Raw genomic sequence first — 110,702 nt, forward strand, 5'->3', positions numbered from 1 at the left:
CACATGGCGCGGTGCAGCAGGCCGTGGACCGTCGATCCCAGCCGCATGCCCGAGTAGCCGCCGCGGCCTCTGCGGCCTACGACCAGGGCGAGGGACTCCTTGGACGCCAAGGCGAGTTGCTCGACCGGGTGTCCTCGAAGGACCTCTTGGGAGATGGTGACGTCCGGATACCTCCGCGCCCACCCGGCCACCGACTCGGCCAACAGCCGACGGCGCTTGGCCAGCCCCTCGGCGACATCGTCGTGGGCGAGGACGGAAGGAGGCCAGACCCAGACGGCGCGCAGTCGTGCCTCACGCAGGCTCGCCTCTGCGACGGCGAAGGCGACCGCGGCCTGTGCGGACTCGCTTCCGTCCACGCCGACGACGAGGGCCGGCGGGTGCACGACGCTGTGTTCGGCTTCGCGGACCATGACGACGGGGCATCGGGCCCGCGCAGTCAGCGGGACGACCACGGAGCTCTCACTGAACACTTCGGCCACCCTGCCGAGACGGCGCGAGCCCACGACGACGAGTGCGGCGTTCGCCGCCAGGTCGTGGAGCACGGTCGCAGGCGCACCGTTCACCAGTTCCGTCGCGGTCCGCAGCCCGCCGTGGAGTTCTCGTACGAGGTCCTCCGCGTTGACGAGCGCCGACTCCGCTCTCAGTCGCAGGGCGCTCTGGTGGGCGAGCGCGTCGTAGCGGAGCCTGTCGTGGGCGGGCGGTACGGCAACGACCAGGCGGAGCGCCAGTCGTCTTCGTACGGCCTCGTCGGCGGCCCAGACGAGAGCGTGGATCGACTGCTCCCGCGGGTCGATTCCGAGCAGTATCTCGTTCACGTCTCCTCGACCCGTGTGGCGTAGGCGGGTGGGACGATCTCCACCGGAGAGTAGGAGTGGTGGAGCAGGACGTGGGCGACGCGCCCCAGGGACGGGCCCGCGCCCAGGACTCGGTGTTCTCTGCCCATCACGAGCAGGTCGGTGTGGGCACTCGCCTCCACCAGGATTCCGGGCGTGCTTGTGCCCGTCTCGACGTGATGGCTGACGACGAGCCCGGGGTAGAAGTCACGCACGCGGTCGGCGAGCGCTTTGATCTCGTGCACGCGCTGCAGTGCGATCTCGTCCAGGTCGTCCAGCATGGTCTCGACGCTGCCGACGTGGGTGAGCACGTTCCAGACGCTCACCAGTCGCAACACCGCCTTGCGGGCATACGCCTCGGCAGCCGCGACGAGCAGCCACCCGAGATCCGAGGCGCCGTGCACGGCCGCCGTCACCGAGCCCGACTCGGGGCGGTCGCCGTCACCACGGACGACGATCACAGGCGTCTCGGCACGCGCTGCCACGCCCAGCCCCACGGAGCCGAGCATGAGGGTCGAGAAACCGCCGAGCCCCCGGTTGCCCACCACGATCGTGCCCTCGTGGCCAGCGGCCGCCCGGAGACCGGCGACCGGCTCCCGGCGGCTCAGTTCCTCCGTGACGGCAAGGTCCGGAAAGAGCTCCTGGACAGTGCTCGCCGTCTCGATCAGCAGGTCGCGGCCCGCTTCGCGTGCCGCCTGGATCTTTTCCGCATCGGCGAAGAGAGCGTGGCGGTCGGTGTCGACGGCGTGGACGAGATGCAGGGGCCGCCCCCGGCGGTCCGCCTCGGCAGCGGCCCAGAGCACGGCCGTGCGCCCGGAAGGGGACCCGTCGACTCCCACGACGACGACGCCGAGCTCCGGGCGAGCGGGGATCTCACTGGTCATGGTTCCTCCTCCGAGGTACGCCCCTCGCTCGGGGCACGTCCCAGGGGGGCGACACCTTCCACGCTGCACCGTGGTGGGCATTCTCGGGATGGGCCGTTCGGTCCCGATCGAGGCCTGCCCGGCCCTGCTGGCGGAAGGCCGGGAGCACCAGCCTGGAATGCGGGATGTCCTCTCCGATCCGGACCACCACAGAACGGAGCGGACGCGACTGAGGAGGCAGGCCATGACTGCTCAGGTCATCGTCGGTCTGGACGGCTCGAAGGAAAGCCTCGCCGCCGTGGGCTGGGCGGCGACGGAAGCGGTGTTGCGTGAAGTGCCCCTCCGGCTGGTGCACGTGGAGGAGCGGCCGAGTACCCCTGAGGTGCCTGTGCCGTACGCCCGCACCGTGGCCGAGCGGAGCGAGAGTCTCCTGCGGGACGAGGCGAACCGCGTGCGGAAGGACCACCCCGGCCTCGAGGTCCTCACCGAGCGTGCGCGTGGCCGGCCGGCCGAGGAACTGACGGCCGCCGCGAACGAGGCGGATCTGACGGTGCTCGGATCGCGTGGGCTCGGGGGCGTCCGGGGCTTCATGGTCGGCTCGGTCTCCCTCGCCGCCGTCGGTGCGTCGCGTCGGCCCGTCGTGCTCGTGCGCGCGGAAGGCGCCCCCGTGGCTCCCGAAGGCGGAATCGTGGTCGGCGTCGACATCTACCACCCGTGCGAGGCCCTGTTCGCGTTCTCGTTCAATGAGGCCGCCCGCAGGAACACGACGCTTCGCTTCCTGCACAGCTGGACGCTTCCCGCCTCGTACGGCTACGCGGCCGCCGTGGACCCGGGCATCGGCGAGGAGCTGGGCGACCACCTCCTCGGCGGTCTGGACGACCTGGTGGCACCGTGGCGGAAGCGGTACGCGGGCGTGGACGTGGCAGCCACGGCGGTGGTGGGCTCGCCTGCCTACCAGCTGGTCGAGGCGTCGCAGAACGCGGGGCTCGTCATCGTGGGACGCAGGAGCCGAAAGGTCCCCCTCGGCACGCATCTCGGCCATGTCGCCCACGCGGTCATCCACCACAGCCCCGCGCCGGTCGCCGTCGTCCCCTTGATGTGATCGCTACGGATGACGTCGGCTCAGGGAGGGCGTGTAGCGGTCGGGATCGCCGTCGTACGTGGTGGCGCAGTGGGTGGAGCAGAAGTGGAGTGTGCCTGCGGGAGTTTCCCGGTGTTCGGGTGCGGTCGCAGGGTCGACCTCCATGCCGCACACGGGGTCGACGGCCGTCCCGAGACCGTCCGGGCCGTCCTTGCGCCGCGTGATGTCGGTCGCGGCGGTCTCGACTTCGGGCTGTGACGCTCTGCCGCCCGCTTCGGGCAGTGGTGCGGGGTGCCAGCGGCGCAGGCGGGAGGCGTTGGTGACGACGGACAGGGAGGACAGTGCCATGGCTGCCGCGGCGATGATCGGGCTGAGGCGGATGCCCCAGAGGGGGTAGAGGGCGCCGGCCGCGAGCGGGATGCCTACGGCGTTGTAGACGAGGGCGAAGAACAGGTTCTGCTTGATGTTGCGCATGGTCGCCTTCGAGAGGCGGATGGCGGTGACGACTCCGGCGAGGGAGCCGGAGACGAGGGTGATGTCCGCGGACTCGATGGCGACGTCGGTACCCGTGCCGATCGCCAGGCCCACGTCGGCCTGGGCGAGAGCGGGGGCGTCGTTGATGCCGTCGCCGACCATGCCGACCGTGCGCCCCTCGCCCTGAAGACGGCGGATCTCGTCCGCCTTGTGCTCGGGCAGAATTTCGGCCAGGACGCGGGGGATGCCGACCTGGCCGGCGATCGCGGCGGCGGTGCGGGCGTTGTCGCCGGTGAGCATCACGATGTCCGTACCGAGGTGCCGCAGGGCGGACACGGCACGGGCCGAGTCGTCCTTGACGGTGTCGGCGACGGCCAGCGCGCCGGCGGCGCGCCCGTCGGCCGCGACGAGCACCGGCGTCCTGCCCCGCTCGGACAGCCGCCCGGCCCGCTCGGCCACGTCGGTGGTGTCGACGCCGCCGTCCGCGAGGAACCGCGCCGTGCCCACGAGCACGGCGCGACCGTCCACGGTAGCCCGGACGCCCTTGCCGGTGACGGAGTCGAAGGCCGAGGCGGAGGGGACGGACAGGCCGCGGTCACGGGCGCCCTCGACGACCGCCCGGGCGAGCGGGTGCTCGCTGTCGCTCTCGGCAGCGGCCGCGAGCGCGAGCAGCTCGTCCTCGCCGAAGCCGCCGACCGGTTCCACATCGGTGAGGACCGGCCTGCCCTCGGTGACCGTGCCCGTCTTGTCCAGGACGATCGTGTCGAGCTTGTGCGCCGTCTCCAGGGCCTCGGCGGAACGGATGAGGATGCCGGCCCTCGCCCCCTTGCCGGTGCCGACCATGACCGAGAGCGGGGTGGCCAGACCGAGGGCGCAGGGGCAGGCGATGATCAGCACGGCGACGGCGGAGACCAGGGCCAGGGTGAGGGCCGGAGCGGGGCCGATCGTGTACCAGAGAGCGAAGGCGGCGATCGCGATACCGATCACCGCCGGGACGAAGTAGGCGGAGATCGCGTCGGCGAGGCGCAGCCTCCCGCGCGGCATCCGGAGATGCCACCAGGCATGGCAGGGCCCAACGGACGCTTGGGAGGAACCGTTCGGCCCCATCGCCGGGGAAACAGCAGGGAGACGATGGGAGAGAGGAAGGAGGCCCGTGATGAAGCAGAACCAATGGGGCCTGTACGCCATCGCCGTTGCGATCGCCGTCGTCGGGACCCTTGCTCTCGGCCTTCCCGTCGGCACTCTGGCGTTCCTCGGCGTCGCGCTGGCCTGCCCGCTGATGATGTTCTTCATGATGCGCGGCATGCACGGCCAGGACATGCACGACGGCCACGACGACCGGCATGAGGACCACGACCGCAACGAGTCCGGGCGCCCCTGACGGCCGGCCGAGCCGGGGCGAGTCCCGTGATCACCGTGATCGCCGCCGTCGCCGCGGGGCTGATCGCGACGGGCGTCCTCTATGAGATCGCCCGCCTGATCACCCCGGACGAGCCACGCTGCCCGCCGCTGGCCCGCGTGGCCGGACGCCGGGCCGCGCTGGACGCCGCCGAGCGGTGGGCGGTGGGCCTGCGCCTCCACGGCCGCATCGACCAGGCCGCGTACCAAGGTCGCATGGCTGCCCTCGCCCACGGACAGCGCCGCCCGCGGCCCTCGTCGCGGGCCCGTGCGGGAGGCCGTCATGGCTGACGCCGCCTTCGGCCTGTGGCCGCTGGTCGTCCTGATTTACGTGTACGTCCGCGATTACATGTACGTCCGCCTCGCCCGCAGCGAGGAACGCGAGGTCGCCGCCCGCTTCGGCGAGGCCTGGGCCGCGTATGCAGCGCGGACACCCGCGTTCCGGCCCCGCCTCGGTCCCGCACGCCGAACGGGTGGCCCCGCGCGAGTCCGGCGCACCTGCCCGCCGCCCGGAGGTGACCCGTCGTGACCGTCCTGATCCGGCTCCTGCTCGCAGGCGGCGTCCTCTCGGTGGCGGCCTCGGCCCTCCAGGTCCACCGGCGTCGCGGCCCCACCCGCTCGGTGACCGTCGCCCTGCCGGTCGCGAGCCTCCTCGCGCTGCCGGCCCTTCTGGCCGGCGAGGCTTCCGCCGCCGCCTGGGGACTGTGGGGCGCCACGGTCATCGCCGCCGCACTGACCTGGGCCGTCGCCGACACGCTGCGCGACATCCCGGCTCCCCCGCCCACCGGCTCCCGGAGGGCACGGTGACCGGCGAGACGGCCCGGACGAGCGCTGGGGAAGCCATCGCCGATGCCGCCCTCCTCACCGCGAACGGGATCGTCAAAGCGTACGGACGCGGGCTGTTCCGACGATCGTCCCTGGTGCTGCGCGGGGTGGACCTGACACTGGCGGCGGGAGAGGTCGTCGGTCTGGTCGGTGAGAACGGCTCGGGTAAGAGCACACTGATGCGGATCCTCGTCGGGGACCTGGCCCCGGACGCGGGAACGGTCACCCGCCGCGGACGGATCGGGTACTGCCCGCAGGAGCCGATCGTGTACGAGCGCCTCACCTGCGACGAACACTTCGAGCTCTTCGGCCACGCCTACGAGCTGCCCGAACAGGTCGAGCGCGCCCACCGTGCCGGGCTCTACGCCCGGCTCGGCTTCGAGAAGTACGCGGCCGCCCGCGCCGACCGGCTCTCGGGCGGGACGCTGGCCAAGCTCAACCTGGGCCTGGCGCTGCTCGCCGACCCCGAGGTGCTGCTCCTCGACGAGCCGTACGCGGGCTTCGACTTCGACACGTACCTGAAGTTCTGGGGCCTCGTCGCCGAGCGACGTCAAGCCGGCCGCTCGGTGCTGATCATCAGTCACTTCGTCACCGACGCCGAGCGCTTCGACCGTATCGTGCGGCTCCGCGACGGACGGGCGGTGGGGACATGACCACCGCCGGCCTCCTCACCCGCCGCTTCCTGACCGATGCGGCGCGCACTCCGGTGAACCTGCTGGTGCTCGTCCTCGTACCGGTCGTCTTCGTCGTCGTCGCCTCCCGCCCCCTGGCCGACGCCGCCGAGCTCCTCGGCGGCGTCGGCGGGCCCCCGGTCGAGACCGCGACGGCCGGGTGGGCCGCCGGGTTCATCGCCGCCGTCGCCATGTACTTCCAGCTGCGCGGTGCCCGCGCCGCCGACCGCCGCTTGGTCCTCGCCGGACTGGCCCCGGCCCGGCTCGTGGCCGCCCGTACGGCGACCGGCCTGGCCCTCGCGCTGCTCGCCTCGGCCGCCGCCCTGGTCGCGCTCGCCGCCCGCACCGGCCTGGGCGACACGCCCGGACGGGTCATCGCGGGGACCGTGATGTACGCCGTGATCTACCTGGCGATCGGGGCGGTGATCGGCGCCCTGGTCGCGAACCCGGTCAACGGCACCGTGCTGGTGCTGTTCGTGTGGATCCTCGACGTGTTCCTCGGACCCGTCCTCGGCGCCGCCGACCGGCCGCTCACCCGGATTCTGCCGACCCACTTCGTCACCTTGTGGATGGTGGACCTGCCGTCCGGACACGGCGGACGGGTCGGCGACCTCGGCTGGGCCCTGGCCTGGACCGCCACCGCGCTCGTGGCCGCCTGGACGGTCATCACCGCGACCAGCCGCACCGCGCACGCTCGTCGCCGCGCCGCACCCGGGTCGCGCCGGGCCCAGCTGACCGCGGGCATGAGGGCGGGCCTGCGGGAGACGGGCCGCAACCGGGTGCTGTGGGTGCTGCTCGTCGCCGTCCCCGCCGTCTTCGTCCTCCTCGCGGTCGCGACCACCCCGAGCGAATTCACCACGCTGACCGTCCCCGAGAACGGCGCCGACCGTACGGTGCGGGCCTGGCTGCCCGACATCCACGGCGGCACCATGGCCCCGATCGCCATCGGCTCGCTCGCCGCCCTGACCGGCCTGTTCACGGTCCTCGACGCCCGCGCCGCCGACCGACGGCTCGCGCTGGCCGGCTTCCGTCCCACCGCCCTGCTCGCCGCACGACTCACCGTCGTCGCCCTCGGCGCGCTCGCGGCGACGACCGCCTCCCTCGCCGTCACCGCCACCGTCTTCGACGCCCGCGACTGGCCCCGCTACATCGCCGCCAGTGTGCTCATCGCCCTCACCTACGGTCTGGTCGGGGTCCTGCTCGGCCCGGTCTTCGGACGGCTCGGCGGCATCCTCATCGCCTTCCTCGTCCCCTTCCTCGACCTGGGCATCGGCCAGAGCCCCATGCTCCGCCCCACCCCGCCCGACTGGGCCCACGCCCTGCCCGGCTACGGCGCCGGCCGCGTCCTGGCCGACGCCGCCGTGACACCCGGCTTCGACGCCACCGGTCCCCTGCTCCTCGCCCTCGCCTGGCTCGCGGGCCTCGCCCTGGCCGCCGCTGCCCTGTTCCACCGGACCGGCCGCGTCCCCGGAGGCAGGTCATGAAGACCCCCGCCGCCCGTACCGCCCGCCGACGCACCGCCCTTACAGTCGCCGCGGTCACACTCGTCGCCGGACTCACCCTCACCGCCAAGGACCTCTCCGACCAGATCATCAAGGCCCAGACCGCCGAGATCGCCCACATGCGCGACATGCTCCACGACTCCTGACCCGCGTTCTCCTCTCAGAACGCAGGACCGGGCGTACGCCGCCGACACACGAGCGCGGGGGAGAAGGGATACCGCTCGCCCTGCCTCGCGCCTCCAGGGCAACGCACGGTCCCTTGCCGTTCAGACGCGGATTCCCGTTGCCGTGTTCATCACTGGACTCCTTCCATGGTCTGCGGATTCCGCTGGGGTACGACGGCGACCGGACACGAGGCGTGGTGCAGGGTGCGGTGGGCGACCCTGCCGAGTTCCAGGCCGACGAGCCTGTCCGTGCGTCGTGCCCCGACGACCAGCAGGTCGGCGGCGGCCGAGCGCTCGGTCAGAATCGTGTGGGCGGGGCCCTCGACCGAACTCCTGCGCAGGCGGACCTGGGGATGTTCGGACGCCGCGGCCTCAAGAGCCTTGTCAAGCAGTGCGGTGGACTCTTCCGCGAAATAGACTCCCCCGGACCGCTTCATCAGCAGGTGGTCGGCCGGTCCATGCACCGGTCGTCGCCAGGCGCGGACGACGTCGAGTTCCGCGTCCCGGACCGCCGCCTCGCGGAAAGCGAACCGTACCGCCGGCGAGTCCACGTCGTGTTCTCCGACGCCGAGCAGGACTCGCTCGTGGCGCGCCTCCAGCGCCTGCCGCTCCCCACGCACGACGACGACCGGGCAGTGTGCCCGGGCGGCCACGAGGAGGCCGACGGATCCGAGCAGAACATCGGCGAACTCGCCGCGCCCCCGGGACCCCACGACGAGGATCGAGCCGTTCCGGCCCTCCCTGAGCAGCCCGGTGGAGGGGTCCTCAGCGAGGACATCCGTGGTGACAGACAGGTCGGGTGCACGACGCCGGGCGCGTTCGGCCGCGACGCCGACGATGTTCTCGGCGAGGACCTGGCCCGAGGGCCGGTCCGTGGCCCAGGTCGGGACGACTCCTTCGTACCGTTCCCACAGCGAGGCGTGGACGATCCGCAGGGGAAGCCCGTGCCGTACCGCTTCGTCGACGCCCCAGTCCAAAGCCGTGAGACTGGCATCGGACCCGTCGACTCCTACCACCAGGGGCGACTCCATCGTGCCCACCGCCTTCCGGGTCGAGTGGTGACCTGCTGCCACGCTCGCACCGCGCTGCGGGCGCTCGGTAGGGCCGGTCGGCCCTGGGTGTGGTCCGCCCCGGACCCACGCGTGGAGGTGGCCTTCAGAGACGACTGAAGGAGGGGCCCATCCGCTTCTCGCGGATCCTGATCGCGCGGTGCGCGGCTCGAAGCCGCTTCCCCGCGTCCCTGGGGCGAGCCCCTCCTCACTTTCAGGAAAGCACCGGGCCCAAGGTCCGTGCCAGGGCTGCCCGGGTCCGGACGTGCCCCTTTCGGCCCTAGCCGCCGACGCCCGGCGGCGGCACGCTCTCAGCAACAGGACTCGGGGAGCAGGAGTACCGGAGGCCGGTCATGAAGCACCCACGTACCGTCGACGACGTGATGACCCATGCGGTGATCTCCGCCAGGCTCGACGCACCGGTCAAGGAGATCGTCCGGTCCATGCGGCGCTGGGGTGTGAGCGCGGTTCCCGTGCTGTCGGCCGAGGGGCGGGTGGTCGGCGTGGTGTCCGAGGCGGACATTCTCGGGAAGGTTCCGGGAGAGAACCAGGACAGCGTGCGATCGGTGACGGCGGGTAGCTTGATGTCGGCGCCGGCCGTCACCGTGCCGCGCGGTGCCACGATCGCCGGGGCGGCGCGGCTGATGGGGCGGGGTAGTCTCAAGCGGCTTCCCGTGGTGGACGAGGGCGGCCGCCCGGTCGGTGTCGTCAGTCGGGGCGACCTGCTCAAGGTCTACCTGCGCTCCGACGCGGAACTCGCCGAGGACGTGAGGCACGAACTCCTCACGCACCTGATCCCGGAAGGCGACGCCTCCCTCACCGTACGGGTCGCGGACGGCGCGGTGACACTCACCGGGCGCCTTCCCCCGTCCGTATCCGCGGACCTGGCCCTGCGGCTCGCCCGAGCGGTGCCAGGCGTGGTGGACGCGGCCGCGGAGTTCACGACCGCGTAGCGGCCTTCGTGTCATGCGTCGGAAAGTGCTGGACCCGCGCGTCCGGGCCCGGGAACACCAGGGTGACCCGGCCCGTGTCCGACCATCGGACGTCGAAGGGGGGAGTTCCGTCGGCGCGGTGCAGCCCGACGATCTCACCGTCACGCCGCTCGTTCCCGACCGTGGCACCGCCCACGATCAACCGGTCGCCGACATGAGCCCACAGTCCGACGCGTGGCCTCTCCTGGCCTCGCCGTGTTTCAGTCGCAGTCACGGTTCTCGCCTCCCGGCCCCGCGCGCCCGGCCGTCCTCCCGAGACCGGCGCTCTCGCCTCCACCGTGCGTCCTGGCCGGCCGACCGTCATAGGGGCGAACAGTCCCGGAAGGGGACCATTCGGCACTGCCCGAGGATGGGCTTCGCGCCGCAGGGTGAGAACTACCGGAGCCCGCCACGTCCGTGAAGGAGGAATGGATTCGCTGGACGTCCTCGAGTTCGTCGAGGTGCTCGCCGAACTCAGCGGCACGGAACTCACCGAGGACGGCTATCCGGCCCTCGACACCTGGGACGGCTGCGCCGCTCGCCTGGTGGGCGAGGCACGCACGTCCGCACAGGGAAGGAGAGGACGATGCGGCACCGCAGGATCGACAGGCTGATGACCCGTGAGGTGGTGAGCGTCCACGGCGACGCACCGTTCAAGGACATCGTGTGGGTGCTGTCGCAGCACCGGGTCACCGCGCTGCCGGTGGTGGACGGAGAGAACCGGGTGATCGGAGTCGTGTCGGAGGGGGATCTGCTGCGCAAGACCGCTGACCAGCCCACCGCACCGGGAGACCTCCCGGCCGTCCCGGATCTGGAGGCATGGGAGCGTGCCAAGGCAGAGGGGACACGGGCCGAGGAGCTGATGTCGGCACCCGCCGTGTGCGCCCGCCCGGACTGGACCGTGGCGGAGACGGCGCGGCTGATGGAGGTCCAGGGGGTCAAGCGGCTCGTCGTCGTCGACGACGAGGACCGGCTGGTGGGCATCGTGAGCCGCCGCGATCTGCTGGGCATCTTCCTCCGCGACGACGCCGACATCCGCCGGGAGATCGTCGAGGACGTGCTCGGCGACACGCTGCGTCTCGAACCGACCGCCCTCACCGTCGAAGTCCGCGACGGGCGGGTGGACCTCGCAGGCAGGCTGCGCTTCCGAGGCATGATCCCGGCGATCGAGCGCATGGTCGCGACCGTCGACGGCGTGGTCTCGGTCTCCTCCACCCGTCTCACGTACGACACGGATGACACCGCACGAGGAGGTACGCGGTCATGACGCGGAACATCGCGGTCGGCCTGGACGGCACACAACAAGCGGCGGCCGCCGCGGAATGGGCGGCCGAGGAGGCGCTGCTGCGCGGCGCCGGCGTGCACCTGGTGTACGCCAGGGAACCGGTTCCGGAGACCGTGCTGTCACTCATGCCACGTGGGTCCGACGACGCGTGGGCCGAGGAGATGCTGTCGCGCACCGCGGCAGGCTTGCGCGAGCGGCATCCCGGCCTGTCGGTGACCACCCGGCTGCTGCCGGCGGGGCCCGTGCCGGCCCTCGTCGCCGCGGCCGAGGAGAGCGAGCTGCTGGTCCTCGGCTCACGGGCCCTCGGCAGTGTGGCCGGCTATCTGCTCGGCTCGGTCGGACTGACGGTCGCCGGCGCCGTCGAGCGGCCTGTCGTGCTGGTACGGGCGGGCAGCGGGGCGACGGCTCCCAGAGGCCCCGTCGTGGTGGGGACCGACGTGCGGCAGCCGATGGACGCCGTGCTGGGTTTCGCCTTCGAGGAAGCCGCCTGGCGTGACTTCCCGGTCCATGTCGTGTACGCGGAGCAGCTTCCGCTGTTCGCCGGACTGGGACCCGCCATGGTTCCGGACATCCGCCTCGCCGTGGCTCCGGAGATCGAGCGTTCGCTGGAAGAGCTGCTGGAGCCGTGGCGCGCGAAGTACCCGGACGTAAGGACCGCCGCCCGCGTGGTGGTCGGATCGGCCGGCCTCGAACTGGTCGAGGCCGCCGGAGAGGCCGCGCTCGTGGTGGTGGGTCGGCGTACGCGCCGTTCGGTGCTGGGCGCGCGCATCGGCAGCGTGGCCCACGCGGTGTTGCACCACAGCCCGGTGCCCGTGGCCGTCGTGCCCCACGCCTGACCTCGGTGCCGATCAACCCTCGCGTGCCGTCGGCCGCAGCCGTACCGCCGTGACCTTGTACTCCGGACACGAGGTCACGGTGTCGGCATGTTCCGAGGTGAGGGAGTTGACACCGCTGGCCGGGAAATGGAACGCGCAGAAGACCTGCCCCGGGGCGAGGTCCCTGCCGACGCGGGCGACGAGTCGCGCCTGCCCGTGGCGGCTCTCGACGGTGACCGGGGTGCCGTTCCGGACCCCGAACCGGGCGGCGTCCTCCGGGTTCAGGTCCAGGAGGTCGTTCGCGTCGAGGAGGAGGTTGCCGCCGCGTCGGGTCATGCTTCCCGAGTTGTAGTGCGCCCATCGGCGCCCTGTGACGAGCACCAGCGGATAGTCCTGGTCCGGCCCCTCGCCGGGCGGCAGGTAAGGGGCCGCCGACAGATGAGCGCGTCCGTCCGCCGTGGCGAACTCCTCCGCGTACAGGGTGGCTTCGCCCGGCCGGTCCGGTGCGGGGCAGGGCCAGGGCACAGCCCCTTCCTGGTCGATCCGCTCGTGTGAGAGCCCCGCGAAGAGCGGTGTCACGCGTCCGCACTCGGCGAGAGCCGCTGCCGGCGTGGGGCAGCCCAGGTCGGCACCGAGGGCGTCGGCGACGGCGTGCACGGCCTCGAAGTCGGAGCGCGCTGTTCCGGGTGGCCTCACCGCTTGCCGTACGCGCTGGAAGCGGCGGTCGAAGTTGACGAAGGTCCCGTCCTTCTCCAGCCAGGAGGCCACGGGCAGGACGACGTCGGCGTGCCGGGCGGTTTCCCCGAGGAACAGTTCGTTCACCACGACGAGCGGGCAGGCGTCGAGGGCCTCGGCGACGCGCCGGCTGTCCGGGTCGGTCGCGCACACGTCCTCGCCGATGACCCACAGTGCCCGTAGCCGGCCGTCCCGGGCCGCCGCGAACATCTCGGGGATGCGCATGCCCGGCCGCTCGGGGACCGGCCGGCCCCACACCGCCTCGGCGCGGGCACGGGCCTCGGGGTCGGTGACGCGTCCGTAGCCGGGGAGGAGGTCGGGCAGGGCTCCCATGTCGGATGCGCCCTGGACGTTGTTCTGGCCGCGCAGGGGGCTGATGCCGAATCCCCGTCCGGTGCGGCCGACGGCGCCCCGCAGGATGGGGAGGTTCGCGAGGGTGCGTACGCCGTCGGTGCCGTGCAGATGCTCGGTGACGCCGAGGCCGTACACGACGGCCGGCCGCTCCGCGCGGCCGTACAGCCGGGCGGCCTTCCTGATGTCATCGGCGGGCACACCAGTGATCTCGGCGACCCGCTCGGGCGGGTAGTCAGCCAGCAGTTCCGCGAGTTCGTCCAGTCCGGTGGCGCGCTCACGGAGGAAGTCCGGGTCGGTCATGCCTTCGTCGACGAGGACGTGGGCGAGGCCGTGGAAGAGGGCGACGTTGGTGCCGGGGCGCGGACGCAGGTGTACGTCGGCATGGCCGGCGAGGCCAACCGCGCGGGGGTCGGCCACGACCAGGGAGGCGCCTGCGAGTGCCCTCTGGAGGAGGCGGGCCCCGACGACGGGGTGGGCCTCGACAGGATTGGCGCCGACGATCAGGAGGCAGTCGGCGGTTTCGACGTCGTCGAAGGGGTCGGTGCCGCCGGCGCGCCCGAAGGAGGCGGTGAGTCCGGCGGCGGAAGGGGCGTGGCAGAGACGGGAGCAGTTGTCGACGTTGTTGGTGCCGATGACGGTCCGCAGGAACTTCTGGAGGAGGTAGTTCTCCTCGTTGGTGGCGCGGGCGGAGGAGATCGCGGCGACCGAGTCGGGGCCGCCGTCCCGTACGGCGGCGCGCAGTCCGTCGGCGATCCGGTCGATCGCCTCGGTCCAGCTCGCGGGCCGCAGGCTCCCGTTCTCGCGGACCAGGGGTTCGGTGAGACGCTCGGCGGAGCCGAGGTACCCGTACGCGAAGCGGCCCTTGACGCAGGCGTGGCCGCGGTTGACGGGCCCGTCCCGGGCGGGCAGCACTGCGGCGACGCGGTCCTCACGGACGACGACGTCGAGGGTGCAGCCGACGCCGCAGTAGCCGCAGGTGGTGCGCACGCGGTCGGCGGGTGCCTTCCGTGAGGTGATGCCCTGACCGGGTCCGGGCTGGGTGATCGCCCCGGTGGGGCAGGTGTCGACGCAGCCGCCGCAGGACACGCAGTCGGACTGTGCCCAGGCGCCGCCGGTGCCCGGGGCGACGACCGTGTCTGCACCGCGCCCGGTGAGGGTGAGCGCGAAGGTGCCCTGGACGTCGGAGCACATCCGGACGCAGCGCCCGCAGGCGATGCACAGGTCGCGGTCGAGGTGGACGTACGGGTGACTCTCGTCGCTTCCGCGCGTGGGGTCACCGACCGCCGCGTCCGTCGGGATCCCCAAGTCCCGGCATACGTCGGCCAGTTCACTGTGCGCACTGCCGACGAGCGCGTGTGGTGGAAGCGCCGAGGCAATCAGGGCGACCGCGTCCCGGCGCAGATTCCGCACGTCCTCGTCGGCGGTTTCCACGGTGAGGCCCGACGTGGCAGGTGTGACGCAGGCGGCGACGGTGCGGCCGTCGGCGCGTACCAGGCAGGTCCGGCAGGAGCCGGCCGGCCGGAGACGGTCGTCATGGCAGAGGGTGGGAAGGTCAGCTCCGGCGGCGCGTACCGCGTCGAGCAGCGAGGCCCCGGAAGGCAGTTCGACCGGAACGCCGTCGACCTGGAGCCGGGTCATCGGTCCCACCCTTCCAGCGCCGACCCGTAGGCGCGGGCCAGGCTGCGCACGGCGGCCGGGACGCGGCGGCCGAAGGCGCAGAGACTTGCCTCGCCCATCAGCCGTGCCAGCCGCTCGTAGGACTCCCCCGGCCCACCTCGACCCTGCGCACGTTCGAGCCCCTGCCGTGTGCCGACCCGGCAGGGCGAACAGGCCCCGCAGCTCTCGTCGGCGGCGAACTCCCAGATGTGCCGCAGAAGTGCGTACGGATCGGTGTCGGCGTCGAAGGCGACCATGCCACCGTGCCCGAGAGCGGCACCATGCTCGGCGAGTGCGGCCGTGGTGAGCGGGACATCGAGGGCGGTCCCGGCGAGGAAGCCGCCGAGGGGGCCGCCGATCTGAACGACAACGGGCTCACGACCCTCCTTAAGACCGCCGCCGAACCGGGTGACGATCTCGCCAACAGAAGTGCCGAGTTCGACCTCGTAGGCACCGGGGCGGGCGAAGCGTTCGGACAGGCACACCAGTTTGGTGCCGGTCTCGTCCGGTACGCCGCGCCGGGCGTAGGACGCTCCACCGTGGGCGACGATCCAGGGCACGGCTGCCAGCGTCTCCACGTTGTTGACCACCGTCGGCGCGTCCCATAGGCCGTGGTCCGTGGGGTAGGGGGGCCGGGGGCGCGCACAGCCGCGAGCGCCTTCGAGGCGGGCGATGAGGGCGGTCTCCTCGCCGGAGACGTAGGAACCCGCACCTTCGACGATCTCGACGAACGGCCGCGGACCGGTCGCCCCGGCCGAGGGAGCCAGGTCGCCCGCCTCTGTCGCGCGTGCCACCGCCCGGCGCAACCGAGCCATCGCTTTCGGGTACTCGGAGCGCACCAGGACCATCCCGCGCCCGGCGCCGCAGGCGAAGCAGGCCAGCGCGAGTCCCGCGAGGACGCGCTCGGGGTCCTCCTCCATGAGCAGCCGGTCGGCATACGAGCCCGGGTCGCCCTCGTCTCCGTTGGCGACGACGACCGCACCCGGCTTCCCCGCCGCCGCGGCCCACTTGCCGGCCACCGGGAATCCGGCGCCGCCCCGCCCGCGAAGTCCCGACGCTGCGGTCTCCTCCTGTACGTCATCGGGCCGCAGCCCGGTCACCGCGGCCCGCCACACGTCCCAGGCGTCCTGCCCTCCCACGATGCCGGCGAGGAGGACGGGCGCCCCGGTGGTGTCGGCCGCGGGGGTGCCTGGCGTGCGCGGTTCCGCCCGCCCGCCAAGCTGGTCGGCCAGATCCGGGCCCGCACGGGGAAGAGTGCCGTCGAGGGCGGCGGGGCCCGCGTAGCAGTAGCCGAGGCAGTGCACGGTCTGCAGTGAGGTCGCACCCGCCTCGTCGACCGCGCCGGCCGTTACTCCGAGCGCCCGTTCGACCTCGGCCAGATGGCGTCCGCCCCGCGCGGCGAAGCACGCCGTCGCGGTGCACACCCGCACATGCCGCTCGCCGCGCGGGGCGGCGAGGTCGGCGAAGAAGGTGGCCGGGCCGAGACCCGCGGCCGCCGGAAGCCCGGCTGCCTCCGCGACCTGAGGGGCCCATGCTGCGGGCTCTTCACCGGTACCGGACCTGGCACGCTCCAGCGCGGCCGGCAACAGCCCTCCACGCCCTCCGTGCCGTGCGGTCAGCTCACGGAGCGCATCCGAGCGTCGGCCCGGCTCCCCGGGCATCCGACCGGTCATGCTCCCAGGGTGACCGGCCGGTCCCCCGCCCGCATCCCGGCCGGTCATGGGGCTCACGGTTCCGCGCCGCGCAGGGCGGTCAGTCGCCGACGGTACTCCTCCTCGTCGATCTCACCACGCGCCAGTCGCTCGCCCAGGATCCGCTCGGCCGACGAGGCCGTCCCGGAACCCCGGGGCCGTTCTGCGGCGCGGTCCAGCGAGCGGAAGAGCATCACCGCGACGGTGATGAGCAGCCCCCAGAACAACACCATGCCGGCCGACATGGCGAACCAGCCCCATCCGTTCATGCCGTCGCCGTACCAGAACATCATCGCCACTCACGCTCCCGGCGGCGGGCGGGCTGGCAGAACCGGGACGCCCCTGCCTCTGTGCCCTCCGCCACTCCCACCGTGCGCCGCCCCAGGACGCCCGCACAGGGCCGTCCGGCCCCTGGCCGGGGGCCGGACGGCCATGGAAAGGAACGAGTGGCCCTTGGAGCCTGGGGCCGGCGGCCGGAGGGTGGGGAACAGCACGGCTCACGCCGTCCACACGGCTCACTGCCGGGAGGCCACCATGGTCCGGAACACCGCGAACCCGCCGGTCGCGGACGCGCCGCGGGCGTGGCAGATGCTGCTCCTCGCCACGATCGGGTTCGCCCTCTGCTTCTGGGCGTGGGCGCTGCTGGCTCCCCTGGGCCCACGGCTGCGGGACGACCTCGGCCTCAGCTCCTTCGAACAGTCGCTGGTGGTCGCCGTGCCCGTGGTGGTGGGCGCGCTCGGCCGGATACCGGCAGGGGCGCTGACGGACCGCTGGGGTGCACGCCGCGTCTTCCCCCTCGTCGCGGCCCTGACGATCCTCCCTGTGCTGTACCTGGGTCACCTCGCCGACTCATTGGCAGAGGTGCTCGCAGGCGGCTTCCTCCTCGGGCTCGGGGGAACGGCCTTCGCCGTCGGCGTGCCGTTCGTCAACGCCTGGTACCCGCCCGCACGGCGGGGCGTGGCTCTCGGGATCTTCGGCATCGGCACCGGTGGAACCGCCCTGTCGGCGTTCACCACGGTCCAGCTCGCCGACGCCGTCGGCCGTGCCTTCCCCTTCGATCTCGTAGCCGGCTGCCTCGCGGTTTATGCCGGAGCGGCCTGGTTCCTCCTGCGCGACAGGCCGGGGCGCGCGACGGCGACGGGGTCGCTTATCTCGCGCACCGCCCTGGCCGTACGCACGCCTGCCACCTGGCAGCTGGCGTTCCTGTACGCCGTGTCCTTCGGAGGATTCGTCGCCTTCAGCGTCTACCTGCCGACCTATCTCACCCGGGCCTACGACCTCGGCCGCTCCGACGCCGCACTGCGGACCGCGGGCTTCGTCGTCCTCGCCGTGGCCATGCGACCCGTGGGCGGCTGGCTGTCGGACCGCATCCATCCCGTACCTGTACTGACGGTTTCCTACGGGATCGTTGCGGTGTGCGCCCTGGTCGCGGCGTTCGAAGCGGACCTGGTCCCCGCGGGAACGGCGGCCTTCTTCGGCATGGCCGCCGGCCTGGGCGCCGGGTCCGGCGCCGTCTTCGCCCTCGTCGCACGGCTGGTACCGGCCGAGCGGGTCGGCTCGGTGACCGGAGTGGTCGGTGCGGCGGGCGGTCTCGGAGGCTTCTTCCCACCCCTTGTGATGGGAGCGGTCGACAGCATCGCGCACGACTACACATGGGGATTCGTCCTCCTCGCCCTCACCGCGACGGCCGCGGGAACCCTGGCCGCCACCGCGGTCCGGCGACGCGCCCGAGCGACCGCGGACGCCTGATCGCGGCAGCGTCGATCGGGCCCTTCGGCCCCCTCTTCGGGGCCTGGGCAAGATCTACCGGACGGGCTCCGTCGAGGTCACCGCCCTGCTCGACCTGGACCTCCACGTGCGCCACGGCGAGATGGTGGGAGTCATGGGGCCCTCCGGTTCCGGGAAGACCACCCTGTTGAACTGCCTGTCGGGGCTCGACGACATCGACGCCGGCCGGGTGGAGGTCGACGGCCACGACCTGTTCGCGATGTCGGATGCCGCGCGACCGCCTGAGCGGCGCGCTCGTCCCGTTCAGCGAGGGCTTGGTCAAGGCCGTGCGGCGCCGGCGTGGGGTCCGCGAGTGGCTCACCGCCGGCCGCGACACCGATCTCCGGTGATCGCCTCGGCCGCCGTCCTGGCCGGGGTGATCCGCCCAAGGAGCGGCGACGCCAATGGATGGCCGTCCCGGCTGCGCGTCGAGCCGGTGACCCACGCCCTCGCCCATTCCGTCCGGTCTTCACGCGTCTCCAGGCATCCGTTCCGGTACGGACGTTTCCGCTGTCGCTCCACTTTCTCTCTGCCCGGGGTGTTTGGACCGGGCGCGTGCGGCAAGGCGTTCTCAGTCAAGGGGTCCCCCCTTGTGCCATGCGCTCTCATCCCCCCGTGGGGCGCACGGCCTGCGGGATCCCTGTCGCGTCGGCGCGGCAGGGACCCGGCTGCCTCGGCGGCCGGGTCTGCAGCATCCACAGCGTGCCCCGCTCGATCGTGAACTCGATGCCGCAAAGGCCCCGGTAGTGACTTTCCAACGTCTGCATGCAGTCGCGCAGCCTTCCGAAGGAGACCGGGTCGAGGTGTTCCAGTTCACGGAGGGGAACGGTGTTACGGATTCCGGCGATGACGTCCTCGCCCTGGGCGTTCGGCAGGTAGTCGCCGTAGACGCCGGGCAGTCCGGTCGCCGGGACACGGGTGAAGGCGACGCCGCTGCCGGAGTCGGGGCCGCGGTTGCCGAAGACCATGGTCTGGATGGTGACGGCGGTGCCCAGGGTGTCGGGAATGTGCTCGCGACGCCGGCAGAGCCGCGCCCGCTCGCCGTTCCACGTGGCGAAGACGGCGAGAACGGCCCGGCGGAGCTGCTCGGCGGGGTCCTGGGGGAATTCCTCTCCCGTCTCTTCCAGAATCAGATCCTTGTAGGTCTCGACCAGGCGGATCAGGTCGCAGGTGTCCAGCTGGGTGTCGTCGGCGGCGTGATGCTGCCGTTTGATCGCGGTCATGATGCTCTCGAAGCGTGCGCTGTCGACGCCCATGACCGTGCTGCCGAACATCTGCACGAGGCGGCGGTACGAGTCCCAGGCGAACCGCTCCGGCCCAGGGGGCCTGCCCAGGCCCAGGACGGACACGTCGTTGAGACCGATGTCGAGGATGGTGTCCATGGTGCCCGGCATGGAGACCGGGGCACCGGAACGGACGGAGAGCAGCAGAGGGTCGTCCACCTGGCCGAGCCGTCGCCCGGCGGTGCGTTCCAGGGCGGCGAGGTGTTCACCGATCTGGCGTTCCAGCTCCGGGGGTGGCTCCCCGGTCTCCAGGAAGTCCCGGCAGGCGTCCGTGGTGACCGTGAAGCCGGGCGGTACGGGCAGGCCCATGCGGGTCATCTCGGCGAGATCGGCGCCCTTGCCGCCGAGGAGGTCGGTCATGTGCCGGCCGCCCTCGGCGAAGTCGTACACGTACTTCGGATGCATGAGGTGTCTTCCTTCCTGTCGGCAGCAGGGGCTCCTGAGGTCCCGGAAGCCCCTACGAGAAGAAGCGGTGCCGTGCCATCAGGCGTGCCGCCCGCGGCAGCGGGGCGTCGCGGGAACCGTGACAGCGGGGGCCCGTGCGGCCTCGGCCGACGGCATCGGATGGCCGGAGCGGCCGTGCGTGCAGAGCGGGCAGGGAATGCCGTTGTCTCACAGGGCTCGGAGTCCGTGGGCGCGGAACTGTTCGCGCACGCGCTCGACCAGTTCGTCGTCGGGAACGGGATTGTCGCGGAGGGGGAAGGGGATGCCGAGCGCGTCGTATTTGGCGGCACCGAGCTCATGGAAGGGAAGGACGTCCACGCGGTCGACGTTGTCCAGATCCCCGAGGAAGCGGGCGAGACCGTCGACGGCCGCCGCGTCGTCGGTCCAGCCGGGGACGAGGACGTAGCGGATCCAGACCGGGACGCCGAGACGGTTCAGCCGGGCGGCGAAGCCGAGGGTGGGCGCGACGCGGCCGCCGGTCAGGCGCCGGTAGACACCGGCGTCGAAGGACTTGACGTCGAGCAGGACGAGGTCGGTATCGGCCAGGAGGGCGTCGTCGGCCCGAGCACCCAGGGCACCGGAGGTGTCCAGGGCCGTGTGCAGGCCGAGCCCCTTGCACCGCTGCAGGACCTCGGCCGTGAAGGCCGACTGGAGCAGGGGCTCGCCTCCGGTGAGGGTCACTCCCCCACCGGCCATATCGGTGAACCGCCGGTACCGCTCGATGCGGGACTCCACGTCGTCCGCGGTGACCCGCTCCCCGTCGCGCATGTGCCAGGTGTCGGGGTTGGCGCAGTACAGGCAGCGCAGCGGACAGCCGCTGAGGAAGAGGACGAAACGGGTCCCGGGCCCGTCCACGCCGGTGGACAGGTCCCAGGAGTGGATGCGACCGGTGGTCATCGCGCACCGTGGAACGTGCGGCTGATGACGTCGAGCTGCTGTTCGCGGGTGAGCCGGACGAAGTTGACGGCGTATCCGGAGACGCGGATGGTCAGCTCCGGGTGGTTCTCGGGGTGTTCCATGGCGTCCTCCAGGGTGGCGCGGTCGAGGACGTTGACGTTCATGTGGAAGCCGCCTTCGGCGGTGTAGGCGTCGAGGATCCCGACGAGGTGTCCCGCGCGTTCGGCCGGGTCGTGACCCAGCCCCTCCGGGGTGATGGTCGAGGTCAGGGAGATGCCGTCGCGGGCCTGGTCGTACGGGATCTTCGCGACCGACAGCGCCGACGCCGCCATGCCGTGGTGGTCGCGGCCGTTCATCGGGTTCGCGCCCGGGGCGAACGGTGCTCCGGCGCGCCGGCCGTCGGGCGTGTTGCCCGTGTGCTTGCCGTACACGACGTTGGAGGTGATGGTGAGGACCGACTGCGTGTGTTCGGCACCCCGGTAGGTGGGGTGGCGCCGTACCTTGGCCATGAAGGAGCGGACCAGGTCGACGGCGATCCCGTCGGCGCGGTCGTCGTCGTTGCCGTAGGCCGGGTAGTCGCCTTCGACCTGGTAGTCGACGGCGAGCCCGGTGGAGTCCCGGAGGACCTTCACGCGAGCGTGTTTGATGGCCGAGAGGCTGTCGGCAGCCACGGAGAGACCCGCGATGCCGCAGGCCATCGTGCGGTGGACCGGGTGGTCGTGCAGGGCCATTTCGACGCGCTCGTAGGCGTACTTGTCGTGCATGTAGTGGATCACGTTGAGCGCGTTGACGTAGGTCGCGGCGAGCCAGTCCAGCATGCGGTCGTACGCGTCGGCCACCTCGTCGTAGTCGAGGTACTCGCCGGTCAGCGGGGTGGTCGCGGAGGCGATCTGCTCGCCGGTCATCTCGTCGCGGCCGCCGTTGATCGCGTACAGGAGGGCCTTGGCGAGGTTGACGCGGGCGCCGAAGAACTGCATCTGCTTGCCCACCGCCATCGCGGAGACGCAGCAGGCGATCGCCGAGTCGTCGCCCGTGCGGGGGCGGAGCAGGTCGTCGGACTCGTACTGGATCGAGCTGGTGTCGATGGAGACCTGGGCGCAGAACCGTTTGAACCCCTCGGGCAGTCGACGGGACCAGAGCACGGTCAGGTTGGGCTCCGGGGCGGGTCCGAGGTTGTAGAGGGTCTGGAGGAAGCGGAAGGAGGTGCGCGTGACCAGAGGACGGCCGTCCTCTCCGATGCCGCCGATGGACTCGGTGACCCAGGTGGGGTCGCCGGAGAACAGCGCGTCGTACTCCGGCGTGCGCAGGAACCGCACGATCCGCAGTTTGATCACGAAGTCGTCGACGAGCTCCTGGGCGCGGGTCTCGTCGATGTGCCCCTCGTCGAGGTCACGCTGGAGGTAGACGTCCAGGAAGGTGGAGGTGCGGCCGAGGGACATCGCCGCGCCGTTCTGCTCCTTCACCGCGGCCAGGAAGCCCAGGTACAGCCACTGGACGGCCTCCTGTGCGGTGGCGGCGGGCCGGGAGACGTCGCAGCCGTAGGAGGCGGCCATGCGCTCCAGCTCGCCCAGCGCCCTGATCTGCTCCGCCAGTTCCTCGCGGTCGCGGATGACGTCGGCCGCGGACGGGATGTGGTCGAGGCGTGACCGCTCGGCGCGCTTGGCTTCGATCAGCCGGCTGGTCCCGTACAGCGCGACGCGGCGGTAGTCGCCGATGATCCGGCCGCGTCCGTAGGCGTCGGGCAGGCCGGTGATGATGCCTGCCTTGCGGGCGCGCAGCATCTCGGGGGTGTAGGCGTCGAAGACGCCGTCGTTGTGGGTCTTGCGGTAGGTGCCGAAGACCGTCGTGACGAAGGGGTCCGGTTCGAAGCCGTAGGCGCGTAGCCCGTTCTCGACCATGCGCAGTCCGCCGTTCGGCATGATGGCCCGCTTCAGCGGGGCCTCGGTCTGCAGTCCGACGATCAGCTCCCGGTCGCGGTCGATGTAGCCGGGCGCGTGGGACGTGACGGTGGAGGGCGTCGCCGTGTCGACGTCGAGGATGCCCTTGCGGCGCTCCTCGGGGAAGAGGGCTGCGACCGTTCTCCACACGGCGAGTGTCCGGTCCGTGGGACCGGCCAGGAACGCCGAACCGCCTTCGTAGGGCGCGTAGTTGTTCTGGATGAAGGAACGGACGTCGATCTCCCGCATCCACTCTTCACCGGTGAAGCCGCGCCACGCCGCGTCGCTGTGGCCGGTGTCGGCAGGGGGCTGGACGGTCACGGTCATGTCGTCATCTCCAAGGGACGGCGGCCTGCGGGCGGGCGAGGTGGCCCGGCCCCGCCTTCGATGTTCGTCGTCCGCCTGCGACCGGCCGAGAGCCGGAAAGGTCGTGCGACGTCGCTGACCGGCCTTGTCGTTCCGGGTGGACAGGACCGGTGGTCCCGGTGACACGAGGGACCTTGTGCCCTCCCTCACGAGCCGCGCGGTGTCGCAACTGAGAGAGGGTGAGGCAGTCGCTTGGGCGACTTGGCTGCCCGAGCCGTCCGGGGACGTGCCGAAACGGGCGGTGTCGTGCGCGCCGTTCTGCGGTCGGGCCCGTTCAGTCGTGGGGTACGACGGCGACCGGGGCCAGGCTGTGGTGCAGGACTGCGTGGGTGACGGCCCCGATGTGGGTGCCGATCCGTGCCCGGCGGACCTTGCGGCCGACGACGACGAGCCGGGCGTCGGGCGACAGCTCCGTCAGGTCCTGCGCCGGCCGGCCCTGGCGGCAGTCGCGGACCACCGCCACGTCCGGGAACTTCTCGGTCCAGAGGGCCAGCGCCTCGTCGAGCGCCCGCCGCGCGTCCGCGGCGACCTCCGTCATGAGCAGCGGCAGCGCGCCGACCAGGTCGGGTCCGTAGAGCGCCGGAACGGCCCACCGGTGCACCACGCGCAGTCCGCAACCGTACCGGTCCGCGGCGGCGAAGCCGAAGGCGAGCAGCTCGTCGGCGGCGGCGTTCACGTCCAGACCGATGACGACCTCCCCCGTACGTTCCTCCTCGGGCTCCAGGGGGTCGTGCGGGCGGACGAGAACGACGGGTCGCCGCGTGCGGGCGAGCACCGCCAGGGAGACCGACCCTGCGAAGAAACCGGCCAGGCCGCCCAGACCACGAGAGCCGAGCACGAGCAGTTCCGCTTGCTCGGCAGCGCCGCACAGCTCCTCCACCGGGTCCCCGGCGACCCACTCCGTCTCGACGTCCAGGCCCGGGTGGCGGCGCCGCAGCCGCCTTTCGGCGATGGCGAGGGTGCGCGCGCCCCATTCGCGTGCCGTCGCCGGGTCGACCACACGTGTACGGGGGTCCTCGTCGAGGCTCCATGCGCGGAGCAGCCGCAGCGGCACGGCACGACGCAACGCCTCCTGAGCGGCCCACTGCGTGGCGGCGAGGCTTTCCGGGGATCCGTCGAGGCCGGCGGTGACGGTGCGGGACATGGAGACTCCGTGGGTCTGGCGGCCGGGCGGGCCGGACGCGGCGTACGCGGGCTGTCTTCAGGGGCCCGAAGATCGCCGTCCGGCACTCCGGGGCGCTGTTGGGCGGACCTGCACCTCCACAGTGATCGGCCCGGACGGTGCGCGCAGGGGGCTGGAGGTCCCTGCTGGGGGCCGACAGACCCCGCGACCGCACTTCACCGGCCGGCGGCCACGCGGTCGTGGCCGAACGGCCGGGAGACAGGGCCGATGGGCCCTCGGCGGACCAGCGCCTCCCCGTGGAGGCTGATGACAGGAAGCACGGCCGAAGTGGCCATGCCCTCGAACCGTATGGAGGCACCCTCATGACCAGCGCCATCACCGTAGGAGTGGATGGCTCCGCGGAGAGCCTCGCAGCGGCGGACTGGGCGGCGCGCGAAGCCGAGCTGCGCGATATGCCGTTGCGTATCGTGCACGCCTGGCTGTGGCAGCCCCTGGACGTCCCCGTCGTCCAGGACAGGGAGACGCAGGCCACGTCCGCCCGCGCCGTTCTCCGCGAGGCCGAGACGCGCGTCGCCGGCCGCCACACGGCCCTCACGGTGACCGCCGAAGTGGTCCAGGACACCGCGGTCGCCGCTCTGCTGAGAGAGGCCGAAGCGGCCGAGATGCTGGTGCTGGGTTCGCGGGGGCACGGGGCATTCGTCGGCTTCCTCCTCGGCTCCTACGGTCAGCAGGTGATCGCCTCCGCGAAACGGCCCGTGGTGTCCGTGCGCGCCCGCGCCGGGCAGACGCCCCGGGCGGAGGGCGGCGAGATCGTCGTGGGCCAGCAGGGCACGCCGGAGGACAGCGCCGCGGTGCTCGGCTTCGCCTTCGAGGAGGCGGCAGCACGCGGTGCGGCCCTGCGTGCGGTACGGGCCTGGAGCCTGCCGCCGGTCGTCGCCTACAGCCCCGGCTCGATGCTCCTCGCGGACGAGGCCGGAGGGCTGGAGCCGTTCGAGAGGAAGGCCCTGGCGGAGGCGCTCGCCCCGTGGCGAACACGGTTCCCGGACGTCCCGGTGACCGAGCACGTCGAGATCGGCAGCGCGGGGCAGGTACTGCTGTCCACCGTGTCCGACGCGCAGTTGCTCGTGGTCGGCCGACGGGCGCGCCGCGCGCCCGTCGGTACCCGCATCGGGTCGGTCGCCCACGCGGCCCTGCACCATGCCCCCTGCCCCGTCGCTGTCGTACCGCACGACTGACGGCCTCCGCGTGGCGGGGCCGTGTCACCCGGCTGGTTCCCGCCACGAGAACGACACCGCTGGGGCATGCCGCCCGCTGCCCTGGTCAGCTCTGGTGGAGCACCGGGCAGGGGCTGTTTCACCGCTTCGCCATCCGCGGGCGGGATCGGCGTCAGCCTCGCGGGCGGCCTTCCCGCCCGGCCCCACCGCCCTGGTCCTCTCGGGCAGCCAGTGCCTGGGTGGCGAGGACGGCGGCCTGCACCCGGCGTTCGACACCCAACTTGGCGAGCAGCCGGGAGATGTTGTTCTTGACCGTCTTCTCCGCCAGGTACAGCCGCTTGCCGATCTCCCGGTTGGTCAGTCCCTCCCCCACCAGAGCGAGGATCTCCCGTTCCCGCTCGGTCAGTCCGGGCAGGCCCTGCTGCTGCTCCTCCTGGGGGGATCCGCCGCGAAGCCGGGCCATGACCCGGGCCGTAGCGCCGGGGTCCAGCATGGACTGGCCGGAGGCCACCGTACGCACGGCGGTGACCAGGTCGGTGCCGGTGATCTGCTTGAGGACGTAGCCGGACGCACCGGCCATGATCGCGTCGAGCAGCGCCTCCTCGTCGTCGAACGACGTCAGCATCAGGCAGGCCAGGTCGGGCATGCGCGAGCGGAGTTCCCGGCACACGCTCACGCCGTCCCCGTCCGGCAGGCGCACGTCGAGAACGGCGACCTGCGGGCGCAGTGCGGGCACCCGCACCAGCGCCTGCTCGGCAGTGCCGGCCTCCCCGACGACGGTCAAGTCGGGCTCGGCGTCCAGCAGATCGTGCACACCACGGCGCACCACCTCATGGTCGTCGAGAAGGAAGACCCTGACCGGCTCCTTCTCGGTGAGGTCGCCGCTGCTGTCCGTCATCACACACTCCGTGTTCGCCGAGTTCTCCGCCCGTGAGGGCTCTCCGTGCATCGTGCCGCGCGAGCGGGACCTTCGCCCAGGGCCGGACGGCCCTCATACCTGGCGAGGTCCCGCAGTGCCCGCACCCGATGCCGCAGAACCCCATACACCTGTTGCCGATGATCACGAGCCGGGTGAACGGCACCCGTCGTTGTTCCTCACCGTTCGGCCGCGTGTTCCCCCGCGCCGGACACGGCAGGGGAGGGACGTTCGGCCCTCTGGCTACGGGCCCGCCGGACCTGCTTGTCCAGGCTCGCGCTCTGGTGGACTTCCGGCGCGGGCACGGCCGGGGCCCCCGGAACACCGCCTGAATCACGAAAGCAGGGCAGCTGCCATGATGATGCCTCCGATCGGTCTGACCACAGCCCCGCTCGACCACAGCGCGACGGAAGTCGCCCTGGCCGGGGAGCTGGACCTGTACACCGCTGCGCACATCGAGGCGGAGCTGACCCGCCTGGCAGGGCAGACCGAGTGCGAACTGCTGCTGGACCTGGCAGACGTCACCTTCTGTGACAGCTCCGGCGTGGCGCTGTTCCTGCGCGTGCACCGCCGGTGCGTGGCGGCCGGTGTGCGGCTGCGCCTGTGCCGCATCCAGCGGCTTCCCGCTCGCGTCATCCGCGCCCTGGGCGTGGACCGCGCCGTGCCCTGCTCGTTCGCGTGACCCGTCGCGAAGATCAGGTCCAACGGGAGCGTCGGCGATCGGCCCGGTCGAGAAGGTCCGATCGGCCCTACCGAGCCGGCGTGTGAGGGGAGACGCTGGCGGTGGCGGCGAAGCCGTCGGGGCCGAGCCGGAGCAGAAGGTGAGCACGATGAAGGACGAAGCCGCGCGTACCACGGTGGACGACCACCGTGAGGCGGTGGCGCCCCGGCGCATGGGGCGACTCGGCCGTGCCGAGGCCCTGCGGCTGCTCGGCAGCGTCTCGCTCGGGCGCATCGTGTTCACGCATCAGGCCCTGCCGGCCATCCGCCCGGTCAACCACCTCATGGACGGCGAGGACATCATCGTCCGGTTGCACGACGGCGCCACGCTCGCCTCCATCGTGACACCCACTCAGGCCGGCGGTGTCGTGGTGGCGTACGAGGCGGACGTCATCGACCCCGAGACACACCTCGGCTGGAGCGTGGTGGTCACCGGATACGCCCGCCGGGTCACCGACGAGAGGGAGCTCGCGCGTTTCGCCGCCCGTCTGCGCCCATGGGCGCAACACCCCGTCACGTGCGCCGCGCTGCGCATCCGGCCGGACCTGGTGACGGGCCTGCAGCTCACCGTGTAGGGCCTGCCCGTCACACCGGATGACCGGTTCCCGCGACGGCACCTGCCCTCGCCGCGACTGCGTGTACCCGCTGCATGCGCGCCGTCCCAGGAGAGGGCCCAGGGGCGAGCGACGTCCCCGGGCCGCCGGGCAGGATCGGATGTGCTCCGGCCGAGAAACCTCCGGTCACTCAGCGGGTCCGGAGACGAGAGGCGCACGCCACACGAGCCGGCTGCCGCCCTCCTCGGGGCACACGATCTCCAGGGCGCCGCCCACGCTGCGCGCCCGCTCCTGGAGGTTGCGAAGGCCACTGCGCCTGCCTTCGGCGGGGATGCCCCGGCCGTTGTCCACGACGGTGAGGACGACCTCCTCGCTGGTGGCCTGCAGCGCGACCTCGACCCGGCTCGCATGCGCGTGGCGGGCGGCATTGCTGAGCATTTCGGTCAGGGCCGCCGTGACGTGCTCGGCCACCTGGGGCGGTACGTCCGTGTCGAGCAGGCCCTCCATGCTCAGACGGGGCGGGAAGCCGAGGGTGGTCGCCGTCTCCCCCACGGTGCGGGCGACCCGTGCGCGCAGGCTGGGCCCGGTGTCCTCCTCTCGGGCGCGCAGGCCGAAGATCGTGGAGCGGATGATCTTGATGGTTTCGTCGAGGTCCCCGACGGCGCGCGAGACGCGTTCGGCGGCGCCTTCGTGCTGCACGAGGCGTGCGGCGCTCTGCAGGGTCATGCCGGTGGCGAAGAGCCTCTGGATGGCGAGGTCGTGCAGGTCCCGGGCGATGCGGTCGCGGTCCTCCAGGAGGGCGAGCTGCTCGGCGTCGCTGCGGCGTTCGGCCAGCTCGAGGGCGAGCGCGGCCTGTCCGGCGAAGGCCAGCAGGGGCTCCAGCTCCGCTTCGGTGAAGACCGGGTCTCCTTGGTGCCGGGCCAGCAGCAGGACACCGCGGGTGTCCTTGGCGGCTGTGCCCAGGGGCACGGCGACCGCGGGGCCGAGGCCGTCGAAGCGGCGGGGGCCGGCGGTGTACCGGTCGTCCTGTGCGAGGCCGACGGTGGTCGCGGGCGCGCCGGCTTGGTACGCGGCGCCGGAGAGAGTGCCTTCGACCGGTACCACCAGGCCGCGGCGGGTCTCTCCGTCGGCGCCGATGGCGAGCTCGACGACGAGGTCGTTCGTTCCGGCCACGGGCACGGACACGTCGGCGAGTGCCGCCCCGGTGATTTCCTGGGCGCGGCGGGCGATGAGCTCCAGCACCGCCAGTCGCGGGCTGCCGGAGAGCAGGCTGTTGGTGATCTCCGCGTTGGCCTTCAGCCATCGCTGCTGGCGCTGCGAGGCTTCGTACAGGCGTGCGTTGTCGATGGCGACGCCGGCGGCGACGGACAGCGTGGAGATGACCGATTCGTCCTCGGCGTCGAACTCCACGCCCCCGTGCTTGTCGGTCAGGTAGAGGTTCCCGAAGACCTCGTCGCGCACCCGGATGGGCACGCCGAGGAACGTCCGCATGGGGGGATGGTGGGCGGGGAATCCGTAGGACGCCTCGTGGGCACCGAGGTCCGTCAGCCGCAGCGGCTCGGGGTGGCGGATGAGCTCGCCCAGGATCCCGTGCCCGGCCGGCAGGGGGCCGATCCTCGCGATCTCTTCCTCGGTCAGCCCGACGGTGAGGAACTGCGACAGGGTCCGACCGTCGGGCCCGATCACTCCGAGCGCCGCGTACTGCGCGTCGACGAGCAGCGCGGCGGCTTCCACGATCCGCCGCAGCACCTGGGGGAGGTCCAGCTCGCGGCCGACGGAAACGACGGCCTCCAGCAGGCTGTGCACCCGGTCCCGGGTGCCGCGCGCGGCGTTGATGCGCGCCTGGAGCTCCTCAAGCAGCTCGTCGAGCCGCATCTGAGGCATCCGCGACAGCGGCTCCTCCACGCCCACCGGTCCTCCTGACCTCGATCACCCGCCCGTACCGTGACAGCCTAACGGCCGAGCGGGTGACCCGGAGCGTCAGTTCAGGGGCAGTGGCCGAGGGCCGGCGTAGTAGGCGGTGCGCATGATGTCCTCCATGTCGTCCAGCATCGGCATGCGCGGGTTGGCCGGGGCGCACTGGTCCTCGTAGGCGTTCATCGCCTGCCTCGGGAGCGCCCCGATGAAAGCGGTCTCGTCGATGCCCAGAGCTCGGAAGGACGGTTCGATGCCGACGGCGTCGCGCAGGCGTTCCACGGCGGCGGCGTACGAGGCGACGCCTTCGGCGGCGGTGGAGGCCGGCAGCCCCAGGGCACGGGCGATGTCCTGGAAGCGCTCGGGCGCCCGGTAGCTCTCGTACTTGGGCCAGCCCGTCAGCTTGGCGGGGACCGTGCCGTTGTAGCGGATCACGTGCGGCAGAAGGATCGCGTTGGTGCGTCCGTGGGCGACGTGGAAGGTGGCGCCCAAAGTGTGGGACATCGCGTGGACGATGCCGAGGAAGGCGTTGCCGAAGGCCATGCCGGCGATGGTGCCCGCGTTGTGCATCTTCTCCCGGGCGAGGGTTCGCGCTGCGCCCCGGCCGGTGACGGCGGCTTGCAGGTTCTCGAAGATCAGCTTGACGGCGTGCAGCGCCAGGCCGTCGGTGAAGTCGTTGGCGTAGACGGAGACGTACGCCTCGGTGGCGTGCGTGAGGGCGTCGAAGCCGCTGTCGGCCGCGAGCGTCGCCGGCAGGTCGGCGGTGAGTACCGGGTCGACGATCGCGACACTGGGGGTGAGGGCGTAGTCGGCCAGCGGGTACTTCTTGCCGCTCGCCGGGTCGGAGATCACCGCGAAGGGGGTGACCTCGGCGCCGGTGCCCGAGGTGGTGGGGACGCAGACCAGTCGGGCCCGCTTGCCGAGCACCGGAAAGCGGAAGGCGCGCTTGCGGATGTCGGAGAACTTCTGCCGCATGTCGGCGAAGTCGACGTCCGGCTGTTCGTACAGCAGCCACATCACCTTCGCCGCGTCCATGGGCGACCCGCCGCCGAGGGCGATGATGGTGTCCGGCCGGAAGTCGCGCATGAGGGCGGCGCCGCGCTGTACGGAATCGATGCTCGGCTCCGGTTCGACGTCATCGATGACCTGGATGGTGACGGGCAGCTCCCGCTGCTGCAGGACGCGACTGACGCGGTCGACGTATCCGAGGCGGGTCATGGTGGCGTCGGTGACGACGGTGACGCGGTGGACCTCCGGCATCGCGGCCAGGTAGCGGATGGCCTGCGGCTCGAAGTAGATCTTCGGCGGGACCTTGAACCACTGGAGGTTGTTCTGCCGTGTGGTGAGGCGCTTGATGTTGAGCAGCTGGGCGGTGGAGACGTTGTCGGAGACGGACGTGCTGCCCCAGGAGCCGCAGCCCAGGGTCAGGGAGGGGAGCAGACGGTTGTAGAGGCCGCCTATCGCGCCCTGGGAGGAAGGGGAGTTGACGATGATCCGCACGGTCTTCATGCGGCGGCCGTAGCTTTCGGCCAGGGCCGGGTCGCCGGTGTGGATCACCGCGCTGTGTCCCTGCCCGTGGAAGGCGACCATGTCGGCGGCGAGGTCGAAGCCCTCCTCGGGCGAACCGGCCCGCAGCACGGCGAGAACGGGGCAGAGCTTCTCCCGCGTCAGCGACTCGCCGGGTCCGACGCGGCTCGCCTCGGCGAGGATGAGGGAGGTCCCCGCGGGAACCGTGAACCCGGCCTGCTCGGCGATCCAGGCGGGGCTCCGGCCCACGGCCGCCGGATTGACGCGGCCCTGTCTGCCGTTCGGGTCCGGCGGGAAGAGGTAGGTCTCCAGCCTCCTCTTCTCCTCCGCCGTCGCGAGGTACGCGTGCAGGCGCCGGAATTCGGCGAGGGCCTCGTCGTACACCTCGGTGTCGAGGATGACCGCCTGCTCTGACGCGCAGATCATGCCGTTGTCGAAGGACTTGGACAGGACGAGGTCGTTGACGGCCCTGCGCAGGTCCGCGCTGCGGTGCACATAGGCCGGTACGTTGCCGGCGCCGACGCCCAAGGCGGGCTTGCCCGCCGAGTAGGCGGCCTTGACCATGCTGTTCCCGCCGGTCGCGAGGATCAGGGCCACGCCCGGATGGCTCATGAGGAGTCCGGTGGCCTCGATCGAGGGGTCCTCGATCCACTGCACGCAGTGCTCGGGTGCGCCGGCGGCGACGGCGGCGTCCCGCACGATGCGCGCGGCCTCGGCGCTGCACGCCTGCGCGGAGGGGTGGAAGGCGAACACGACCGGGTTGCGTGTCTTCAGTGCCAGCAACGCCTTGAAGACGGTCGTGGACGTCGGATTGGTGACCGGCGTGACCGCGCAGATCACGCCGACGGGTTCGGCGATCTCGATGATGCCCTCGATGTCGTCGCGCCCTATGACGCCGACCGTCCTGGCCCGGGACATGCCGTGCGTGACGTGCTCGCAGGCGAACATGTTCTTCGCGGCCTTGTCCTCGAACACGCCCCGGCCGGTCTCCTCCACCGCCAGCCGCGCGAGGGCGGTGTGCTGGTCGAGGGCGGCCACCGAGGCCTTGGCGACGATGTGGTCGACCTGCTCCTGCGTGAAGGACTCGAAGTCGGCGAGCGCCTTGGCGGCGTTGTCGACGAGTCCGTCCACGGCGATCCGCGCGTCGGAGGGAAGGCCCCCGTCGGAGGTGTCGCGGCGGTCACTGGTCACCTGAGTCATGGATAGCTCCCTGGATGCGGGGGATCGGCCGTCACGGAGTGTCCGCTCGTCCTGTCAGCCACAGCCTTCCGCCGGAGATGCCCGGGGCGAAGGTCCCGAAGGTCCCGGTGAGCGGCCCGATGGTCTCCGGGGCCTCTCGGTCAGGCGTCCTTCCGGATCCACTCCGGGGCGACCCTGGCCCACTGCCGGCCCCACTGCGCAGCGCGGAGCCGCTCGTGGCGCCGTCGCACGAGCCGGTGCACGCCGAGCACCAGGAGACCGAGGCTCACCGTGACGGCGAGCGCGGCCACCGCGGCATCGAACCGTGCGGCGGCCGACCCCAGCGGGGCGGAGGTCATCGCCCCGTCCTCGTCCGTCCACACCGGGACCCACGCTCCGCGCTCCAGTTGGCTTCCGACCGGCACCCGGGCTGTCTGCGTGGTGCCGTCGGGCGCGGTCCACCGAACGGTGGCCCGGGTGCGTGTGCTGGCCCTGGCCGCGGGGGCGGGATCCTCCACCAGCACCGCAGCGGTGAGGTGGCGCTCGGTCCGCTGCTGGGCCCGCCCGTCCAGCACGGCCTCCCAGGCCACCGCGCCACCCAGCGGCGCACCGATGAACCCGACCATGCCCAGGACCAACAGGATCCAGCCCTCCACCGCGTGGGAACGGTGCCGCAGCTCGTTGCGGCGCCACCGCCACAGCCGCACCCTCCTGACGCGCATCGCGGCACCTTCCTCTTCCCGGTCGGCGGGACGCCCGGATCTCATCGGGGGTCGAGAAGGGCCGCGACGTACTGGGTCAGGTCGGCGAGACGGTTGGTGTAGCCCCACTCGTTGTCGTACCAGCCGAAGACCTTGACCAGGTTTCCGTGGGCCTGGGTCAGGGGGGCGTCCACGATGCAGGAGGCGGGGTCGCCGACGATGTCGCGCGAGACGATCGGGGCGTGGCTCACGCGCAGGATGCCCTTCAGCGGCCCCTCCGCGGCGTCGAGGAAGGCGCAGTTGACGTCCTCCACGGACACCGGCTGCTCCAGGACGAGGGTGAGGTCGGTCAACGAACCGTCCTCGACCGGGACGCGCACGGCGATCCCGTCCAAGGTGCCGGCGAGCTCCGGGAGCACGAGACCGACAGCGCGGGCGGCACCGGTGCTGGTCGGAATGATGTTCACGGCGGCGGTACGCCCCCGGCGCAGATCCTTGTGCGGACCGTCGAGCACGACCTGGTCGTTGGTGTAGCCGTGGATGGTGGTCATCAGTCCCTTGACGATCCCGAAGCGCTCGTCGAGGACCTTCACCATCGGGGCCACGCAGTTGGTGGTGCAGGACGCGTTGGAGATCACGTGATGTGCGTACGGGTCGTACGCGTCCTCGTTGACGCCCATGACGAGAGTGGCGTCCACGTCCTTGCCGGGCACCGAGAGCAGCACCTTGCGTGCACCCGCCCGCAGGTGCCGGCCGGCCTCCTCCCTGGTGCGGAAGCGGCCGGTGGCCTCGATGACCACGTCCACGCCCAGGGCCTCCCAGGGCAGGTCGGCGGGGTCGCGCTCGGACGTGACGGCGATGCGGTGCCCGCCCACGGTGAGCGATTCGTCGTCGTGCTCGACGGTGCGGCCGAGCCTGCCGTAGGTCGAGTCGAAGGCGAGCAGATGGGCCAGCGCGGCCGGCGAAGCGAGGTCGTTGACGGCCACCACCTCCACCGGGGTGCCGCAGGCGGCCTCCGCGCGTTCCATGACGCAACGCAGGTAGTTGCGCCCGATGCGCCCGAAGCCGTTGACGCCTATGCGTGCGGTCATCTCCGCCGCCCTCCCAAGGGTGCCGATGCAGGTGGTGTCAGCGTGCGGGCCCCCGCCTGCCCCGCGGCAGGGGTCGAACGGGGATGCCCCAGGGCCGTTGGGCCCTCGTCTTTCGCACGTGCCGAGCGGCCGGCGGATCGTGGGCCGAACGGCCCGCGAACGGGTCCTGACCGGTTCTGTCCTCTCCTGGCGCCTCGCACCACTCTGGAAGCAGCGACGAACAAGAGGAGCAGGCGATGAAGGCAGCAGTCGTGAAGGCCCTGGGAGAGCCGCTGGTGATCGAGGAGCGTCCCGATCCCCTCCCCGGCCCCGGGCAGGTACGCATCCGTGTCGAGGCGTCCGGGCTGTGCCACACGGACATCCACGCCGCGCACGGCGACTGGCCGGTCAAGCCCACGCCCCCGTTCGTTCCCGGACACGAGGGCGTCGGCATCGTCGAGGAACTCGGCGCGGGCGTCACGCACCTGTCGGTGGGGCAGCGCGTGGCCGTGCCCTGGCTGGGCTGGGCCTGCGGACGGTGCGAGCACTGCCTCTCCGGCTGGGAAACCCTGTGCACACAGCAGGTCAACACCGGATACGGCATCGACGGCGCCTACGCCGAGAAGATGCTCGCCCACGCCGACTTCGCGCAGCCCGTACCCGACGGCGTCGACCCGCGCGAGGCAGCACCCCTGACCTGTGCGGGAGTCACCACGTACAAGGCCCTGAAGGTGGCCGGCATCGGACCGGCCGGCCTCGTGGCGATCTCCGGTATCGGCGGCCTGGGGCACCTGGCCGTGCAGTACGCCGAGATCGCCGGTGCGACGGTCGCCGCGATCGACGTCTCCGACGACAAGCTCCGGCTCGCCGCCGAGCTCGGCGCGGACATCCTCATCGACGCCCGCAGGGAGGACCCGGCGGCGGTGCTCCAGCAACACGGCGGAGCCCACGCGGCCCTGGCGCTGGCGGTGAACGAGGAGACCTTCGCGACCGCCCTGGCCGGTCTGCGCCGTGGCGGCAAGCTGGTCATGGTGGCCCTTCCCGCAGACGGCGTCGTCAAGGTTCCGATCTTCTCCACCGTCCTCGGCGGCACGTCCGTCATCGGCTCGATCGTCGGTACCCGCCAGGACCTGGCCGAGGTGTTCCAGCTGCACGCCGCCGGACGCACCCGCGTGATCTACGAGACCCGGCCGCTGTCGTCCGTCAACGAATGCGTCGACGAGGTGCTCGACGGCCGGGTCAAGGCACGCATCGTCTTCGCCATGTGAAGCCCCCGCGAAGTGACCACGCACATCCGCACCCCTGAGACCGTTCCTCCCTGGTGGAGTCGAAGGCCGTGATGCCGTGGGCGGCGGGCAAGAGCTACTCGGGCGAATGGAGAGGAGACCCGTGGTGAAGCACCGGACGGTGGGCGAGGTGATGACCAGCGAAGTGGTCCAGGCACACCCCGACACCCCCTTCAAGGAGCTGGCCCGCCTGCTTGCTTCCCACCGCATCAGCGGTCTGCCGGTGGTGGACGACGACGACAAGGTCATGGGCGTGGTCTCCCAGACCGACCTCACCCGGCGCCAGGCGGCGCGCGGCCGGACCGGGTCCGTCCGGGACCGCGTGCTGCGGGCCCTGCGGCGGATCGCGCACGCGCGACCCACCGCAGGACCGGCCCTGACGGCCGGCGGGCTGATGACCAGTCCCGCGGTCACCGTGCATCCCGAACAGCGCGTGGTCGACGCGGCGCGCATCATGGAACGCCGCCACATCGACAGGCTGCCCGTGGTGGACGAGGAGGACCGTCTCATCGGCATCACCACACGCCGCGACCTCCTGCGCGTCTTCCTGCGCACCGACGAGGAGATCCACCAGGCCGTGGCCGGCGTCGTGTACCCCCACGGTCCCGCACACGACGCCGGCACGCTTCACATCGATGTGCGGGACGGGATCGTCACCATCGAGGGCGTCGCCGGACCGGAGGTCAACGCCACGGCTCTGGTCCGGGCCGCCTGGCGGGTCGACGGCGTCGTCGGCGTGGTCAACCGGCTGACGGCCGACAGGCGGGACGACTCGCCTGCACCTCGCATGCCCCCTTCTCCTTGAAGACGCCCGCCAGGCGGACGGAGGGGCAGGGGGCCGTTCGCCGCGCAGCCGGTCGAGCGGCACTACACGCGCACCGCGCCCGCCGTTCGGTGCGCGGCATCCGGCGGCGGGCCTGCTGGTCCGTACGCAGGCGGGGCGGCATCGCCTCCGCCCGTGCCGCGGTTCGGGTGAAGCCGCGCCAGGGTGCTGGGGCGGCCTGTCGAGACATTCAGTGCTGTTTGCCGGCGACGATCACGTTGACCTGGTCGCGGCTGCGCAGCGCGTGGTCGGCGACGGCCAGCAGGGTGGGCAGTTCGCTTGCGCTGTCCCGGCTGACCACGGCCACATGCCTGTCCTGTACTTGGCGCCGGCTCCACTCCCTGGCCCGGCCCTGGACCGAACGGCCCTTCGCGGATGCCCGTACGTCCCGGATGGACGGGCGGTGAGGGGGCCGGTCGCCCCGCGGCGACGGCCCCGTCGGCTCTGCCGGGAACGGTCGGCGCCGGACAGGCTGGGAGCGATCAAGGAGGAGTTCCCATGAGCCGTCTCAAGACCAGCCCGGCAGTCGACGTCCAGGTCCGCAGTCGAGGACAGGTGCCCCAAGGCGCGGCCACCTACGCGCGGGAGAAGGTGCTCGCGGCCCTCGACCACGTGAGCGAGCCGGTGCTGGCCGCCCAGGTGAAGCTCACCCAGGCGGTCCATTGCTCGGCGGCTCGCCCCGCCACGGCCCAGGTCGTGGTCGATGTGAGCGGCCGGCCGGTACGTGCCCACGTGGCCGCGAGCACCATGTTCGAAGCGGTCGACCTTCTGCAGGAGCGTCTGACCGTGAGGCTTGCCCGGGCACGGCGGTACGGGCCGCGCGGGTTCTCCGACACCGTCCAGGAGGCGTGGTGGGACGGCGCGGGCCACGAGCACCGTCCGCACCGTCAGCACCTGCCGGCCGAGGAGCGCCGCATCGAGCGGCACAAGTCGTTCAGGCAGACCCGGCAGACGCCCGAGGACGCCGTGATCGACCTGGAGGCGTTGGACTACGACTTCTGGGTCTTCACGGACCTGACGTCCGGGTACGACAGCGTGGTCTACCGCGACGTCCGCACCGGCCGCCACCGCCTGGCATGGCTGGGGCCCGTGAGTCAGGAGCCCGAGGCCGAGGGCCTGCTGAGCGTGAGCACGGTCCCCGTGCCTGTGAGCACGGTGCCCGAGGCCGTCCAGCGGCTGAACCTCACCGGACTGCCGTGGGTCTTCTTCGCCGACACGGCCACCGGTCGGGGCAGCGTGCTCTACCACCGCTACGACGGCCATTTCGGGCTGATCACCCCGGCCCGGTAGAGCTCTCACCCTCTGGCCGGAAGCACCCCGCTTCCGCCCCGCCCCGGCTTCCCCTTGCCGGCCGCCGTGAGCAGCCGGCCTGTTCGCCGCAGACAAGCGCCGCGTCCTGGCGGAGGGGCCCGGCCTTCGCCTGATTCGCGGCCAATTCCCCGACGAAAACGTCCCCTTCCACGGAGGATTCCATGTCACAAGGTACCGTCATCGCCGCTGTGGACGGCTCGGTCGAGTCGCAGGCTGCCGCGCAGTGGGCTGCCCGAGAGGCGCTGCTGCGGGGGCTCCCGCTGCACATCGTCCACGCCTGGCAGGACTGGTCGCCGGGTTTCACCCACGCCCCGTTCACGGGTACGGACACCGCACCCGGCGATACGGCCATCGCCCGGCACTGGGCCGAGCGTGTCCCGCGCGAGGCGGCCGAGCGGGTGCGAGAGAACCATCCCGGTCTGCGCGTCAGCGTCGAGCAGGTCTTCGGCCGCCCCGTCGAGATGCTGCTCGCCGCGGCGAGCAAGGCGGAGGTCCTGGTTCTGGGTTCGCGAGGGCTGGGCGCACTGGGTGGCCTTCTGGCCGGATCGGTGTCGTTGCCCGTCATCGCGCATGCCGAGTGCCCGGTCGTCGTCGTGCGGGCCGACGAGCGGGCCGAGAACGAGAAGCAGCCCGGGGACGGCCCGATCGACCTGGCGCGGTACCTCGATGTGGTGCTGGGCCTCGACCTCACCCGGCCGTGCGACGAGCTGATCGAGTTCGCCTTCTCGTCCGCCGCCGCACGCGGGGCCGCCCTGCGGGTCGTCCACGGATGGGACGTACCCATCGTCTTCGGACACGACCCCGAAGCCGTCGATCCCGGACACGGCATCGCGATGGGACCGCGTGAAGCAAGCGTGCTCACCGACGTGCTGCGGCCGTGGCGGGGCAAGTTCCCGGAGGTCGACGTCAAGGAGCAGTGTGTGGTGGGCGGGGCGGCTGACCACCTCGTGGACGCCTCCAAGGACGCCTCACTGCTGGTCGTGGGACGGCGTGTACGCCGCTCGGCGATCGGCCCGCGCATCGGCCCCGTCAGGCACGCGGTGCTGCACCATGCTGCGGCGCCTGTGGCGGTGGTGCGGCACCTCTGACCGTCGCTCGCGGTCGGCCAGCGAGGCGATTCCCCGCAGTTCGAGCCGGTCCTGGAAGCGATCAGAGTTCCCCGGATCGGTTCGGGACGGCCGCGCAAGCGACGGGACCGAGTCCGGGCCGACAAGGCATACGACTCCCGCAAAAACCGCGCCTACCTGCGCAGACGCGGTATCAAGCGACGATGCCGGTCCCTGCGGACCGGGTCCGCAACCGGCAGAAACTCGGTTCCCGCGGCGGTCGGCAAGGGTCCCTGCCCGTCGGAGGACGCACGCAGCGCCTGGAGCTCCACATGGTGTCCCTTCAGGCGCTACGGCTTGCCGATCCGGTCGGCGATCTCCCGCGTGGAGTGATGCCCGGACCCGTAGAGGACCCAAACGGAGACCACCGCAACTCACCGCTCCGAGCCGGGAGTTCGGTATCGGACGTGCCCGGCTCTGCCCAGGGCGTCCAGTGTTTCGTCGACGGTCAGGAGAACGGTCGTCTCGAAAGAGCTGAGCGCGCCGCCCCCACTGATCGCCAGGGCAACCGCAGCCATGGACACGTTGTCCGGAGCCTCCCACAGGTTATAGCCGTCATGGGTACCGAAGGCGTACCAGAAGCCGTGGAGCTTCCCGCCGACGGACTCGATGTACGACCGAGCGGCCTCTGATCGGTCTTCGGGGTGCCCCATCAGCCTCGCCCAGGTCTCAGGCGTGTAGCTGAACCTCGACAGATAAAGCGGCATCGGGTCTCTCCTTCGTTTCCCCGACGGATGCCCCGGCTCAGGCGGAGAGGGGCCGGTGGTGGCCCGCAGATCCCCCGAACAGGCGGGCACGATGACCGGCACAGCCCAACGTCGGCTGGGCGTGTGCGACCTGGGCCGTCCCCAGAGGGCTTGCGTTCGGGGTTGGGGTCGGAGTAGAGACCGCCCCTGAGGTCGCCGCCGCCCGCCGGAGCCCCGGCCCGACGTTGTCGTCCTCTACTCGAAGAGCTGGAAGAACGGAGGGAATGTCCCCAGGACACCCAGGGCAATGAGCACCAGGCTGAGGACGAGCGCACGCGTGGTCTCGTACTGCTTGTTCCGCAGGGCGATGTGAAGGATGCCCCAGGCCAGCAGCCACACTGCCACGGCCAGGGTGCTCTTGCCGGACAGCGGACCCACCGCGTCGTTCCAGTTCAAGCCGTCCGACACGCTCTCGTCTGCCTCGGCCAGCGTGGTGAGCAGGCCCAGGACGACGGCTCCGATGCCGGCGGCGATGATCGCTGCCGAAATCGGACCCTCCACCTTCTCACTGCGGGGGAAGTCCTCGGCTCCTCCGTCTCGGACGGGTGCCACGCCGTCTCCTGCTTCCATGACGGGCCTCCTTCTCAGGGCGTGATCATTCGACGGGTGCGACCTTGGTGATGAAGGCGCCGAAAGCCCCGGCCACCGCTGCGAAGGCGAAGGCGAGGACGAACAGGGTGATGGTGGTGTGGCGGACCCGGTTGTGCCGGATGAGGCCCGGGCCGTAGTACCAGACGATGAAGACGACGGCCGTTGCCAGGATCGGGCTCATCCAGGCGATGTGCTCCTTCCATTCCATGCCGAACTCGTGCCAGTCCGCCGTGTCGGGGTCGGCGAGTAGTTGCGACCGGGGGCTTTCCGGGATCTTCTCCCGGTACCACGGGTAGACGACCCAGGTGCCCGTGATCACGGTGCCCCAGGCCGCCACTGCCATGGCCGTGACGCCGATCCGGACCCGCCTCATTCGCTGCACCACGCCCTCGCGGGTCATCAGTGCGGGCTTGAGGCTGTACAGCTCGGCCAGCCCGCCGGCGAAGGCGAGCAGGAAGGCTGCGCCGAGGACCATGCCGTGGATGAGCGTCCACCATTCACGTCCCGTGAAAGTCATGCCGGTCACCTTCGAGTCACCGGTGTGCGCCTACACCGCGGAAGCGACGGGCGGACACCGGTTCACTGCGGAATGAGGTCAGGAGCGACGCTATAACCGAGGGGCGGCATCACGGTGAGGACTCGCCGCGATCGCCGCGGGAGAGACCCGCGGGGAGGCGCCGTCACGATCGTGACCGGCGCTGGTGTCGGGCGATGGCACCGCGCAGCTGGATCGCCGTGATGAAGTCAGGGGCCTGCCGGCGACCCGTGTGACCTGCGAGGGCCAGCTCCCCGCTGGGACGACACCGGGATCGTCGACAGCTCGATGGAGACACTCAGGACCATCCTCGGCCGTGACTTCTCCGCGCCGACCAGCTTCCAGATCACCCGCAGGGCGTCCGACCCGACGCGCCCGGCGCGTACTCGCACAAACCAGGATTCCGGATGTGCTCGTGCCCCGTCTCGCGCGCGTCGGGCGGCGTTGCGCACGCAGTCGGGTTCCCGCGCATCCGAAGGCAGGCGAATCGTTCGGGGCGCGCAAGGCGAATCGCGCGCCGCAGGTGTGCTCCGGCCCGGGCCGGGCACGCCATTGTGGCGATCCGGCCGCCCTTCGTAGCGTGGTCAAGCGGAATGACCGGTCTCCGGATCGGGAACCGCCGCATGCGCATGCACGCCGCAATCCCCCGAAGCGAAAAGGAGTTCGACCATGACGTATGAGCGGCCCACCCTCACCAAGGCCGGCAGCTTCCGCAAGGTGACCGGGATCAAGAACACCGGGCCCAAGGACGTCCTCGGCGGCAAGCAGCTCCTCTGACGTGAGTCCTGTGCCGCCCTGCTGAACCGGCGGCCGGGCCACCGGGTGGCGGCCCCCAGCCGCCACCCGACCACCCTGCTTCCCGTACATCGCCGACCGAAGGCCGTAGCCGTGGAAGACTCGCTGTCACTCCATGCCCTGCCCACCTGGTTCGCCGTCCTGCCCGACACCGACGCGGCCGCCGCTGTCGCCACCCGAGCACTCGCCCACGCCGCCCAGGGTCTGCGCCACCCGTCCGGGCGCCCGTGGCTGGTGGGGCGCTGGGCACCCTCGAGCATGGTGATGGGCGAGTGCCGAGGGACCCGCATCGCCGTGCTCGGCGAACACTCCGTCACCGCCGAAGCGGCCCGACGCGCAGCCGCAGCCGCCGAAGGCACGTCCCTGTCGGCGCTCGACCGCATCAGTGCCACCTGGACGGGCAGCTTCCACCTCGTGGCCAGCAGTGGCGGGCGGGTCCGGGTCCAGGGCGGCGTCGTCGGCATGAGGCGGGTGTTCTTCACCAGTCCCACCCTCCCCGCGGCCGGCCGCGTCAGCCTGGCCTCCGACCGGGCCGACGTACTCGCCGAACTGGTCGGCGCCGAACTCGACGAACGCAGGCTCGCCCTCGAACTGCTCACGCTGGGCGTGCCGCACCCGCTGTCGGGCTCCCCGATGTGGAAGGGCGTACACGCCCAGCCCGGCGGCCACTACCTGACGCTCGACTGCGACGGACGGGCCGAGGAGACCCGCTGGTGGTCGCCCCCCGATCCGCACCTGCCCCTTGCCGAGGGCGCCGGGCACTTCCGGGAGGCGCTCACCGCCGCCGTCGCCACGCGCACGCGCGGGCGCGACCTGGTGACGGCCGACCTGGGCGGGCTCGACTCCACCGCCGTGTGCTGCGCCGCCGCCCGCGGGGACGCGAAGGTCGCGGCGTACACCGCCGCCATCCACGACGAGCTCGGCGACGACGTGTACTGGGCCCGCCGGACCACCGAGGCACTGGGGACGATCGAGCACCACATCGTCCCGGCGTCCGACCTGGCCATGACGTTCGACGGGATCGACACCCTCGACGACCTCCTGGACACCCCCAGCATCCTCACGGTCGACCGCAACCGTCGCATGCACATCATCGCCCTGGCGGCAGCCCGCGGATCGCGCCTGCACCTGACCGGCCTGGGGGGCGACGAACTCCTCGCCGGAGCGCCCGCCCGCCTGCACGCGCTGATGGGCACGCATCCCCTCACCGCGCTGCGGGATCTGCGAGGATACACCGCGAAGTACCAGTGGTCCCGATGGCGCGTGCTGCGCCAGCTCCTGGACCGCCGTTCCTATCGCGCCTGGCTCGGCAGGGTCGCCCGCGACCTCGACGCACCCCCGGCCCCGGCGGACGAACCGCTGCTCGACTGGTCGGCACCGCCGCGCATGCCGGGCTGGGCCACGCCCGAGGCCGTGGAGGCGGTACGCGAGTTGCTCCGCGCGCACCTCCCCGAAGCCGAGCCCCGTGGCCGCGGGCACGGCGAGCACCGGGAGATGGCCGCGATGGACGGCATCTCCCAGTGGACCCGGCACATCGGCCAGATGGCCGCCCCGCTGGGCATCACGGTGGCGGCCCCCTACTACGACGACCGGGTGATCGAGGCCGCCCTCGCCATCCGGCCGCAGGAGCGGATCACTCCCTGGCGGTACAAGCCGCTGATCGTCGAAGCCATGCGCGGCATCGTCCCCGAGGCCAGCCGCACCCGCGGCACCAAGGCCAACGCCACCTTCGAGGAGGAGGCGGGGCTGCGCCGCCACCGCGCCCGCCTGCTGGCGCTGTGCGAGGAGTCGCGGCTCGCCCGGCTGGGCCTCGTCGACGTGGAGGTCCTGCGCGAGTGGTGCCGCCGGGCCCTGTCGGCCGAGACCGAGAGCTACCTCCTGCACGCGACCGTGGCCTGCGAAGTATGGCTGCGCTCCCGGGAGATGACACCGTCCCGGGAGACGACACCGTCCCGGACGCGACCCCTGACGGAACGGGAAAGGTGAAGCCGATGTGCACGTTGAAGCCCGGAGTGCTGCTGACCGAGACCGAGTACGGCATGGCCCTGCTCGATCAGAAGAGCGCCGAGTACTGGACTCTCAACCCCACGGCGGCAGTCGTACTCCGTGAGCTCCTGGACGGCCACAGCACCGAGCGGGCGGCGGCGGCCCTCGTCGAACGATACGAGGACGTGGACGCCGAAGTGGCCGCGCAGGACGTCGTGAGCATCGTCGAAGACCTCCGCTCCGCCGGGCTCATCACGCTGTAGCCCGCCTCGGCCGCCGACCGCCCACCGCCACCGCCCACCGCCGACCGCCGACCGCCGACCGCCGAGAGAAGGGATGCACAGTTGTCGACACCGGAAGCTGTTCCCTATCGCCCTCGCTCCGTCCCTCCGGCCCGCCGTCTCGGCGCGCGCCTGGTGATCGGCTGCGCCCACGTCCTGGCCACCCTGCCGCCCCAGCGGATCCAGGCCGTCCTGGCCCGGCTCCGCCGCGGAGCCCGGCCCGCCACGCTGGCCGAGGCGGAGGCGGCCCGGGCGACGGTGCTTGCCGTGAGCCTGGCCGCAGGCGGGCACAAGGGTTGTCTGCCGCGGTCCCTGGCCACGGTGCTGTTGTGTCGCTGGCACGGCCAGTGGCCCACCTGGTGCGTGGGGGTGCGCACCCGCCCGCCGTTCGCCGCGCACGCCTGGGTGGAAGCCGAGGGTGAACCCGTCGGCGAGGGCACGCCTGCCGGATACTTCCAGCGCTTCTTCGCGGTGGAGTGAGCCCGTGACCACTGCGTCGCTCGCCCTCGTCGGGCACCTCCGACCGCAGCGCGGCCGTATGGCGGCGGGCGTCCTGTTGGGTCTGCTCGGCAGCGTGATGGGCCTGGCCCAGCCCATGGCGGCCAAGCAGGTGATGGACGACATGGGCCGAGGAGGTCCGGCGTACGGCCCGGTGATCGCTCTCAGCGTGCTGGTGGCGGCGGGAGGGATCCTCGCCGGCCTCGGGCACTACGTGCTGGACCGGTCCGCGGAGTCCATCGTCTGCGCCGCCCGGCGCCGGCTGATCGACCGTCTGCTGGCGCTGCGCGTACCGGTGGTGGAGCGCACCGAGCCGGGGGATCTGATCTCCCGCGTCACCTCGGACACGGCGCTGCTGCGGCAGAGCGCTCCTCAGGCGGTGTCGGCCGCGGTCACCGGCACGCTGATCACCCTGGCGACGGTGGTCATGATGGGCCTGCTCGACGCCGTGCTGCTCGGCGTCACGCTCGGCGTGATCGCGTTCGTCGGCATCGTCGTCGCCGTCGTGGCCCCGCGGATCGGCCGCGCGACCCGGCACACGCAGGAGGCGGTCGGCCGCATGGGCGCCGCGCTGGAGCGAGCCCTGGGCGCCTTCCGTACGATCAAGGCGTCGGGTGCCGAACGGCAGGAGGCGGGGGCGCTGTACCGGGCGGCCGAGCACGCCCGGCGTACCGGTGTCCGCGCTGCCGCCTGGGAAGCGGTGTCCGCGACCCTGTCGGCGGTCGTCGTACAGGTCTGCTTCCTGGTCGTGCTGGGAGTGGGCGGCGCGCGCGTCACTTCCGGCGCCATCGGCGTCTCCACCCTGGTCGCCTTTCTCCTCTACCTCTTCGCGCTCGCGCCCCGGATCGGCCAGCTGGTGGAAGGTGTCGGCCAGTTCCAGATCGGTTCTGCCGCCGCCGCCCGGATCCGGGAGGTCGAGAACATGGAGGCAGAGAACCTCGAGGCCGAGAAGCTGGAGACCGAGAAGCTGCAGGTCGAGGGCGAGCGACACGGAGGAGAAGGAGGTGCGAGTCGGCCGAAAGCGGATCCGCTGCCCGCCCGCGTGGCCTTCCGCGACGTCCGCTTCGCCTACCGCCCCGGGCTGCCCCGGGTCCATCATCGTGTCTCCTTCACCGTTCCCGGCGGAGGCCTGACCGCGTTCGTCGGGCCGTCCGGCACGGGCAAGACCACGGTCTTCTCCCTCATCGAACGCTTCTACGACCCGGACGCCGGTCAGGTACTGCTGGACGGGAAGGACGTGCGCCAGTGGCCCCTGGCGGAACTCCGCGCAGCCATCGGTTACGTGGAACAGGACACACCCGTCCTCGCCGGCACCCTGCGCGAGAACCTGACGCTGGGCGCCGTTGACGCCACGGAGGAAGAACTCCGCCACGCCCTGCGCCTCGTCCGTCTCGACGGGGTGACGGACCGCCTGCCCCTTGGCCTCGACACCGACGTCGGCCACCGCGGCAGCAGACTCTCGGGCGGTGAGCGCCAGCGCGTCGCGATTGCCCGGGCCCTGCTGCGCCGCCCGAGGCTGCTGCTACTGGACGAAGCCACCTCGCAGCTCGACGCGGCCAACGAGGCGGCACTCCGCGACACCATCACCGACATCGCCGGTCGCATCACCGTCCTCGTCGTCGCCCACCGCCTGTCCACGGTCACCACGGCCGACCGCATCGTCGTGATGGAGGCCGGCCACGTACGGGCGGTGGGCACACACGCCGAACTCCTCGAGGCGGACTCCCTCTACCGCGAACTGGCCACCACCCAGCTACTGAACGGCCGGTGAGCGACACCGGCCAGGACCCGGCACCCCGGCTTGTATCGCCGGGACCAAGCGGAGGCCGCCCAAGTGAAACGGCGAGGTTGGCAGGCCGTCGGGCGCGGGCCCGGCCGGGCGGCCGTCTCTTTCCGCCGGTTGTCCGCTGCTCCTTCCGCTCGGCCTGGAGTGCGGAGAGGGCGCCTACGCGTCAGCATCAGGCTGAACATGGCGCCCACGTCCCATCCGGCCCGCCGATCCTCACGGCCGGCGGGCCTTCCCGCTCAAGGTGAGGGGGGTGCCCTTAGTTACGGTCCACCGAGCAGACGATGCCCTGCGTGCCGTTGCAGGTCAGGTCGACGCCGGCGTCGGTAGCGGGCTTCGCGACGGTGGAGACGTCGTAGAGGGTGCAGGAGAAGTCCTGGTTGTACGGGTCGGTTTGGCAACCGTCGCTACCAATGGGCCCGTCATCTGCCGGCTGGCTCACCGCCGTCGTGGCCGCGACGACCGACGGAGCCGTCAGTCCCACGGCCCCCAAGGACAGCACGAAGCGGCGAGCACCGCCGCGACGCGGGCGTGAGTCGACTTGCTCGTGCATGTACGTCCGGTGAGCAGCACAAAAAGAGGTGTGGACGACCTACGGCGCACACCAGCTGGCACGCGATGTCGACCTACCGGAACTCGACGAGTGGGCCTGGGACATCCCCGACGCTGGGCCAGGAGTCGAGGTGTTCGGCGACTTGAAAGGGTTACGCGCGCTCGACCTCGGCAGCGGTCTCGGCCGGCACGCCGCCTTCCTGGCTTCCCTGGGCGCCAAAGTCACCGCCCTCGAAGCCGCACCCACCCAGCACCAGCGCGCCCTCGCCCGGTACAAGGCGACGCCGGACCTCTCACTGGTGTGCGCGGATGCCGTCACCCACCTGCAGCGCGCCGACCCGTACGACCTGATCTACTCCGTCGGCGGCGTCCCCTTCGTGGACCCGAACCGACTCCTGCCCGCACTGTCCCATGCCCTCCGCCCCGGAGGCCGCCTGCTGTTCAGTGCGCTGCACACCAACTCGGCCGGCGCCGGCCCCTCGTCCACGGTCACCCCGCGACCGGAGATCCTGCGCCTGCCCGGCACCACCGAGGACCACACCGTCCACATGTGGGTCCTCGAACCCGAGCTGTGGGAAGAACTCCTCATCGCGCACGGGCTCACCATGGAGACGGTCTCGACCATCGACTCCCTCAAGGCCGGACAGCAGCTGTCGTACCGGCTGTACACGGCCCGCCGAGCCATCCGGGGGCGGAACGCTCAGCATGAGCGCGGGACGCTGAATACCTTCTCACCGATCCACCCCACCTTGCAGCTCAGATCTGCGTGACCTTCCCTGCTGCAAGGTCGATACTGCCGACGTAAGCACGCACCGACTCGCCCCTTCGAGCCACGACCGTAACCTGATGCCCCGTCACCAAAGTCAGCATCGAACCAGCATCAGCACCGACAGACGCCGCCACAGACCGCTATGGAACGCCAAGGTCATGAATCACGCGCACCAGCAATGACCTGGGAAAACCCTGCTCATGGACCTTTCTGCTAGCCTCCCGAGGAGACACCCTTGAGGATGTTGATCAATGTTCCGGAGACGGTGGTCGCCGACGCGCTGCGCGGGCTCGCCGCCGCGCACCCCGAACTGACCGTGGACGTGGAGAACCGGGTCGTGCTGCGGCGTGACGCGCCGGTGGGCGGGCAGGTGGCCCTGGTGTCCGGCGGGGGGTCGGGGCACGAGCCGCTGCACGCCGGTTTCGTGGGGCCGGGGATGCTCGCGGGCGCGTGCGCCGGCGAGATCTTCACGAGTCCCGTTCCCGACCAGATGGTGCGGGCGGCGGCGGCCGTGGACAGCGGCGCCGGCGTGCTGTTCGTGGTGAAGAACTACACCGGCGACGTGCTCAACTTCGAGATGGCCGCCGAGCTCGCCGAGGACGAGGGCATCCAGGTCGCCAAGGTGCTCGTCGACGACGACGTCGCCGTCACCGACAGCCTCTACACGGCCGGGCGGCGCGGGACCGGCGCCACGCTGTTCGTGGAGAAGATCGCGGGCGCGGCGGCCGAGGCGGGCGCGCCGCTGGAGCGGGTCGAGTCGGTCGCCCGCCAGGTGAACGCCCGGTCCCGCAGCTTCGGCGTGGCGCTGAGCGCCTGCACGACGCCGGCGAAGGGCTCGCCGACCTTCGACCTGCCGGAGGGGGAGCTGGAGCTGGGCATCGGCATCCACGGGGAGCCGGGCCGTGAGCGGCGCCCGATGATGACCTCGCGCGAGATCGCGGACTTCGCGGTCGACGTCGTCCTGGAGGACCTGCGGCCCCGGGGGCCGGTGCTCGTCCTCGTGAACGGGATGGGGGCGACACCGCTGCTCGAACTGTACGGGTTCAACGCGGAGGTGCAGCGGGTGCTCGGCGAGCGCGGGGTGCCGGTCGCGCGGACGCTCGTCGGCAACTACGTGACCTCGCTCGACATGGCGGGCTGCTCGGTGACGCTGTGCGAGGCGGACGAGGAGCTTCTGCGGCTGTGGGACGCGCCGGTGAGCACGCCCGCGCTGCGCTGGGGGCGGTGAGACGACGATGAGCGCGGAGACGTACGACGCCGGCTTCTTCCGGGACTGGATGGCCGCGGCCGCCGCGGCCGTGGACCGGGAGGCGGACCGGCTGACGGAGCTCGACTCGGCGATCGGCGACGCCGATCACGGGGCCAACCTGAAGCGCGGCTTCGCCGCCGTGACGGCGGCCCTGGAGAAGGAGCCGCCGGCCACGCCGGGTGCGGTGCTCACCGGCGCCGGGCGGCAGTTGATCTCCACGGTGGGCGGGGCGTCCGGACCGCTGTACGGGACGCTGCTGCGGCGTACGGGAAAGGCGCTGGGCGACGCGGAACGGGTCTCCCGGCCCGAGCTGGCCGAGGCGCTGGCGGCCGGAATCGCCGCCGTGGCCCAGCTGGGCGGGGCGCAGCCGGGCGACAAGACGATGCTGGACGCGCTGGGACCGGCCGCGGAGGCGCTCGGCGACTCGTTCGCGGCGGCCCGCGAGGCGGCGGAGGCGGGCGCGCTGGCGACCGTGCCGATGCTCGCGCGCAAAGGCAGGGCGAGCTATCTCGGCGAGCGGTCCGTAGGGCACCAGGACCCGGGGGCGACCTCGTCGGCACTGCTGTTCGGGGCGCTCGCGGACGTGGCGGACGCGGAGGGCGCGGCGGAGGTGACGGGGTGAGCGCGGAGACGGCGGGCCGGGTCGGCATCGTCCTGGTCTCGCACAGCGCGGCCGTGGCCGCCTCCGTCGCCGAGCTGGCCCGGGGCCTGGCGGGCGGCGGCGACACCGCCCCGATCCTGCCCGCGGGCGGCACGCCGGACGGCGGACTCGGCACCAGCGCCGAGCTGATCACCGAGGCGGCGAAGGCCGCCGACGGCGGCGCCGGCGTGGCCCTGCTGGTGGACCTGGGCAGCGCGGTACTGACGGTGAAGGCCCTGCTCGCCGAGGGCGACGAGCTGCCGGAGGGCGCGCGCCTGGTGGACGCCCCGTTCCTGGAGGGCGCGGTGGCGGCCCTGGTGACGGCGACGGCCGGCGGCGACCTCGCCGCGGTGACGGCGGCCGCTTCGGAGGCGTACGCGTACCGCAAGGAGTGACCAGGCCCGACGCGCGGGGCCCGACACGGACGCGGGCGACCCGGCCGTCCCGGCCCGAAGGGCCGTGCCGCTCTCCGCGGCACGGCCCTTCCGCTGTGGTGTCCCGGGCCTGGCCACTCCGTCCCCTGAGGTGCCGCACGCGCCGGGACGGCTCCCTCCCCTGACGTGCCGCGGGCGCCGCGACGGCTCCCTCCCCTGTGGTGTCCGGCACATCGCGCCCTCACCGTTATGCAACTTGTTGCACAAGCCTCGGCGGGTCGTCTACAACAGTGCGTGACGACCCCGCGCGAGGAGGCGCCCCGATGGCCCCGAACACCCCGTATCCGCACCTGCTGAGCCCGCTGGACCTCGGGTTCACGACCCTGCCCAACCGGGTGCTCATGGGATCCATGCACGTCGGCCTCGAGGAGGCCGAGCACGGTTTCGAGCGGATGGCCGCCTTCTACGCCGAGCGCGCCCGCGGCGGCGTCGGCCTCATCGTCACCGGCGGCATCTCCCCCAACGAGGCGGGCCGGCCGTGGGACGGCGGCGCCAAGCTGACCACCGCCGAGGAGGTCGCCGAGCACCGCGTGATCACCGACGCCGTGCACGCCGAGGGCGGCCGGATCGCGATGCAGATCCTGCACTTCGGCCGGTACGCCTACCACCCCGCCCTGGTCGCGCCCAGCGCGATCAAGGCCCCGATCAGCCCCTTCGTACCGAACGAGCTCTCCGACGCCGAGGTCGAGCAGACCATCGAGGACTACGCCCGCTGCGCCGAGCTCGCCAAGGAGGCCGGCTACGACGGCGTCGAGGTCATGGGCTCCGAGGGCTACCTCATCAACGAGTTCATCGCCTCCGCGACCAACCAGCGCACCGACCGCTGGGGCGGCTCCTACGAGAACCGGGTCCGCTTCCCCCTGGAGATCGTGCGCCGGATCCGCGAGCGCGTCGGCGAGGACTTCATCGTCGTCTACCGGCTCTCCATGCTCGACCTGGTCCCGGGCGGCTCCACCCTCGACGAGGTGGTCTCCCTCGCCAAGGAGATCGAGGCGGCCGGCGCCACCATCATCAACACCGGCATCGGCTGGCACGAGGCCCGCATCCCCACCATCGCCACCTCCGTCCCGCGCGGCGCCTACACCTGGGTGACCAAGCGACTGATGGGCGCGGTGTCCGTCCCGCTGGTGACCTCCAACCGGATCAACACGCCCGAGGTCGCGGAGCAGATCCTCGCCGAGGGCCGCGCCGACATGGTGTCGATGGCCCGCCCCTTCCTCGCCGACCCGGACTTCGTCGCCAAGGCCGCCGCGGACCGCGCCGAGACCATCAACACCTGCATCGGCTGCAACCAGGCCTGCCTGGACCACACCTTCAGCCTGAAGATCACCTCCTGCCTGGTGAACCCGCGGGCCTGCCACGAGACCGAGCTGGTCCTCTCCCCCACCCGCCTCGCCAAGCGGATCGCCGTCGTCGGCGCGGGCCCGGCCGGCCTCGCCTGCGCGGTCTCGGCGGCCGAACGCGGCCACACCGTCACGCTGTTCGACGCCGGCAGCGAGATCGGCGGCCAGCTGAACGTCGCCAAGCAGGTGCCGGGCAAGGAGGAGTTCGACGAGACCCTGCGCTACTTCCGTGTCCAGCTCGCCGAGCGCGGCGTCGACGTCCGCCTGGACACGCTCGTCACCGCGGCCGACCTCGACGGCTACGACGAGGTCGTCGTCGCCACCGGCGTGACCCCCCGCGTCCCCGAGATCGAGGGCGTCGACCACCCGAGCGTGGTCGGCTACCTGGACGTGCTGCGCGACCGCGTCCCGGTCGGCGAGCGGGTCGCGATCCTCGGCGCCGGCGGCATCGGCTTCGACGTCGCGGAGTTCCTCACGGACGGCGGCGAGGGCGCGAGCCAGGACCCCGAGACGTACTTCCGCCAGTGGGGCGTGGACACCTCGTACGAGTCCCGGGGCGGCCTGCGGGCCCCGGAGCGGCCGCGTCCGCCGCGCCGGGTCCACCTGCTCCAGCGCAAGACCACCAAGGTCGGCGCGGGCCTCGGCAAGACCACCGGCTGGATCCACCGCACCGAGCTGAAGCACCGGGGCGTCACCATGGTCGCCGGCGCGTCGTACGAGCGGATCGACGACGAGGGCCTGCACATCACCGTCGACGGCGAGCCGCAGCTCGTCCCGGTCGACACGGTGGTCCTGTGCACCGGCCAGGAGCCGCGCCGCGGGCTGTACGAGGAGCTGGTCGCCGCGGGCCGGGCCGCGCACCTGATCGGCGGGGCCGACGTCGCCGCCGAGCTGGACGCCAAGCGCGCCATCGACCAGGGCACGCGGCTCGCCGCCGCCCTGTGACGCCGTGGACGGCGCGCGCCCACCGGCCCGCGCCGTCCAGGCCCTTGCTTAGGATGCGCCCATGTCCCTCCCGCACGCGATCCTGACGGCGCTGGTCGAGAAACCGTCCTCCGGCCTCGGGCTGACCCGCCGCTTCGACCGGTCGATCGGCTACTTCTGGTCGGCCACGCACCAGCAGATCTACCGGGAGCTCGGCAAGCTGGAGCAGGCGGGCTACATCCGTGCCCTGCCCGCCGCCGCGCCCGCGCGCGGGCAGAAGAAGGAGTACGAGGTGCTGCCGGCGGGCCGCGCCGAACTCGCGGCCTGGGTCGACACCGCCGAGGACCCCAAGCCGATGCGCTCGGCCCTGCTGCTGCGGATGCGGGCCGCCGCCGTGGTCGGCGGCACCGGCCTGCGGGCCGAGCTGGAGCGGCACCTCGGGCTGCACCGGCGCCAGTTGGACGAGTACCTGGAGATCGAGGTCCGCGACTTCCCGCCGGACCGCCGCTCCGCCGAGCCGGACCGGCTGCGGCACCTGGTGCTGCGCGGCGGGATCGAGCTGGAGCGGTTCTGGGTGCACTGGCTGGCCCAGGCGATCGACGAACTCGCCGAGTCCTCCGGGGAGTGAGGCCGGCCCGGCGTCCCGTCACGACGACGCCGCCCGCCGCCATGCCGCGTCCCGCAGCAGCCGCAGGCCGTTGAGGCCGACCAGGACGGTGGAGCCCTCGTGGCCCGCGACGCCCAGCGGGAGCGGGAGGTGACCGGCCAGGTCCCAGACGACCAGGCCGCCGACGCACACCGCGGCGATCACCAGGTTCTGCACGACCAGTCGGCGGGCCCTGCGGGAGAGGGCAACCACGGCGGGAAGCGCGGCGAGTTCGTCGCGCACGACGACCGCGTCGGCGGTCTCCAGGGCGAGGTCGGAACCGGCCCGCCCCATGGCGACGCCGGTGTGTGCGGCGGCGAGCGCGGGAGCGTCGTTGACGCCGTCGCCGACCATGAGGACGCGGCTGCCGGCCGCCTCCCACTCCCGTACGACGGCGGCCTTGTCCTGGGGCAGCAGTCCGGACCGTACGTCGGCGAGGCCTGCCTCGCGCGCGATCCGTTCCGCCGCGCCCGCGTTGTCGCCGGTCAGCAGTGTGGGCGCGGTGCCGGTGAGCCGGGTGAGGGCGCCGACCGCTTCGGCGGCGCCGCCGCGGAGCCGGTCCGCGAACTCCAGGACCGCGGCGCGTTCGCCGTCGACCAGGACCTCGACGGCGGTGTCGGCGTGCTCGCCGGGTGCCCGGCGGACGGTCACCTCGCGGCCGTCGACGCGGGCCCGTACGCCGCGGCCCGGCTCCGCGGCGAAGGCGCTCGCCTCGGGGATCGCGAGGCCGCGGGCGCGGGCTTCGGCCACGACGGCGCGGCCGAGGGGGTGTTCGCTGGGGAGTTCGGCCGCGGCGGCGAGCGCGAGGGCGGCCGGTTCGCCGTGCACGGCGGTGACGCGGGGGGTGCCTTCGGTGAGGGTGCCGGTCTTGTCGAGGGCCACCCGGTCGACGGTGCCGAGGCGTTCCATGACGACGGCGGACTTCACGAGCACGCCGTGCCGTCCCGCGGTGGCGATGGCGGAGAGCAGCGGCGGCATGGTGGAGAGGACGAGGGCGCAGGGCGATGCCACGATCATGAAGGTCATGGCCCGCAGCAGGGTCTCGGTGAAGTCGGCGCCGAGCGTGAGGGGGACGGCGAGGAGCGCGAGGGTGGCGACCACCACGCCGACGGAATAGCGCTGTTCGATCTTCTCGACGAAGAGCTGGGTGGGTGCCTTGGTGGCGCTCGCCTCCTCGACGAGGGCGACGATCCGGGCGACGACGGTGTCGCCGGCCTCCTTGCCGACGCGTACCCGCAGGGCTCCCGAGCCGTTGAGGGTGCCCGCGTAGACCTCGTCGCCGGGCGCCTTGGCGGCGGGCAGCGGTTCGCCGGTGATGCCGGCCTGGTCGACGTCGCTGCGGCCGGAGAGGACGGTGCCGTCGGCGGGCAGCCGCTCTCCGGGCCGTACGAGGACGGTGTCGCCGACGGCGAGGCCGTCGGCGGCGACCGTCTCCTCCCGGCCCGTGGGGAGGAGCCGTACGGCGGTCGCGGGGGCGAGGTCGAGCAGTCCGCGGACGGAGTCGGCGGTGCGGCGGGTGGCGAGGGCTTCGAGTGCGCCGGAGACGGCGAAGATCACGATCAGCAGTCCGCCGTCGAGGAACTGGCCGATGGCGGCGGCGCCGAGCGCGGCGACGACCATCAGGAGGTCCACGTCGAGGGTCCTCCCGCGCAGGGCGCGCAGTCCGGCGAGCGCGGGTTCCCAGCCTCCGGCGGCGTAGCAGACCGCGTAGAGCGGCCCCCAGGCCCAGGCGGGCGCCTCGGTCAGGTCGAGGGGCAGCGCGCAGAGGAAGGCGAGGGCGGACAGCGCGGCCCAGCGGACCTCGGGCAGGTCGGTGAGGCGGGCGCGCCGCCGGCCGGGTGGTGACGGGGCCGGACGGACCGGTGCGGTGGGCGAGTCGAGGGCCGGGGATGCCATGGGGCACCGCCTTTCGGGAACCGGGGAGGAGGGCGCGGGCGTGCGGGGCCGCGCCGACGACACCACCATACCGGAACACATGAAGAGCTCTTCATCTATTGACAGATAACCGCCGCTACGATGAGCCCATGGGACACGGAGCGACAGGACGGACCACGGCGGCGGCGAGCCTCGACGCGGAGTCCGCGGCCACCATCGCCGAGACCCTCCAGGCCCTCGCCACCCCGTCCCGGCTGATGATCCTCACCCGGCTCCGCCAGGGCCCCTGTGGCGTCACCGAACTGGCCGCCGCCGTCGAGATGGAGCAGTCGGCCGTCTCCCACCAGCTGCGTCTGCTGCGCGCCCTCGGCCTGGTCACCGGGGTCCGCCAGGGCCGCCGGATCGAGTACAGCCTGTACGACAACCATGTCGCCCAACTCCTCGACGAGGCCGTGTATCACATCGAGCACCTGCGCCTCGGCGCCCGCGACGCGGCCCGCGCCACCGTGGATACTGGTCAGTCCTAGACCACGTGGGCCGGTACGGCCCACGGCAGTTCCACAACCCCTACGCGAAAGGGCGAGGATGGCCGACGAGTTGGGACCCCGCAGGACACGTCACGCGGTGGTCGTCGGGGGGAGTCTCGCGGGTCTGCTGGCCGCACGGGTGCTGAGCGAGCACGCCGAGCGGGTCACCGTCGTCGAGCGTGACCGCTATCCGCAGGAGCCGGAGGCCCGTCCCGGCGTGCCGCAGAGCCGGCACCTCCATGTGCTGATCGGGGGCGGGCAGCGGGCGTTCGACGAGTTGCTGCCCGGGTTCACCGCCGAGCTGCACGGGCTCGGCGCGCCGAAGCTGGGCGTTCCCGAGGACATGGTGCAGTGGCAGAACGGGCAGTGGTACGCCCGCACCGAGCCCACCGTGCACTTCTACGCCGGCCCCCGCGAACAGCTCGAATGGCTGGTCCGCCAGCGGGTGTTCGCCGATCCGCGGATCGAGCGGATCGAGGGCACCGAGGCGGTCGGGCTGCTCGGCGACTCCGCCCGGGTGCGGGGCGTGCTGCTGCGCGAGCGCGGCGCGGGCTCGTCGAAGGAGCCGTACCCGCTGGAGGCCGATCTGGTCGTGGACGCCTCGGGCCGCTCGACCCGCGCGGCGGACTGGCTGGCCGGGATCGGAGCGGAGGCCCCGCACGAGGAGACGATCGACACCGGTCTTGCCTACAGCACCCGGATCTTCCGCTCCCCCGCCCCCGACCCGTCCACCGACGCCATCGGCTACTACATCGTGCCCAATCCGGCCCAGGTGTACAGCGGCGTCATCCTGCCGCTGGGCGACGGCCGCCACGTCGTGACGCTCGCCGGGCTGCGCGGCGACGAACCGCCCACGGACGAGAAGCTGTTCGAGGAGTTCGCGCGCCGGCTGCCGCACCCGGTAGTCGCCGACTGGATCGCGAAGGCCGAGCCGCTGACGCCGGTGTACGGCTTCCGCAAGACCGCCAACATCCGCCGCCGCTACGACCGTCCGGGCCGCCGCCCCGCCGGATTCCTCGCGACCGGCGACGCGCTGTGCGCGTTCAACCCGATCTACGGGCAGGGCATGGCCGTCGCCGCGCTGACCGCGCTCGCGCTGCGCGCGGCGCTCGCGGACACCCGGCGCGTGCCGACCACCCGGCGCGTGCAGAAGGCGCTGCTCGACGCGTCGAAGCAGGCCTGGGACATCTCGGCGGGCGCCGACAAGAAGATGCCGGGCGCGACCGGTGACGCCGTGCGCACGGGGGCCCTCGACAAGGTGACCGGCTGGTACCTCGGCCGGGTCGCACTGCGGGCCGCGGCCCACCCGGTGGTCGGCCCGGCCTTCCGTTCGGCACTGCACCTGACCGCACCGCTGACGGCGGTGTTCGCCCCGGCGGTGGTGCGGGCGGCGCTGTTCGACCCGGTGCCGACGACGCCGGGCGAGCCGCCGATGCGGCGCCGCTAGGCCGAGACGGCCCAGGCCTGACCGGCGCGCGGAGGGGAGCGCGCCGCCGGAGTGGCCCCGGGCGGTCAGACGCCCGGGGCCGCCGTCACGACTCCGGCCGCTATCGCGGCGCTGAGCGCCGCGTAGTCGTCGGCGTTCTGGCTCGCGTAGCGGAGCGCGAAGTCGGCCGTCGCGCGGTCGAAGACGTCGGAGGTGCCGAGGTAGGCGGCGATCGCGATCCGGTCGCCGGAGCGGGCGTGGGCCCGGGCGAGGGCCCGCCCGCACAGCCGCGCGTAGTCGCGGAGCAGCGCCGGGGACATGGTCTCGACCTCGGCGGAGCCCTTCATGTCGCGCAACTGGCGCCAGTAGAAGTGCCGTTCCTCGGGACCGGTCATCCAGCCGAGGAAGATGTCACTGGCGGCCTGGATGAGCCGCTGTCCGCTGACGACCCGGTGGCCGTGGTGGGTGTAGGGGCTGGGCGTCAGGTACTCCTCCAGGACCGACTCGCCCGCCTCCTTGATCTGGAGGAAGAGCGGGTCGCCGTCGTCGCGGCCCTCCAGGAGCAGGATGAAGCAGCGGCTGCCGACGCTGCCCACGCCGACGACCTTGCGGGCGGCGTCGACGAAGCGGAAGCGGTCGAGCAGCAGCCGGCGTTCCTCGGCGAGCGAGCTGCGGTAGTCGCTGAAGATCTTGCCGAGCGTGACCCGGTCGATGTCCGTGACGCGCTCGAGGAGCGGCGGGTCGTCGACGATGCGGCGGCCCGCTCCGTCCTTCACGGTGAGCTTGTCGAGGACCTGGAGGCTGGTGCGGCGGCGGGCGCGGGCGAGCCGGTCCTCCAGCCGGCTCCGGTTCGCGGCGCCGCGGACCAGCGCCGTCAGGTCGTCGGCGGCGATCCGCTCGTACCAGACGTCGAGTTCGCCGAGTGCGGCCAGCCGGCGCATGTCCAGCCGGTACGACTCGGCGGCGACCTGCGCGGCGCGGTGGGCCTTGGCCTTGGTGGTGCCGTTCTGCAGCGCGGCCACGGCCACGGAGGCGGCGAGCCGCTTCACGTCCCACTCGAAGGGTCCGGGGAGGGTCTCGTCGAAGTCGTTGACGTCGAAGAGAAGCGTCCGTTCGGGTGAAGCATAGACGCCGAAGTTGAGGAGGTGGGCGTCGCCGCAGAGCTGCACGGTGAGTCCGGTGTGCCGCTGGGCGGCGAGGTCGGCGGCCATGACGGCGGCGGCGCCGCGCAGGAAGGCGAAGGGCGAGACCATCATCCGGCCGTAGCGGATGGGGACGAGGTCGGGCAGCCGGTCGACGGACTCGCGTTCCAGGACGGTGACCGGGTCGGGGCGCTGGGAGGAGGGTATCCAGCGGCCGTGCGAGGAGCGGGGGACGCGCTTGCGGGCGGCCTTGCCCCGCTCCGCCCGTTCGGACGGTGTCGCCATTCGGCCTCACCAGCCTCTCCCCACGCCGCCGTCGGCGGCCGTCGGCACTGCTCCGATGCGATCCATTACACGGCGCGGCGCTCGTTTCGGCCACTCTCCCCGGCGGGACTTCCAGAATGGTTTAGACCAATGATAGGAATTGATCACCCACGCGACTCGGGTGGTCACACCGAGCAATGGTCGACCCGTGCGCGCCGACGCATGGCGGGACCACGCATGACAGAGAGGGTCCGAGACATGGCCGAGCCCGTTCCCGAACACAGGTCGACGGCGACGCTTCCGCTCTATCTCCGGGTGGCCCGCGCACTGCGGGACGACCTCGTCCAGCGCCGCATCTCCCCCGGCAGCCGGCTTCCTTCCGAGCGTCTGCTCGCCCACCGCTACCACGTCAACCGGCAGACCGTCCGCAGCGCGCTCCAACTGCTGCGCGAGGAACGCCTGGTGGTGACGGACCGGCGCGGCACGTTCGCCGCCGAAACCGCCCACGACCGGCGGTCCGCGGCACCCGCGCCCTGCCCGCGCACCTTCCCGGGCGGGCCCAGGGCCACGGACGCGCTGGTCCGCGCCGCCCTCTCGTGGGAGGCGCCGCCGGTGGCCCTCGCCGGCCGGCTGTCCCTGGCGCCCGGCGAACCGACGCTGGTGCACCGCCATGCGGTGCTGACCCCGGCGGGAGAGTCCCTGCAGCGCTCGGTCACCTGGTTCTCCCGGGCCGCGCTGACCGAGATCCCGCAGCTCGGCCGTTACCGGCGGCGGGCCGAGCGCTGCGGGCAGCCCGACCTGCGGCTGCTCTACCACTGGATGCACCAGGCCGGGCTGCGCACCACCCACCGGGAGTCGATCGGCGTCCCGCCCGGCCCGCCGCGGGCGGCCACGGCGGACGGGACGCCGGAGGCGAGCGGGCCGGGCGCGGCCGACGCCGCCCGGCTCCACGTCCACCGGGTGGTGAGCGATCAGCACGGGCACGCCCTGGAGGTCACGGACATCGACTTCGCGGCCCGTACGGGAGCGTGGACCTACGAGTTCGGCGGCTGAACGCGACGCGGGCCCCGGACGGCGCGGGCCCGCGCCAGGGCCTGTCGGGCGGATCACGCCGCGGACCGGCCATGATCCGCCGGACAGGCCCTATGGTCCCCGCCGACCGCGCGCCTCCGTCGGCGTCAGACGATGCCCTCGGCGATCTCCGCCTCCTCGCGGGCACTGCCGTACGACTGCGGCGTGCCGTACGAGCGGCGGGCGACGTACCACCAGACGCTGGCGAGCACGAGCACGACGGCCAGCGCGATCACCGCGTAGTTCATGGTGTCGACGGTGACCGGGGAGCGCTGCGGCAGGCAGAACAGCACGGTGACGAGCGCGACCCAGACGACCGCGATCCATCCGATCGGCCTGCTCCAGCGGCCGAGGTTCCAGGGGCCGGGCACGAACTTCCGGCCCGCGCGCAGCCGCAGCAGGATCGGGATGGCGTAGGCGGGGGTGATCCCGATGACGTTGATCGCGGTGACGGCGCCGTAGGCGGTGGCCGAGTACAGCGACGGCACCGCGAGCAGCGCGGCGACCGTGACGGAGAGCCACACGGCGGGCACCGGCGTGTGGGTGCGGCTGCTCACCCGGCGCCAGAGGGAGGAGCCCGGCAGGGCGTTGTCGCGGCTGAACGCGAAGACCATCCGGCTGGCCGCGGCGACCTCCGCGTTGCCGCAGAACAGCTGGGCCACGATCACCACGAGCAGCAGGGCCTTCGCACCGCCCTCGCCGAGCGCGTCCAGGAGGATCTGGGCGGGCGGCACGCCGGTGGCGGTGTTCTGGGTGCCGGCGTAGTCCTGGATGGCGAAGGTGAGTCCGGCGAGCAGCGCGAAGCCGGCGATCCAGGACGCCCAGATGGAGCGGACGATGCCCTTCGCGGCGGCCACGGACGCGTTGGCGGTCTCCTCCGAGAGGTGGGCGGAGGCGTCGTACCCGGAGAAGGTGTACTGCGCGAGCAGCAGGCCGATGGCGGCCACGTAGAGCGGGTTGGCCCAGCCGGTGTCGTTGACGAACTCGGTGAAGACGAAGGTCGCGGACTGGTGGTGGTCGGGGACGATCGCGAGCGCGCCGACGATGAGCGCGACGCCGCCCAGGTGCCACCAGACGCTGACCGAGTTGAGCAGGCTGACCAGGCGGACACCGTTGAGGTTGAGCACGGCGTGCACGAGCAGGATCGCCAGGAAGATCAGGAAGGTCGACTCCGGGGTGGGCGTGAAGCCCCACTGGAGGTTGAGGAAGGCGCCGGTGAACAGGGCGGCGCCGTAGTCGATTCCGGCGATGGCGCCGAGCAGGCCGAGCAGGTTCAGCCAGCCGGTGTACCAGCCCCAGCGGCGGCCGCCGAGCCGGTCGGCCATGTAGTACAGCGCCCCGGAGGTCGGGTAGGCGCTGGTGACCTCGGCGAGCGCGAGGCCGACGCACAGCACGAACAGGCCGACGCCCGCCCAGCCCCAGAGCATGACGGCGGGGCCGCCGGTGCCGAGCCCGAAGCCGTACAGGGTCATGCAGCCGGACAGGATGGAGATGACGGAGAAGCTGATCGCGAAGTTGCCGAAGCCGCCCATCCGGCGGGCCAGGACGGGCTGGTAGCCGAGCTCCCTGAGCCTGGCCTCCTCGTCCCTCGCGGCCGGTGGCGGCTTGCGTATCGCGTCGGTGGGAGCGGTGCGGGACATGCGTTCCTCCGGGGGAAGGGGACGGACGGGCGCCGTACGGGGGATACGGCGGACAGCGGGGGTGCGGCGCGGGTCGCGCCGCGGTCCTGCGCCGCGGTTCTGCGCGTGGTCCGCGCGTGAGGACGACGCAGGTCGGGGCGCGCGTCGCGACGCGGCGGGCGGCGCGCTTCGCCGCGGGAGGGGAAGCCCGCGGGGAAGGCCTTGGGGGGTCAGGGACCGCCGCGGGCCGCGGGGCCGCCGAGGCAGCGGGCCCGCGCCCGCTGGAAGACCTCCTCGGCGGGGTCGCGCTCGTCGGGGCGGTCGGTGCGGTACGACCAGGGCTGCGGGGTCCAGTACGGCCCCAGGGCCTCGAACACCCGGGCCGCGTCGGGGAACTTGAGGGCCCCGTAGAGGGCGTGCGCCAGGTGGTTGAGGTCGAGCAGGCTGGCCTCGTCGGTGGCGCAGAACAGGAACCAGGCGTCCATGGCGCGGTCCGCGTCGCGCACGGCGTCCTCGGCGACCCAGTGCAGGTCGAGGGCACGCTCGTGGCCGCGCTCGCGCCGGTAGCGCTCGACCCGTACGTACAGCGGCAGGGCGTGCAGGGCCGAGCCGACAGGGGCCGAGGAGGCGGCCCACTGGGCGTAGTTGACGGCCTCGGAGAGCGGTCCCGGGCGGCGGGCGTACACGAACTGGAGCATCCGGTGGTGCGCCTCCCGGTTGTACGGGTCGCGCTTGTCGGCCTCGGCGAGCAGCCCCCAGGGGCCGGGCGGCAGCATGGGCGCGGGCGGCGCGAGCCGGTGCTCCTCCATCCGCTGCTGGGTGTCGAGCACGGAGAGGGCGATCCGGCACACCCAGGGGACGGGGTCGGCCGGGGCGCGGTCGGCGGCTTCGAGGCAGGCGGTCCAGGCCTCCTGCCAGAGCTCGCGGGTGCGGGCGTGGGCGGTGCGGTGGGCGCGTACGGCCCGCTCGACTGCCACGCGCGCGTGCATCACGCCGGCCGCGACGGAGTGGGGTTCCTCGGTGCGCCAGGTCTCGACGACGTCGGTGCCGGCGGCGACGGCGGCGAGGACCTGGGTGCGGCGGGTCCAGCCGGGCCAGCCGGACGTCTCGTCGAGTAATCGGGCCATCGCCACCCAGCGACCGGTGCGCAGCTCCTGTACGGCGCCGCGCAGGGCGTGGTCGTGGCCGGCCGGGTGGTAGACGGGCCGGAAGCCGTGCCCGGCCATCAGGTGGCGGGGCGGGAGGTGGGCGACATGATTCCTCGGTGCGGTGGGCGGAGGGGGTGGTCAGTCCCCAGGGTTGTCCCGGCTGTCCCGGCCGTTGATCGGCGATCACTATAGAGGTTGCCGGATGTGATCGATCCACTTTTCTCCGTGACCGTAACTATCCGGCCAGCGACCGAATTTGACTTGACGTCAGTGTCAGGTCCGGACCTGACGGCCTCTGCCGCGGAGCCTTGACGCGGCGTCCCGGCTGCATCAGGCTGACCGGTTCCACGCCAGGAACGCGATCAAGGACGACCAGGAACCCATGAACGGCAGGGAGTCGCACACATGACGGGCCCGGTACTCGCCGTCGACCAGGGCACGTCGGGCACCAAGGCCCTCGTCGTCTGCCCCGAACGCGGGGTGCTCGGCACCGGCTTCGCCCCGGTCCGCCCGCGCGCCCTGCCCGGCGGCCTGGTCGAGGTCGACCCCCGTGAGCTGTACGACTCCGTCGTCACCGCCGGCCGCGCCGCACTCGCCGAGGCCGGGGAGCCGGCCGTCGCCGTCGGCCTGGCCAACCAGGGCGAGACCGTGCTGGCCTGGGATCCCGCGACCGGCGAGCCGCTCACCGACGCCCTCGTCTGGCAGGACCGCAGGGCCGCCTCCGTCTGCACCGAACTCGCCTCGCACGCAGCCGAGTTGACACGGATCACCGGTCTGCCGCTCGATCCCTACTTCGCCGCCCCGAAGATGGCTTGGATCCGCCGCCACCTCACCGGCGCGGGCGTGGTCACCACCAGCGACTCCTGGCTCGTGCACCGGCTCACCGGCGCCTTCGTCACCGACGCCGCCACCGCGGGCCGCACGGGGCTGCTCGACCTGGACACCGTCGCCTGGTCCGGCACCGCGCTCGACGTCTACGGCCTCGGCGGCGAGCCGCTGCCGCGGGTGGTGGACTGCGACACACCGGTCGGCACCACCACCGCCTTCGGCCCGCCGCTGCCGCTCACCGGGCTCCTCGTCGACCAGCAGGCCGCGCTGCTCGCCCAGGACGTCACCGAGCCCGGCGCCGCCAAGTGCACGTACGGCACCGGCGCCTTCCTGCTCGCCCAGACCGGGCCCGCACCGCGCAGGGGCGACTCCGGACTCGTCGCCTGCGTCGCGTGGCGGCTCGCCGGGCGTACCAGCTACTGCCTCGACGGGCAGGTGTACACGGCCGCGTCCGCCGTGCGCTGGCTCACCGACCTCGGCGTGATCGCCGGCCCCGAAGAACTCGACCCGGTCGGCGGCGCCGTCCCCGACACCGGCGGCGTCACCTTCGTGCCGGCTCTCGCCGGTCTCGCGGCGCCGTGGTGGCGCGGCGACGTACGCGGCGCTGTCACCGGGCTCGGCCTCGACACCGGGCCCGGCCAGCTGGTCCGCGCCCTGTGCGAGGGCATCGCCGCCCAGGTGGCCGAGCTCGCCGGGGCGGCCGCGGCCGACCTCGGGACACCGCTGACCACGCTGCGCGTCGACGGCGGACTGACCCGCTCGACGCTGCTCATGCAGACCCAGGCCGACCTGCTCCAGCGCCCGGTCGAGGTCTCCGCGCTGCCCGACGCCACCGCGCTGGGCGTCGCGGCCGTCGCCCGGCTCGGACACGCGCCGGGACTGGCCGTCCACGAGGCCGTACCGGAGTGGAAGCCGTCGGCCGTGTACGAACCACGCATCAGCGCCGACGAGGCGGCGGACCGGCTCGGCCGCTTCCGTACGGCCGTGGCGGCCCTCCTCGCCGACGGGAGCGGCGCGGCGTGAGCGTGACCCGGCGCGGGATCCTGCCGGACACTGCCGCGCCCGGCGGCGCGTACGACGTCACCGTGGTCGGCGCGGGCGTGGTGGGCTGCGCCGTCGCCCGCGAGCTGGCCCGCTTCCCGCTGCGGGTCGCGCTCGTCGAGGCGGCCGACGACATCGGCGAGGGCAGTTCCAAGGCCAACACGGCGATCCTGCACACCGGTTTCGACGCCGTCCCCGGCTCCCTCGAAGCACGGATGGTCCGCGAGGGCGGGCGGCTGCTCGCCGCGTACGCCGCGGAGACCGGCATCCCCGTCGAGCCCGTCGGCGCCCTGCTCGTCGCCTGGGACGAGGAGCAGCTGGCCACCCTGCCGCGGCTCGCCGACAAGGCCGGGCGCAACGGGCACCACGGCACCCGCCCGGTCTCCGCCGCCGAGCTGTACGCCCGCGAACCGCGTCTCGGCCCCGGTGCGCTCGGCGCCCTGGAGGTGCCCGGCGAGTCGATCGTCTGCCCGTGGAGCACGCCGCTCGCGTACGCCACCCAGGCCGTACGCTCCGGCGTCGACCTCCACCTGGACTGTCGGGTGGAGAAGGTGCGGCCCGGCGGCGCCGGCGAGCCGCACCGGCTCGTCACCCGGCGCGGAGTGCTGCGGACCCGCTTCCTGGTCAACGCCTGCGGGCTGTACGCGGACGCCTTCGACGCGCTGCTCGGGCGGGAGGACTTCACCGTCACCCCGCGGCGCGGCCAGCTCGTCGTCTTCGACAAGTTCGCCCGCGAGCTCGTCCGGCACATCCTGCTGCCCGTGCCCGGCGCCCTCGGCAAGGGCGTGCTGATCGCGCCGACCGTCTACGGCAACGTGATGCTCGGGCCGACCGCCGAGGACCTGGCCGACAGGACCGCGACCGGCTCGACCGCCGAAGGGCTCGCGGCCCTGCGGAGCCAGGGCCGCCGGATCCTGCCGGACCTCCTCGACGAGGAGGTCACCGCCGTCTACGCGGGGCTGCGGGCCGCCACCGGGGCCGAGGACTACCGCGTCGCCGCCCACCCCGGGCTGCGGTACGTCACGGTCGGCGGCATCCGCTCCACCGGTCTCACCGCCTCCCTGGCCCTCGGCCGGCACACGGTGGAGCTGCTCGCCGACGCGGGCCTCGAACTGGGGCCGGAGCGCCCCCTTGCCCCGGTGCGGATGCCGAACCTCGGTGAGGCCTTCCCCCGCCCGTACCGCGACGCCGGTCTCATCGCCCGCGACCCGGCGTACGGCACGATCGTCTGCCACTGCGAGCGGGTGACCCTCGGCGAGATCCGCGACGCGCTCGCCTCCCCCGTGCCGCCCGCGTCCCTGGACGGGCTGCGCCGCAGGACCAGGGCCAGGGCGGGGCGCTGTCAGGGCTTCTCCTGCGGGGCGACGGTCCGCTCGCTGTTCGAGGGGGGCGTCCGATGAGCCCCGGTCCGATGAGCCCCGCTCCGAGGAGCGCGGACGACCGCGACGGCCTCGCCGGACGGGACGGACCGAACGGGTCCGACGGGTGCGCCGGATCCGACGGGCGCGACGGCTCCCGGCGGCGGACGGTCGACGTCCTGGTGGTCGGCGGCGGACCTGCGGGGCTCGCCGCCGCGGCGCGGCTCGCGGCTGCCGGCGCGGGCCGGGTCGAGGTGCTCGAACGGGAGCGGGCGGCGGGCGGGGTGCCGCGGCACTGCGGGCGCGGCGGCTTCGCCGGGTTCACGGGGCCGGTCTTCGCCCGTCGCGCGGTGCGCGCGGCGGTCCGGGCCGGGGCGGCACTGCGGACCGGGGTCGGCGCGACCGGCTGGGCGGGGCCGCTCACCCTGGAGGTGACGGCGCCGACCGGTCCCGAGCGGATCACCGCCCGTGCGGTGGTGCTGGCGACCGGTGCGCGTGAACGGCCGCGCAGTGCCCGCCTGGTGCCGGGCGCGCGGCCCGCCGGGGTGCTGAGCACCGGCGAACTCCAGCAGTCCGTCGAGCTGTTCGGCCTCCGTGGCGAGCGGATCGGTCGCCGCGCGGTCGTCGTCGGTTCCGACCCGGTCGCCCGGCACGCGGCCCGTACGCTGCGCGGGGCCGGGGTCACGGTGGTGGCGACGGTCGCCGACCGGCCGTACGGGCCGTGCCTGGGCGGCGGACCCGTGCTGCGCGGGGCGACGGTGGTCGAACTCGTGGGCCGGGGGCGGCTCTCGGGTGTGGTGGCACGCGGCGCGGACGGCCGTACCGGTCTGCTGCGCTGCGACACGGTGGTGTTCACCGGTGACTGGCTGCCGGATCACGAAGTGGCCCGCTCCGGCGGCGTGCCGCTGGACCCGGGCACGCGCGGTCCGTCGGTCGACCCGGGCCTGCGCACCTTGGTGCCGGGCGTGTTCGCGGCGGGCAACCTGCTGCGGGGCGTCGAGCCCGCGGGGGTCGCGGCGGCCGAGGGCCGCCTGGTGGCGGACGCCGTCCTCGGCCACCTGGCGGGCGCGCCCTGGCCCGGCCCCGGTCTCTTCCTGCGCGCCGAGGGCGCACTGCACCACCTGTCCCCCGGCCGCCTCGCCGCCGCCCCGTCCGCCGGCCCGGCGCCCACCCTGCTGCTCCGCCCCGCGCAGCGCCTCGTGTCCCCCGTCCTGACCGTCCACCAGGACGACCGCGTGCTCTACGAGCACCGCGTCCAGGCCCTGCTCGAACCCCACCGCTCCCTGCGCCATCCGGCCCACTGGTCGACGACCGCGGACCCCACGGGCGGCCTGGTGCGGATACGCCTCTCCGGCGGAGCCGGGGCGTGGCCGGGACCCGGCCCGGCCTGATCGGCGGGCCGCCTTCGGGCGGGGGTCGAGGGGGAATCGGGGGTTCAGCGGGATTCGGTCAGGGTGGTTTCCATGCGGTCGAGGAGGTGGGGCCAGCCCTCGCCCATGCCCTCCAGGGCCTGGCGGCCCATGGGCGAGTCGAGGTCGAAGCCCGTGTGGGTGAGGAAGAGCCGGGTCCCCGTGCCCTCGGGGACGAGGCGCCAGGTGATGGTGGTGTCGAGGGAGCCCTCGGCGAAGCGGTAGGCGAGGAGGCGTTCGGGCTCGACCTCGGTCACCTCGCAGGGCTGGTGGCCCCAGCTGCCCATGTCGAGGGTGAAGCGGTGGCCGACCACGGGCTTGACGTCGCCCGCCGCCCACCAGCGGGCGTGCAGCCCGGGGTCGGTGAGGGCCGTCCAGACGGCCGCGGGCGGGTGCGGGAGGAACTTCGCGCACTCGATGGTGCCGTCGGTGTCGTTCCCGGGCTTGTCGTTCATGTGTCGTTCTCCTCGTCCAGCAGCTCGGCCAGGGCGTCCAGGCGCTGCTTCCAGTAGTGCTCGAAGGGGTGCAGCCACGCACCGACCTCGGCCAGCCGGGCCGGCTGGAGGTGGTAGTAGCGGTGGCGGCCGCGCGGCTCCTCGCGGACCAGTCCGGCGGTCTTGAGGACGGCCAGGTGCTCGGAGACGGCCGGGCGGCCGAGCTCGAACATCCCGGCCAGCTCGCCCGTGGAGCGAGGCCCCTCCCGCAGGGTTTCCAGCAGTCTGCGGCGCACCGGACTGGCCAGCACGCCGAACACGTCGGTGGGCATGCGGCCACGATACGTCGGGTTTTCCCGACGCGTCAAAGTTTCCCGACGCGTCAAGCTTCCGGATGCGTCACGGGGCCCGATGCTTCAAGAGTGGCCTGATGCGTCGGCTCGCATGCGTGTACGGGGCCACGCAGGGGTGTGCACGGCCGCCGGGTCCGCCACACTGAGCCGTATGCCCGGGAAGCGCAGCGCAGGTCTCCTTCTCTTCCGCCGGACGCCGGACGGCACGGCACAGGTGCTCATCGGCCATATGGGCGGCCCCTTCTGGTCCGCGCGTGACGCCGCCGCCTGGTCCATCCCCAAGGGCGAGTACGAGCCCGACGAGGAGCCGCGGGCCGCGGCCCTCCGGGAGTTCGAGGAGGAACTGGGGCTGCCCGCCCCGGACGGCGAGTGGGTCGCGCTCGGCGAGTCCCTGCAGAGCAACGGAAAGCTCGTCACCGTGTGGGCGCTGGAGGGCGATCTCGACCCGGAGCAGGTCGTGCCGGGGACCTTCACCATGGAATGGCCGCGGGGTTCGGGCGTGCTGCGGGAGTTCCCGGAGATCGACCGCGTCGGCTGGTTCGGCCTGGGACAGGCCGAACCGCTCCTGGTCGCGGGACAACGGGTGTTCCTGGAACGGCTCGACGCGTATCTGGACGGCGCGGGTTAGGCGGTCGTTGCGGAGCGGCGGGCCGGCCGGAGGTGAGGGCGCGGCCGTCGGGTCCGTGGGCGGGCGCGTCCCGCGGGCCTCGCCGGGGGCCGGGTTCGGGCCCGTTGTCAGACCCGTGCGAGAGGGTGGGGTGAGACAGCCTCAGACCGTCGAGAGGGAGCCCGACATGACGACCGTCACCGGACGCGAGCGCGCCGCAGCCCAGGCCTATCTCCGGCTGCTCGAATCCACCCAGGCCGTGCTCTCCGACCCGCGGCTCGAGCCGTACGCCGCGGCGATGCTGACGCATCCGATGGCGGAGGCGGACGCGGCCCTGCGGGCGGCGGGCCTTTCCGGCAACGAGGCGCATCTGTTGCGCCTGGTCGCGGCGCTGCGGGCCTCCCCCGCCGCCGAGCGGGGAAGGGCCCGGTGAAGCGGCGGGCCCCTCCCGTCAGCCGAGGCGGACCGGGAGGGCGCGCACGCTGTTGCCGACGAAGCCGGCGTGCCTGGCCAGCCCGGCCTCGGGGACCGCGAGGTCGAGGTCCGGGAAGCGGGTGAAGAGGGCCTCCAGGGCGAGGGTCGCCTCCAGTCGGGCGAGCGGTGCGCCCAGGCAGTAGTGGGGCCCGTGGCCGAGCGAGAGGTGCTTGACGGCCGGGCTCCGGGTGACGTCGAAGCGGTCGGCGTCCGGGCCGTACGCCTTGGGGTCGCGGCCCGCCGCCGAGTAGCCGGCGAGCACCGGTGTGCCCCGGGGGATCAGGGTGCCGTCGACGGTGAGGTCGTGGACGGGATAGCGGAACGGGAAGTAGCTCACCGGGCTGTCCCAGCGCAGCGTCTCCTCCACCACGTCCGCCCAGCCGGCCCGGCCCTCCAGGACGTGGGCGAGCTGGTCGCGGTGCGCGCACAGCGCGCGTACGGCGTTGGTGACGAGGTTCAGGGTGGTCTCGTGGCCCGCGATGATCAGCAGGACCATCGTGCCGATCAGCTCGGGCTGGCTGAGCCGGTCGCCGCCCTCGTCGCGGGCGGCGATGAGGGCGCTGATGAGGTCGTCGCCCGGCTCCCGGGCCTTGTCGGCGGCGATGGCGGCGAGCAGTTCGACCAGCTCGCGGTTGGCGGCGACGGCCTGCTCGGGGCCGATGTCGGTGGCGACGACCTGGCTGGAGAGGTGGTGGAGCCGGTCCTGGTGCTCCTCGGCCACGCCGAGGAGTTCGCAGATGACGCCCAGCGGCAGCGGCAGGGCGTAGTGGCGGCGCAGGTCGGCGACGCCCTCACCGGCGCGGGCCGCCTCGGCGAGGTCGTCCAGCAGGTTCGCGGTGACGGCCTCGACGCGGGGGCGCAGTTCCTCGATGCGGCGCGGGGTGAAGGCCTTGCTCACGAGGGAGCGCAGCCGTCGGTGGTCGGCGTCGTCCGCGGTGGTCATGCCCTGGACGGTGGCGAAGGTGCGCAGCGGCCAGCCCTCGGGTATCCGCCCCTCGGCGAGGGCGGTGAAGTGCCGGGCGTCCTTGCCGACTTCGGGATGGGAGAGGAAGTCGCGCAGGGCATCGTGGCCGAGCACCACCATGCCCTCGACGTCGCCGGGCAGCAGCACCGGGGCCACGGCGCCCCGGGCGAGCAGCCTGGCGTTGTCGGCGTGCGGGCAGCCGCCGGCCGGGTCCAGGCGGTGCGGTGCTCCGCCCCCGGGGGCGGTGTGCGGGCTGTTCACGGAAGGCACTCCTGACTGCGGAAGCAGGCCGGACGGAACCGGAGCGGACCGGCGTCGAGGACGGCGCCATGACCGGTCAGGGACCGGCACCGTATCGCCGCGGGACCGACACCGGTCGGACACGAACGGTCAGATCCTAGGGTCAACAAGGGCGGTGCCGGGTGGAGTCGTGCCGCCTGCGGCGTCGCCGCCCTGCTGTCGCGGGCGGCGGCCGTGGAGCTCCGCGAGGCCGCGGCGGGTGGCGGCCACCACGACCCGGTCGCCCGGCCCGAGGACGCGCCCGGCTGGCAGCTCCGTCACCGGGCCGTAGCCGGAGCGGCTCAGCGGCACCCCGGCGTCGCCGCGGGCGATCACCCGCCAGGCACCGGGCTCCAAGGCCTCGGCCGCCATCCGCCCGTCCAGGAGCGGGTGGCCGGCGACGTCGAGCGCCGCGAACAGCAGCACCCGCCGCTCGACCGGGATGGCACCCAGGACCTGGCGGCCCATCATCGCCCCGGCGAACGAGGGTGCCGCGAGGTGGGAGACGCTGCGGCTGCGGGTGAGGGCACCCGGGTGGACCGTGCGCAGGGTGCGGTAGACGGCGGTGGCGAAGTCGTCGTCGTACAGCCGCAGCGCGACCCGGAGCTCCGGGCTGATGGAGCGGGCGTGCAGCGCGGCCTCCAGGTTGGTGATGTCGACGCTGGTCAGGGCGAGCAGGGCGCGGGCCCGGTGGATCCGGGCCGCTTCCAGGACGCCCTCCTCGGTGACGTCGCCGATGACCGTGGGCACCCGCAGCCGGCGGGCGAGGGCGAGTCCGCGTGCCTCGGGGTCGGCCTCCACGCAGACCACCGGGATGTTCATCCTCCGCAGCCGGGCCAGCACCCGGGTGCCCACCTTGCCGAGGCCGAGCAGCACCACGTGGCCGGAGAGGCCCCGGGGCGGCCGGCGCAGCGTGGTCGCGCTGCGGAAGGTGCCGAAGGCCTCCAGGAGCGCGGCGATCACCACCGGCAGCAGGAGCAGTCCGACGAATCCGGCGAGGATCTGGAGGAGTTGGCGACCTGTCGGCTCGCCGACGGCGGGATCGCCGATGGCGAAGACGTCGAGCAGGACCAGATAGGCCGCGTGCAGCGGGTGGTCGCCGGTCGTGAGGGTGGAGGCCAGGGCGAGGCCGACGACCGCGGCGAGGACTCCGGCGAGCGACCAGCGCAGCCGCCGCGAGAACAGCGAGCCGACCGGAAGTCCGGAGCCGCCGAGCCAGCCGGAGGCCTGCGCGGGTCCCTCGTACCGCACCGTCTCGAGTGCGACGATGCCCCGCCCGGTGGCGGCGGCGACCTCGGCGTCCCCGGGCAGCAGCCGCGGCCCGAGCTCGCCGCTGCGCTCGGATCCCTCGCAGCCGGCCGGGTCGCTGGTGGTCGACGAGAGCAGCGCGAGGGTGCACAGGCCCGGGTCGGCGACCTCGCCACGGGCGGGCGGGGTGCGGTCGACGGCGTGCAGCAGCAGTCCGCCGGCCTGGATCACCTTCTTGCTGCCGGAGACGGCGGTCGCGGCGAGCGCGGGGGCGGCGGTGTCGGCGTCGGACAGCACGGTGGTGGCCGCGTCGAGCTTCTCCGGGTCGAGTCCCGGTTCGGTGACGGCCGCGGCCTGGTCGAGCAGGGTGGCCAGGTGCTGGCCGAGCTTGCGGTTGTAGAGCCGGATGACCAGACGCAGCCGCGGGTTGAGGCGGCGCGCGGTGAGCGCGGCGCGGATGTTGCGCTCGTCGTCCTCGAAGACCAGGGCGAGCGCGGCGGCCCGTCCGATGCCGGCGTCGAGCAGCACGTCGTCGTCGACCTCGGTCGTCTCCACGACCCGGATCGACCGGCCCGGGCCCGTCCCGGACGCGCCCGGTCCTCCCGGGCCGCCCGGCCCGGCGGACGGGCCGGCGGCCCCGGAGGAGCCGGAGGCGCCGCTTCCGCCCGCGCCCGTCGCCGTCCGGGTCACCGCCGCGGTGACCCGCCCGAAGAAGGCCATCGCGCGCCCCGTACGGGCGACGGGCCGGTCGGGCGTGCCGCCGGGCGCCGGGACGAGCAGGGTGACGCGCTCGCCGTACATCTCGTGGAGTTCGGCCGCGAGACGGTGGGCGAGGACGTCGTCACCACAGACGATCATGTGTTCGGACGACGCGGGAGCGAGGTCGGCGGAGGCAACGGGCCTGCTCTGGTACGGGAGTGAGGGCACGTCACCAGGATGCCCTGCCGCACCGACAGTCCGGCCGGCCCCCTGCCCCGGTGCGAGCGGACACGCCGGGGACCGCGCGACGCGCCACCGTTCGGCACGCCCGCTACGCCGGTCGGCGCACTTGGATCTGCGGCACGGTGGACGCGTTCCTACGGTGGCTGAATGATCGTCACGTCAGCTGTCCGTCATACCGCCGCCGGTGCCGCGGCGCTGCTGCTCGCCCTGCCGGTCCCCTTCGCCCCGGCGGTCTACGCCGCCTCGGCCGCTCGTCCCGCCTCGCCCGCCTCACGTGCCGCGGCCGCCGCAACGGCCGCCGCGGAGCCCACCCCGCCCGCGCGCCGTTTCGTGGACCCGGCACGGCTCGACCGCCCGGGCACCCAGGTACAGCCGCTGCGGGGCGCGCCGGCGCTGCCCTCGGTCTCCGCCCGCTCCTGGCTGGTGGCCGACGCCTCGACGGGCGAGGTCCTCGCGGCCCGCAACGCCCACAAGCCGCTGCCGCCCGCCAGCACGCTCAAGGCGCTGTTCGCGCTCACGGCGATGCCGCACCACGACCCTGACGAGCGCCATACGGTCGACGACGCCGAGCTGAACGGCATCGGCGAGGGCAGCAGCCTGGTGGGCGTGAAGGAGGGCTACACGTACAAGGTGTCCGATCTGTGGAACGGGGTCTTCCTCAGTTCCGGGAACGACGCCGTGCACGTGCTCGCCGCCATGAACGGCGGCTGGAAGTCGACGGCCCGCCAGATGCAGGAGAAGGCCCGCGCACTCGGTGCCCGCGACACGCGGGTGGTGTCCCCGGACGGCTACGACGCGCCGGGCCAGGTCTCCTCCGCGTACGACCTGGCGGTGTTCGGCCGGGCGGGCCTCCAGGACCCGCAGTTCGTGCGCTACTGCTCGACGCCGTACGCCGACTTCCCGGCGGGCTCGTGGTCGTACGGCATCGCCAACACCAACCGGCTCCTCACCGGCGCGGACGGCGTGGCCCGCTACCCGGGACTGATCGGCGTGAAGAACGGCTACACCAGCAACGCGGGCAACACCCTGATCTCGGCGGCCAGGCGCGGCGGCCGGACGCTGGTGGTGTCGGTGATGAACCCCCAGTGGGGCGGCGGACTCGCGGTCTACGAGGAGGCCAGGTCACTGCTCGACTGGGGCTTCGCCGCCGCGGGCCGGGTCCAGCCGGTCGGCTCGCTGCAGCCGGCCAAGGAGCCGGGCAAGGCGCACGACACGGAGCGGGTGCGGACCCGGGAACAGGCGGGTGACAGCACACGGGAGCGGGAGCGCAAGCAGCCGGAGGCACGGGCGCAGGCCGGCCCTGAGGCGGGCGACGAACTGCGACTCATGGCTTCCACCGGCGGCACGAGGACGGCCCCGCAGACGGCCCCGCAGACGGCCCCGCAGACGGCCGGCGCACGGGCCACCCCCGAGAAGGCCGCCCCGTCCGGCACCGCGGCCGGCCTCCCGCTGGCCCTCGTGGGCGCGGCCCTCGGCGCGGCCCTCTCCCTGTGGCTGTGGCGACGCTTCGGAGCACGCGGCAACTGAACGCCGGGGCGGCGGTCCGCACCGGGCCGCCGTGAGGGATCTGTCCGAGCGGTCCGGCTGCGGCAGACCGTCCGAGACGGGTTCTCCGGCTGGGCCGCGGGCCCTCGTGCGGCTCGGCCGATGACTGATGAGACGCTCTCTAAGGGGTGGGTGACGTCGGAGTCACTTCGGAGAGGGTCTTCCAGAGCGTGGCGAGCGCGAGGAGCTGTGCCACGAAGAACGCCACCGAGGCGAAGCGCATCTGGTAGATGTAGGCGACCATCCCGGCATTGGTCGCCCAATAGCGGCGCTCGTTCTGGAAGGTCTGCAGGTCCATCACCAGGCCGGTGCACGTCATGACCGAACCGAATGCCGCGATCTTGCCGATCACTTGGGGCACGGCCTCTCCGACGACCTGGGCAACGAGGAAGTCGGCCGCCGCCGGGACGGCGAACGCGAGCGCGACGAAGAGCGCCTTCGTCGGCCCGTGACGGCCCGGCAGGTCGCGCCAGAGCGCCCCGAGGAAGAATCCCGCGACGAGCCATGCGATCTGCCAGAAGAGCAGAGTCGTCATGATCCAGGGGAATCCCGCCGAATCCTCCGCAGTCACCGCCCAGGAGTCGCCCTTCACCACCTCGGTCCAGTACAGCAGGCCCGTCGCGGGCAGCCCGAAGAGAGACGCGACGACGGCTCCCCGGCGGGCGTTGCCCCACCAGGTGGCCATCGGGCCGCAGGCGAAGGGCAGATCGACCGGCCTTACCCCTGCCGGGAGCGACTGGTCCAGCCGGTCGATCTGGGCCTCGAGCGACTCCCGCTCCACGCGGTCGGCGTCGGCCGTGCCGAGATGACTCAGACGGGCCTGCAGCTCCCGGAACCGGCGCGCAAGACGCAGGATGTCGGCCCGTTCGGTCCGCGAGATCGTCATGCCGAGCGGAGCGTTGTCGGCGAAGGGTCGCTCCAGCACGGAGACGGATGAGCCCAGGGCCAGCACTCCCCAGGCCGTGCCCAGGCTCAGCAGCAGGGAGAACGCGTAGGCGGAGAGACCGTAGTAGTACGTGGAGGGCGCGAGGGTGATGGCGAAGAGGACCAGGAGGAGGAACTTCTCCGCCGGCGTCGGCGTGAACGCCGTCTTGTCGTATTGCTCGACCCGGCAGACCCGCAAGACACCCAGCACGGCCAGCGGAGCCAGGATCGACACGATGGCCAGCAGCGGCTCAACGACGAACCCAGGGAACTGCCACCACCATCCGTCGAGCGCCTCGTCCCACTGGCCTTGGAACTCCGGCCAGTCGGGGTCGCCGAGCCAGCTGACCCGGTCCCAGGAGCGCTGGAAGGCGAGATAGCTCCACAGGACGGTGCCCATCGCCGCCACGACGGCGGCGGGCACCATCACACGCGCCGGGATCCTGGTCTCCCGGATCAGCAGGATCCGTTGCGTCGCGGCGAACACACCGAGCCAGCACACGGACATCAACAGGGTGCAGACCACAGCCGCCACGGTCAGGCCCGGCGTGGACAGCGCAAGATCGGCGGAGGGGAGGAGGGCGACCTCGTACACCTCCGCCACCACGTACCAGACGAGGATCGCCAGCACGATTGCACCCACACTCACGCGGAGGCGCGTGGACCGGCTGCCGAGGAAACACAGCGCAAGCCCGAGGAACGCCAGGCTGAACACCGACAGCGTCGGAGAGTAGTCCCAGGTCGTGTGCTTGGCGACAAGGCGGTACAGGTTGTCGCCAAGGTTCACGAGCAGCCCCAGGAAGATCAGGAGGACCGACCACCACCGCAGCAGGCGCAGTGCTCGCGACTCGTCCGGCAGCGTCTTGCCGGCCAGGCTGCGTCTCAGCCGTCGAGCCGCGACGAGCAGCAGGGCGCCCGAGGCGACGTACCAGAACGCGGTTGAGGCACTCCAGGAGCCCCATGTTTCCCAGGCAGCCCAACGAGGCTCGACGGACGTGGTGATGTAGTTCCATCGCTGCACCGCCGGTGGGCGGAAGGTGACCGCGGGGTACCGGCCGGGCCGCACGTGCCGCCAGCTCAGCTTCGATCCGCCTTCGCCGAAGGCGGGTGGAGGTGTCGCCGTCAGGGCTCCGGGGCCACTCAGGTTGACCTCGACGCGTTCCCAGTCCGCGGCCTTGAGGGCGATCGCGGGCGTCAACTCGATGTGCCAGTCGTCGTTCTCCACCGTCAGCTCCCACGGGCCGACGGCGGAGGACGAGGACTGGACCCATGCGCTGGCCACGTAATGGACCCTGACCCACTGGCCGTCGGCCTTCACGGCCACGGGCTTGAACCGCCACTCGTAGTCAAGGAAGGCGTCCCGCTCCAGCGCAGGCTTGCCCACCAGGCACCGCAGCGCCGCGCGATAGAGCGGAGAGTGCTCATCAAGGAGCAGGTCGGATGCGTGCGCCCAGGTGGCGGGCACGCCGATGTCCATGGTGCTCATGAGCATGCTGTAGTCATTGCCGCGGTGCTTGAACTCGGCGAGCGCCGTCACCGTGGCCTGCTTGAGCTGATCGGCTCGACAGCCCGGCGAGGCGAGTGCGGAGGCGTCGGCTCTTCCCGCGGCGGGGAGCAAGAGGCAGAGGAGGAGCAGCAGGACGTGCAGAGGGCGCGGCGGGGAGCATCCGTGACGGATCACCGCCACAGGATCCTCCCAGCGCACGGCCTCCAACACCGCGTGTCGCGCCGACGCGCAGGCGGGTCCACTCCAGCAGCCGACACGTCCGCCGCCCCGTCAGCCGTGGTCGGCAGAGGGAGGACGCCCTTAGCGCCCGCTGGACATACCCCCGTCGCCCTCATCCGGGCGGGGTTGTTCGTCGCCCGCCAGGTGGCGGCGCGACCAGCGGAGCAGCAGGCGCATGAGACACAGCAGGGTCAGCACCCAGACGACGGCGAAGCTCCAGATGAGGGCCGGGGCTTCGGTGGCGATGGCCGTCACGAGCAGCACGACCGCGAGGGGCGCGAGCAGGGCCGCGCCCCATGCGGTGAGGCTGCCGGACACGAGCCGGAACCGTCGTCGGGGCCGGGCGGCGCCGAGGGCCCGGGCGAGTCCGGTGTCCGCGCGGAGGTCCTCTTCTATCTCGGCGAGGATCCGCCGCTCGCGCGGCGACAGCTTTGCCCCGTCCATCCCCGGCACCTCCCACCCGTACGTCCGGGCCGTCCTCCGCCCTGCCATGGGGCGGCTACCCCGCACGGGCCCGCCGAACCGCACGCCTTCAGCGCGGCGCCGCGGCGGGTGGCCGCTCCGCGGTGTAGCGCTCGGCCGCGCGGACCGCCTCGCGTGCGGTCCGCTCTCCCATGAGGACGCACAGCGTGTACGCGGTGTCCTCGAACCGCCTGCGGGCCGGCACGTCGTACGGCCGTGCCAGGACCAGCCGTTCCTGCGAGCGGTAGCTCCGCAGCAGGCGGTCGATCGTGTTGCGGTCGGGGAGCAGCATCCGGTCCTCCTGTAGGGGCCTCGCCCCCCTCGTACGATCCCTCCATCGTGGGTGCACATGCTCACAAGCGCGAGCCATACCGTCACCTTCGGTGACCGCGCCATGATTTTCCGCATCCGGTCCGTTCCGCTTCCGGGGCCCTTCCGCGTGCGCGGGCGCCCGGGATGCCGGAAGGTCGAGACATGAACCCGAGCGAGCGGCTGCGTGTCGTCATCACCGGTGCCACGGGCAATGTGGGGACGAGTCTGGTGCGCGCGCTGGAGGGCGAGGCCCGCGTGGCGTCGGTGCTCGGCCTGTCCCGCCGCCGGCCCCGGCTGAGCCTGGCGAAGACCGAGTGGGCCGAGGTGGACCTGTCCCTGGAGGGCGACGAGCCGAGGCTCGCCCAGTACGTGGCGGACGCCGACGCGGTGATCCATCTGGCCTGGGCCTTCCAGCCCACGCACGATCCCGCGACCACCTGGCAGACCAACGTCCTCGGTTCGGTACGGGTCTTCGACGCGGTCGCGGCGGCACGCGTCCCCGTCCTGGTGTGCGCCTCGTCGGTCGGCGCCTACTCCCCCGGGCCCGGGAACGGCGCGCCCGTGTCGGAGTCCTGGCCGACGCACGGCTGGCCGGGAGCCGCGTACACCCGCGAGAAGGCCTACGTGGAGCGGGTCCTGGACACCTTCGAGCGCGACCATCCGCAGACCCGGGTGGTGCGGATGCGGCCGGGCTTCCTGTTCAAGGAGGAGTCGGCCAGCGAGCAGCGGCGGATCTTCGCGGGCCGCTGGCTCCCGGGCCAGCTGTTCCGGCCCGAACTGCTGCCGCTGGTACCGGATCTGGAGGGGCTGCGCTTCCAGGTTCTGCACACCGACGACGCCGCGGACGCCTACCGGCGGGCCCTGCTCCGGGATGTCCGGGGCGCGTTCAACCTCGCGGCGGATCCGGTGGTCGACGCCGAGGTGCTCGGCGAGATGTTCGCCGCGCGCCCGGTGAAGGTGCCGGCCTCGGCGGTCCGCGGCGCGCTGGCGACGGCCTGGCGGATGCGTGCGGTACCGGCCTCGCCGGATCTCTTCGACGCGGTGCTGCGGCTGCCGCTGATGGCCACCGACCGGGCGCGGCGCGAACTGGAGTGGACGCCGGCCAGGACCTCGGTGGAGGCCCTGGAGGCGTTTCTGCGCGGGGTCCGGGCGGGCGGCGGCGACGCCACGGAGCCGCTGGCGGGCCGCCGCTTCGGATGAGGGCGGGCGTCGGCCGAGCGCGTCCGACGGGCCCGCCTGACGCCGTGCGGCGAGGTGCGGCGTGACGCCGAGGTCCTCCGCCCGGGCCCTTTTCGCCCGGACCCTTCGACCGGTGCGCTCAGCCGCGGGCGGAAGGCCAGTCCACGATCCGCATGGCGGCGCCCGCCGCCTCGCGGCCCCGGCAGTGGGCGCGGTGCCGGGCGAGGAGCGCGTCGATGTCGAGGTGGCGGGCGAACGCGGGAAGCGCCGCGAGCCGAGCGGCGTAGGCCCAGAGCGCGGGGTGGTCCGCGACCCGCTCCATGGCTGCGGCGTCCAGGTGCCAGCGGTGGACGGTGTCGAGCTGGACGAGGGTGACCCAGACGGTCACGTCGGCGGCGGTGAGCACGTCACCGAGGACGTACGGCCGGCGGGCGAGGCGCCGTTCCAGGGAGTCGAGCGCGGCGAACAGCGCGGTGAGCGGGTCGTGGTGGGCGGCGGTGTCGTCGAGACCGAGTTCGCCCGCGCGCTGGGCGGCGGCGTTGACGCTGCGGGCGCAGAGGTCGGCGACGGCACGGATCTCGTCCTGCCGGTCCTCGGGGAGGAGTTCGGGCCCGTCGCCGCGGAAGCGCAGCGCGAGGTCGCGCACGATGTCGGGCACGTGGGTGGAGACGATGCGGCCGGTCCAGCCGTCGCTGAGCACGGGGGCGGCGGCCGGTCCCCGGTAGAGGTGGGCGCTGGCCTCGTAGAGCGGGCCGAGGACGTCGTACCCGCCGTCGGCGGTGTCGGGCAGGGCGGGCAGGAGCCGCAGCGGCAGGGTGTCGTCGAGACCGAGGAGGCTGTGGGTCACGGCGACGCCGAGACAGTCGGGGTCGGCGGGTGCCAGGTGGAGCCGGTAGCGGTGCGGTACGGGGTAGTGCCCGCTGCGCACGTCGCGGCCGATCCGGCCGCGGAAGACCCGGTCGTCGGTGGCCGGGACGACGGACGACGGCGCGGCGGACGAGGGAACGACGGACATGGTTCTCCTGGGTGCTCGGTGCTGGGTCGCGGGGCACCCGACCGTGTCGGGACGCGCCGGAGGCAGCAGAGATACGGAGGGAGGAGCTGAGCCGTACGGAGGAGCTGTGGAGTCAGGGCTTGCCTGGAGAGTCAGGGCCTTGCCTGGAGAGTCGGGGTCGCCCGGAGTCTTGAGCCGGGAGTCCAAAAGGCCAGGAGGCCGGAGTCCTGGATCCTGGAGTCCCTGAGCCCTACGCCGCGCTGCAGACGCGCAGCAGGTCGATGTGGCGCCGGGAGGTGAGGACCAGCGGCCGGGGCGGTCGGACGGTGTGTGCCCGGTCCGGTGCGGCGGCTCCCATGGTTTCCCTACCTGTTCGCTCGGGTTTCCCGTCCATGAGTGTGGGAGCGGCGGCGGCCGCCCGTCAAGGGCCCGTCCGGCAGCTGGGCATAATGCGCGTATGCGCATTTCAGCCAAGGCCGACTACGCGGTACGGGCCGCCCTCCAGCTCGCCGCGGCCCGGGACTCCGGGCCGTTGAAGGCGGAGGCGATCGCCGACTGCCAGGGGATCTCGCACAAGTTCCTGGAAGGCATCCTGGGCGACATGCGCAAGGGCGGTCTGGTGCAGAGCCAGCGCGGCGGCAACGGCGGTTACTGGCTGGCCAGGCCGGCCGCGGAGATCTCGGTCGCGGACGTGATCCGCTGCGTGGAGGGGCCCATGGTGTCGGTGCGCGGCGTGCGCCCGCCCGAGCTCTCGTACACCGGCCCCGCCGAGTCGCTGCTGACGCTGTGGGTCGCCCTGCGGGCGAACGTGCGCCAGGTGCTCGACGGCGTGTCGCTGGCGCAGATCGCGGCGGCGGAACTGCCGCCCGGGGTGGTGGCGCTCGCGGAGGACCCGGAGGCCTGGAGCAACCCCTGAGGGCGGCGCACAGGCCCACCTGACGAGACCTCATTGTCCGCGATGCGGACGTCTCTTGGGGCGCGGGTGACCTCTCTGGCAGTATCCCTACTATTCCAGTGGGGATACTAGGGATCATGTGAGGTGCCGTGAGTACGCCGAAGAAGTCCACGCGTCCCCCTTTCGCGCCGGCCGACCGGCCCGGCGACCGTCCGGCCGGGCGCCGTGCCGACGACGAGATCTGGCTCCGCGTCACCCGCGAGCTCGCCGACGACCTGGCCGCCGACGCGATAGCCCGGGACCGGGCGGGCAAGGCCCCGTTCGACGAGGTCGCCCGGCTCCAGGAGGCCGGTCTGCCGGCCCTCCTCACCGCGCCCGGCCCGAACGGGCGCGGCGCCGACTGGCGCTCGGCCTGCGCGGTGATCCGGGAGATCTCGGCCGCCGACGGCTCCGTCGGCGAACTCCTCGCCCACCACTCGGTCCTGTCCTGGACCACCCGCTTCCTCGGCCCGGCGGCAGGACCGCTCGACCTGGACGCCCGCACCGCCGAGAAGGGCTGGCTGCTCGCCGGCGCGGTCGAGCCGGGCGGCCCTGACGCGGACCGCGCCGGGCTCGCGCTCACCCCGGCCGGCGGCGGCGCCTACGTCCTCGACGGACGGCGGGCCTTCGCCTCCGGCGTCACGGTCGCCGACCGGCTCGTCGTCGGCGCCCGCTGTACGGAGACGGGCGACCTGCTGCTCGTCCTCGTGGACCCGGCGCACCCGGCCGTGTTCACCGATCCGTATCCGGACCGTGTCGGCCAGCGCCTCGCGGGCGCGGGCACCGTCCTGTTCGACAAGGTGCCGGTGGCGCCCGACCAGGTGCTCGGCGCGCTGCCCCGCGACGAGCACGCCGTCGCCCCGTACCCGACGCTCGCGCCGCTCGCGCTGCGGCTGCTCCTGGTGCACGTCGGCCTCGGCATCGCCGAGGGGGCACTGGCCGAGGCCCGGGACATGAGCCGCGCGAGCCAGGCCGTCGCGCACCACCCCGACGCCCCGGCGTCAGGACCGTCGGTGCCGGCCGCGGCGCCCGCCGGCGACGACCCCTACGTCCTCCGCTCCTACGGGGAGCTGGCGACGGCCGCGCACACCGCCGCCGCGGTCGTCGACCGGGCGACCGACGCCCTGGCCCGCGGTCTGCTCGCCGGGCCCTTCCTGGACGTCGAGGAGCGCTCCGACATCGCCGTCCTGGTGGCCGCGGCGGAGACCGTCGCCAACCGGGTGGCCCTGGACATCACCACCCGCGTCCTCCAGCTCGTGGACCCGGCGACCGCCGCCGACCCGTACGGCACCGGCCCCGGCCCCGGCTTCGACCGCTTCTGGCGCAACGTCCGCGCGCTCACCGCCGCGGTCCCGCCGGACCACCGCCTTCGCGACATCGGCGACCACTACCTGAACGGCACCCACGCCCGGCTCACCCTCCTGGCGTAACCGCCGGGCCGACGCGGCGAGCGGGAGCAGGGCCCGTCCGGCCGTGATCCGCCGGACCGACCCGGGCCCGACGGCACCGCGGGTCGGGACGTCCGGCCCTGTGCCCGGGCGGCCCTTGGGCCCAAGCTGGAAACGGCGGCCGCGCCGACCGGCCGGCCGCCGCACCGAACGGACGGAGGCATCCTGATGAGTCGTGAGATCGTCGCGGGAGTGGACGGTTCCCCGGAGAGCCTGGCCGCGGCGGACTGGGCCGCGCGCGAGGCGCTGCACCGCGGCCTCCCGCTGCGGCTCGTGCACGCCTGGCGCTGGGAGCCACTCGACCTGCCACTGGCTCAGGACCCGACGACGCAACAGCGGGCCGCCCGCGAGGTGCTGGGCGCGGCCGAGACGACGCTCGCGGAGCGGTACCCGGAGCTCTCCCTGAGCGCCGAGCTCATCGGCGACACGCCGGTCGCCGCGCTGCTCGGCACGACCGGGCGGGCCGAACTGCTCGCCCTCGGCTCGCGCGGCCACGGCGCCGTGACGGGCTTCCTGCTCGGCTCGTACGGGCAGCAGGTCATCGCGGCCGCCACGGTGCCGGTCGTCGCGGTCCGCTCGCGTGACGGCGCGCCCGCCGAACCGCCCGCCGGGGAGATCCTGGTGGGCCAGCACGGCAGCCCGGAGGACAGTGCGGCCGTGCTGCGCTTCGCCTTCGAGACGGCGGCGGCGCGCGGGGCGTCGGTGCGGGCGGTGCGGGCCTGGAGCCTGCCGCCCCTGTTCGCGTACAGCCCGTCCTCGCTGATGCTCGCGGACGAGGCCGGCGGGCTCGTGCCGTACGAGGAGAAGGCGCTGCGCGAAGCCCTGGCGCCGTGGCGGGAGCGCCACCCCGACGTGCCGGTGACCGAGCACGTGGAGCTGGGCAGTGCCGGGCAGGTGCTGCTGTCCGGATCGGGCGCGGCGCAGCTGCTCGTGGTCGGGCGGCGGGCACGGCGTGGGGCGCTCGGCGCGCGGATCGGCTCGGTGGCCCACGCGGCGCTGCACCTGGCGCCGTGCCCCGTCGCGGTGGTGCCGCAGGAGGTTGACGCGCAGGATTGACGAGGAGTGTCGCGCTCTCCGCAGCCGGAAAGTATGACCGCCGTCGCCCCGGTGGCCCGCTCGGCACCGGACGTCGGCGGCCTCGACGGACGAGCGGACGAGAGAGCGGAGCTCCATGCAGCACGACGCGTACGACGCAGCCCTTCCCCGGGAGGACGACCGCGGGCGGAGCCGGGGCGGACGGCACCGGGCGGACGGCCCGCTCCACGGGCCCTCCCGCCGGGCGTTCCCCCCGTCGTTCGATCGGCCGTTCCCACGGCCGTGGCGTCGGCCGGTCCGCCGCGGGGACGACGCCACGGCCACCCGGAGCGGGCCCTCCTTCCGCACGACCGTGACCCTCGCGGGCACGCTGGCGGCCGCGCTGACGGTGGCGACCGGACTGTACGTGATGGCGCAGGCGGGCCCCGCCGGAGCGGGTGCCACCGGCTCCCGGGCCATGGCGGGCCGGGACCCGGCCGTGCTGCCCGTGGCACCCGCGGCGGCGGCGGAGACCGTGCCGCGGGCCGCCGGTTCCGCGGCGCAGTACGTCTCCCAGGTGGTCACGCTCGTGAACGCCGAGCGGAAGAAGGCGGGTTGCGGCCCGCTGCGGACCGACGCCCGGCTGAAGGCAGCGGCCCAAGGTCACGCCGACGACATGGCCTCCCACGACCACTACGCCCACGCCGGCCGGGACGGGCGCGACGCGGGCGACCGGATCACCGCGGCCGGCTACAGCTGGGCGTCCTGGGGCGAGAACATCCACCGCGGTCCGCACTCGGCCGCGCAGGCGGTGGACGAGTGGATGAACAGCGAGGGCCACCGCAGGAACATCCTCAACTGCTCGTTCGAGGACCTCGGCGTGGGCGTGAACCTGGCGGCGAACGGCCCCTGGTGGGTCCAGGACTTCGCCACACGCCGCTGACGCGGCCGGCGGCTCAGGGACGCAGCGGGGCGGCGAGTTCCTGGACCCAGATCGTGCCGTCGGGGCCGGGCACCGCGGCGACGCCGGTGTGCCGGTAGCGGCAGTCGAGCAGGTTGGCGCGGTGCGGCGGGTCGGCCATCCAGTCGGCCACGACGGACGCGGGGGCCCGCTGCCCGCGGGCCAGGTTCTCCGCCCAGGAGCTCCAGGAGTAGCCCTCGGCCGTCAGACGGGTGCCCGAGTCGGTGCCCTCCGGATCGGTGTGGGCGAGGTAGCGGCGCTCGGCCATGTCCTGCCCGAACGCCCGGGCCACGGCGGCCAGTCGCGGTTCCGCCCGCAGCGGACCGCAGCCGGCCTCCGCCCGGTGCCGGTTGACCAGCCGGGTGACCTCCGCCTCCGGGCTCGGCCGCGGCGCCCGGGTGCGGCTGGGGGTCGGCGAGGGCGTGGGCGGGGGCGGCGGTGTGAGGGTCCGGGTAGGGGCGGGCGCGGCCGGTGTGCTGGTGGCGGACGGGTGCGCCAGCGCGCGGTCGGCGGGGCCGCTCGGCACCAGCAGCACCAGCGCCGCTCCCAGGGCGAGGACCGCTCCGCCGCCGACGAGCAGCCCGGGGCGCCCGGCGAGGCCGGAGCCGGCGGGCGCGGCCGCGGGTGCCGCGGTCGTGGCGGCAGGGCTGCCGGGAACGGCGCCCGCGGCCCCGTCCGGCGACGGCGTGACCGCCCCGTCCGGCGACAGCACCGCGCTCCCGTCCGGCGGCGGCGTCACCGCCCCGTCCGGCAGCACCGTTCCCGCCCCGTCCGGCAGCACCGTTCCCGCCCCGTCCCCCGGCACCGTCGCCGCCACGGTCTCCAGGCCGGGTGACCCGCTCCCCCGGCCCGCCCAGGCGAGCAGCGGCGGCACCAGGGCGAGGCCCACGAGCAGGCCCTCGGCGGGTGCGAGTCCGGAGCGGGTGGGTGCGCAGTGCGGGCAGGCGTCGAGGTGGCGGGCCAGTCGCTTGCGCCAGAGCGGGGAGGGCCGGCCGTCCCAGGCGGCGGTGGTGCCGGCGAGGCCGGGGCAGGGCGGTACGGCGGCGAGCGCGCGGACGAGGGCCCGGCCCGTCTCCAGGCGTTCCTTCATGCGCTGGACGCGGACGGCGGCGTGCCGGGGCGGGATGCCGAGGGCGGCGGCCAGTTCGGCGCGGCTCAGTTCGCCCGCGGCCTCCAGCCACCACAGGGAGAGCACCTCGCGGTCGTCCTCGTCGAGCCAGCGGGTGGCCTCGGCGACCTCGCGGCGCTGCCCGGTGAGGCCGAGCCGCAGGATGGCGAGGTCGGTGAAGTCGCCGGAGGGGTCGGCGAGGGTCTCGGCCCGGTCGAGGCCGGGCAGCGGCGCCTGCCGGCTCTCGCGCCAGCGGTGCCGTACCCGGTTCATGGCGATGGCGACGAGCCAGGACCGGAAGCGTGACGGGTCACGCAGGGCGGGCAGGCCGTCGAGGGCCCGGACCATCGTGTCCTGGACGAGGTCGTCGACGTCGGCGTGGCCGTCGAGGGCACGGCCGACGATGTTGTAGACGAGCGGCATGAAGGCCCGTACGAGTGCGTCCTCGGCGCGTACGTCACCCGCGCGCACCGCTTCGACGAGGTCGGCGGTGCGCTGCTCGTCTTCGTGCATGTCCCCTGCTCTCCTCGGGTCCGTTCCTGGTTCGTGGAGGAGACCCGCGGGAGCGGCCGGGACAACACTTTTTTCGCGGTCGTCCCGCCGGATCTACCCGGAGAGGTGCGGCAGGGTCGGTACGGTGGCCCCGCCGCCCTGCCGTACGGCCGCGACGACGGCGTCGTGCAGGTCGCGGCTCTCCTCCTCCGATCCGCAGGGGACCGGACTGCCCGACATGGTGAACCAGTCGGATGCGCCGCTGTACTGCACGGCCACTCGTGCCTCGCCGTCGATGTAGGTGGTGTGCACGGTCAGATCGCCCGTGAGGACACCGGCCTCGACGGTGAGCACCCCGCCACGCCCGGTGTAGACACCGGCGGTCGTCCATGATGCCCAGCTCATCCATCCAGACTCACACCCGTTCGGCGGATGCGCCACCGACGGGACCGCCCCGGCCGGACGGGTGTCCGGCCGGGGCGGTTCCGGTGTGTCGTCGCTGGTCCGCCCGGGATCAGGCGAGGGAGGCGATGGCCTCGTTGAAGGTGGCCGACGGGCGCATCACGGCCGCGGCCTTGGCCGGGTCGGGCTGGTAGTAGCCGCCGATCTCGGCCGGGGAGCCCTGGACGGCGTTCAGCTCGTCGACGATCTTCTGCTCGTTGGCGGAGAGCGTCTCGGCGAGCGGGGCGAAGGCCTTGGCCAGGTCCGCGTCCTCGGTCTGCCCGGCCAGCTCCTGGGCCCAGTAGAGGGCCAGGTAGAAGTGGCTGCCGCGGTTGTCGATGCCGCCGAGGCGACGGGTCGGCGACTTGTCCTCGTTGAGGAAGGTGCCGGTGGCGCGGTCGAGGGTGTCGGCGAGGACCTGGGCGCGGGCGTTGCCCGTGGTGGTGGCCAGGTGCTCGAAGGAGGCGGCCAGGGCGAAGAACTCGCCGAGCGAGTCCCAGCGCAGGTAGTTCTCCTTGACCAGCTGCTGGACGTGCTTCGGGGCGGAGCCGCCGGCGCCGGTCTCGAAGAGGCCGCCGCCCGCCATCAGCGGGACGATGGAGAGCATCTTGGCGCTGGTGCCCAGCTCCAGGATCGGGAACAGGTCCGTCAGGTAGTCGCGCAGGACGTTGCCGGTGACGGAGATGGTGTCCTCGCCGCGGCGGATGCGCTCCAGGGAGAACTTGGTGGCCTCGACCGGGGACAGGATCTTGATCTCCAGGCCCTCGGTGTCGTGCTGAGGCAGGTACTCCTTGACCTTGGCGATCAGCTGGGCGTCGTGGGCGCGGTTCTCGTCCAGCCAGAAGACGGCCGGGGCGCCGGTGGCGCGGGCGCGGGTGACGGCGAGCTTGACCCAGTCCTGGATCGGGAGGTCCTTGGTCTGGCAGGAGCGGAAGATGTCGCCCTCGGCGACCTCCTGCTCCAGGACGACGTTGCCGGCGGGGTCGACGAGGCGGACGGTGCCGGCCGCGGCGATCTCGAAGGTCTTGTCGTGGGAGCCGTACTCCTCGGCCTTCTGCGCCATGAGGCCGACGTTCGGGACGGAGCCCATGGTGGCCGGGTCGAAGGCGCCGTGGGCACGGCAGTCCTCGATGACGGCCTGGTAGACGCCGGAGTAGGAGTGGTCGGGCAGGACGGCGAGGGTGTCGGCCTCCTGGCCGTCCGGGCCCCACATGTGGCCGGAGGTGCGGATCATGGCCGGCATCGAGGCGTCGACGATGACGTCGGACGGCACGTGCAGGTTGGTGATGCCCTTGTCGGAGTCGACCATGGCGAGGGCCGGGCCCTCGGCGAGCTCGGCGTCGAAGGAGGCCTTGATCTCGTCGCCGAGACCGTGCGGGATGGTCTCCAGGCCCTTGAGGATGGTGCCGAGGCCGTCGTTCGGGGACAGACCGGCGCCGGCGAGGACCTCGCCGTACTTGGCGAAGGTCTGCGGGAAGAAGGCGCGCACGACGTGGCCGAAGATGATCGGGTCGGAGACCTTCATCATCGTGGCCTTGAGGTGCACGGAGAAGAGGACGCCCTCGGCCTTGGCGCGGGCGACCTGCTCGGCGAGGAAGGTGTTGAGGGCGGCGGCGCGCATCACGGAGGCGTCGACGACCTCGCCGGCGACGACCTTCAGCGGCGAGCGCAGCTCGGTGACGGTGCCGTCGGTGGCGACGTGCTCGAAGCGCAGGGTGGTGTCCTCGGCGATGACGGTCGACTTCTCGGTGGACGCGAAGTCGTTCTCGCTCATGGTGGCGACGTTGGTCTTGGACTCGGAGGTCCAGGCGCCCATGCGGTGCGGGTGGGTCTTGGCGTAGTTCTTCACGGCGCCGGGGGCGCGGCGGTCGGAGTTGCCCTCGCGCAGGACCGGGTTGACGGCGGAGCCCTTGACCTTGTCGTAGCGGGCGCGGACGTCCTTGTCCTCGTCGGTCTTCGGGTCGTCCGGGTAGTCCGGGAGCGCGTAGCCCTGGGCCTGGAGCTCGGCGATCGCGGCCTTCAGCTGCGGAATGGAGGCCGAGATGTTCGGCAGCTTGATGATGTTGGCCTCGGGCGTCTTGGCCAGCTCGCCGAGCTCGGCGAGGGCGTCGGCGATGCGCTGGCCCTCCTCGAGACGCTCGGGGAAGGAGGCGATGATGCGCCCGGCCAGCGAGATGTCACGCGTCTCGACGTTGACGCCGGCGGTCGAGGCGTAGGCCTGGATCACGGGCAGGAACGAGTAGGTCGCCAGCGCGGGCGCCTCGTCAGTGTGCGTGTAGATGATGGTCGAGTCAGTCACCGGGTGTGCTCCGCTCCACGTCTGCGTCTGCGTCTGCAAGATTGCTCGACATCAAGATATCTCGTGATCGGGCTCCTCGGGAAAGGGGTCCTCGGGAACGGGGTGGCTGATCCGGTACGGGGACGGGCCCGGGTCGAGGTCGACGCGGCGGAGCAGCCCGAGCAGGGCGAGGGCGGCGGCCGCGCCGGTGCCGGCGGCGAGGGCCTGGCCGCAGCGGTGGGCGATCCTCGGCAGCTCGGCGGGGAGCGGTCCGGTGCCGGGCAGGCAGTCGCCGAGGAGGTAGCCGCCGGCGGCGAGCCCCCCGATCGCCAGCAGGGCCAGCGGGACGGTGACGAGGAACCGCCGGCGTGGCAGTCCGCGCCGGGGCGCGGGGCGGACCTTGCCCTTGCGGGCGAGGAGGGCGACCGCCGCGGCGAAGGCGGCGAGGCAGAGCAGGTCGGCGGCGATGACGTCGCCGGGGCGGTGGTGACCGGAGGCGACGGAGTACGCGCCGAGCGCGGTCGCCCACAGGGCGCCGAGCCCGACGGCCGCGGTGCGCAGCCGGTGCGGCACGACGAGCAGCAGGCCGAGGGCGGTGCCGAGGGCGAGCACGGCGGGGCTGCTGGGGAAGCCGCTCTCGACGGGGGCGCCGGAGGCGGAGACGAAGCGGGGCCCGGGGGCGTAGCGCTGGAGGAGCTCGGCGGCGGCCAGGGCGGCGGCCGTGGTGCCGAGGGCGAGGCCCAGGTGCGCGTACCGCTTGCGCAGCACGCCGACGGCGACGAGCAGCAGGACGGCGAGGGCGAGCGAGAGGGTACCGAGGCCCTGGAGCGAGGGGTGCTCGCGCAGGAAGCGGGCGACGGCCGGGTCGGTGAGCCGTCCGGCGACGGCGGCGTTCCCCCAGCGCCGGCCGGTCGCGGTGAGCACGAGTCCGGCGTAGGCGAGGGTGAGCAGGAGGACCGCGGCGAGGCAGGCGCGCCGCATGCGTATGCGGATCCGGGCGCTGAACGAACCGGCGGCCTCACCGGCGACGGCGGCGTACCACCAGGTGTCACCGGCGGCGATGCTCCGCGGGGAGCCGCCGGCACGGGGCCTGTCGAAGGGTGCCATGCCTCGATTCGACCCCGGCCGGGCCGCCATCGCCCGCTGGACGCACCCGAACGACGCAGGTCAGCGGCGGGCTGCGGGCCGGCGGGCGGGGGCGGGCCGGTCACACGCGGCCGGGTCGGCGTGAGCGGGCCGCGGCGGCCCGCGCGCGGGCTGGTGGCACCCGGCCGCCCGGCGCGGTCAGGCCAGGGCGGGGCGGCGCACCGGAGTGCGTTCGCGGCGGCGGGTTCCGTCGAGGGTGAAGGCGGTGTTGACGAGGGCGACGTGGCTCAGGGCCTGGGGCATGTTGCCGAGCTGGCGGCCGGTCGCCGGGTCCCATTCCTCCGCGAGCAGTCCGACGTCGTTGCGGACGTCGAGGACGCGCTCGAAGACGGTGCGGGCCTCGGCCGGGCGGCCGGTGAGGGCGAGGGCGTCGGCGTACCAGAACGTGCAGGCGACGAAGGCTCCTTCCGCGCCGGCCAGGCCGTCGACCTCGTGCACCTCGCCGTTGGACACCTCGTCGTAGCGGCGGAGGAAGCCCCGGTCGGTCAGGCCCGCCATGGCCTGGACGGTGCCGAGGACGCGGGGGTCGTCGGCGGGCAGGAAGCCGAGGCGCGGGATGAGCAGGGCGGTCGCGTCGACCCGACGGCTGCCGTAGAACTGGGTGAAGGACCCGCGCTCCTCGCTCCAGCCGTACCGGCAGACCTCGGCGCGGAGTTCGGAGCGCAGCGCCTGCCAGCGGCGGACGGAGCCGCGCTGGCCCGCGACGCGGGCGAGCCGGAGCGCGCGGTCGGCGGCGACCCAGGCCATCACCTTGGAGTGGACGAACTGGCGCCGGGGGCCCCGTACTTCCCAGATCCCCTCGTCGGGTTCGCGCCAGCACCGGCCGACGTATTCGAGGAGGCCGGCCATCAGGCTCCAGATGTGCCCGTCGAGCGCGACACCGGCCCTGACGGCCGAGTAGATGGTGCTGAGCACCTCGCCGTAGATGTCGAGCTGGAACTGGTCGACGGCCGCGTTGCCGAGTCTGACGGGGCGTGAGTTCTCGTACCCGGGAAGCCAGTCGGCGTGGGTCTCGGGCAGCCTGCGCTGTCCGGCGATCCCGTACAGCGGCTGGAGGTCGGCCGGGGCGCCGGCGGCCGCGCGCACCAGCCAGTCCGTCCAGGCCAGGGCCTCCCTGCGGTAGCCGCTGCGCAGCAGGCAGGAGAGCGTGAAGGTGGAGTCGCGCAGCCAGCAGAAGCGGTAGTCCCAGTTGCGGCGGCCGCCGATGCACTCGGGCAGTGAGGCGGTTGCGGCGGCGATGACGCCGCCGGTGGGCTCGTAGGTGAGGGCCTTGAGCGTGATGAGGGAGCGGAGCACGGCCTCGCGTGCGGGGCCCTCGTAACGGAGCCCGGACGCCCAGTCGTTCCAGAAGGCGAGCGTGCGGTCGAGGGCGGCGGGGACGTCGGGGGCCGGCGGCGCGGGCGCGTGCGAGGGATGCCAGCCGAGGACGAACGTGACGCGCTGGCCCGCCGTGACGGGAAAGGCGAAGTGGGTGCCGTCACGGGTGACGACGGGCTCACCCGCGCCCGGTCCGCAGTGCAGCCGGGTCGCGTCGGGGCCGGCGACCGAGGCGATGGTGCGCCGGTCCAGGGCGTACGTCCAGGGCACGACGCTGCCGTGGTCGAAGCGAACCCGCAGCTCGCTCCGCATGTCGACGCGTCCGGCGATCCCTTCGACGACCCGCACGATCCGCGGGCCCTGGTGACGGGGCGGCATGAAGTCGGTGACGCGGACGGTGCCGTCGACGGACTCCCAGACCGTGTCGAGGACGAGGGTGTCGCCGCGGTAACCGCGGCGGCTGCACGTCCGGTTGCCCGCCGGGGCGAGGCTCCAGCGGCCGTGGCCGCCCTCGCCGAGGAGGGCGGCGAAGCAGGCGGGCGAGTCGAAGCGCGGGGCGCACCACCAGTCGACCGAGCCGTCCCGGCCGACGAGGGCGGCGGTCTCCAGATCACCGATGAGGGCGTAGTCCTCTATTCGCCCTGCCATGTCGGGATTCTAATCCCGGGATTCCCGGCCCGCCGAACGAGCGACGGACCGGTTCCCGTTCCCGAGGAAATGTTTTCACCGCATTGCGCATATTCTTCCGCGCTGTTCCGCGCATCGGCGCCGGGCCGCCGGTGACCCCGTTCCGGATGCACGCCGATTCCTTGACCCGGGTGCTCCGGTCGCCCGATCCTGAGAAGCGTCCACGGAATTCCGGAGGGCGACCCATGTGTGCCACGAACAGGGAACCGCACCCGATGCGACGCGCCACGGACCGGATCCCGCCCCCGGGCACCCGTACCGTGAGCCTGGTGGTCGCGCTCCGGCCCGGTGACCGCTCCCCCGACTGGCTGCTCGCCCAGCTGCCGCCCGCCGTCCGGGAAGTCGTGCTGGTCGGCGGCGACGCGAAGGCCTCGGGAGGGGCGCCGAGCGGCGTCGTGGTGCGCCGGCTCGGCCCGTGGGACTGCGCGGCGGGAGACGTCCCGCACGCCGGTCTCCTCGCCGCCACCGGCGACCACGTGGTCCTGATGGGCGCCGACGGCAGCATGTCGCCGCGCGAGATCCCGCACTACCTGTACTACCTGGAAAGCGGTTTCGACTTCGTCAAGGGATCGCGGTTCATCGCGGGCGGCGACTTCGCCGAATATCCGCTGCTCCGGCGGCTCGGCCACCGCACGCTCCTGGGGCTCGCCCGGCAGTTGTACGGCCAGCACCTGACCGATCTCTGGTACGGGTTCTGCGCGTTTCGCCGGGAATTCCTCGGCCTGCTCGACCTGCGTCCGGACGGCGTGGAACTCGGCGCCGAACTCGTCACCCACGCCCTGCACTACGGGCTGCGCGTCGCCGAGGTGCCGAGCCTCGAACTCCCCCGCCACCACGGCCCCACGCACCCGCGCACCGCCCGTGACGGCTCCCGCATCCTCGTCACCCTGCTCCGCGAGCGCCCGCACAACGCCCTGCTGCGGATCCGGCCCGCCCTGCGGATCAGAGCAGGCTGAACCCGTACGGCGAGGCCGGCGGGGCCTGCGACCGACGCCCGCGACAGCGCCAGCGGTTGACGGGAGACATACCGGGTGCTAAGCGTGGAAGTCAGTGCATTGCACGCGGCAACGCACGGCAGACCCTCGGCAGGGTCGCCTGTCCGAAGAGGTACGTCATGACCTCGCTCGCCTTCGGCCGAGTGCCGGTGGCACCCGCACCGCATCCCTTGCGGCGGGTGACCGACTGGCCGTGCGCCGAGGCGCGCCGCCGCTCACCGTGCGAGCGCACTTCCCGCCACGGCCCGGCCGCGGCCGCCGTACGGTCCGGGCACCCGGCCCACCCCGCCCGGCGTGCCTCCGACCGTGTGCGCGACGCGGCCCGGCTCTGCCGCCGCACCGAGACCCACCGGCCCCGCTCGGCCCCCCGCCGCCGGCGCTCCCGCCCCGCCCGCACCCGCACCGCGAGCGCCCGTCGCGGCCCGTCGAGCCCGGCCGGCCCACGAGCGGCCGGAGGCCGCACAGGCGCGGGCCATGTCCCGGCGGCGCCGCGCACCGGTGCCCGCACCGGTCCGCACGACGGCTCGCCGCCGCGTCGTACCCGTGGGCCGTTGAGCACCCCCGTGCCCGCCGGCACCCGTGTCCCCGTTCCGGCGCTCGTCCCCGTTCCGGCGCTCGTCCGCGCCCCGGCCCCGAGCCCCCGTAACCCCGCTGCCCCCGCGCGACGCACCCGCCGCGCCTTGCCCCGAGGAGGCGAGGCGCGATGACCGTCGTCCCCGCGCACGCCCGGCCGTCCCGTCCGCCCACCCGGCCCGAGGTCGAGTTCGAACTGATCATCCCGGCCTTCGGCGCGCGCGAACGGCTGCCGGCGACGGTCGCCGCCGCCCTGCGCTTCCTGGCCCGCCGCCCGTGGTCCGCCGCCGTGGTCCTCGTCGACGACGGCGCGGACGCCGCCCCGGACTGCCTGGACCGGTTCGCCGCCTCCGCCCTCGGCCGCGCCGTGGGCCTGGACGTCATCGGCGGCGGCGACCAGGGCAAGGGCGCGGCCGTACGACGGGCCATCGCGACCTCGTCCGCCCGCTTCGTCGGCTTCGCCGACCCCGACGACGCCCCTCCCGTCGAGACCCTGGACCCGGTGATCGAGCTGCTGCGTGCCGGCCACGGGGCGGTGATCGCCTCCCGGCACGCGGCCGGCCGCGCCCGTGCGGACGTGGAGCGGCGCACGGCGCGCAGGGGCGGCGGCGCGCCGTTCCGCGGGCTCGTCCCTCTGAGGCTGCCGGACATCGCGGACCTCCGGTGCGGGTTCACGTGCTTCCCCGGCCCGCTCGCCCGCGAGATCGTGGACGACTGCCACATCGACGGCTTCGCCTTCGACGTCGAACTCCTCGCCCACGTCGTGAAGTCGGGGCACGACGTCGTGCAGGTGCCGGTCGAGTGGACCGAGGGCCCGACGTCCGCCGCACGCCGTGACGGGCTGCGTTCCCTGGCCGGTCTGCTGCGCGTCCCGTCGGCCGGGTGAGGACCGTGACCGCGCCGGCCCCCGCCCCGCCGACCGCCGGTCCGCGCCCGGGGCGTGCCCACACGGCCGTGTCCCGCTTCGAGGTCCCGGTGGTGGCCGACCGCCTGTCCGCGCGAGCGCCTCCCGGCGACGACGGTCAGGGGCCCCGGAGACGGCCGGCGCGGAGCGGGCGTTTCCGGCCGGCGGGGAGCGGGCGCTCGTCACCACGCTCCCCGCGAGGGCGGGCCCCGGCCGCGGGAAGCCCGTACCGCTGCTGCCGGCGCTGCCCGTGGGGACCCGCCCCCGGGCCGGGGCGGAGCACTCCGCGTACCGGTCCGGGCCCCGGGGAAGGGTGCGGACCGCCGCCCGGATGGCGGCGCCACGGGTGCCGCACGTGGTGACCAGGCACGTGAGGAGGCGGAGGCAATGACGAGGTTCGTTTCCGGCCTGCCGCCGGGGCCGCCTCCCGCCGTGCCTCCGGACCGGACCGCGGCCGGCACCGCGCCCGGCAGGCCGGGCCGCGGACCGGGCGCGCCGCTGCTCGTCGCCGTCTCCGGCCCGGACCCGTCCGGGACGGCCTCGCTCGTGCGCGCCCTCGCCGGGCTGCTGCGGCAGCGGGGCTTCGCGGTGGCGACCGTCCAGGGCCACGGCTGCGTGGTCTGCCGGAGGTTCCCGGTTCCCCCGCGGGTGAGGGAAGAGGGGGAACCGGGCGGACAGGGCCGGCGGGACGCGCATCCCGAGCGCCGGGGATCGTGGTCCCGCCGCGCCCACGCGTACGTGGACGTCGGCGAGCTGAACCTGCGGATCCTCGCCGGCCGGCTCGTCGCGCGGGCCGTCGCCGGTGGCCGCACGGCGGTGGTGCTGACCGACCGCGGGCCGCTGGACGGGCTGGTGACGTTCGGACTGCCGCCGGGCCGCGGCGCCGCCCGCCGGTTCACGGCGACCGCCGGGCGCTACGACCTGACGCTGCTCCCGGAGACCCTGCCGACGCCCGGCTGGGAGCGGTCCGCGGGCCCGCCCGCCGCCCCGTGGGCCCGGCACCTCGGCTGGGCCGCCCGGCTGCCCCGCACGGTCCGGCTCGACGGCGAGGACGCGCCCGCGACGGTCGCGGAGGCGGCCCTCGAACAGGTCCTCCGCACCGTGCCGCCGCGGCCCGCGGACCCGGGTCCGGGCAAGCGCGTGGTGGTGTCCATCTACGACGACGCCGAGAACTCCGACCACCGCGGCGGCGGCGCGCTCGTGGTCGACCGGCTGGTACGCAGACTCGCCGAGCACTACGAGGTCACCGTGGTGACGGCCGGGCGTCACGGCGGCAGCGTGCTCCGGCACGGCGTCCGTTACGTCCGCCTCCCCGTGGGCCGGGCGGGGCCGCGTGCCGGGCAGCTGCTGTTCCAGGCGCTGCTGCCGCTCGTGGCGCGCCGGATCCCGCACGACGTGTGGCTGGAGAGCTTCACGCCGCCGTTCTCGACGAGCTTCCTGCCGCTGGTGTCCCGCGCCCCCGTCGTCGGCATCGGCCAGGACCGCGGCGCCGAGGCGCTGTGGCGCCGCTATCACGTGCCGTTCTTCCTGGTGGAGCGGATCAGGCTGCGCTGCTACCGGCACATCGTGGTGACGAACGAGGCGGACGGCTCGGCGGTGCGGCGGCTCAGTCCGCACGCCGACGTGCAGGTCATCGCCAGCGGGGTGGAGCCGCGGCAGCTCGACGACGCCCGGCTCGGCAGCGGCGACTTCATCCTGTTCCTGGGCCGGATCGACACCTGGGCCATGGGTCTCGACCTGCTGCTCGACGCGTACGAGACCGCACGGCCGCCGATGGAGCTGGTGCTCGCGGGCGCCGGCACGCCGGCCGAGGAGCGCAGGCTGGGAGAGCTCCTCGCCGGGCGCGGCCTGACGGTCCGGGTGCTCGGCTACGCGGACGAGGACCTCAAGCGACGGCTGCTGCGCGACAGCGCGTTCCTGGTGCTGCCCTCGCGGCACGAGACCTTCGGTCTGGTCGCGTTGGAGGGCATGTCGTACGGCAAGCCCGTGCTGCACTTCGACCTGCCGGCGCTGCGCTGGATGCGCGGCGGCGGCGACGTGACCGTACCGCCGTTCGACACGGCGGCGTTCGGGGAGCGGATGCGGGCCCTCGCGACGGACCCGGCACTGCGCGGGCGGCTCGGGCGGCAGGCCGGTCTCGCCGCCCAGCACTACACCTGGGACGAGATGACGGACCGCTATCTGGCGCTGACCCGCCGGCTCCTGGAGCGCCCGCGCGGGTCGCGACGGCCGCGCAAGGACCGGAGAGCGCGATGGCAGACGATCCCCTGACCATCCTGGCCGCGCTGACCGGATCCGGCGAGCTGCTCGTGCTCTCGCCGCATCCCGACGACGCCGTGCTGTCCTGCGGGGCGCTGCTGCGGCAGCTGCCCGACCGGCTGCCCCACCGGGCCTCGGTGACGGTGATGACCGTGTTCACGGAGGGCACACCGCCGCCGTACACGCTGGCGGCCCGCCGGTTCCTGCGGCAGACGGGAGCGGTGGACGCCGAGGAGCTGTTCGCGGAGCGGCGCACCGAGGACTCGGCCGTGCTCGCCGGGCTGGGCGTCGGGCGTTTCCACGCCGGGTTCGTCGACGGGCTGTTCCGCCTCGATCCGGCACAGGGGCGCTGGCGCCGCCTGGCGGCCGGACTGGTGCCCGAACTCGGCCATGTGTACCCCACGAACCGGTTGCACCTGTCGCGCGGCCGGGTCTCGCCCCGCGACTCCGAGACCGTGCGCCGGGTCACCGACACCGTGCGCGAGCTGCTGCCGCAGGGGCAGGGCGTGCTGCTCGCGCCGCTGGGCGTCGGCAGGCACGTGGACCATGTGGTGGTGCGCACGGCCGCCGTGCTGAGCGGCCTGCCGGCCGTGTACTACAGCGACTTCCCGTACAACCTGGAGGCGGCTCCCGATCCCGGGTTCACCGGTCCGCTCGCCGCGACCGAGGCTTCCCTGGACCGGGGGCTCGACGAGAAGGCCGAGCTGATCCGCGGCTACCGGACCCAGCTGGACTCGCTGTTCCCCGACGGGGTGATCCCCCTCGTCCCGGAGGTCTTTCTGCTGCCGGCCGCGGTCCTCGGCACGAGGGCCCGCCCGGCCGGAGGTCCGTCATGACCGCCTCCGGCGCCCCGGCCGCACGGCCGCCCGAGCCCGCGCACCCGCCGGGCGGGCCGCGATGAGCACCCTGCCGCGCCGCCCGCGCGTCCTGCTCCTGACCAGCGGCCCGCTGGACGGGGCGGACGGGGCCGGCGTGCGGCTCGCGTCGGACGTGCTCGGCGCCCTGCCCGACGTGGAGTTCACCTGGTTCACGCAGTGGCCGCAGCGGCGCGGGCGGCCGCCGCCGCGCACGTACGGGGGGCAACCGGTGCGGATGCTGTCCCGGGACGGTGTGCCGCGCCTGCCCGAGCGGGCGCAGTCGGGGCTGGCCGGGACGGTGTACGCGCGCCGGTGCGACCTGGTGCACGCCTTCCTGACGATCGGCCGGAGCTTCCCGGTGTTCTCGTGGCTGCGTCCGCTGCTGCTCGGTGCCCGTCCCGTCGTGCACACGGTGCCCGGGGTGACGGATCCGGGGCTGCTGCCGCGGACCCGCCCGCTGGGCACCACCGTCGCCCTGTCGGAGTCGATGGCGCGGCGGCTGCGGGCCGCGGACTTCGGTGACGTACGGGTGATCCCGCCGATGATCCCGCTGGAACGCTGGCCGTCCCGGCCCCGGCCGGGCGGTCTGCCCATGGTGCTGTACGCGGGGCACCACGGCCCGACGGGCGGCGCGGAGACGGCGATCGACGCGGCGGCGGAGGCCGTACGGGCGGGCGCCGAGTTCCGGCTCGTCCTCGCGATGCGGGGCCGGCCGGGGCAGGACCTGCACTCCCTGGAGGAGGCGCTGCGCGAGCGGGCGGGCGCGGCCGGGCTGCGCGACGTCGAGGTGCGCGGCTACGTGGCGGACATGCCGGAGCTGATCGCCTCGGCGCATGTGCTGCTGTTCCCGCCGACCGCGATCGGCGGCGGGCCCGACATCCCGCTGACCGTGCTTCAGGCACTGGCCACCGGACGGCCGGTGATCCTCAGTGACCTGCCGCAGTTCGCCGACTTCGGCAACGCGGTGCTCCGGGCCCCCGCGGGCGACGCCCGGCGCACCGGGCAGCAGTTGCTGTGGCTGCTGGACCAGCCGAGGTCCTGGGACGTGCTCGCCGAGCGGGGCCGGACGGCGGTGGAGGAGCACTTCGGGCCGGAGCGGTTCGCCGCACGCTACGCGGCGCTGTACCGGGAGCTGCTGTCGTGACCCTCACGCGGCGCCGCTCACCGCGCCGGGCAGGCCCCGGCTTCTAGGGCGCGGGCCGTTCGGCGGTGAGCAGGAGGACGCCGGTGTCGCCGTACTCGGGCAGGGTGTGGTCCTTGGCGAGGCGGGAGACGGTCAGGGCGACGGTGCGGGGGGCGAAGACGGCGCGGAGCGCGGGCTCGTCGACCGGGCAGGCCGGCCAGACCGGTCCCTCGCCGATGCGGTAGCTGGGCATGCGTTCCATGAAGGCGGCCACGAGCCGGCCGCCGGGTCGTACGGACCGGACGAAGGCCGCGCACAGGGCGGTGAACTCGCCGTAGTCCTCGGTGACGCTCTCGGCGACGAAGTTCATGGAGGCCGCGTCGTAGCGCCCGTCGGACAGGTCGGAGGCGTCGCCCGGGACCACGTGCACCCGGGTCAGGGCCTCGCCGAGGACGTCGGGCAGTGCGGGGTCGAGGCCCTTGCACAGGGTGTAGAAGGGCTGCCAGCTCTCCTCGGCGCCGTGGGTCAGCTGCCGTCGCAGATAGGCGAGGTTGGCGGCGCTGGGTTCGAGGGCGTCGATGTGGCGGCTGGCGCCGGCGGCGAGCATCAGCGGATAGAGGTTGGGGCCCGCGCCGAGTTCGAGGGTGCGGGACAGGCCGCCGGGCGGGAACTGCCGGTAGAAGAGCGAGTGGTGGTGCATGACGCCCCGGTCGCACGGGTGCATCTGCCGGTAGTTCTCGGCCAGGTACTGGGCGACGGGCCAGGCGTTCCAGTCGGCGTCGCGGTTCCGGCGGACCGCTGCCCGGCCGGCGGTGGTCACGGGGACTCCGCGGCGGGCCCGGCCGCGACGGCGCCGGACGGGGCGACGGCGCGCCGCTGGAGCGCGAAGCGCCGGGAGAGGCCGGTGAGCGCGTCGTTGAGCTGCTCGATCTCCTCGTCGGTGTTGGCCGCGGTGACCTGGATGCGGAAGCCGACCCGGTTGCGCGGGACGAGCGGGTAGCTGGCGAGGGTCACGTAGATGCCGCGGTCCCACAGGTACGCGGCGACCGCCTCCAGGTCGGCGGCGTCGCCGAGCGGGATCTCGACGATCGGCAGGCCGTCGCTGTTGGGCGTGGCGATGCCCAGTCCGCGGACGTGGTGGAGTACGCGGGCGGTCTTGGCGTGCAGGGCGGCCCGGACGGCGTCGCCGCGCCGCTCGTTGACCTCGAGCCCGGCGAGGGCGGTGGCGAGCGAGGCGGTCGGGGAGGGGCCGGAGTAGAGGTAGGGCGTGGCGGCCACCTTGAGGTGCTCCTTCAGCCGGCGCGGCACGGCGAGGAAGGCGAGGAGCGAGGAGTAGGCCTTGGAGAAGCCGCCGACCAGGACGATGCCGTCGTAGCTCTCGCCGACGTGCCGGACGAGGCTGTTGCCGCGCGAGCCGTAGGGGCTGCTCTCCGTGGGGCCGCGTTCGCCGATGACGCCGAAGCCGTGGGCGTCGTCGACGTACAGCAGGGCGCCGTTGCGGCGGCAGATCCGGGCGACGGCCCGCAGGTCGGGATAGTTGCCGGTCATGCTGTTGACGCCGTCCATGCAGACGAGCCGGGCGGCGCCCACGGGCGTCTCGCGCAGCATGGTGTCGAGCTCCCAGGGCTGCTCGGCGCGGAAGCGGCGCAGCTGGGCGCCCTGGCCGCGGGCGACGACGCAGCCGTCGTAGAGGGTGCGGTGGGCCTGGGCCTCGACGAAGACGTGGCCGCCGGCGGCGAGCAGCGGGATGACCGACTGGTGGATGAGGGTGATGGTGGGCAGCAGGAGGGTGTCGGGGGCGCCGAGGAGTTCGGTGAGCCGTTCCTCGATGCGCGGGTAGAGCCGGGGGCTGCCGATGAGCCGTGACCAGCTGGGGTGGGTGCCCCAGGTGCGGACCTCGGGCTCGATCGCGGCCATGATCTCGGGGTCGAGGTCGAAGCCCAGGTAGTTGCAGGAGGCGAAGTCGACCAGCCAGTGGCTGCCGACGCGCAGCCGGCGGCCGTCGATCTGGTCGATGACGGCGTCGCACATGGGGCTGGTGCGCTTGAGCCGTTCCAGGTCGCGCCAGCGGACGTCGTGCTGGGCGCTCCACGTGGACGGGGCGCGTGCCGCGGCGGCGGACGGCGGGGCGGCGGCCGGGGCGGGCCCGGCGGTGCGGCTGCCGCGGGCGGTGCGCGCGGCTCTGACCGTGCGGGCGGTGCGGGCGGGTTGGGCGGGGGCGCGGTGCAGGTACGTCTCGGCCTGGCGGGCGGTCATCGGCCGGGCGAAGAGGTAGCCCTGTCCGTAGCGGCAGCCCATGTCGGCGAGGAGGGCGCGCTGGTCCTCGTTCTCGATGCCCTCGGCGACGACCTGGAGGCCGAGGACCTCGGCGATGCGGACGATGCCCTCCACGAGGGCGACCTGCTGGCGGTCGGTGGTGATGTCGTCGATGAACGACTTGTCGACCTTGACGATGTCGATGGGGAACTCGCGCAGATAGCTCAGCGAGGAGAATCCGGTGCCGAAGTCGTCGATGGCGATGGACACTCCGAGGTCCTTCAGGGACCGCATCGTGGAGCCGATCTGTTCGTCGCCGCGCATGAGCACCGACTCGGTCAGCTCCAGGACCAGGGATCCGGGCGCGAGTCCGGAGGAGCGGAGGGTGCGCCGGACCACGTCGAGGAGCCCGGGGTCGCGGAACTGGCGTGCGGAGACGTTGACGCTGGCGTACAGCGACGGTGTACGGGGATGGGCGCGCTGCCAGCGGGCGATGTCGCGGGCCGCGTGGTCGAGCACCCAGGCGCCGAGCGGCATGATGTGGCCGCTCTCCTCGGCGAGGGAGATGAACTGGTCGGGCGGGACCATGCCGCGGCGTGCGTGGGGCCAGCGGATGAGCGCCTCGAATCCGGTCAGGCTGGTGTCGTCGACCTGGACGATGGGCTGGTAGCGCAGGGCGAAGGCGTGGTCGGCGATGGCGGTGTCCATGCCGGCCTGGAGTTCGTGGCGGGCGACGAGCCGCGAGTGCAGCTCGGGCCTGAAGCGTCTCCACCGCTTCTTGCCGGCGGCCTTCGCCGCGTACAGCGCGAGGTCGGCGTGGCCGAGGAGTTCCTCGGCGTGGGCGCTGTCCAGGACGGTGGCGACGCCGACGCTGGTCGACACGGAGACGGCGCCGTCGGTGAGGTGGAAGGGCTGGCTGAGGGTGTGCACGATCTCGGCGGCGAGGGCCTCGGCGTCCCCGGGCTCGCGGGCGCCTTCGATGAGCACGGCGAACTCGTCGCCGCCGAGCCGGGCGGCGGTGTCGGTGAGCCGGAGCACGGAGCTCAGCCGGCGGGCGACGGCGACCAGGAGTTCGTCGCCGACGGAGTGGCCCAGGGTGTCGTTGACGACCTTGAAGTCGTCGAGGTCGACGAAGAGCATGCAGGTGAGGGTGGACTCGCGGCGGCCGCGCAGCAGGGCCCGCTCGATCCGTTCGAGCAGCAGCACCCGGTTGGGCAGTCCGGTGAGCGAGTCGTGGAAGGCGCGGTGGGTGAGCTCCCGCTCCAGTTTGCGCTGTTCGGTGACGTCCCGGAGGGTCAGGACCAGGCCGTGGACGGTCTGTTCGGCGCGCAGGTTGCTGCACCGGACCTCGACCTCCGTGTCGGCGGCGCCGCCGTGCAGGAGCTTCCAGTCGTCGCGGGCGTCGACGTTGCCGCGGGAGCGGACGTCGGCGAGGATCCGCAGGGCGCTCGCCGCGTCGCCGGGCGCGAGGAGCTCGACGAGCGGGGTGCCGGGCAGCAGGGAGTGGCCGAACATGGTCTCCGCCGACGGGCTGGCGTAGCGGACGGTGTCGTCGTCGTCGACGATCAGGATGACGTCCGAGGTGTTGTGCACCAGGGTGCGGAAGTAGGCCTCGCTGGTGCGGCGGCTGACCTCCTCGCTGAGTCCGAAGCGCTCCAGGGCGAGCGCGGCCTGGGAGGCGAGCGACTGGGCGGGGCCGGCGATCTCGGCGAGCTGCTTCTCGGCCCCGGCGAGCAGCAGCGCTCCGAGCAGCGGTTCTCCGGCGGCGGGCGCCCGCAGGGCCAGCGGGCAGAGCAGGGCGTGGGTCGCGGGGGCGACGGCGGAGGCGAGCGCGGGATCCAGTCCGCCGGCCGGCAGGAGCCGGCCGCCTTCCTCGAGGAGTTCCGGCCAGGGTGTGCCGTGGGGGCCGCCGGTGACTTCGGTGCCGTGGATGCTCCAGGGCTGTCGTCCGGTGGGCACGGCGGCCAGCCGGCCACGGCGGTCGCGGGTGAGCAGCATCGTGCGGTGCGCGGTGCCGGGCCCGAAGAGGGTGGCGGCGGCGGTCTCGACGGCGGCCGCGACCTCGCGGGGGCTCAGCGCGGCGACGAGTGAGGCGGCGGCGACCCGCAGGCTGCGCTCGCGTGCCTCGGCCTTGCGGTGGTCGGCCATGATCCGCCACAGGCGCAGCAGGACCAGCAGGAACATGATCGCCGAGAAGATCGCGATGACGCCGAGGTCGCGGTCGGGATCCCGGCCCAGCGACTGGAACAGCAGCAGGGCGGGCGCGATGAGGGAGGCGGCGGCGAGCAGCAGCAGCCGGCGTTCGGCGATCCTGGCCGTCGGTTCGGGAGCGAGGTCGGTCAGACCGGTCATCGAGGGATGGAGCGCGGCCAGTCCCCAGGCGGTGAAGAAGACGACCCAGCCGAGGTCCCACGGGGTGCCCACCTGCCAGGTGCCGTCCAGCTGCTTGACGACGTACACGACGTCGGAGAAGAGGATGCCGCAGGTGCCGAGGGTGAGGAGCTGGACGGCGCGGGAACGCAGGCCGCCGGGGACCAGGAGACGGGCCAGCATGGCCAGCATCAGGACGTCGCCCAGCGGATAGGCGATGGAGATCACCCGCTCGATCCAGGTCATGTCCGGGGAATTGGCGAGCGGCGTGATCAGGTTGACCCAGGAGAGCAGGGCGAGGCCGGAGGTGAGGATGAGGGCGTCGAGGGCCACGCCGAGGTCGCGGCCGACGGCCCTGCGGCGGATGAATCCGTACAGGCCGACGGCGAAGAGCGGATAGGTGGCGAGGTAGAAGGCGTCCGCCACGGACGGGAACGGGCGGTCCTGGTGGAAGAAGCTCTCCAGGACGTTGTACGCGGTGTCGCCGGCGACGAAGGTGAAGTTGGCGGCGGCGAGCACGAGCCAGGGCCAGCGGCGGGCGGGGCGGTGCAGATGGACGCCGGTGAGGATGGCGGCGACGCCGCTGAGCCCGATGAGCGCCCAGAGGACGGTGTGCCGGGAGGGCACCTGGAGATAGGCGACGGTCACGCCGGCCACGAACAGCACGTAGAGGACGGTCCAGCGGCGCAGTGGCCAGGACAGCTGTCGCAGCGGCATCGGGGACGCCCCCTCCGACGTAGGCGTCGTATCAGTCCAGTCTTGCGGGTACGGCGGGGGGCCGCACCCGTAGGACCTGACGGCCGCGGCGAGCGGACCGGACGGCCGTGCCGTCGGACCGGACGGCTCCGGGGCTCAGCGGGTGAGTTCGGACATGAGGCCCCAGCCCTGCTGCGGCACGTCGACGTTGATGATCTCGGGAGTGGCGGCGATGGCCTCGCCCATGGCCGCGAGACCGGCCTTGAAGTGGTCGGAGGCCACGTGTGCGGCGCCCGCCTCGGCGTCGGCGAAGGCCTCCAGGAGGACGAACAGGTTCGGGTCGTCGACGCTGCGCGACCAGTCGAAGAAGAGGTTGCCGGGCTCCTCGCGGGTGGCGCGGGTGAAGTCGGCGACGCGGTCGAGCCAGCCGTCGGCGTGCTCGGGGCGGACGGTGAAGCGTACGGCGATGAAGATCATGCCGTCATCGTGCGGCGCGGCCGGGGGCGGGGCCACCGAGGCGGGGCGGGATTCCGGCAGGGTCGGAATCCCGGAGCGGCGTACGGGATCCGTCCTGCCGGCGGACCGTCACGGGGCGGCGGGCGGGTGCGGCGGATACGGCAGGGCGGCGGTGAACAGCGGTACGGCGCGGGCGAGGGCCGCCCGCAGTTCGCCGTGCCGCCGCCGGAAGTCGGCGGTGGGCAGCGAGACGGAGAGCGCGTGCACGGCGCCGGTCGTGCCGGACGGCTGCCCGCCGTGTCCCGGAAGGGCGGGGAGCGCGGTCGCCAGGCAGGTGTACGCGGGATCCGCCTCGCCCACCGAGACGGCGAAGCCCCGGTCGCGCACCCGGGCCAGCTCGGCCTCGAACCGTTCGGGACTGGTGATCGTCCGGTCGGTGAAGCGGGCCATGCCGTGCTCGTCCAGATAGCGCCGGCGCGCCGCCCGGGGCAGCTCGGCGAGCAGCGCCTTGCCGTGGGCGGTGGCGTGGGCGCGCGGCTCGGGACCGGGCGCGAAGGGGTGGGCGGTGTCGGTGACGGGCGCGGTGGTGTCGACGACGGTGATGCGGCCGTCGCGGTAGGCGGTGAAGTAGGCCTCGGCGCCGGCCGTGCGGCGCAGCTGTCCGAGGAGTCCGGCGACCGGTCCGCCGAGCCCGTGGTGCCGCTGGTAGGCGCGGTGCAGCGCCGGGACGCGGGGGCCGGGGACGTATCCCTCGGGTGTCCGCACGAGATGGCCGCGGGCGATCAGTGGTCCGGTGAGGTGGTAGACGGTCGACAGGGCACAGCCCAGCGTCCTGGCCAGGGCCTTCGCCGCGACCGGCCGGTCGGCGTCGGCGACGGCGTCGAGGATGGCCAGCGCGCGGTCGACGGACTGCGGACCGGTCGGAGACGTGGACACCGGTCCACCTTAGGTCTTCGGGGATGAGAGGAGTGTCACCGCCGGAATAAATGGGAACATATGGATCTTTTGCCCCGGTTCCGCGTACCGTCGAGGGATACCCCTGACTCCTCACCGCCCCGGGAGGGTGTGTGCGCCGCTCCACGACCGACCACGCCGCCGCGGGCCCGAACGGGCGCCGCGGTCACATACGCAAGGCGGCGCTCGCGACCGGTGCGGTCGCGGCCGTCGCCGGCGGACTGTACGTGGCGGGACTCGTCGCCACCGGGGACGACATCTCCGAGGGCACCCGCGTGAACGGCATCGACATCGGCGGCCTGAGCCGTGCCGAGGCCGCCGCCCGGCTCGCCTCCGCGGCCCCCGCCGCCTGGAAGGACCCGGTGCGGGTCACGGTCGGTGACGACACGGCCGCCGTCGACCCGGCCGACGCCGGGCTCACGGTCGACGTGGCCGCCACCGCCGACCGGGCGGCCGATCCCTCACGTGACCCCTTCACCGTCATCGGCCGCCTGTTCTCCCCGGGCAGCCGCGACGTCGAACCCGTCGTCTCCTACGACGCCACGAAGGCCCGGGCGGCCGTCGCCGCCACGGCGAAGCAGCACGACCGCGCGGTCCGCGAGGGCGCGGTGGCCTTCAAGGACGGCAAGCCGGTCGTCACCGAGGCCCGGGTCGGGCTGAAGGTGGACACCGAGAAGGCGGTCGAGGCGCTGCGCGCCGCCTACCCCGGCGCCGGCGCCGGCGGCGCCGCGCCCGTGGTCCTGCCGGTCTCGCTGACGCAGCCGAAGGTCACCTCGGCCGAGGTCACGCGCTTCGTGAAGGACTTCGCGGACCCCGCCATGTCGGGGCCTGTCACGCTCACCGCGGGCGACAAGCGGCTCTCTATCCCGGCGGCGACGCTCGGCGACCACCTGGACGTCACGGCGCGGGACGGCCGGCTCACCCCGGCCCTCGACGCCAGGGCCCTGATACGGGACCCGGACGTGGCCCGCCCGCTGCACACGTTCACCGGCGGCCCGGTCGAGGCCCGGCTCGGCGTGCGAAACGGCAAGGTGGTCGTGGAACAGGACGGCCGGGCCGGCCGCTCCGTCTCCGCCGACGCCCTCGGCCGCGCGGTGGAGCCGCTGCTCACCAAGGAGGGCGCGGCGGCCCGTACCGCCCCCGTCGCCACCACGGTGACCCGGCCGAACCTGACGGCGGACTCCCTCGCCGCGCTCGGCATCACCGAGCAGATGTCGAGCTTCACGGTGAACTTCCCGACCGCGCCGTACCGCACGACCAACATCGGCCGGGCGGTCGAGCTGATCAACGGCTCGCTGGTGCAGCCGGGCGAGGTGTGGAGCTTCAACCGCACGGTCGGCGAGCGCACCGAGGCAAACGGCTTCGTCGACGGCACGATGATCTTGGACGGGCAGTACCAGAAGGCACCCGGCGGCGGTGTCTCGGCGGTCGCCACGACGGTCTTCAACGCCCTGTTCTTCGCCGGCGTCAAGCCGATCGAGTACGGCGCGCACTCCTTCTACATCGAGCGCTACCCGGCCGGCCGTGAGGCGACCGTGGCCTGGGGCACGCTGGACCTGAAGTTCCGCAACGACTCGGGCAAGCCGATCTACATCAAGGCGAGTTCGACGGACTCGTCGGTGACGGTCAGCTTCCTCGGCACGAAGAAGTACGACTCGGTCGAGGCGGTCGAGGGCCCGCGCACGAACGTCACGCAGCCGAAGGAACGCAAGGACGCCAGCGAGAAGTGCGAGGTGCAGGAGCCGCTGGAGGGCTTCGACATCAAGGTCGACCGGGTCTTCAAGAACGGCGGCACGGAGGTCGGGCGGGAGACGTTCTCCACGCACTACACGCCGCGGGACAAGGTGATCTGCGAGAAGGACGCGCCGCCGGCGCAGGACCGCTGACGCACGAACGCCGACGCAGGACCGCCGACGCGCCGCTCCCGACGCGCAGAGGGCCCCTCTCCGAGGAGAGGGGCCCTCTCGCGTACGCGCTCCGTCCGGTTCGTGCCCGGCGGTGTCAGGCCCCGGCGCGCACCCGGTCGGCGCCGGGGGCGTCCTCGGCGATCTCGGACAGGTCGCGATCGCGGGTCTCCCGGGCGCAGGCCACGGCGACGACCGTGAGGAGCGCGGCGGCGATCACGTACAGGGCGACGGGCGTCGAGCTGCCGTAGTCGTCGAGCAGCGCCACGGCGATCAGCGGGGCGGGCGCGCCGGCGGCGACGGAGGAGAACTGGGCGCCGATGGAGGCGCCGGAGTAGCGCATCCGGGTCGCGAACATCTCGGAGAAGAAGGCGGCCTGGGGCGCGTACATGGCCCCGTGGAGCACCAGTCCGACGGTGACGGCGAGCAGCAGGCCGCCGAAGGAGCCCTGGTCGACGAGGGCGAAGAAGGGGAACATCCACAGCCCGACGCCGACCGCGCCGACGAGATACACCGGCCGGCGCCCGAGCCGGTCGGAGAGCGCGCCCCACAGCGGGATGACGGCGAAGTGGACGGCGGAACCGACGAGGACGGCGTTGAGGGCGGTCTGCTTGGAGAGGCCGACCTGGGTGGTGGCGTAGACGAGGATGAAGGCGGTGATGACGTAGTACGAGATGTTCTCGGCCATCCGGGCGCCCATGGCGATCAGCACGTCGCGCCAGTGGTGCCGGAGGACGGCGACCAGCGGCGTCTTCTCGGCCTGCGCTGCGGCCGCCTTGCGCTGCTCGGCGGCGGCGAGCGCGGCCTTGAAGACCGGCGACTCGTCCACGGAGAGGCGGATCCACAGTCCGACGATCACCAGCACGCCGGACAGCAGGAACGGGACGCGCCAGCCCCAGGTGGCGAACGCGGCGTCGGAGAGCAGCGCGGTCAGCGCGGACAGCACACCGGTCGCGAGCAACTGCCCGGCCGGCGCCCCGGTCTGCGGCCAGGAGGCCCAGAACCCGCGCCGCTTCGCGTCCCCGTGCTCGGACACGAGCAGCACGGCCCCGCCCCACTCCCCGCCGAGCGCGAAGCCCTGCACCAGCCGCAGCACGGTCAGCAGCACCGGCGCGGCGGACCCCACGGCGGCGTGCGTCGGCAGCAGACCGATGGCGAAGGTCGCCCCGCCCATCATCAGCAGACTGAGCACGAGCAGCTTCTTCCGCCCGAGCCGGTCCCCGTAGTGCCCGAACACCAGCGCGCCCAGCGGCCGCGCGGCGAACCCGACGGCGTACGTCAGGAAGGAGAGCAGCGTCCCGACGAGCGGGTCGGACTCGGGGAAGAACAGCTTGTTGAACACCAGTGCGGCGGCCGACCCGTAGAGGAAGAAGTCGTACCACTCGATGGTGGTGCCGATGAGGCTGGCGGCGACGATCCGCTTGAGGGATCCGGGAGGCGTGGGAGCGTGTGTTGCGGCGGCCATGTGCACCACTTCCGAGCGGGTGACGGGGACGGGTCTTCGTGTCGCCACACCGTAGGAAAGCGCAGGTCAGCCGCGTATGTGGTGGGACACCATAGTTCAAGCCGTCAGCATCCCCAGGGGCACCATGAGACGCCGAGCGGAACCCGTGGAGAGGGGCACGACGACGGTGTCGGTGCCCTGCTTGCTCGGGCCGTGTCGTGCGGTGGATCCAGGGCACTCGTAGGGAGTGCGGCTGAGGACCAGTGATCCCGCGCGGCCAGGGTGGCGACGACTGCGCCATGGCCGCGGGTTCCGCTACCTCGACGCGCAGGGCCGACCGCTCGGGCCGGAGGAGAAGGCCCGCGTGCTGGCGCTCACGATTCCGCCGGCCTGGAACGACGTGTGGATCTGTCCCTGGCCGAACGGCCATATCCAGGCCGTCGGCACGGACGCGGCGGGGCGTCGGCAGTACCTGTACCACGAGGAGTTCCGTGCCCGTCAGGAGCGGGCCAAGCACGCGCACGTGCAGACGGTGGCCGCGGCCCTGCCCCGGCTGCGCCAGGCGGTGAAGCGCGATCTCGCGCGCCGCGGGTTGTGCGAGGAACGGGTCCTGGCCTGCGCCGCCCGACTGCTCGACCTGGGCTTCTTCCGCATCGGCGGCGACAGCTACCAGCGCGACAACGAGTCCTACGGACTGACGACCCTTCTGCGGTCGCAGGTCCACTGCTCGCGCGGAGAAGTGTCCTTCGACTATCCCGGGAAGTCCGGTCAGCAAGTGACGGGGTCCCTGGTCGACGAGGCGGTCTACCGCGTGGTCCGGTCCCTGCTGCGGCGGAGCGGGGACAGCCCACGGCTGTTCGCGTACTGGCAGGGAGGGGCCTGGCACGACGTCCACGCCGACGCCCTCAACGCGTACCTGCGGGACCGGTCAGGCGTCGACATCAGTGCCAAGGACTTCCGCACCTGGCACGGGACCGTCCTCGCCGCCGTCGCGCTCGCGGTGTCCGAGGAGGCGGGGGCCGAGTCCGCGACGGCGCGCCGGAAGGCGGTACGGCGCGCGGTGTGCGAGGTCAGCGACTACCTGGGCAACACGGCGGCCGTCTGCCGTGGCTCGTACATCGCGCCCCGCGTCATCGAGCGGTACGACGCGGGCGTGACCGTCGCCCCGGCGCTCGAACGCCTCGGCGAGCACGGCGTGTTCGGTCATCCGGCGACACAGGGCGCCGTCGAACGCGCCGTGCTCGACCTCCTGCACGAGTGAGACCTCCGCGCACGAGTCGGACCTCCCGCGCGAGTGAGACCTCCCGCGCGCGAGCTCCCGCACGGAAACGAGCTCCGCACGGATGAGGCGGACGACGAGGAGGATCTTCACGTCAGGGCTGGAAGAGGATCTTCACCGCTCCGTCGCGCTTCTTCTGGAACATCTCGTAGGCGTCCGGAGCCGCGTCCAGCGGGAGTCTGTGGGTGGCGAACGAGTCGACGCCCAGCGGATCGTCGTCCGTGAGCAGGGGAATCAGGTCGTCCACCCAGCGCCGCACGTTGGCCTGGCCCATGCGCAGGGTCAGCTGTTTGTCGAACATCGCCATCAGCGGCATCGGATCGGCCATGCCGCCGTACACGCCGACGAGCGAGACCGTGCCGCCACGGCGTACGAGGTCGACCGCGAGATGGAGCGCGGAGAGCCGGTCCACCCCGAAGCGTCGCATCATCCGTGAGGCGAGCGCATCGGGCAGCAACGCGGTCATGCCGTGCAGACCGTGCGCCACGGGCGCTCCGTGCGCCTCCATGCCGACGGCGTCGACGACGGCGTCGGGTCCCCGGCCGTCGGTCATGTCGCGGATCCGGTCCACGAGGTCGGCCCCCTCTGCGGACACGTCCAGCGTGAGGACGCCGCGGGCCGCGGCGCGCGCGAGCCGTTCGGGGACCAGGTCGACGCCGATGACGGTGCCGGCTCCCCGGTGCGCGGCGATCCGGGCGGCCATGTCCCCGATGGGCCCGAGCCCCAGGACGGCGACGGAGCCGCCCCGCGGGACGTCCGCGTAGGCGACGGCCTGCCAGGCCGTCGGCAGGACGTCCGAGAGGTAGACGAAGCGGTCGTCCGGAGGCCCCTCGGGGACGACCACCGGCAACTGGTCGCCGAACGGCACGCGCAGGTACTCGGCCTGCCCGCCCGGCACCTGACCGTAGAGCTTCGTGTATCCGAAGAGCGCCGCGCCGGAGCCGTACTCGTGCACCTGGGTGGTCTCGCACTGGGACTGCAGGCCGACGGCGCACATCGCGCACGTGCCGCACGAGATGTTGAACGGGACCACGACCCGTGTGCCGGGACGCAGGTTCCGCACCTCGGCCCCCACCTCCTCCACCACGCCCATCGGCTCGTGCCCGAGCACGTCGCCGGCGTCGAGGAAGGGACCGAGCACCTCGTACAGGTGCAGGTCCGAACCGCACAGGCCGGTCGTACTGATCTTCACGATGACGTCGGTCGGATCCTGGATCGCGGGATCCGGCACCGATTCCACGGACACGTTCCGTCTGCCCTGCCAGGTCACGGCTTTCATGGCGGCGCCTTCCACTGGTCGCGAGGCTGTGAGCGGCGGGTACCCGGCCCGGGCCCGATTACGTCCGCCGGAGCCGGGTAGTCGCACGGGCGTCTGACGATCCCGGCACCTGACGATCCCGGCAGCTGTCCGGATCACGTGGACCGAGGAGGTCCGTCATGCTTCCGCTGCTACTCGTCCTGCTTCTGATCCTCGTGCTCTTCGGCACGGGCTTCGCCGTCGAAGCTCTGTGGTACGTCGCGATCGCCGTACTCGTCCTGTGGGTGCTGGGGTTCTTCATGCGCAGCGGGAGCGCGCGCTGGTACCGCTGGTGAACCGAGGACACGGGCAATCCGACCGCCGGGAACGACCGCATCCGTCGCGCCTCACCGAGGCGCGACGGGCGTGTCCCGGCGGCGGGCGCGGAAGACGGGTCTGGAAGGCGGTCCCGCGAGGCGAGTACTGATGCCGGTCTTCGTCAGGATTGCAGGGGTTTATCAGTACTTGTCCGGGTAGGCGGCCGGATGAAGCCGACCATCGACGAGGAGAACCAGGGAGGACACCGTGACCATGGTGAAGCAGTCCATCGACGTGGACTCGCCCGTGCGCAGCGTCTACAACCAGTGGACCCAGTTCGAGGAGTTCCCGCGCTTCATGGAGGGCGTGGAGGAGGTCAGGCAGCTCGACGACCGTCACTGTCACTGGCGCACCAGCATCGGTGGCGTCAAGCGGGAGTTCGACACCGAGATCGCGGACCAGCTGCCGGACGAACGGATCGCCTGGCGCACGGTGGGCGGTGAGACCGACCAGCGCGGAGTCGTCACGTTCCAGCCCCTCGACGAGACGCACACCCGTGTGAGCCTGGCCATGGACGTCGACACACAGGGGGTCACCGAGAAGGCGGGGGCGGCCCTCGGCATCCTCGACCGGCGCGTCAAGGGCGACCTGAAGCGCTTCAAGGGGTACATGGAGGAGCGCGGGCAGGAGAGCGGCGGATGGCGCGGCCGCATCGCACCGTCCGGCGACATGACCCCCGACCCGATGGACACCGACGACACGCGGTTCAGCTGAGCCGGCCGTGGGGGGGGGGGGGGCGCCCGCCCCCCGCCCCCCCCCC

97 protein-coding genes and 3 pseudogenes (1 of these 100 running past the window's edge) are annotated in these 110,702 nt (G+C 73.2%); 56 read left to right on the plus strand and 44 right to left on the minus strand.

Annotation, left to right across the window (positions count from 1 at the left end):
- Both ACFVGS_RS08440 and ACFVGS_RS08445 read right to left on the minus strand, forming a co-directional pair.
- Positions 1-815: the 5' portion of a universal stress protein gene (locus tag ACFVGS_RS08440; protein WP_385691637.1), read on the minus strand. The gene continues 196 nt to the left of window position 1, outside the view; 815 of the gene's 1,011 nt are visible here — the first part of the coding sequence; it begins with the start codon at positions 813-815; its stop codon lies beyond the left edge, outside the window.
- Positions 812-1,717, minus strand: a complete 906-nt coding sequence (locus ACFVGS_RS08445; RefSeq protein WP_384414347.1) for a universal stress protein — start codon at positions 1,715-1,717, stop codon at positions 812-814. Before ACFVGS_RS08445 ends, ACFVGS_RS08440 begins: the two co-directional genes overlap by 4 nt.
- A gap of 223 nt (positions 1,718-1,940) precedes the next feature.
- Between ACFVGS_RS08445 and ACFVGS_RS08450 the strand changes: the two genes are divergently transcribed.
- Positions 1,941-2,798 carry a universal stress protein gene (locus ACFVGS_RS08450; protein WP_384414345.1) on the plus strand — a complete coding sequence of 286 codons (858 nt, stop codon included), beginning with the start codon at positions 1,941-1,943 and terminating at the stop codon, positions 2,796-2,798.
- A 3-nt stretch (positions 2,799-2,801) separates the two neighbouring features.
- On the opposite strand, the gene ACFVGS_RS08455 is transcribed toward ACFVGS_RS08450, so the two are convergent.
- The gene (locus ACFVGS_RS08455; RefSeq protein ID WP_384414342.1) at positions 2,802-4,295 is read right to left on the minus strand and encodes a heavy metal translocating P-type ATPase; all 1,494 of its coding nucleotides are present in this window, start codon (positions 4,293-4,295) and stop codon (positions 2,802-2,804) included.
- 112 nt (positions 4,296-4,407) lie between these two features.
- On the opposite strand from ACFVGS_RS08455, the gene ACFVGS_RS08460 reads away from it, so the two are divergent.
- From ACFVGS_RS08460 to ACFVGS_RS08490, 7 genes are read left to right on the plus strand one after another with little or no spacing between them, the layout of a single operon-like run.
- Positions 4,408-4,632, plus strand: coding sequence for a DUF2933 domain-containing protein (locus tag ACFVGS_RS08460; protein WP_384414339.1), 225 nt, complete (start codon positions 4,408-4,410; stop codon positions 4,630-4,632).
- Between the two features lie 26 nt (positions 4,633-4,658).
- Positions 4,659-4,940, plus strand: coding sequence for a hypothetical protein (locus ACFVGS_RS08465; protein WP_384414337.1), 282 nt, complete (start codon positions 4,659-4,661; stop codon positions 4,938-4,940).
- Complete coding sequence (locus ACFVGS_RS08470) at positions 4,933-5,178, plus strand: hypothetical protein (RefSeq protein WP_384414334.1); 246 nt, start codon at positions 4,933-4,935, stop codon at positions 5,176-5,178. Before ACFVGS_RS08465 ends, ACFVGS_RS08470 begins: the two co-directional genes overlap by 8 nt.
- On the plus strand, positions 5,175-5,456 hold the full coding sequence (locus ACFVGS_RS08475) for a hypothetical protein (RefSeq protein ID WP_384414331.1): 282 nt from the start codon (positions 5,175-5,177) through the stop codon (positions 5,454-5,456). The genes ACFVGS_RS08470 and ACFVGS_RS08475 overlap by 4 nt, the downstream gene beginning before the upstream one ends.
- Entirely contained in the window at positions 5,453-6,127 is a 675-nt protein-coding gene (locus ACFVGS_RS08480; RefSeq protein ID WP_384414329.1) for an ABC transporter ATP-binding protein, read from the plus strand. Before ACFVGS_RS08475 ends, ACFVGS_RS08480 begins: the two co-directional genes overlap by 4 nt.
- A complete protein-coding gene (locus tag ACFVGS_RS08485; protein ID WP_384414326.1) occupies positions 6,124-7,629 on the plus strand; it encodes an ABC transporter permease in 1,506 nt (501 codons plus the stop codon). The genes ACFVGS_RS08480 and ACFVGS_RS08485 overlap by 4 nt, the downstream gene beginning before the upstream one ends.
- Entirely contained in the window at positions 7,626-7,793 is a 168-nt protein-coding gene (locus tag ACFVGS_RS08490) for a hypothetical protein (RefSeq protein ID WP_384414323.1), read from the plus strand. The genes ACFVGS_RS08485 and ACFVGS_RS08490 overlap by 4 nt, the downstream gene beginning before the upstream one ends.
- A 149-nt stretch (positions 7,794-7,942) precedes the next feature.
- Here ACFVGS_RS08490 and ACFVGS_RS08495 read toward each other — a convergent pair whose 3' ends face one another.
- Positions 7,943-8,842, minus strand: a complete 900-nt coding sequence (locus ACFVGS_RS08495) for a universal stress protein (protein ID WP_384414464.1) — start codon at positions 8,840-8,842, stop codon at positions 7,943-7,945.
- A gap of 371 nt (positions 8,843-9,213) precedes the next feature.
- Between ACFVGS_RS08495 and ACFVGS_RS08500 the strand changes: the two genes are divergently transcribed.
- Positions 9,214-9,813, plus strand: coding sequence for a CBS domain-containing protein (locus tag ACFVGS_RS08500; RefSeq protein WP_385691642.1), 600 nt, complete (start codon positions 9,214-9,216; stop codon positions 9,811-9,813).
- A gap of 25 nt (positions 9,814-9,838) precedes the next feature.
- Here the strand turns inward: ACFVGS_RS08500 and ACFVGS_RS08505 are convergent.
- Positions 9,839-10,018: pseudogene (locus tag ACFVGS_RS08505) on the minus strand (DUF1918 domain-containing protein); the annotation flags it as partial.
- 241 nt (positions 10,019-10,259) lie between these two features.
- Here ACFVGS_RS08505 and ACFVGS_RS08510 point away from each other — a divergent pair.
- Genes ACFVGS_RS08510 through ACFVGS_RS08520 form a run of 3 tightly spaced genes read left to right on the plus strand, consistent with a single transcriptional unit; the run spans position 10,260 to position 11,952 of the window.
- On the plus strand, positions 10,260-10,445 hold the full coding sequence (locus tag ACFVGS_RS08510; protein WP_384414317.1) for a hypothetical protein: 186 nt from the start codon (positions 10,260-10,262) through the stop codon (positions 10,443-10,445).
- Positions 10,418-11,098 (plus strand): CBS domain-containing protein, encoded by a 681-nt coding sequence (locus ACFVGS_RS08515; RefSeq protein ID WP_385691644.1) that lies wholly within the window; start codon positions 10,418-10,420, stop codon positions 11,096-11,098. The genes ACFVGS_RS08510 and ACFVGS_RS08515 overlap by 28 nt, the downstream gene beginning before the upstream one ends.
- Positions 11,095-11,952: a universal stress protein gene (locus ACFVGS_RS08520; protein ID WP_384414311.1), complete on the plus strand. Its 858-nt coding sequence runs from the start codon at positions 11,095-11,097 to the stop codon at positions 11,950-11,952. Before ACFVGS_RS08515 ends, ACFVGS_RS08520 begins: the two co-directional genes overlap by 4 nt.
- Before the next feature lie 12 nt (positions 11,953-11,964).
- Here the strand turns inward: ACFVGS_RS08520 and fdhF are convergent, their stop codons facing one another.
- From fdhF to ACFVGS_RS08535, 3 genes are all read right to left on the minus strand, one after another.
- Positions 11,965-14,658, minus strand: a complete 2,694-nt coding sequence (gene fdhF / locus ACFVGS_RS08525; RefSeq protein WP_385691647.1) for a formate dehydrogenase subunit alpha — start codon at positions 14,656-14,658, stop codon at positions 11,965-11,967.
- Positions 14,655-16,262: an NAD(P)H-dependent oxidoreductase subunit E gene (locus ACFVGS_RS08530; RefSeq protein WP_385691650.1), complete on the minus strand. Its 1,608-nt coding sequence runs from the start codon at positions 16,260-16,262 to the stop codon at positions 14,655-14,657. Before ACFVGS_RS08530 ends, fdhF begins: the two co-directional genes overlap by 4 nt.
- 140 nt (positions 16,263-16,402) lie before the next feature.
- Positions 16,403-16,660, minus strand: a complete 258-nt coding sequence (locus ACFVGS_RS08535; protein WP_385691936.1) for an SHOCT domain-containing protein — start codon at positions 16,658-16,660, stop codon at positions 16,403-16,405.
- Positions 16,661-16,901: 241 nt separating this feature from the next.
- Between ACFVGS_RS08535 and ACFVGS_RS08540 the strand changes: the two genes are divergently transcribed.
- Both ACFVGS_RS08540 and ACFVGS_RS08545 read left to right on the plus strand, forming a co-directional pair.
- Entirely contained in the window at positions 16,902-18,116 is a 1,215-nt protein-coding gene (locus ACFVGS_RS08540; RefSeq protein WP_384414302.1) for a nitrate/nitrite transporter, read from the plus strand.
- Positions 18,117-18,210: 94 nt separating this feature from the next.
- Positions 18,211-18,855, plus strand: coding sequence for an ATP-binding cassette domain-containing protein (locus ACFVGS_RS08545; RefSeq protein ID WP_385434942.1), 645 nt, complete (start codon positions 18,211-18,213; stop codon positions 18,853-18,855).
- Here ACFVGS_RS08545 and ACFVGS_RS08550 read toward each other — a convergent pair.
- From ACFVGS_RS08550 to ACFVGS_RS08565, 4 genes and pseudogenes are all read right to left on the minus strand, one after another.
- Positions 18,815-19,822, minus strand: a pseudogene (locus ACFVGS_RS08550) (PEP/pyruvate-binding domain-containing protein); the annotation flags it as partial. The gene ACFVGS_RS08545 and the pseudogene ACFVGS_RS08550 overlap by 41 nt on opposite strands.
- A 207-nt stretch (positions 19,823-20,029) precedes the next feature.
- A complete protein-coding gene (pflA, locus tag ACFVGS_RS08555; protein ID WP_384414299.1) occupies positions 20,030-20,758 on the minus strand; it encodes a pyruvate formate-lyase-activating protein in 729 nt (242 codons plus the stop codon).
- Entirely contained in the window at positions 20,755-23,022 is a 2,268-nt protein-coding gene (gene pflB / locus ACFVGS_RS08560) for a formate C-acetyltransferase (protein WP_384414296.1), read from the minus strand. Before pflB ends, pflA begins: the two co-directional genes overlap by 4 nt.
- 313 nt (positions 23,023-23,335) lie before the next feature.
- Complete coding sequence (locus ACFVGS_RS08565; RefSeq protein WP_385691654.1) at positions 23,336-24,205, minus strand: universal stress protein; 870 nt, start codon at positions 24,203-24,205, stop codon at positions 23,336-23,338.
- A 341-nt stretch (positions 24,206-24,546) separates the two neighbouring features.
- Between ACFVGS_RS08565 and ACFVGS_RS08570 the strand changes: the two genes are divergently transcribed.
- Complete coding sequence (locus tag ACFVGS_RS08570; protein WP_384414290.1) at positions 24,547-25,419, plus strand: universal stress protein; 873 nt, start codon at positions 24,547-24,549, stop codon at positions 25,417-25,419.
- A gap of 151 nt (positions 25,420-25,570) precedes the next feature.
- Here ACFVGS_RS08570 and ACFVGS_RS08575 read toward each other — a convergent pair whose 3' ends face one another.
- Complete coding sequence (locus ACFVGS_RS08575) at positions 25,571-26,296, minus strand: response regulator (RefSeq protein ID WP_384414287.1); 726 nt, start codon at positions 26,294-26,296, stop codon at positions 25,571-25,573.
- Between the two features lie 373 nt (positions 26,297-26,669).
- On the opposite strand from ACFVGS_RS08575, the gene ACFVGS_RS08580 reads away from it, so the two are divergent.
- Together ACFVGS_RS08580 and ACFVGS_RS08585 are read left to right on the plus strand one after the other, a co-directional pair.
- On the plus strand, positions 26,670-26,996 hold the full coding sequence (locus ACFVGS_RS08580) for an STAS domain-containing protein (RefSeq protein ID WP_384414284.1): 327 nt from the start codon (positions 26,670-26,672) through the stop codon (positions 26,994-26,996).
- Positions 26,997-27,144: 148 nt separating this feature from the next.
- On the plus strand, positions 27,145-27,609 hold the full coding sequence (locus ACFVGS_RS08585; RefSeq protein ID WP_385691659.1) for a pyridoxamine 5'-phosphate oxidase family protein: 465 nt from the start codon (positions 27,145-27,147) through the stop codon (positions 27,607-27,609).
- Between the two features lie 165 nt (positions 27,610-27,774).
- Here ACFVGS_RS08585 and ACFVGS_RS08590 read toward each other — a convergent pair whose 3' ends face one another.
- The 4 genes from ACFVGS_RS08590 to gap all read right to left on the minus strand — a co-directional run bounded on the left by ACFVGS_RS08590 (position 27,775) and on the right by gap (position 34,000).
- Entirely contained in the window at positions 27,775-29,499 is a 1,725-nt protein-coding gene (locus ACFVGS_RS08590) for a GAF domain-containing protein (RefSeq protein WP_384414278.1), read from the minus strand.
- Positions 29,500-29,568: 69 nt separating this feature from the next.
- Complete coding sequence (gene adhE / locus ACFVGS_RS08595; protein WP_385691661.1) at positions 29,569-32,229, minus strand: bifunctional acetaldehyde-CoA/alcohol dehydrogenase; 2,661 nt, start codon at positions 32,227-32,229, stop codon at positions 29,569-29,571.
- Positions 32,230-32,369: 140 nt separating this feature from the next.
- Complete coding sequence (locus ACFVGS_RS08600) at positions 32,370-32,930, minus strand: hypothetical protein (protein WP_384414272.1); 561 nt, start codon at positions 32,928-32,930, stop codon at positions 32,370-32,372.
- Positions 32,931-32,971: 41 nt separating this feature from the next.
- Positions 32,972-34,000 (minus strand): type I glyceraldehyde-3-phosphate dehydrogenase, encoded by a 1,029-nt coding sequence (gene gap, locus ACFVGS_RS08605; protein ID WP_385691664.1) that lies wholly within the window; start codon positions 33,998-34,000, stop codon positions 32,972-32,974.
- 236 nt (positions 34,001-34,236) lie between these two features.
- Between gap and ACFVGS_RS08610 the strand changes: the two genes are divergently transcribed.
- From ACFVGS_RS08610 to ACFVGS_RS08630, 5 genes and pseudogenes are all read left to right on the plus strand, one after another.
- Complete coding sequence (locus tag ACFVGS_RS08610) at positions 34,237-35,247, plus strand: alcohol dehydrogenase catalytic domain-containing protein (RefSeq protein ID WP_385691667.1); 1,011 nt, start codon at positions 34,237-34,239, stop codon at positions 35,245-35,247.
- Between the two features lie 124 nt (positions 35,248-35,371).
- Entirely contained in the window at positions 35,372-36,070 is a 699-nt protein-coding gene (locus ACFVGS_RS08615) for a CBS domain-containing protein (protein ID WP_385691669.1), read from the plus strand.
- Positions 36,071-36,586: 516 nt separating this feature from the next.
- Positions 36,587-37,378: a sigma 54 modulation/S30EA ribosomal C-terminal domain-containing protein gene (locus ACFVGS_RS08620; protein WP_385691672.1), complete on the plus strand. Its 792-nt coding sequence runs from the start codon at positions 36,587-36,589 to the stop codon at positions 37,376-37,378.
- 182 nt (positions 37,379-37,560) lie between these two features.
- On the plus strand, positions 37,561-38,487 hold the full coding sequence (locus ACFVGS_RS08625; RefSeq protein WP_385691675.1) for a universal stress protein: 927 nt from the start codon (positions 37,561-37,563) through the stop codon (positions 38,485-38,487).
- A 15-nt stretch (positions 38,488-38,502) separates the two neighbouring features.
- Positions 38,503-38,729, plus strand: a pseudogene (locus tag ACFVGS_RS08630) (transposase); the annotation flags it as partial.
- A 150-nt stretch (positions 38,730-38,879) separates the two neighbouring features.
- Here ACFVGS_RS08630 and ACFVGS_RS08635 read toward each other — a convergent pair.
- From ACFVGS_RS08635 to ACFVGS_RS08645, 3 genes are all read right to left on the minus strand, one after another.
- On the minus strand, positions 38,880-39,212 hold the full coding sequence (locus ACFVGS_RS08635; protein WP_384414254.1) for a GYD domain-containing protein: 333 nt from the start codon (positions 39,210-39,212) through the stop codon (positions 38,880-38,882).
- 234 nt (positions 39,213-39,446) lie between these two features.
- On the minus strand, positions 39,447-39,821 hold the full coding sequence (locus tag ACFVGS_RS08640; protein WP_384414251.1) for a hypothetical protein: 375 nt from the start codon (positions 39,819-39,821) through the stop codon (positions 39,447-39,449).
- A gap of 25 nt (positions 39,822-39,846) precedes the next feature.
- Entirely contained in the window at positions 39,847-40,359 is a 513-nt protein-coding gene (locus tag ACFVGS_RS08645; protein ID WP_384414248.1) for a hypothetical protein, read from the minus strand.
- Positions 40,360-41,046: 687 nt separating this feature from the next.
- On the opposite strand from ACFVGS_RS08645, the gene ACFVGS_RS08650 reads away from it, so the two are divergent.
- The 5 genes from ACFVGS_RS08650 to ACFVGS_RS08670 all read left to right on the plus strand — a co-directional run bounded on the left by ACFVGS_RS08650 (position 41,047) and on the right by ACFVGS_RS08670 (position 45,708).
- Positions 41,047-41,154, plus strand: a complete 108-nt coding sequence (locus ACFVGS_RS08650) for a keywimysin-related RiPP (protein WP_158688462.1) — start codon at positions 41,047-41,049, stop codon at positions 41,152-41,154.
- Positions 41,155-41,265: 111 nt separating this feature from the next.
- Positions 41,266-43,158: a lasso peptide isopeptide bond-forming cyclase gene (locus ACFVGS_RS08655; RefSeq protein ID WP_385691679.1), complete on the plus strand. Its 1,893-nt coding sequence runs from the start codon at positions 41,266-41,268 to the stop codon at positions 43,156-43,158.
- Between the two features lie 5 nt (positions 43,159-43,163).
- Positions 43,164-43,421 (plus strand): lasso peptide biosynthesis PqqD family chaperone, encoded by a 258-nt coding sequence (locus tag ACFVGS_RS08660; protein WP_384414243.1) that lies wholly within the window; start codon positions 43,164-43,166, stop codon positions 43,419-43,421.
- Between the two features lie 81 nt (positions 43,422-43,502).
- Positions 43,503-43,919, plus strand: coding sequence for a lasso peptide biosynthesis B2 protein (locus tag ACFVGS_RS08665; protein ID WP_385691682.1), 417 nt, complete (start codon positions 43,503-43,505; stop codon positions 43,917-43,919).
- A 4-nt stretch (positions 43,920-43,923) separates the two neighbouring features.
- Positions 43,924-45,708, plus strand: a complete 1,785-nt coding sequence (locus ACFVGS_RS08670) for an ABC transporter ATP-binding protein (RefSeq protein ID WP_385691685.1) — start codon at positions 43,924-43,926, stop codon at positions 45,706-45,708.
- A gap of 274 nt (positions 45,709-45,982) precedes the next feature.
- On the opposite strand, the gene ACFVGS_RS08675 is transcribed toward ACFVGS_RS08670, so the two are convergent.
- The gene (locus ACFVGS_RS08675; protein ID WP_385691687.1) at positions 45,983-46,276 is read right to left on the minus strand and encodes a hypothetical protein; all 294 of its coding nucleotides are present in this window, start codon (positions 46,274-46,276) and stop codon (positions 45,983-45,985) included.
- Between the two features lie 142 nt (positions 46,277-46,418).
- On the opposite strand from ACFVGS_RS08675, the gene ACFVGS_RS08680 reads away from it, so the two are divergent.
- The 6 genes from ACFVGS_RS08680 to ACFVGS_RS08705 all read left to right on the plus strand — a co-directional run bounded on the left by ACFVGS_RS08680 (position 46,419) and on the right by ACFVGS_RS08705 (position 52,262).
- Positions 46,419-47,045 carry a class I SAM-dependent methyltransferase gene (locus tag ACFVGS_RS08680; RefSeq protein WP_385691690.1) on the plus strand — a complete coding sequence of 209 codons (627 nt, stop codon included), beginning with the start codon at positions 46,419-46,421 and terminating at the stop codon, positions 47,043-47,045.
- A 234-nt stretch (positions 47,046-47,279) separates the two neighbouring features.
- Positions 47,280-48,272: a dihydroxyacetone kinase subunit DhaK gene (gene dhaK, locus ACFVGS_RS08685; RefSeq protein ID WP_385691692.1), complete on the plus strand. Its 993-nt coding sequence runs from the start codon at positions 47,280-47,282 to the stop codon at positions 48,270-48,272.
- 7 nt (positions 48,273-48,279) lie between these two features.
- The gene (dhaL, locus tag ACFVGS_RS08690) at positions 48,280-48,915 is read left to right on the plus strand and encodes a dihydroxyacetone kinase subunit DhaL (RefSeq protein WP_385691695.1); all 636 of its coding nucleotides are present in this window, start codon (positions 48,280-48,282) and stop codon (positions 48,913-48,915) included.
- A complete protein-coding gene (locus tag ACFVGS_RS08695) occupies positions 48,912-49,328 on the plus strand; it encodes a PTS-dependent dihydroxyacetone kinase phosphotransferase subunit DhaM (RefSeq protein ID WP_384414222.1) in 417 nt (138 codons plus the stop codon). Before dhaL ends, ACFVGS_RS08695 begins: the two co-directional genes overlap by 4 nt.
- A gap of 302 nt (positions 49,329-49,630) precedes the next feature.
- Positions 49,631-51,655 (plus strand): FAD-dependent oxidoreductase, encoded by a 2,025-nt coding sequence (locus ACFVGS_RS08700; protein WP_385691698.1) that lies wholly within the window; start codon positions 49,631-49,633, stop codon positions 51,653-51,655.
- Between the two features lie 61 nt (positions 51,656-51,716).
- Entirely contained in the window at positions 51,717-52,262 is a 546-nt protein-coding gene (locus ACFVGS_RS08705) for a PadR family transcriptional regulator (RefSeq protein WP_385691701.1), read from the plus strand.
- An 18-nt stretch (positions 52,263-52,280) separates the two neighbouring features.
- Here the strand turns inward: ACFVGS_RS08705 and ACFVGS_RS08710 are convergent, their stop codons facing one another.
- A complete protein-coding gene (locus ACFVGS_RS08710; RefSeq protein ID WP_385691703.1) occupies positions 52,281-54,176 on the minus strand; it encodes a heavy metal translocating P-type ATPase in 1,896 nt (631 codons plus the stop codon).
- Between the two features lie 128 nt (positions 54,177-54,304).
- On the opposite strand from ACFVGS_RS08710, the gene ACFVGS_RS08715 reads away from it, so the two are divergent.
- Positions 54,305-54,682, plus strand: coding sequence for an ArsR/SmtB family transcription factor (locus ACFVGS_RS08715; protein ID WP_384414210.1), 378 nt, complete (start codon positions 54,305-54,307; stop codon positions 54,680-54,682).
- 58 nt (positions 54,683-54,740) lie between these two features.
- The gene (locus ACFVGS_RS08720) at positions 54,741-56,129 is read left to right on the plus strand and encodes an NAD(P)/FAD-dependent oxidoreductase (RefSeq protein ID WP_385691705.1); all 1,389 of its coding nucleotides are present in this window, start codon (positions 54,741-54,743) and stop codon (positions 56,127-56,129) included.
- A 65-nt stretch (positions 56,130-56,194) separates the two neighbouring features.
- Here ACFVGS_RS08720 and ACFVGS_RS08725 read toward each other — a convergent pair whose 3' ends face one another.
- Entirely contained in the window at positions 56,195-57,535 is a 1,341-nt protein-coding gene (locus ACFVGS_RS08725) for a DUF2252 domain-containing protein (RefSeq protein ID WP_385691708.1), read from the minus strand.
- 237 nt (positions 57,536-57,772) lie between these two features.
- Here ACFVGS_RS08725 and ACFVGS_RS08730 point away from each other — a divergent pair, with 237 nt between their 5' ends.
- Positions 57,773-58,567 carry a GntR family transcriptional regulator gene (locus tag ACFVGS_RS08730; RefSeq protein WP_384414201.1) on the plus strand — a complete coding sequence of 265 codons (795 nt, stop codon included), beginning with the start codon at positions 57,773-57,775 and terminating at the stop codon, positions 58,565-58,567.
- 125 nt (positions 58,568-58,692) lie between these two features.
- On the opposite strand, the gene ACFVGS_RS08735 is transcribed toward ACFVGS_RS08730, so the two are convergent.
- Together ACFVGS_RS08735 and ACFVGS_RS08740 are read right to left on the minus strand one after the other, a co-directional pair.
- Positions 58,693-60,225 (minus strand): amino acid permease, encoded by a 1,533-nt coding sequence (locus tag ACFVGS_RS08735; RefSeq protein WP_384408081.1) that lies wholly within the window; start codon positions 60,223-60,225, stop codon positions 58,693-58,695.
- Between the two features lie 209 nt (positions 60,226-60,434).
- On the minus strand, positions 60,435-61,430 hold the full coding sequence (locus tag ACFVGS_RS08740) for a hypothetical protein (RefSeq protein WP_384408083.1): 996 nt from the start codon (positions 61,428-61,430) through the stop codon (positions 60,435-60,437).
- A 327-nt stretch (positions 61,431-61,757) separates the two neighbouring features.
- On the opposite strand from ACFVGS_RS08740, the gene ACFVGS_RS08745 reads away from it, so the two are divergent.
- Genes ACFVGS_RS08745 through ACFVGS_RS08755 form a run of 3 tightly spaced genes read left to right on the plus strand, consistent with a single transcriptional unit; the run spans position 61,758 to position 65,970 of the window.
- Complete coding sequence (locus tag ACFVGS_RS08745) at positions 61,758-63,203, plus strand: FGGY family carbohydrate kinase (RefSeq protein ID WP_385691712.1); 1,446 nt, start codon at positions 61,758-61,760, stop codon at positions 63,201-63,203.
- Complete coding sequence (locus ACFVGS_RS08750; protein WP_385691715.1) at positions 63,200-64,621, plus strand: FAD-dependent oxidoreductase; 1,422 nt, start codon at positions 63,200-63,202, stop codon at positions 64,619-64,621. The genes ACFVGS_RS08745 and ACFVGS_RS08750 overlap by 4 nt, the downstream gene beginning before the upstream one ends.
- Positions 64,622-64,632: 11 nt before the next feature.
- Positions 64,633-65,970: an FAD-dependent oxidoreductase gene (locus ACFVGS_RS08755; RefSeq protein WP_385691717.1), complete on the plus strand. Its 1,338-nt coding sequence runs from the start codon at positions 64,633-64,635 to the stop codon at positions 65,968-65,970.
- A gap of 44 nt (positions 65,971-66,014) precedes the next feature.
- Here the strand turns inward: ACFVGS_RS08755 and ACFVGS_RS08760 are convergent, their stop codons facing one another.
- Complete coding sequence (locus ACFVGS_RS08760) at positions 66,015-66,443, minus strand: SRPBCC domain-containing protein (protein ID WP_385691720.1); 429 nt, start codon at positions 66,441-66,443, stop codon at positions 66,015-66,017.
- Positions 66,440-66,754: an ArsR/SmtB family transcription factor gene (locus ACFVGS_RS08765; protein WP_385691722.1), complete on the minus strand. Its 315-nt coding sequence runs from the start codon at positions 66,752-66,754 to the stop codon at positions 66,440-66,442. The genes ACFVGS_RS08760 and ACFVGS_RS08765 overlap by 4 nt, the downstream gene beginning before the upstream one ends.
- 172 nt (positions 66,755-66,926) lie before the next feature.
- Between ACFVGS_RS08765 and ACFVGS_RS08770 the strand changes: the two genes are divergently transcribed.
- Entirely contained in the window at positions 66,927-67,403 is a 477-nt protein-coding gene (locus ACFVGS_RS08770) for an NUDIX domain-containing protein (RefSeq protein WP_385691725.1), read from the plus strand.
- Between the two features lie 166 nt (positions 67,404-67,569).
- On the plus strand, positions 67,570-67,815 hold the full coding sequence (locus ACFVGS_RS08775) for a hypothetical protein (RefSeq protein WP_384408096.1): 246 nt from the start codon (positions 67,570-67,572) through the stop codon (positions 67,813-67,815).
- Between the two features lie 18 nt (positions 67,816-67,833).
- Here ACFVGS_RS08775 and ACFVGS_RS08780 read toward each other — a convergent pair whose 3' ends face one another.
- Positions 67,834-69,081: a cytochrome P450 gene (locus tag ACFVGS_RS08780; protein ID WP_385691728.1), complete on the minus strand. Its 1,248-nt coding sequence runs from the start codon at positions 69,079-69,081 to the stop codon at positions 67,834-67,836.
- A 129-nt stretch (positions 69,082-69,210) separates the two neighbouring features.
- Complete coding sequence (locus ACFVGS_RS08785) at positions 69,211-71,205, minus strand: NAD-binding protein (protein WP_385691939.1); 1,995 nt, start codon at positions 71,203-71,205, stop codon at positions 69,211-69,213.
- Between the two features lie 231 nt (positions 71,206-71,436).
- Here ACFVGS_RS08785 and ACFVGS_RS08790 point away from each other — a divergent pair, with 231 nt between their 5' ends.
- Positions 71,437-72,816 carry a D-alanyl-D-alanine carboxypeptidase family protein gene (locus tag ACFVGS_RS08790; RefSeq protein WP_385691730.1) on the plus strand — a complete coding sequence of 460 codons (1,380 nt, stop codon included), beginning with the start codon at positions 71,437-71,439 and terminating at the stop codon, positions 72,814-72,816.
- Between the two features lie 139 nt (positions 72,817-72,955).
- Here ACFVGS_RS08790 and ACFVGS_RS08795 read toward each other — a convergent pair whose 3' ends face one another.
- The 3 genes from ACFVGS_RS08795 to ACFVGS_RS08805 form a co-directional block, all read right to left on the minus strand.
- Positions 72,956-75,475 carry a DUF6185 family protein gene (locus ACFVGS_RS08795; RefSeq protein ID WP_385691733.1) on the minus strand — a complete coding sequence of 840 codons (2,520 nt, stop codon included), beginning with the start codon at positions 75,473-75,475 and terminating at the stop codon, positions 72,956-72,958.
- Positions 75,476-75,565: 90 nt separating this feature from the next.
- On the minus strand, positions 75,566-75,928 hold the full coding sequence (locus ACFVGS_RS08800; protein ID WP_385691735.1) for a DUF3040 domain-containing protein: 363 nt from the start codon (positions 75,926-75,928) through the stop codon (positions 75,566-75,568).
- Positions 75,929-76,016: 88 nt separating this feature from the next.
- Complete coding sequence (locus ACFVGS_RS08805; RefSeq protein ID WP_384408104.1) at positions 76,017-76,238, minus strand: DUF5133 domain-containing protein; 222 nt, start codon at positions 76,236-76,238, stop codon at positions 76,017-76,019.
- Between the two features lie 182 nt (positions 76,239-76,420).
- Between ACFVGS_RS08805 and ACFVGS_RS08810 the strand changes: the two genes are divergently transcribed.
- On the plus strand, positions 76,421-77,458 hold the full coding sequence (locus ACFVGS_RS08810; RefSeq protein ID WP_385691738.1) for an SDR family oxidoreductase: 1,038 nt from the start codon (positions 76,421-76,423) through the stop codon (positions 77,456-77,458).
- A gap of 118 nt (positions 77,459-77,576) precedes the next feature.
- Here the strand turns inward: ACFVGS_RS08810 and ACFVGS_RS08815 are convergent, their stop codons facing one another.
- Positions 77,577-78,452 carry a glutathione S-transferase C-terminal domain-containing protein gene (locus tag ACFVGS_RS08815; protein ID WP_385691740.1) on the minus strand — a complete coding sequence of 292 codons (876 nt, stop codon included), beginning with the start codon at positions 78,450-78,452 and terminating at the stop codon, positions 77,577-77,579.
- Positions 78,453-78,888: 436 nt separating this feature from the next.
- On the opposite strand from ACFVGS_RS08815, the gene ACFVGS_RS08820 reads away from it, so the two are divergent.
- The 4 genes from ACFVGS_RS08820 to ACFVGS_RS08835 all read left to right on the plus strand — a co-directional run bounded on the left by ACFVGS_RS08820 (position 78,889) and on the right by ACFVGS_RS08835 (position 82,770).
- Positions 78,889-79,347, plus strand: a complete 459-nt coding sequence (locus ACFVGS_RS08820) for an RrF2 family transcriptional regulator (RefSeq protein WP_384408110.1) — start codon at positions 78,889-78,891, stop codon at positions 79,345-79,347.
- Positions 79,348-79,475: 128 nt separating this feature from the next.
- Positions 79,476-80,795 carry an acyl-CoA dehydrogenase family protein gene (locus tag ACFVGS_RS08825; protein ID WP_384408112.1) on the plus strand — a complete coding sequence of 440 codons (1,320 nt, stop codon included), beginning with the start codon at positions 79,476-79,478 and terminating at the stop codon, positions 80,793-80,795.
- A 186-nt stretch (positions 80,796-80,981) separates the two neighbouring features.
- Positions 80,982-81,869, plus strand: coding sequence for a universal stress protein (locus ACFVGS_RS08830; RefSeq protein WP_385691743.1), 888 nt, complete (start codon positions 80,982-80,984; stop codon positions 81,867-81,869).
- A 331-nt stretch (positions 81,870-82,200) separates the two neighbouring features.
- Positions 82,201-82,770, plus strand: a complete 570-nt coding sequence (locus ACFVGS_RS08835) for a CAP domain-containing protein (protein WP_385691746.1) — start codon at positions 82,201-82,203, stop codon at positions 82,768-82,770.
- Positions 82,771-82,783: 13 nt separating this feature from the next.
- Here ACFVGS_RS08835 and ACFVGS_RS08840 read toward each other — a convergent pair whose 3' ends face one another.
- The 5 genes from ACFVGS_RS08840 to ACFVGS_RS08860 all read right to left on the minus strand — a co-directional run bounded on the left by ACFVGS_RS08840 (position 82,784) and on the right by ACFVGS_RS08860 (position 90,218).
- Complete coding sequence (locus ACFVGS_RS08840) at positions 82,784-84,409, minus strand: sigma-70 family RNA polymerase sigma factor (RefSeq protein WP_385691748.1); 1,626 nt, start codon at positions 84,407-84,409, stop codon at positions 82,784-82,786.
- Between the two features lie 93 nt (positions 84,410-84,502).
- The gene (locus tag ACFVGS_RS08845) at positions 84,503-84,793 is read right to left on the minus strand and encodes a hypothetical protein (RefSeq protein WP_384408120.1); all 291 of its coding nucleotides are present in this window, start codon (positions 84,791-84,793) and stop codon (positions 84,503-84,505) included.
- Positions 84,794-84,902: 109 nt separating this feature from the next.
- Positions 84,903-87,128: an NADP-dependent isocitrate dehydrogenase gene (locus ACFVGS_RS08850; protein WP_385691751.1), complete on the minus strand. Its 2,226-nt coding sequence runs from the start codon at positions 87,126-87,128 to the stop codon at positions 84,903-84,905.
- Between the two features lie 51 nt (positions 87,129-87,179).
- Positions 87,180-88,214 (minus strand): phosphoesterase, encoded by a 1,035-nt coding sequence (locus tag ACFVGS_RS08855; RefSeq protein ID WP_385691753.1) that lies wholly within the window; start codon positions 88,212-88,214, stop codon positions 87,180-87,182.
- 177 nt (positions 88,215-88,391) lie between these two features.
- Positions 88,392-90,218 carry a glycoside hydrolase family 15 protein gene (locus ACFVGS_RS08860; RefSeq protein WP_384408126.1) on the minus strand — a complete coding sequence of 609 codons (1,827 nt, stop codon included), beginning with the start codon at positions 90,216-90,218 and terminating at the stop codon, positions 88,392-88,394.
- 254 nt (positions 90,219-90,472) lie between these two features.
- Between ACFVGS_RS08860 and ACFVGS_RS08865 the strand changes: the two genes are divergently transcribed.
- The 5 genes from ACFVGS_RS08865 to ACFVGS_RS08885 all read left to right on the plus strand — a co-directional run bounded on the left by ACFVGS_RS08865 (position 90,473) and on the right by ACFVGS_RS08885 (position 96,989).
- Positions 90,473-91,213, plus strand: a complete 741-nt coding sequence (locus tag ACFVGS_RS08865) for a glycosyltransferase family 2 protein (RefSeq protein WP_385691756.1) — start codon at positions 90,473-90,475, stop codon at positions 91,211-91,213.
- Between the two features lie 742 nt (positions 91,214-91,955).
- Complete coding sequence (locus tag ACFVGS_RS08870; protein WP_385691759.1) at positions 91,956-92,711, plus strand: glycosyltransferase; 756 nt, start codon at positions 91,956-91,958, stop codon at positions 92,709-92,711.
- A 405-nt stretch (positions 92,712-93,116) separates the two neighbouring features.
- A complete protein-coding gene (locus ACFVGS_RS08875) occupies positions 93,117-95,000 on the plus strand; it encodes a glycosyltransferase family 4 protein (RefSeq protein WP_384408132.1) in 1,884 nt (627 codons plus the stop codon).
- Positions 94,982-95,824 (plus strand): PIG-L deacetylase family protein, encoded by an 843-nt coding sequence (locus ACFVGS_RS08880; protein WP_385691762.1) that lies wholly within the window; start codon positions 94,982-94,984, stop codon positions 95,822-95,824. Before ACFVGS_RS08875 ends, ACFVGS_RS08880 begins: the two co-directional genes overlap by 19 nt.
- Positions 95,825-95,885: 61 nt before the next feature.
- A complete protein-coding gene (locus ACFVGS_RS08885) occupies positions 95,886-96,989 on the plus strand; it encodes a glycosyltransferase family 4 protein (RefSeq protein ID WP_385691765.1) in 1,104 nt (367 codons plus the stop codon).
- Between the two features lie 43 nt (positions 96,990-97,032).
- Here ACFVGS_RS08885 and ACFVGS_RS08890 read toward each other — a convergent pair whose 3' ends face one another.
- From ACFVGS_RS08890 to ACFVGS_RS08905, 4 genes are all read right to left on the minus strand, one after another.
- On the minus strand, positions 97,033-97,788 hold the full coding sequence (locus ACFVGS_RS08890) for a class I SAM-dependent methyltransferase (protein WP_385691768.1): 756 nt from the start codon (positions 97,786-97,788) through the stop codon (positions 97,033-97,035).
- On the minus strand, positions 97,785-102,311 hold the full coding sequence (locus tag ACFVGS_RS08895) for an aminotransferase class I/II-fold pyridoxal phosphate-dependent enzyme (RefSeq protein WP_385691771.1): 4,527 nt from the start codon (positions 102,309-102,311) through the stop codon (positions 97,785-97,787). The genes ACFVGS_RS08890 and ACFVGS_RS08895 overlap by 4 nt, the downstream gene beginning before the upstream one ends.
- Before the next feature lie 135 nt (positions 102,312-102,446).
- A complete protein-coding gene (locus ACFVGS_RS08900) occupies positions 102,447-102,767 on the minus strand; it encodes a putative quinol monooxygenase (RefSeq protein ID WP_384408141.1) in 321 nt (106 codons plus the stop codon).
- Between the two features lie 108 nt (positions 102,768-102,875).
- Positions 102,876-103,682, minus strand: coding sequence for an IclR family transcriptional regulator (locus tag ACFVGS_RS08905; RefSeq protein ID WP_384408143.1), 807 nt, complete (start codon positions 103,680-103,682; stop codon positions 102,876-102,878).
- A 131-nt stretch (positions 103,683-103,813) separates the two neighbouring features.
- On the opposite strand from ACFVGS_RS08905, the gene ACFVGS_RS08910 reads away from it, so the two are divergent.
- Complete coding sequence (locus tag ACFVGS_RS08910) at positions 103,814-105,586, plus strand: VanW family protein (protein ID WP_385691774.1); 1,773 nt, start codon at positions 103,814-103,816, stop codon at positions 105,584-105,586.
- A 115-nt stretch (positions 105,587-105,701) separates the two neighbouring features.
- On the opposite strand, the gene ACFVGS_RS08915 is transcribed toward ACFVGS_RS08910, so the two are convergent.
- Positions 105,702-107,069: an MFS transporter gene (locus tag ACFVGS_RS08915; RefSeq protein ID WP_385691777.1), complete on the minus strand. Its 1,368-nt coding sequence runs from the start codon at positions 107,067-107,069 to the stop codon at positions 105,702-105,704.
- A 226-nt stretch (positions 107,070-107,295) separates the two neighbouring features.
- Between ACFVGS_RS08915 and ACFVGS_RS08920 the strand changes: the two genes are divergently transcribed.
- The gene (locus ACFVGS_RS08920) at positions 107,296-108,309 is read left to right on the plus strand and encodes a DNA topoisomerase IB (protein WP_384408149.1); all 1,014 of its coding nucleotides are present in this window, start codon (positions 107,296-107,298) and stop codon (positions 108,307-108,309) included.
- A 112-nt stretch (positions 108,310-108,421) separates the two neighbouring features.
- Here the strand turns inward: ACFVGS_RS08920 and ACFVGS_RS08925 are convergent, their stop codons facing one another.
- A complete protein-coding gene (locus tag ACFVGS_RS08925) occupies positions 108,422-109,606 on the minus strand; it encodes a zinc-dependent alcohol dehydrogenase (protein WP_385691780.1) in 1,185 nt (394 codons plus the stop codon).
- Between the two features lie 158 nt (positions 109,607-109,764).
- Between ACFVGS_RS08925 and ACFVGS_RS08930 the strand changes: the two genes are divergently transcribed.
- Positions 109,765-109,920, plus strand: a complete 156-nt coding sequence (locus ACFVGS_RS08930; RefSeq protein WP_384408153.1) for a hydrophobic protein — start codon at positions 109,765-109,767, stop codon at positions 109,918-109,920.
- 229 nt (positions 109,921-110,149) lie between these two features.
- Positions 110,150-110,656 (plus strand): SRPBCC family protein, encoded by a 507-nt coding sequence (locus tag ACFVGS_RS08935; RefSeq protein WP_384408155.1) that lies wholly within the window; start codon positions 110,150-110,152, stop codon positions 110,654-110,656.
- Positions 110,657-110,702 lie beyond the last annotated feature (46 nt).

It is taken from the genome of Streptomyces sp. NPDC127114, from assembly GCF_042677525.1.
Lineage (GTDB): Bacteria > Actinomycetota > Actinomycetes > Streptomycetales > Streptomycetaceae > Streptomyces.

Coding starts and splice junctions, on each gene's coding strand:
- ACFVGS_RS08895 (WP_385691771.1), bottom strand. CDS start 102,311: ATGCCGCTGCGACAGCTGTCCTGGCCACTGCGCCGCTGGACCGTCCTC.
- ACFVGS_RS08820 (WP_384408110.1), top strand. CDS start 78,889: ATGCGCATTTCAGCCAAGGCCGACTACGCGGTACGGGCCGCCCTCCAG.
- ACFVGS_RS08650 (WP_158688462.1), top strand. CDS start 41,047: ATGACGTATGAGCGGCCCACCCTCACCAAGGCCGGCAGCTTCCGCAAG.
- ACFVGS_RS08900 (WP_384408141.1), bottom strand. CDS start 102,767: ATGATCTTCATCGCCGTACGCTTCACCGTCCGCCCCGAGCACGCCGAC.
- ACFVGS_RS08845 (WP_384408120.1), bottom strand. CDS start 84,793: ATGAGCTGGGCATCATGGACGACCGCCGGTGTCTACACCGGGCGTGGC.
- ACFVGS_RS08745 (WP_385691712.1), top strand. CDS start 61,758: ATGACGGGCCCGGTACTCGCCGTCGACCAGGGCACGTCGGGCACCAAG.
- ACFVGS_RS08810 (WP_385691738.1), top strand. CDS start 76,421: ATGAACCCGAGCGAGCGGCTGCGTGTCGTCATCACCGGTGCCACGGGC.
- ACFVGS_RS08725 (WP_385691708.1), bottom strand. CDS start 57,535: ATGGCGACACCGTCCGAACGGGCGGAGCGGGGCAAGGCCGCCCGCAAG.
- ACFVGS_RS08885 (WP_385691765.1), top strand. CDS start 95,886: ATGAGCACCCTGCCGCGCCGCCCGCGCGTCCTGCTCCTGACCAGCGGC.
- gap (WP_385691664.1), bottom strand. CDS start 34,000: ATGACCGCACGCATAGGCGTCAACGGCTTCGGGCGCATCGGGCGCAAC.
- ACFVGS_RS08640 (WP_384414251.1), bottom strand. CDS start 39,821: ATGGAAGCAGGAGACGGCGTGGCACCCGTCCGAGACGGAGGAGCCGAG.
- ACFVGS_RS08485 (WP_384414326.1), top strand. CDS start 6,124: ATGACCACCGCCGGCCTCCTCACCCGCCGCTTCCTGACCGATGCGGCG.
- dhaL (WP_385691695.1), top strand. CDS start 48,280: ATGAGCGCGGAGACGTACGACGCCGGCTTCTTCCGGGACTGGATGGCC.
- ACFVGS_RS08930 (WP_384408153.1), top strand. CDS start 109,765: ATGCTTCCGCTGCTACTCGTCCTGCTTCTGATCCTCGTGCTCTTCGGC.
- ACFVGS_RS08490 (WP_384414323.1), top strand. CDS start 7,626: ATGAAGACCCCCGCCGCCCGTACCGCCCGCCGACGCACCGCCCTTACA.
- adhE (WP_385691661.1), bottom strand. CDS start 32,229: ATGACTCAGGTGACCAGTGACCGCCGCGACACCTCCGACGGGGGCCTT.
- ACFVGS_RS08925 (WP_385691780.1), bottom strand. CDS start 109,606: ATGAAAGCCGTGACCTGGCAGGGCAGACGGAACGTGTCCGTGGAATCG.
- ACFVGS_RS08660 (WP_384414243.1), top strand. CDS start 43,164: ATGTGCACGTTGAAGCCCGGAGTGCTGCTGACCGAGACCGAGTACGGC.
- ACFVGS_RS08515 (WP_385691644.1), top strand. CDS start 10,418: ATGCGGCACCGCAGGATCGACAGGCTGATGACCCGTGAGGTGGTGAGC.
- ACFVGS_RS08840 (WP_385691748.1), bottom strand. CDS start 84,409: ATGCACGAAGACGAGCAGCGCACCGCCGACCTCGTCGAAGCGGTGCGC.
- ACFVGS_RS08575 (WP_384414287.1), bottom strand. CDS start 26,296: ATGACGGACAGCAGCGGCGACCTCACCGAGAAGGAGCCGGTCAGGGTC.
- ACFVGS_RS08705 (WP_385691701.1), top strand. CDS start 51,717: ATGTCCCTCCCGCACGCGATCCTGACGGCGCTGGTCGAGAAACCGTCC.
- ACFVGS_RS08535 (WP_385691936.1), bottom strand. CDS start 16,660: ATGATGTTCTGGTACGGCGACGGCATGAACGGATGGGGCTGGTTCGCC.
- ACFVGS_RS08715 (WP_384414210.1), top strand. CDS start 54,305: ATGGGACACGGAGCGACAGGACGGACCACGGCGGCGGCGAGCCTCGAC.
- ACFVGS_RS08830 (WP_385691743.1), top strand. CDS start 80,982: ATGAGTCGTGAGATCGTCGCGGGAGTGGACGGTTCCCCGGAGAGCCTG.
- ACFVGS_RS08460 (WP_384414339.1), top strand. CDS start 4,408: ATGAAGCAGAACCAATGGGGCCTGTACGCCATCGCCGTTGCGATCGCC.
- ACFVGS_RS08585 (WP_385691659.1), top strand. CDS start 27,145: ATGAAGGACGAAGCCGCGCGTACCACGGTGGACGACCACCGTGAGGCG.
- ACFVGS_RS08445 (WP_384414347.1), bottom strand. CDS start 1,717: ATGACCAGTGAGATCCCCGCTCGCCCGGAGCTCGGCGTCGTCGTCGTG.
- ACFVGS_RS08870 (WP_385691759.1), top strand. CDS start 91,956: ATGACCGTCGTCCCCGCGCACGCCCGGCCGTCCCGTCCGCCCACCCGG.
- ACFVGS_RS08450 (WP_384414345.1), top strand. CDS start 1,941: ATGACTGCTCAGGTCATCGTCGGTCTGGACGGCTCGAAGGAAAGCCTC.
- ACFVGS_RS08500 (WP_385691642.1), top strand. CDS start 9,214: ATGAAGCACCCACGTACCGTCGACGACGTGATGACCCATGCGGTGATC.
- ACFVGS_RS08540 (WP_384414302.1), top strand. CDS start 16,902: ATGGTCCGGAACACCGCGAACCCGCCGGTCGCGGACGCGCCGCGGGCG.
- ACFVGS_RS08800 (WP_385691735.1), bottom strand. CDS start 75,928: ATGGACGGGGCAAAGCTGTCGCCGCGCGAGCGGCGGATCCTCGCCGAG.
- ACFVGS_RS08915 (WP_385691777.1), bottom strand. CDS start 107,069: ATGGCCGCCGCAACACACGCTCCCACGCCTCCCGGATCCCTCAAGCGG.
- ACFVGS_RS08700 (WP_385691698.1), top strand. CDS start 49,631: ATGGCCCCGAACACCCCGTATCCGCACCTGCTGAGCCCGCTGGACCTC.
- ACFVGS_RS08635 (WP_384414254.1), bottom strand. CDS start 39,212: ATGCCGCTTTATCTGTCGAGGTTCAGCTACACGCCTGAGACCTGGGCG.
- ACFVGS_RS08770 (WP_385691725.1), top strand. CDS start 66,927: ATGCCCGGGAAGCGCAGCGCAGGTCTCCTTCTCTTCCGCCGGACGCCG.
- fdhF (WP_385691647.1), bottom strand. CDS start 14,658: ATGACCCGGCTCCAGGTCGACGGCGTTCCGGTCGAACTGCCTTCCGGG.
- ACFVGS_RS08455 (WP_384414342.1), bottom strand. CDS start 4,295: ATGCCGCGCGGGAGGCTGCGCCTCGCCGACGCGATCTCCGCCTACTTC.
- ACFVGS_RS08645 (WP_384414248.1), bottom strand. CDS start 40,359: ATGACTTTCACGGGACGTGAATGGTGGACGCTCATCCACGGCATGGTC.
- ACFVGS_RS08570 (WP_384414290.1), top strand. CDS start 24,547: ATGACCAGCGCCATCACCGTAGGAGTGGATGGCTCCGCGGAGAGCCTC.
- ACFVGS_RS08860 (WP_384408126.1), bottom strand. CDS start 90,218: ATGGCAGGGCGAATAGAGGACTACGCCCTCATCGGTGATCTGGAGACC.
- ACFVGS_RS08675 (WP_385691687.1), bottom strand. CDS start 46,276: ATGCACGAGCAAGTCGACTCACGCCCGCGTCGCGGCGGTGCTCGCCGC.
- ACFVGS_RS08610 (WP_385691667.1), top strand. CDS start 34,237: ATGAAGGCAGCAGTCGTGAAGGCCCTGGGAGAGCCGCTGGTGATCGAG.
- ACFVGS_RS08495 (WP_384414464.1), bottom strand. CDS start 8,842: ATGGAGTCGCCCCTGGTGGTAGGAGTCGACGGGTCCGATGCCAGTCTC.
- ACFVGS_RS08790 (WP_385691730.1), top strand. CDS start 71,437: ATGATCGTCACGTCAGCTGTCCGTCATACCGCCGCCGGTGCCGCGGCG.
- ACFVGS_RS08625 (WP_385691675.1), top strand. CDS start 37,561: ATGTCACAAGGTACCGTCATCGCCGCTGTGGACGGCTCGGTCGAGTCG.
- ACFVGS_RS08740 (WP_384408083.1), bottom strand. CDS start 61,430: ATGGCCGGGCACGGCTTCCGGCCCGTCTACCACCCGGCCGGCCACGAC.
- ACFVGS_RS08580 (WP_384414284.1), top strand. CDS start 26,670: ATGATGATGCCTCCGATCGGTCTGACCACAGCCCCGCTCGACCACAGC.
- pflB (WP_384414296.1), bottom strand. CDS start 23,022: ATGACCGTGACCGTCCAGCCCCCTGCCGACACCGGCCACAGCGACGCG.
- ACFVGS_RS08805 (WP_384408104.1), bottom strand. CDS start 76,238: ATGCTGCTCCCCGACCGCAACACGATCGACCGCCTGCTGCGGAGCTAC.
- ACFVGS_RS08880 (WP_385691762.1), top strand. CDS start 94,982: ATGGCAGACGATCCCCTGACCATCCTGGCCGCGCTGACCGGATCCGGC.
- pflA (WP_384414299.1), bottom strand. CDS start 20,758: ATGACCACCGGTCGCATCCACTCCTGGGACCTGTCCACCGGCGTGGAC.
- ACFVGS_RS08775 (WP_384408096.1), top strand. CDS start 67,570: ATGACGACCGTCACCGGACGCGAGCGCGCCGCAGCCCAGGCCTATCTC.
- ACFVGS_RS08710 (WP_385691703.1), bottom strand. CDS start 54,176: ATGGCATCCCCGGCCCTCGACTCGCCCACCGCACCGGTCCGTCCGGCC.
- ACFVGS_RS08565 (WP_385691654.1), bottom strand. CDS start 24,205: ATGTCCCGCACCGTCACCGCCGGCCTCGACGGATCCCCGGAAAGCCTC.
- ACFVGS_RS08520 (WP_384414311.1), top strand. CDS start 11,095: ATGACGCGGAACATCGCGGTCGGCCTGGACGGCACACAACAAGCGGCG.
- ACFVGS_RS08720 (WP_385691705.1), top strand. CDS start 54,741: ATGGCCGACGAGTTGGGACCCCGCAGGACACGTCACGCGGTGGTCGTC.
- ACFVGS_RS08755 (WP_385691717.1), top strand. CDS start 64,633: ATGAGCCCCGCTCCGAGGAGCGCGGACGACCGCGACGGCCTCGCCGGA.
- ACFVGS_RS08785 (WP_385691939.1), bottom strand. CDS start 71,205: ATGATCGTCTGTGGTGACGACGTCCTCGCCCACCGTCTCGCGGCCGAA.
- ACFVGS_RS08735 (WP_384408081.1), bottom strand. CDS start 60,225: ATGTCCCGCACCGCTCCCACCGACGCGATACGCAAGCCGCCACCGGCC.
- ACFVGS_RS08760 (WP_385691720.1), bottom strand. CDS start 66,443: ATGAACGACAAGCCCGGGAACGACACCGACGGCACCATCGAGTGCGCG.
- ACFVGS_RS08875 (WP_384408132.1), top strand. CDS start 93,117: ATGACGAGGTTCGTTTCCGGCCTGCCGCCGGGGCCGCCTCCCGCCGTG.
- ACFVGS_RS08865 (WP_385691756.1), top strand. CDS start 90,473: ATGCGACGCGCCACGGACCGGATCCCGCCCCCGGGCACCCGTACCGTG.
- ACFVGS_RS08470 (WP_384414334.1), top strand. CDS start 4,933: ATGGCTGACGCCGCCTTCGGCCTGTGGCCGCTGGTCGTCCTGATTTAC.
- ACFVGS_RS08815 (WP_385691740.1), bottom strand. CDS start 78,452: ATGTCCGTCGTTCCCTCGTCCGCCGCGCCGTCGTCCGTCGTCCCGGCC.
- ACFVGS_RS08730 (WP_384414201.1), top strand. CDS start 57,773: ATGGCCGAGCCCGTTCCCGAACACAGGTCGACGGCGACGCTTCCGCTC.
- ACFVGS_RS08765 (WP_385691722.1), bottom strand. CDS start 66,754: ATGCCCACCGACGTGTTCGGCGTGCTGGCCAGTCCGGTGCGCCGCAGA.
- ACFVGS_RS08600 (WP_384414272.1), bottom strand. CDS start 32,930: ATGCGCGTCAGGAGGGTGCGGCTGTGGCGGTGGCGCCGCAACGAGCTG.
- ACFVGS_RS08510 (WP_384414317.1), top strand. CDS start 10,260: ATGGATTCGCTGGACGTCCTCGAGTTCGTCGAGGTGCTCGCCGAACTC.
- ACFVGS_RS08620 (WP_385691672.1), top strand. CDS start 36,587: ATGAGCCGTCTCAAGACCAGCCCGGCAGTCGACGTCCAGGTCCGCAGT.
- ACFVGS_RS08855 (WP_385691753.1), bottom strand. CDS start 88,214: ATGGCACCCTTCGACAGGCCCCGTGCCGGCGGCTCCCCGCGGAGCATC.